At 64.3% G+C, this 115343-nt stretch carries 100 protein-coding genes and 8 pseudogenes (2 of these 108 running past the window's edge); 70 read left to right on the forward strand and 38 right to left on the reverse strand.

The features are described 5' to 3' along the window. The 12 genes and pseudogenes from KWO_RS00710 to KWO_RS00775 form a co-directional block, all read left to right on the forward strand. Positions 1 to 884 carry the 3' portion of an AEC family transporter gene (locus tag KWO_RS00710; protein WP_010370693.1) on the forward strand. The gene continues 34 nt to the left of window position 1, outside the view, so the window shows 884 of its 918 coding nt (coding positions 35-918); the start codon falls outside the window, past its left edge; its stop codon occupies positions 882 to 884. A 368-nt stretch (positions 885 to 1252) separates the two neighbouring features. Beyond that, positions 1253 to 1885: a ParA family protein gene (locus KWO_RS00715; protein ID WP_010379822.1), complete on the forward strand. Its 633-nt coding sequence runs from the start codon at positions 1253 to 1255 to the stop codon at positions 1883 to 1885. A 15-nt stretch (positions 1886 to 1900) separates the two neighbouring features. After that, positions 1901 to 2377: a SixA phosphatase family protein gene (locus tag KWO_RS00720; protein ID WP_003488452.1), complete on the forward strand. Its 477-nt coding sequence runs from the start codon at positions 1901 to 1903 to the stop codon at positions 2375 to 2377. 3 nt (positions 2378 to 2380) lie between these two features. Then, complete coding sequence (locus KWO_RS00725) at positions 2381 to 2953, forward strand: YceI family protein (protein ID WP_008571534.1); 573 nt, start codon at positions 2381 to 2383, stop codon at positions 2951 to 2953. Continuing rightward, entirely contained in the window at positions 2950 to 4971 is a 2022-nt protein-coding gene (locus KWO_RS00730) for a phospholipase D family protein (RefSeq protein WP_010379823.1), read from the forward strand. The genes KWO_RS00725 and KWO_RS00730 overlap by 4 nt, the downstream gene beginning before the upstream one ends. Before the next feature lie 326 nt (positions 4972 to 5297). Further along, positions 5298 to 5726 carry a hotdog fold thioesterase gene (locus KWO_RS00740; protein WP_010379824.1) on the forward strand — a complete coding sequence of 143 codons (429 nt, stop codon included), beginning with the start codon at positions 5298 to 5300 and terminating at the stop codon, positions 5724 to 5726. 21 nt (positions 5727 to 5747) lie between these two features. Further along, positions 5748 to 6647 carry a lysophospholipid acyltransferase family protein gene (locus tag KWO_RS00745; RefSeq protein WP_010370672.1) on the forward strand — a complete coding sequence of 300 codons (900 nt, stop codon included), beginning with the start codon at positions 5748 to 5750 and terminating at the stop codon, positions 6645 to 6647. A gap of 59 nt (positions 6648 to 6706) precedes the next feature. Continuing rightward, positions 6707 to 7696, forward strand: a complete 990-nt coding sequence (locus KWO_RS00750) for a YheT family hydrolase (RefSeq protein WP_010379826.1) — start codon at positions 6707 to 6709, stop codon at positions 7694 to 7696. A gap of 20 nt (positions 7697 to 7716) precedes the next feature. After that, positions 7717 to 7980, forward strand: a complete 264-nt coding sequence (locus KWO_RS00755) for a hypothetical protein (RefSeq protein ID WP_017113209.1) — start codon at positions 7717 to 7719, stop codon at positions 7978 to 7980. A 127-nt stretch (positions 7981 to 8107) separates the two neighbouring features. Further along, positions 8108 to 10180, forward strand: a complete 2073-nt coding sequence (locus KWO_RS00760) for a tetratricopeptide repeat protein (protein ID WP_010370663.1) — start codon at positions 8108 to 8110, stop codon at positions 10178 to 10180. Positions 10181 to 10373: 193 nt separating this feature from the next. After that, the gene (locus tag KWO_RS00765; protein ID WP_010379831.1) at positions 10374 to 10985 is read left to right on the forward strand and encodes a YbhB/YbcL family Raf kinase inhibitor-like protein; all 612 of its coding nucleotides are present in this window, start codon (positions 10374 to 10376) and stop codon (positions 10983 to 10985) included. 80 nt (positions 10986 to 11065) lie between these two features. Beyond that, positions 11066 to 12075, forward strand: a pseudogene (locus tag KWO_RS00775) (zinc-dependent alcohol dehydrogenase family protein). A 64-nt stretch (positions 12076 to 12139) separates the two neighbouring features. Here the strand turns inward: KWO_RS00775 and KWO_RS00780 are convergent. After that, a complete protein-coding gene (locus KWO_RS00780) occupies positions 12140 to 12949 on the reverse strand; it encodes an META domain-containing protein (RefSeq protein ID WP_010370653.1) in 810 nt (269 codons plus the stop codon). Positions 12950 to 13085: 136 nt separating this feature from the next. After that, complete coding sequence (locus KWO_RS00785; protein ID WP_010370651.1) at positions 13086 to 13883, reverse strand: undecaprenyl-diphosphate phosphatase; 798 nt, start codon at positions 13881 to 13883, stop codon at positions 13086 to 13088. A gap of 220 nt (positions 13884 to 14103) precedes the next feature. Between KWO_RS00785 and glnA the strand changes: the two genes are divergently transcribed. From glnA to KWO_RS00820, 7 genes and pseudogenes are all read left to right on the forward strand, one after another. After that, on the forward strand, positions 14104 to 15513 hold the full coding sequence (glnA, locus tag KWO_RS00790) for a type I glutamate--ammonia ligase (RefSeq protein ID WP_010379835.1): 1410 nt from the start codon (positions 14104 to 14106) through the stop codon (positions 15511 to 15513). A gap of 276 nt (positions 15514 to 15789) precedes the next feature. Further along, complete coding sequence (locus tag KWO_RS00795) at positions 15790 to 16128, forward strand: P-II family nitrogen regulator (RefSeq protein ID WP_002808480.1); 339 nt, start codon at positions 15790 to 15792, stop codon at positions 16126 to 16128. Positions 16129 to 16150: 22 nt separating this feature from the next. Continuing rightward, a complete protein-coding gene (locus KWO_RS00800) occupies positions 16151 to 17593 on the forward strand; it encodes an ammonium transporter (RefSeq protein WP_017112152.1) in 1443 nt (480 codons plus the stop codon). Between the two features lie 265 nt (positions 17594 to 17858). After that, positions 17859 to 18914, forward strand: a complete 1056-nt coding sequence (locus tag KWO_RS00805; protein WP_017115809.1) for a two-component system sensor histidine kinase NtrB — start codon at positions 17859 to 17861, stop codon at positions 18912 to 18914. Next, the gene (gene ntrC / locus KWO_RS00810) at positions 18907 to 20334 is read left to right on the forward strand and encodes a nitrogen regulation protein NR(I) (protein WP_010370638.1); all 1428 of its coding nucleotides are present in this window, start codon (positions 18907 to 18909) and stop codon (positions 20332 to 20334) included. The genes KWO_RS00805 and ntrC overlap by 8 nt, the downstream gene beginning before the upstream one ends. Positions 20335 to 20922: 588 nt before the next feature. After that, the gene (locus KWO_RS00815) at positions 20923 to 21525 is read left to right on the forward strand and encodes a superoxide dismutase family protein (RefSeq protein WP_010379837.1); all 603 of its coding nucleotides are present in this window, start codon (positions 20923 to 20925) and stop codon (positions 21523 to 21525) included. A 48-nt stretch (positions 21526 to 21573) separates the two neighbouring features. Continuing rightward, positions 21574 to 22219: pseudogene (locus tag KWO_RS00820) on the forward strand (superoxide dismutase family protein). A 270-nt stretch (positions 22220 to 22489) separates the two neighbouring features. On the opposite strand, the gene KWO_RS00830 reads toward KWO_RS00820, so the two are convergent. Both KWO_RS00830 and KWO_RS00835 read right to left on the reverse strand, forming a co-directional pair. Beyond that, entirely contained in the window at positions 22490 to 22927 is a 438-nt protein-coding gene (locus tag KWO_RS00830; RefSeq protein WP_010370627.1) for a VOC family protein, read from the reverse strand. Continuing rightward, the gene (locus KWO_RS00835) at positions 22924 to 23808 is read right to left on the reverse strand and encodes a hypothetical protein (RefSeq protein WP_017112150.1); all 885 of its coding nucleotides are present in this window, start codon (positions 23806 to 23808) and stop codon (positions 22924 to 22926) included. The genes KWO_RS00830 and KWO_RS00835 overlap by 4 nt, the downstream gene beginning before the upstream one ends. 89 nt (positions 23809 to 23897) lie before the next feature. Here KWO_RS00835 and KWO_RS00840 point away from each other — a divergent pair, with 89 nt between their 5' ends. Continuing rightward, on the forward strand, positions 23898 to 25193 hold the full coding sequence (locus KWO_RS00840; RefSeq protein ID WP_010370621.1) for an acetyl-CoA C-acetyltransferase: 1296 nt from the start codon (positions 23898 to 23900) through the stop codon (positions 25191 to 25193). A 119-nt stretch (positions 25194 to 25312) separates the two neighbouring features. Next, a complete protein-coding gene (locus KWO_RS00845) occupies positions 25313 to 25837 on the forward strand; it encodes a hypothetical protein (protein ID WP_010370618.1) in 525 nt (174 codons plus the stop codon). 286 nt (positions 25838 to 26123) lie between these two features. Here the strand turns inward: KWO_RS00845 and KWO_RS00850 are convergent, their stop codons facing one another. From KWO_RS00850 to KWO_RS00860, 3 genes are all read right to left on the reverse strand, one after another. Beyond that, entirely contained in the window at positions 26124 to 27389 is a 1266-nt protein-coding gene (locus tag KWO_RS00850; RefSeq protein WP_017112149.1) for a heme biosynthesis protein HemY, read from the reverse strand. Then, positions 27386 to 28363, reverse strand: a complete 978-nt coding sequence (locus KWO_RS00855; RefSeq protein ID WP_017112148.1) for a uroporphyrinogen-III C-methyltransferase — start codon at positions 28361 to 28363, stop codon at positions 27386 to 27388. Before KWO_RS00855 ends, KWO_RS00850 begins: the two co-directional genes overlap by 4 nt. Before the next feature lie 103 nt (positions 28364 to 28466). Next, positions 28467 to 29243 (reverse strand): uroporphyrinogen-III synthase, encoded by a 777-nt coding sequence (locus tag KWO_RS00860; protein WP_010370608.1) that lies wholly within the window; start codon positions 29241 to 29243, stop codon positions 28467 to 28469. A gap of 202 nt (positions 29244 to 29445) precedes the next feature. Between KWO_RS00860 and KWO_RS00865 the strand changes: the two genes are divergently transcribed. The 6 genes from KWO_RS00865 to KWO_RS00890 all read left to right on the forward strand — a co-directional run bounded on the left by KWO_RS00865 (position 29446) and on the right by KWO_RS00890 (position 33618). Beyond that, positions 29446 to 30255 carry a glycosyltransferase family 25 protein gene (locus KWO_RS00865; RefSeq protein WP_010379840.1) on the forward strand — a complete coding sequence of 270 codons (810 nt, stop codon included), beginning with the start codon at positions 29446 to 29448 and terminating at the stop codon, positions 30253 to 30255. Positions 30256 to 30524: 269 nt separating this feature from the next. Beyond that, positions 30525 to 30995, forward strand: coding sequence for a YiiD C-terminal domain-containing protein (locus KWO_RS00870; RefSeq protein WP_017112147.1), 471 nt, complete (start codon positions 30525 to 30527; stop codon positions 30993 to 30995). 28 nt (positions 30996 to 31023) lie between these two features. Continuing rightward, positions 31024 to 31446: a hypothetical protein gene (locus tag KWO_RS00875; protein WP_010379842.1), complete on the forward strand. Its 423-nt coding sequence runs from the start codon at positions 31024 to 31026 to the stop codon at positions 31444 to 31446. 75 nt (positions 31447 to 31521) lie between these two features. Beyond that, a complete protein-coding gene (locus KWO_RS00880; RefSeq protein ID WP_010370595.1) occupies positions 31522 to 31956 on the forward strand; it encodes a rhodanese-like domain-containing protein in 435 nt (144 codons plus the stop codon). 109 nt (positions 31957 to 32065) lie between these two features. Beyond that, positions 32066 to 32578, forward strand: coding sequence for a protein-export chaperone SecB (gene secB / locus KWO_RS00885; protein WP_010370592.1), 513 nt, complete (start codon positions 32066 to 32068; stop codon positions 32576 to 32578). Between the two features lie 14 nt (positions 32579 to 32592). After that, on the forward strand, positions 32593 to 33618 hold the full coding sequence (locus tag KWO_RS00890) for an NAD(P)H-dependent glycerol-3-phosphate dehydrogenase (protein WP_010379844.1): 1026 nt from the start codon (positions 32593 to 32595) through the stop codon (positions 33616 to 33618). Positions 33619 to 33942: 324 nt separating this feature from the next. Here KWO_RS00890 and KWO_RS00895 read toward each other — a convergent pair whose 3' ends face one another. Continuing rightward, positions 33943 to 34539, reverse strand: a complete 597-nt coding sequence (locus KWO_RS00895; RefSeq protein ID WP_010370585.1) for an OmpO family porin — start codon at positions 34537 to 34539, stop codon at positions 33943 to 33945. 376 nt (positions 34540 to 34915) lie between these two features. On the opposite strand from KWO_RS00895, the gene poxB reads away from it, so the two are divergent. The 6 genes from poxB (at position 34916) to KWO_RS00925 (ending at position 42435) form a co-directional block, all read left to right on the forward strand. After that, positions 34916 to 36625 carry a ubiquinone-dependent pyruvate dehydrogenase gene (gene poxB, locus KWO_RS00900; RefSeq protein ID WP_026113229.1) on the forward strand — a complete coding sequence of 570 codons (1710 nt, stop codon included), beginning with the start codon at positions 34916 to 34918 and terminating at the stop codon, positions 36623 to 36625. A 49-nt stretch (positions 36626 to 36674) separates the two neighbouring features. After that, on the forward strand, positions 36675 to 38117 hold the full coding sequence (locus KWO_RS00905) for a sensor histidine kinase (RefSeq protein WP_010370581.1): 1443 nt from the start codon (positions 36675 to 36677) through the stop codon (positions 38115 to 38117). After that, a complete protein-coding gene (locus KWO_RS00910; RefSeq protein WP_010379847.1) occupies positions 38102 to 39448 on the forward strand; it encodes a sigma-54-dependent transcriptional regulator in 1347 nt (448 codons plus the stop codon). Before KWO_RS00905 ends, KWO_RS00910 begins: the two co-directional genes overlap by 16 nt. A 190-nt stretch (positions 39449 to 39638) precedes the next feature. Beyond that, complete coding sequence (locus KWO_RS00915; RefSeq protein ID WP_010370576.1) at positions 39639 to 40388, forward strand: hypothetical protein; 750 nt, start codon at positions 39639 to 39641, stop codon at positions 40386 to 40388. A gap of 101 nt (positions 40389 to 40489) precedes the next feature. After that, complete coding sequence (locus tag KWO_RS00920) at positions 40490 to 41107, forward strand: hypothetical protein (protein WP_010379848.1); 618 nt, start codon at positions 40490 to 40492, stop codon at positions 41105 to 41107. Between the two features lie 104 nt (positions 41108 to 41211). Then, positions 41212 to 42435 carry an MFS transporter gene (locus tag KWO_RS00925; RefSeq protein ID WP_010379849.1) on the forward strand — a complete coding sequence of 408 codons (1224 nt, stop codon included), beginning with the start codon at positions 41212 to 41214 and terminating at the stop codon, positions 42433 to 42435. 336 nt (positions 42436 to 42771) lie between these two features. On the opposite strand, the gene KWO_RS00930 is transcribed toward KWO_RS00925, so the two are convergent. Next, positions 42772 to 43248: a tRNA (cytidine(34)-2'-O)-methyltransferase gene (locus KWO_RS00930; protein WP_010370568.1), complete on the reverse strand. Its 477-nt coding sequence runs from the start codon at positions 43246 to 43248 to the stop codon at positions 42772 to 42774. 26 nt (positions 43249 to 43274) lie between these two features. Beyond that, entirely contained in the window at positions 43275 to 43736 is a 462-nt protein-coding gene (locus KWO_RS00935; RefSeq protein WP_010379850.1) for an XAC0231 family protein, read from the reverse strand. Positions 43737 to 44122: 386 nt separating this feature from the next. On the opposite strand from KWO_RS00935, the gene KWO_RS00940 reads away from it, so the two are divergent. The 6 genes from KWO_RS00940 (at position 44123) to KWO_RS00965 (ending at position 51825) form a co-directional block, all read left to right on the forward strand. Then, positions 44123 to 44443 (forward strand): DUF4156 domain-containing protein, encoded by a 321-nt coding sequence (locus KWO_RS00940; protein WP_010379851.1) that lies wholly within the window; start codon positions 44123 to 44125, stop codon positions 44441 to 44443. Between the two features lie 101 nt (positions 44444 to 44544). After that, complete coding sequence (locus KWO_RS00945; RefSeq protein ID WP_010379852.1) at positions 44545 to 45561, forward strand: 3-oxoacyl-ACP synthase III; 1017 nt, start codon at positions 44545 to 44547, stop codon at positions 45559 to 45561. Between the two features lie 70 nt (positions 45562 to 45631). Next, positions 45632 to 46795: a protein adenylyltransferase Fic gene (fic, locus tag KWO_RS00950; RefSeq protein WP_017112724.1), complete on the forward strand. Its 1164-nt coding sequence runs from the start codon at positions 45632 to 45634 to the stop codon at positions 46793 to 46795. Beyond that, a complete protein-coding gene (locus KWO_RS00955) occupies positions 46792 to 48423 on the forward strand; it encodes a site-specific DNA-methyltransferase (RefSeq protein WP_010379854.1) in 1632 nt (543 codons plus the stop codon). Before fic ends, KWO_RS00955 begins: the two co-directional genes overlap by 4 nt. Before the next feature lie 7 nt (positions 48424 to 48430). Continuing rightward, the gene (locus KWO_RS00960; RefSeq protein WP_010379855.1) at positions 48431 to 50926 is read left to right on the forward strand and encodes a DEAD/DEAH box helicase; all 2496 of its coding nucleotides are present in this window, start codon (positions 48431 to 48433) and stop codon (positions 50924 to 50926) included. After that, positions 50923 to 51825: an alpha/beta fold hydrolase gene (locus tag KWO_RS00965; protein ID WP_010370558.1), complete on the forward strand. Its 903-nt coding sequence runs from the start codon at positions 50923 to 50925 to the stop codon at positions 51823 to 51825. Before KWO_RS00960 ends, KWO_RS00965 begins: the two co-directional genes overlap by 4 nt. 222 nt (positions 51826 to 52047) lie before the next feature. Here KWO_RS00965 and KWO_RS00970 read toward each other — a convergent pair whose 3' ends face one another. Next, positions 52048 to 52431, reverse strand: a complete 384-nt coding sequence (locus tag KWO_RS00970) for a YkgJ family cysteine cluster protein (RefSeq protein ID WP_010370556.1) — start codon at positions 52429 to 52431, stop codon at positions 52048 to 52050. Between the two features lie 326 nt (positions 52432 to 52757). Here KWO_RS00970 and oleC point away from each other — a divergent pair, with 326 nt between their 5' ends. From oleC to KWO_RS00985, 3 genes are all read left to right on the forward strand, one after another. Then, the gene (oleC, locus tag KWO_RS00975; RefSeq protein ID WP_010379856.1) at positions 52758 to 54410 is read left to right on the forward strand and encodes an olefin beta-lactone synthetase; all 1653 of its coding nucleotides are present in this window, start codon (positions 52758 to 52760) and stop codon (positions 54408 to 54410) included. A gap of 148 nt (positions 54411 to 54558) precedes the next feature. Continuing rightward, positions 54559 to 55569 carry a 2-alkyl-3-oxoalkanoate reductase gene (gene oleD, locus KWO_RS00980; protein WP_010379857.1) on the forward strand — a complete coding sequence of 337 codons (1011 nt, stop codon included), beginning with the start codon at positions 54559 to 54561 and terminating at the stop codon, positions 55567 to 55569. Between the two features lie 64 nt (positions 55570 to 55633). Further along, the gene (locus KWO_RS00985; RefSeq protein WP_003468167.1) at positions 55634 to 55792 is read left to right on the forward strand and encodes a DUF1328 domain-containing protein; all 159 of its coding nucleotides are present in this window, start codon (positions 55634 to 55636) and stop codon (positions 55790 to 55792) included. 121 nt (positions 55793 to 55913) lie between these two features. Here KWO_RS00985 and KWO_RS00990 read toward each other — a convergent pair whose 3' ends face one another. Further along, positions 55914 to 56150 carry an acetyltransferase gene (locus KWO_RS00990; RefSeq protein ID WP_010379858.1) on the reverse strand — a complete coding sequence of 79 codons (237 nt, stop codon included), beginning with the start codon at positions 56148 to 56150 and terminating at the stop codon, positions 55914 to 55916. A gap of 237 nt (positions 56151 to 56387) precedes the next feature. After that, the gene (gene ddlA, locus KWO_RS01000; RefSeq protein WP_010379859.1) at positions 56388 to 57491 is read right to left on the reverse strand and encodes a D-alanine--D-alanine ligase; all 1104 of its coding nucleotides are present in this window, start codon (positions 57489 to 57491) and stop codon (positions 56388 to 56390) included. A gap of 226 nt (positions 57492 to 57717) precedes the next feature. Between ddlA and KWO_RS01005 the strand changes: the two genes are divergently transcribed. The 4 genes from KWO_RS01005 (at position 57718) to KWO_RS01020 (ending at position 61571) form a co-directional block, all read left to right on the forward strand. Next, on the forward strand, positions 57718 to 58362 hold the full coding sequence (locus tag KWO_RS01005) for a ubiquinone biosynthesis accessory factor UbiJ (protein WP_010370537.1): 645 nt from the start codon (positions 57718 to 57720) through the stop codon (positions 58360 to 58362). Beyond that, on the forward strand, positions 58359 to 60032 hold the full coding sequence (ubiB, locus tag KWO_RS01010) for a ubiquinone biosynthesis regulatory protein kinase UbiB (RefSeq protein WP_010379861.1): 1674 nt from the start codon (positions 58359 to 58361) through the stop codon (positions 60030 to 60032). Before KWO_RS01005 ends, ubiB begins: the two co-directional genes overlap by 4 nt. A gap of 90 nt (positions 60033 to 60122) precedes the next feature. After that, positions 60123 to 60710, forward strand: a complete 588-nt coding sequence (locus KWO_RS01015; protein ID WP_010379862.1) for an O-methyltransferase — start codon at positions 60123 to 60125, stop codon at positions 60708 to 60710. A 42-nt stretch (positions 60711 to 60752) separates the two neighbouring features. After that, entirely contained in the window at positions 60753 to 61571 is an 819-nt protein-coding gene (locus KWO_RS01020; RefSeq protein WP_010379863.1) for a pseudouridine synthase, read from the forward strand. A gap of 102 nt (positions 61572 to 61673) precedes the next feature. Here KWO_RS01020 and KWO_RS01025 read toward each other — a convergent pair whose 3' ends face one another. Then, positions 61674 to 62252 carry a DUF2059 domain-containing protein gene (locus KWO_RS01025; RefSeq protein ID WP_017113924.1) on the reverse strand — a complete coding sequence of 193 codons (579 nt, stop codon included), beginning with the start codon at positions 62250 to 62252 and terminating at the stop codon, positions 61674 to 61676. Between the two features lie 56 nt (positions 62253 to 62308). Here KWO_RS01025 and arfB point away from each other — a divergent pair, with 56 nt between their 5' ends. The 4 genes from arfB to dcp all read left to right on the forward strand — a co-directional run bounded on the left by arfB (position 62309) and on the right by dcp (position 66756). Then, complete coding sequence (arfB, locus tag KWO_RS01030; RefSeq protein ID WP_010370520.1) at positions 62309 to 62740, forward strand: alternative ribosome rescue aminoacyl-tRNA hydrolase ArfB; 432 nt, start codon at positions 62309 to 62311, stop codon at positions 62738 to 62740. A 2-nt stretch (positions 62741 to 62742) separates the two neighbouring features. Then, positions 62743 to 63372, forward strand: a complete 630-nt coding sequence (locus KWO_RS01035) for a lysophosphatidylcholine acyltransferase (protein ID WP_010370518.1) — start codon at positions 62743 to 62745, stop codon at positions 63370 to 63372. 89 nt (positions 63373 to 63461) lie between these two features. Further along, complete coding sequence (locus KWO_RS01040) at positions 63462 to 64478, forward strand: isoaspartyl peptidase/L-asparaginase family protein (protein WP_010379864.1); 1017 nt, start codon at positions 63462 to 63464, stop codon at positions 64476 to 64478. A gap of 109 nt (positions 64479 to 64587) precedes the next feature. After that, a complete protein-coding gene (dcp, locus tag KWO_RS01045; RefSeq protein ID WP_010379866.1) occupies positions 64588 to 66756 on the forward strand; it encodes a peptidyl-dipeptidase Dcp in 2169 nt (722 codons plus the stop codon). Positions 66757 to 66912: 156 nt separating this feature from the next. Here the strand turns inward: dcp and xopN are convergent, their stop codons facing one another. Beyond that, positions 66913 to 69072 (reverse strand): type III secretion system effector XopN, encoded by a 2160-nt coding sequence (xopN, locus tag KWO_RS01050; RefSeq protein WP_010379867.1) that lies wholly within the window; start codon positions 69070 to 69072, stop codon positions 66913 to 66915. Between the two features lie 398 nt (positions 69073 to 69470). Beyond that, positions 69471 to 70523, reverse strand: a complete 1053-nt coding sequence (locus KWO_RS01055; RefSeq protein WP_017112725.1) for an MBL fold metallo-hydrolase — start codon at positions 70521 to 70523, stop codon at positions 69471 to 69473. Here KWO_RS01055 and KWO_RS23485 point away from each other — a divergent pair. Both KWO_RS23485 and KWO_RS01060 read left to right on the forward strand, forming a co-directional pair. Further along, positions 70497 to 70748 (forward strand): annotated as a pseudogene (locus KWO_RS23485) (hypothetical protein). The gene KWO_RS01055 and the pseudogene KWO_RS23485 sit on opposite strands and share 27 nt — an antisense overlap. A gap of 9 nt (positions 70749 to 70757) precedes the next feature. Continuing rightward, on the forward strand, positions 70758 to 71390 hold the full coding sequence (locus KWO_RS01060; RefSeq protein ID WP_010370504.1) for a TetR/AcrR family transcriptional regulator: 633 nt from the start codon (positions 70758 to 70760) through the stop codon (positions 71388 to 71390). Between the two features lie 104 nt (positions 71391 to 71494). Here the strand turns inward: KWO_RS01060 and KWO_RS01065 are convergent, their stop codons facing one another. The 4 genes and pseudogenes from KWO_RS01065 to KWO_RS01080 form a co-directional block, all read right to left on the reverse strand. Then, complete coding sequence (locus KWO_RS01065) at positions 71495 to 71842, reverse strand: glyoxalase/bleomycin resistance/extradiol dioxygenase family protein (RefSeq protein ID WP_010370501.1); 348 nt, start codon at positions 71840 to 71842, stop codon at positions 71495 to 71497. 71 nt (positions 71843 to 71913) lie between these two features. Beyond that, positions 71914 to 72637: pseudogene (locus tag KWO_RS22805) on the reverse strand (helix-turn-helix domain-containing protein); the annotation flags it as partial. A 154-nt stretch (positions 72638 to 72791) separates the two neighbouring features. Further along, positions 72792 to 74051: a cation:proton antiporter gene (locus KWO_RS01075; protein WP_010379870.1), complete on the reverse strand. Its 1260-nt coding sequence runs from the start codon at positions 74049 to 74051 to the stop codon at positions 72792 to 72794. Between the two features lie 346 nt (positions 74052 to 74397). Further along, positions 74398 to 75354, reverse strand: a pseudogene (locus tag KWO_RS01080) (LysR family transcriptional regulator). 118 nt (positions 75355 to 75472) lie between these two features. Between KWO_RS01080 and aceB the strand changes: the two are divergent. From aceB to KWO_RS01100, 4 genes are all read left to right on the forward strand, one after another. Then, positions 75473 to 77089 carry a malate synthase A gene (gene aceB, locus KWO_RS01085; protein WP_017112729.1) on the forward strand — a complete coding sequence of 539 codons (1617 nt, stop codon included), beginning with the start codon at positions 75473 to 75475 and terminating at the stop codon, positions 77087 to 77089. 171 nt (positions 77090 to 77260) lie between these two features. After that, a complete protein-coding gene (aceA, locus tag KWO_RS01090; protein WP_010379874.1) occupies positions 77261 to 78556 on the forward strand; it encodes an isocitrate lyase in 1296 nt (431 codons plus the stop codon). 294 nt (positions 78557 to 78850) lie between these two features. Continuing rightward, positions 78851 to 79921, forward strand: coding sequence for a GGDEF domain-containing protein (locus KWO_RS01095; RefSeq protein WP_010379875.1), 1071 nt, complete (start codon positions 78851 to 78853; stop codon positions 79919 to 79921). Next, a complete protein-coding gene (locus KWO_RS01100; RefSeq protein WP_010379876.1) occupies positions 79918 to 82578 on the forward strand; it encodes a putative peptide modification system cyclase in 2661 nt (886 codons plus the stop codon). The genes KWO_RS01095 and KWO_RS01100 overlap by 4 nt, the downstream gene beginning before the upstream one ends. Here KWO_RS01100 and KWO_RS23330 read toward each other — a convergent pair. The 5 genes and pseudogenes from KWO_RS23330 to KWO_RS01130 form a co-directional block, all read right to left on the reverse strand. After that, entirely contained in the window at positions 82568 to 82852 is a 285-nt protein-coding gene (locus KWO_RS23330) for an NHLP-related RiPP peptide (protein WP_309546592.1), read from the reverse strand. The genes KWO_RS01100 and KWO_RS23330 overlap by 11 nt on opposite strands. A gap of 274 nt (positions 82853 to 83126) precedes the next feature. Next, a pseudogene (locus KWO_RS01115) lies at positions 83127 to 84169 on the reverse strand (alpha/beta hydrolase family protein); the annotation flags it as partial. A gap of 98 nt (positions 84170 to 84267) precedes the next feature. Further along, on the reverse strand, positions 84268 to 86295 hold the full coding sequence (locus KWO_RS01120) for an acetyl/propionyl/methylcrotonyl-CoA carboxylase subunit alpha (protein ID WP_010379879.1): 2028 nt from the start codon (positions 86293 to 86295) through the stop codon (positions 84268 to 84270). Positions 86296 to 86538: 243 nt separating this feature from the next. Beyond that, entirely contained in the window at positions 86539 to 88149 is a 1611-nt protein-coding gene (locus KWO_RS01125) for a carboxyl transferase domain-containing protein (protein WP_010379881.1), read from the reverse strand. Between the two features lie 10 nt (positions 88150 to 88159). Then, on the reverse strand, positions 88160 to 89323 hold the full coding sequence (locus tag KWO_RS01130; protein WP_010379882.1) for an isovaleryl-CoA dehydrogenase: 1164 nt from the start codon (positions 89321 to 89323) through the stop codon (positions 88160 to 88162). Between the two features lie 128 nt (positions 89324 to 89451). Between KWO_RS01130 and KWO_RS01135 the strand changes: the two genes are divergently transcribed. The 3 genes from KWO_RS01135 to KWO_RS01145 all read left to right on the forward strand — a co-directional run bounded on the left by KWO_RS01135 (position 89452) and on the right by KWO_RS01145 (position 91069). After that, a complete protein-coding gene (locus KWO_RS01135; RefSeq protein WP_010379883.1) occupies positions 89452 to 90072 on the forward strand; it encodes a TetR/AcrR family transcriptional regulator in 621 nt (206 codons plus the stop codon). A gap of 86 nt (positions 90073 to 90158) precedes the next feature. Then, on the forward strand, positions 90159 to 90533 hold the full coding sequence (locus KWO_RS01140; RefSeq protein ID WP_010370465.1) for a hypothetical protein: 375 nt from the start codon (positions 90159 to 90161) through the stop codon (positions 90531 to 90533). Continuing rightward, positions 90530 to 91069, forward strand: a complete 540-nt coding sequence (locus KWO_RS01145) for an RES family NAD+ phosphorylase (protein WP_010379884.1) — start codon at positions 90530 to 90532, stop codon at positions 91067 to 91069. Before KWO_RS01140 ends, KWO_RS01145 begins: the two co-directional genes overlap by 4 nt. Positions 91070 to 91386: 317 nt before the next feature. Here the strand turns inward: KWO_RS01145 and KWO_RS01150 are convergent, their stop codons facing one another. The 4 genes from KWO_RS01150 to KWO_RS01165 form a co-directional block, all read right to left on the reverse strand. After that, positions 91387 to 91722 carry a DUF3325 domain-containing protein gene (locus tag KWO_RS01150; protein WP_017112731.1) on the reverse strand — a complete coding sequence of 112 codons (336 nt, stop codon included), beginning with the start codon at positions 91720 to 91722 and terminating at the stop codon, positions 91387 to 91389. Next, positions 91719 to 93335, reverse strand: coding sequence for a PepSY-associated TM helix domain-containing protein (locus KWO_RS01155; protein ID WP_017112732.1), 1617 nt, complete (start codon positions 93333 to 93335; stop codon positions 91719 to 91721). The genes KWO_RS01150 and KWO_RS01155 overlap by 4 nt, the downstream gene beginning before the upstream one ends. After that, positions 93332 to 93643, reverse strand: a complete 312-nt coding sequence (locus KWO_RS01160; RefSeq protein ID WP_017112733.1) for a DUF3649 domain-containing protein — start codon at positions 93641 to 93643, stop codon at positions 93332 to 93334. Before KWO_RS01160 ends, KWO_RS01155 begins: the two co-directional genes overlap by 4 nt. Positions 93644 to 93836: 193 nt before the next feature. Then, positions 93837 to 94481, reverse strand: coding sequence for a DUF4198 domain-containing protein (locus KWO_RS01165; RefSeq protein WP_010379888.1), 645 nt, complete (start codon positions 94479 to 94481; stop codon positions 93837 to 93839). A gap of 278 nt (positions 94482 to 94759) precedes the next feature. On the opposite strand from KWO_RS01165, the gene KWO_RS01170 reads away from it, so the two are divergent. Both KWO_RS01170 and KWO_RS01175 read left to right on the forward strand, forming a co-directional pair. Continuing rightward, complete coding sequence (locus KWO_RS01170) at positions 94760 to 95278, forward strand: c-type cytochrome (RefSeq protein ID WP_010379889.1); 519 nt, start codon at positions 94760 to 94762, stop codon at positions 95276 to 95278. 284 nt (positions 95279 to 95562) lie between these two features. Continuing rightward, positions 95563 to 97281: an ExeM/NucH family extracellular endonuclease gene (locus tag KWO_RS01175; protein WP_017112734.1), complete on the forward strand. Its 1719-nt coding sequence runs from the start codon at positions 95563 to 95565 to the stop codon at positions 97279 to 97281. Between the two features lie 93 nt (positions 97282 to 97374). On the opposite strand, the gene KWO_RS01180 is transcribed toward KWO_RS01175, so the two are convergent. Continuing rightward, on the reverse strand, positions 97375 to 97761 hold the full coding sequence (locus tag KWO_RS01180) for a MerC family mercury resistance protein (protein ID WP_010379892.1): 387 nt from the start codon (positions 97759 to 97761) through the stop codon (positions 97375 to 97377). A 61-nt stretch (positions 97762 to 97822) separates the two neighbouring features. Here KWO_RS01180 and KWO_RS01185 point away from each other — a divergent pair, with 61 nt between their 5' ends. Next, complete coding sequence (locus KWO_RS01185; RefSeq protein WP_017112735.1) at positions 97823 to 99148, forward strand: GTP-binding protein; 1326 nt, start codon at positions 97823 to 97825, stop codon at positions 99146 to 99148. A gap of 157 nt (positions 99149 to 99305) precedes the next feature. On the opposite strand, the gene xopR is transcribed toward KWO_RS01185, so the two are convergent. Both xopR and KWO_RS01195 read right to left on the reverse strand, forming a co-directional pair. Then, positions 99306 to 100526 (reverse strand): type III secretion system effector protein XopR, encoded by a 1221-nt coding sequence (gene xopR, locus KWO_RS01190; RefSeq protein WP_010379894.1) that lies wholly within the window; start codon positions 100524 to 100526, stop codon positions 99306 to 99308. Positions 100527 to 100625: 99 nt separating this feature from the next. Further along, positions 100626 to 101501, reverse strand: a complete 876-nt coding sequence (locus KWO_RS01195) for an EamA family transporter (protein WP_010379895.1) — start codon at positions 101499 to 101501, stop codon at positions 100626 to 100628. A gap of 66 nt (positions 101502 to 101567) precedes the next feature. Here KWO_RS01195 and KWO_RS01200 point away from each other — a divergent pair, with 66 nt between their 5' ends. From KWO_RS01200 to KWO_RS01220, 5 genes are all read left to right on the forward strand, one after another. Continuing rightward, a complete protein-coding gene (locus tag KWO_RS01200) occupies positions 101568 to 102230 on the forward strand; it encodes an alpha/beta hydrolase (protein WP_010379896.1) in 663 nt (220 codons plus the stop codon). A gap of 77 nt (positions 102231 to 102307) precedes the next feature. Further along, positions 102308 to 103402 (forward strand): cell division protein ZapE, encoded by a 1095-nt coding sequence (gene zapE, locus KWO_RS01205; protein ID WP_010379897.1) that lies wholly within the window; start codon positions 102308 to 102310, stop codon positions 103400 to 103402. Positions 103403 to 103594: 192 nt separating this feature from the next. Beyond that, positions 103595 to 104140 (forward strand): hypothetical protein, encoded by a 546-nt coding sequence (locus tag KWO_RS01210; protein ID WP_010379898.1) that lies wholly within the window; start codon positions 103595 to 103597, stop codon positions 104138 to 104140. A gap of 41 nt (positions 104141 to 104181) precedes the next feature. After that, on the forward strand, positions 104182 to 104643 hold the full coding sequence (locus KWO_RS01215; protein WP_010370417.1) for a MarR family winged helix-turn-helix transcriptional regulator: 462 nt from the start codon (positions 104182 to 104184) through the stop codon (positions 104641 to 104643). A gap of 101 nt (positions 104644 to 104744) precedes the next feature. Continuing rightward, the gene (locus KWO_RS01220; protein WP_010370414.1) at positions 104745 to 105173 is read left to right on the forward strand and encodes an organic hydroperoxide resistance protein; all 429 of its coding nucleotides are present in this window, start codon (positions 104745 to 104747) and stop codon (positions 105171 to 105173) included. A gap of 293 nt (positions 105174 to 105466) precedes the next feature. Here KWO_RS01220 and KWO_RS01225 read toward each other — a convergent pair whose 3' ends face one another. After that, a complete protein-coding gene (locus KWO_RS01225) occupies positions 105467 to 106336 on the reverse strand; it encodes a DUF2884 family protein (protein WP_010379899.1) in 870 nt (289 codons plus the stop codon). Positions 106337 to 106497: 161 nt separating this feature from the next. On the opposite strand from KWO_RS01225, the gene KWO_RS01230 reads away from it, so the two are divergent. Continuing rightward, positions 106498 to 106914: a hypothetical protein gene (locus KWO_RS01230; RefSeq protein WP_026113226.1), complete on the forward strand. Its 417-nt coding sequence runs from the start codon at positions 106498 to 106500 to the stop codon at positions 106912 to 106914. A gap of 744 nt (positions 106915 to 107658) precedes the next feature. Here the strand turns inward: KWO_RS01230 and dkgB are convergent. The 3 genes and pseudogenes from dkgB to KWO_RS01250 form a co-directional block, all read right to left on the reverse strand. After that, positions 107659 to 108461, reverse strand: a pseudogene (gene dkgB, locus KWO_RS01240) (2,5-didehydrogluconate reductase DkgB). A 73-nt stretch (positions 108462 to 108534) separates the two neighbouring features. Then, positions 108535 to 109476: pseudogene (locus KWO_RS01245) on the reverse strand (NADP-dependent oxidoreductase); the annotation flags it as partial. A gap of 171 nt (positions 109477 to 109647) precedes the next feature. After that, on the reverse strand, positions 109648 to 110619 hold the full coding sequence (locus KWO_RS01250) for an aldo/keto reductase (RefSeq protein ID WP_010379903.1): 972 nt from the start codon (positions 110617 to 110619) through the stop codon (positions 109648 to 109650). Positions 110620 to 110852: 233 nt separating this feature from the next. On the opposite strand from KWO_RS01250, the gene KWO_RS01255 reads away from it, so the two are divergent. Together KWO_RS01255 and KWO_RS01260 are read left to right on the forward strand one after the other, a co-directional pair. Beyond that, positions 110853 to 111707: a class I SAM-dependent methyltransferase gene (locus KWO_RS01255; RefSeq protein WP_010379905.1), complete on the forward strand. Its 855-nt coding sequence runs from the start codon at positions 110853 to 110855 to the stop codon at positions 111705 to 111707. Positions 111708 to 111800: 93 nt separating this feature from the next. Then, entirely contained in the window at positions 111801 to 112373 is a 573-nt protein-coding gene (locus tag KWO_RS01260; RefSeq protein ID WP_010379907.1) for a pseudouridine synthase, read from the forward strand. A gap of 319 nt (positions 112374 to 112692) precedes the next feature. Here KWO_RS01260 and KWO_RS01265 read toward each other — a convergent pair whose 3' ends face one another. Continuing rightward, the gene (locus KWO_RS01265; protein ID WP_010379909.1) at positions 112693 to 113124 is read right to left on the reverse strand and encodes a hypothetical protein; all 432 of its coding nucleotides are present in this window, start codon (positions 113122 to 113124) and stop codon (positions 112693 to 112695) included. A 354-nt stretch (positions 113125 to 113478) separates the two neighbouring features. Beyond that, positions 113479 to 115343 carry the 3' portion of an ATP-dependent helicase HrpB gene (gene hrpB / locus KWO_RS01270; RefSeq protein WP_026113225.1) on the reverse strand. It continues 637 nt past the right edge of the window, so only the last 1865 of its 2502 coding nucleotides appear in the window; its start codon lies beyond the right edge, outside the window; it ends in the stop codon at positions 113479 to 113481.

Consider the following 115343-nt stretch of genomic DNA (forward strand, 5'->3'; position numbering starts at 1 on the left):
TGTTGGGGCTGGGTCTGTTGTTCGCCCGCCTGCGGGTATTGCCGGACAACAGCGCCGATGTGCTCAACCGCATCGTGCTGTACATCTGCCTGCCGGCGTCGGTGCTGACCTATGTCCCGCGCCTGCATCTGGACGCCTCGCTGGGCGGGGTGATTGCCACGCCGTGGTTGCTCACCGCCATCATCGTGCCGTTGCTGTGGGGCTGCAGCCGCCTGCTGCGCGTCGGCCGCGCCGAATACGCCGCGCTGCTGATGTGCGTGGTGTTCACCAACTCCAGCTTTATCGGTTTTCCGATGGTGCGCGCGCTGCTCGGCGATCACGCGTTGCCGTATGCAGTGGTCTACGACCAGTTCGGCACCTTCGTGCTGCTGTCCACGTTCGGGCTGTACGTGCTGGCCCGCTACAGCGGCGATACCCCGCCAACCGCGCGGCTGATCCTGATGCGGGTGCTGCAGTTCCCGCCCTTGTGGGCGCTGCTGTTCGCCTTGACGCTGATGCCCGAGCAACCGCCGAACTGGATTGGCTCCGGCCTCAAGAACCTTTCCGATGCGATGTTGCCGCTGGTGATGCTGTCGGTGGGTTTTTCGCTGCAGCTGCGCCTGCCTGCGGACGAACTCAAGCCGCTGGCCGTGGGCCTGGTGTTCAAGCTGTTGCTGATGCCGGTCCTGGCCTTGCCGCTGTCCTGGGCGCTCGGCCTGCACGGGCAGATGCTGCAGACCACTGTGCTCGAATCGGCGATGCCCACCATGATCACCGCCGCCGCGCTGGCCATTTCGCACCGGCTGGCGCCACGTCTGGCTGCAGCGATGGTTGGCTACAGCATTCTGTTGTCGTTGCTGACGCTGCCGGCGTGGGCCTGGCTGCTGGCGTGGTTGGTGGCGTAAGGCTGCGGCACTGATATCCGTTAGAGGCAGCAGGACAGCAGCAGTGCTGCCCGCATGCGCTTGCGCCCGTCCCTTGGGTAACTTGGGTAAAGGGCGAGGCCCGATACCACTGCCATGCTGCATTGCGACGACGCCATCGCCCATGCAATGCACCCCTGCATTTGGGCAACACGTGTAGATGATCTTGCGCTGGGTGAGAGGTGTGTAGCCATTGCCTTGCGCACGTGCGGCACAAGGCGTTTGCGGCCATCTGCTGGAGGTCGGCGCTGTCTTTGCCTATACAACATCAACGCGTTTAACAGGTTTCGACTACTTCCTCACCTTGCCGCGGTGTACGCTGCCGGCTTGCTCCCGGAAGCGAGGCGTGCATGAAGACAGTTCTGGTGGCCGCCTCCAAAGGCGGCGTCGGCAAGACCACGATCGCCACCAATCTGGCCGCGCATGCGGCGTTGCAAGGCCAGCGCACCGTGCTGGCAGATGCCGATCCGCAAGGCTCGTCCACCCGCTGGGCACAGCGCCGCGCCAGCCTGGAGAGTGCGGTACTGCCGATTGACGCCACCAAGCGCCGCAGCTGGCAGGCAGCCGTGCCGGACGGCACCGATACCCTCATCATCGATGCGCCGGCCGGAGCGATGGCCGACGATCTGGGCGGATTCCTCGACCATGTCGATGCCATCGTGGTGCCGGTGTTGTCCTCGGCGCTGGATATCGAAGCGGTGGTCGGCTTTCTCAACACGCTGGCCAAGGTGCCGCGTGTGCACCAGCGCAAGCTGCCGGTGGGCCTGGTGCTCAATCGCGCCCGCCCCTGGACCCAAACCTCGCAACAGGCCGCCGACATGATCGGCAACTGGCCGTACCCGCTGGTGACCCAACTGCGCGACACCCAGGCCTATGTAGTGATGGCCGGGCTGGGACGCAGCTTGTTCGATTACCGCTCGGCGCAGGTGCGCGACCATCAACAGGACTGGGAGCCGCTGTTCAAGTGGCTCAAGAAGTCCTAGAACCGGAAAGTTCCTATGCGCGAATTGATCTTGTTGCGACACGCCCACGCCGAACCGGCCGATACCGGCCAGGCCGATTTTGATCGCCCGCTGTCGCCGCACGGCATCGCTGAGGCTGAAGCGGCCGGGCGTTGGCTGCGCGAGCAGCGGCTGGTGCCCGACCGGGTGCTGTGCTCGCCGGCCCGGCGCGCCCGAGAAACCCTGGAAGCGGTGCTCGAGCTCACCGGCTATATCGAACAACGGCTGGACGAACGCATCTATGAGGCCACACCCGGCACCCTGGCCAGCCTGGTGGACGAACATCGCGAGGCCGAGCGACTGCTGCTGGTCGGCCACAACCCTGGCCTGGAACGGCTGGCGGCGCTGATGCACAGCGGGCAGACCGGCGATTACCGCGGCATGCCCACCGCCTCGATCGCGTTGCTGGCCTTGCCGCTGGACGCCACCATCGAGCCGGGCATCGCCCGCCTGACCGCCTTCTGGTGGCCTTGATCCGTGTCATCGTCGCTGCGCTGGTACGCCTGGCTCGCGCTCTGGGTCGTGTTCCCCTGCATGGCGCAGCAGAAGGTGCAGTCCATCGACCCGGCCCAATCGCGCTTCGGGTTCGAGATCAAGACGCGCTTCGGAATGAAGATCGAGGGGTTTTTCCCGCGTTTTCGCGGTGACGTGGTGACCTTGGCCGACGGGCGTCAGCAGGTGCGCTTCCGGCTGGACGCCACTCAGGTGGAGATCCCCGGCAAGGACCGCTACACCAGCTGGATGCGCGGGGAAGATTTTTTCGACGTTGCGCAGTACCCGGTCGTCGAATTCGAGTCGCTGCCGTATGTCGACGAAGTGGTGAAGCAGGGTGGCGACATCGTCGGCAACCTGACCATCCGCGGAATCACCCATCTGGAAACGCTGCATGTGGTGCCGGCCGAATGCACGCGGCCGGGCTATGATTGCGACGTGATCAGTCGAGGAACGGTCCTGCGTGGACGTTACGGAATGAATGCGTGGCAGATGGCCCTGGGCGACAGGGTGACGTTCATTCTGCGTGGGCGCCTGCAGGAGGCGCGGCGCCCGTGAAGTACCTGTTGAGGGTGTGCGTGCTGGCAACGTTGTTGCTCGGCACCGGATGCGCCAGCCTGTCGCAAACCGAACGCAACCGTGCCGCCGGCGTCGCCGCTGCGGCACGCAGCACCGTGGTGGATTGCACCCAGGCCAATCGCTGCGCGCAGCCGTCGCCGCTGCGCGCGCTGGGCGGCGAGGCGATCACTGCCTCCACACCAGCGGCGCCGCGGCATTACGCCACCATCGTCGACCACGGCGAAGAATCGCTGGTGGCCCGGCTCAACCTGATCCGCAGCGCCACCCGCAGCGTTGACCTGCAGACCTACATCTTCGACAAGGACGACAGTGCGCGCATGATCATGGACGCGCTGATGGATGCCGCACAACGCGGCGTCAAGGTGCGCATCCTGATCGATCAGCTGTCGGCGATCACCGATCTGCAGATTCTCGGTGCGCTGGCCAGCAGTCACGAAAACCTGCAGCTGCGCATCTACAACCCCACCTTCGGCAAGGTCAAACTCAACTACTTCGACTATGCCGGCAGCGTGCTGTGCTGCTTCCGCCGCTTCAACCAGCGCATGCACAACAAGCTGCTGGTGGTGGACGACGTGCTCGGCGTGGTTGGCGGGCGCAATTACCAGGACGACTATTACGACTGGGACAGCGAGTACAACTTCCGCGACCGCGACGTGATTCTGGCCGGGCCGGAAGTGCGCGCCATGGCCGCCAATTTCGATGCGTTCTGGCGCGCCCGGCGCAGCGTCCCGGCCGAGCGTCTGAACGATGTCGGGCGCCTGCTGCTGGAGCAGGGCGTGCCGACGATGCCGCCGGCCGAGTTCCGCCGGCCCGACCGGGTGGCGCGGGTGGATCACGAAGCGCGCGATGCGCAATTCGTACGCGAGGCTTTCGTGACCCCGGCCATACCGGTGCAGCACGTGCTGTATGTGGCCGATCTGCCACAAAAACACCGCAAGGAACATGCGGCCAAGGCGGTTTCCACAGCGCCGGAACTGGATGGCCTGATTGCCGGCGCGCAGCAGGAAGTGCTGCTGCAGACGCCGTACTTGGTGTTGTCCGACCAGGCGCAGGCGATCTTCCGCACGTTGCGCAAACACCCGCAGCCGCCGCGCATCGTGGTGTCGACCAATAGCCTGGCGGCCACCGACAATCCCATCGTGTATGCGCTGTCTTACAAGTTCAAACGCCGCAACATGCGCGAGCTGGGCTTCAATGTGTACGAGTTCAAGCCATTCCCGCTGGATGCGCCGGTGGATTACGCTAATCTGGTGCCGGATCCGCTCAACCCTGCTTCCGAAATCAATCAAGACAGCCGCAACAATCGCCTGATCGGCGGCAGCGCAGCGGGCAATGCGATGCGCGGCAGCAGCGGTGCAGATGGGAACACAAGCGCAAGTGCTGGCAGCGTGTTACGCGGCAGCAGTGGCAGTGGTCGTACACCGGGCGGCAGCGAGGTCGATCGGCGCGTGCTGCGTACCGAAACGCGGCCCTCGTTCCTGGGCACGCGCGCAGTCAACAAGCCGCTGCCGGTGACCCGCGCCGGTGCGCGCATGGGCTTGCATGCCAAGTCGCTGGTGGTGGATCGCCGGATCGGCGTGATCGGCACGCACAACTTCGACCCGCGCAGCGAGAACTACAACACCGAAGCGGCCGTGGTGATCGACGACCCGCGCTTTGCGCAGGCGCTGGCCGCCAGCATCGAACGCGATATGTCTCCGGAAAATGCCTGGACGGTGGCCCCGCGCGAAAAACCGCCGGTGCTGAGCGGGTTGAACTACAGCGTGGGAAAGGTCTCCGAAGCCTTGCCGGTGCTGGACTTCTGGCCGTGGCGCTACGCTACCAATTACCAGTTCCAGCCCGGCCCGGATTGCCCGTTCCCGCTCAAGCGCCAGGACCCGCAGTTCCGCAAGTGCTATGTAGCGGTGGGCGACTTCCCGGAGGTCAATGTCGGCCCGAAATGGCTGCTGGTTCGCATGCTCACCGCCTTCGGCGCCGGACTGGTGCCGATTCTTTGATCGGCTGATGCGTTGCACTGGTGAAGACAGTTTGATGCAAGATGTTGCGCTCTATTGCCGGTAGATCCTCGTAGATGTGCGCAGGTTGCTAAGAGTCGGTACGTAATAAGAGCAGCGCTGAGAAGTTGCACCCGTCGCAGACGGATTTGTTCAACGCATCGCATCATCGCTGCTGGCTGTTGGCATCCAGCCGCATTGCAACGTTGCATCGCACGCCAGACACCTGGATGCTCTTGCGATTCCCGATTCCCGATTCCCGATTCCCGATTCCCGATTCCCGATTCCCGATTCCCGATTCCCGATTCCCGATTCCCGATTCCCAGCCCATGACCTTCCGCGAACCCGTCGATCTAGTTGCCCTCAACGCCGCCAGCCGTGACACCTTGATCGCACATCTCGGCATCGAGTTTACTGAAGCCGGTGACGATTGGCTGCGCGCCACCATGCCGGTGGATACGCGCACCAGGCAGCCCTATGGCCTGTTGCACGGTGGCGCCTCGGTGGTGCTGGCCGAAACGCTGGGCAGCAGCGCCGGCAACCTGTGCGTGGATATGTCGACCCAGATCTGCGTGGGGCTGGAGATCAATGCCAATCACCTGCGCGCCGCCACCCAGGGGCTGGTGACCGGCACCGCGCGCGCGGTGCACGTGGGGCGCAGGACGCATGTTTGGGACATCACCATCGAAAACCCGGCCGGCAAACGCGTCTGTGTGTCGCGGTTGACCCTGGCGGTGGTTGCGCGCGGCAATGGCTGAGCTCGCCCGGCGGTGGCATGCATGGAACAGCGTCGCCCGCTGCCGGCACTGCGCGGCAGCCACGCTGCTGTCACAATGCTTGCGCTTCCTTCCCCCGTTACCGGTTCCGTTCGTCGAATGAGCGAGTCATCCCTGTACGCCACGCGCGATGCTGGCGGCGCGTTGCGTTTGCTTCGTTACCTGTATCGGGTGCCGTTGCTGTTGCTGCATGTGTGTCTGTGCCTGCCGGTCACTGTGCTGTGCGTGATGGCGCCGCCGCTGGCACGGATTCGCGTCGGGCACGACGACACCCTCGACGAGCTGATGATCCGCTGGTGGCAGGGCAACCTGATGCGCGTGTTTGGCTTCCGGCTGCGCCACTTCGGTACGCCGTTGCCGGGCGCGACCCTTTTCGTGGCCAACCACGTCAGCTGGGTGGACATCTCCATGCTGCACAGCCAACGCGTGATGGGATTTGTGGCCAAGCGCGAAATCGCCGGCTGGCCGCTGGTGGGCTGGCTGGCGACCAAGGGCCAGACCATCTTCCATCAGCGCGGCAATACCGAATCCATGGGCGGAGTGCTGCAGGAAATGCTGCTGCGTCTGCAAAGCGGCAAGCCGGTCGGTGTGTTCCCGGAAGGGCGCACCCGCAGCGGCACCGAGGTTGGCCTGTTCCATGCGCGCATCTTCCAAGCGGCGGTAGAAGCCGGTGTGCCGGTACAGCCGGTGGCGCTGCGTTACGGCGTGCGCGGCAGTGCGCAGGCGGTGGTCGCGTTCGGTGAGCGCGAGAGTTTCTTCGCCAATATCGTGCGTCTGCTGGGCGAGCCGTCGCGGCTGGCCGAAGTGCACTTTCTTGAGCCGATTCGCGCGCTGGATATCGAAGGCCGTCGCCGACTGGCCGACATCTCGCGCCAACGCATCATCGCGGCGATGGAGTCCTAGCCAACGATGCGCACGCACCTCTTCCCTGCGGTCAGCCGCGACACCGGTGCGATGCGCGCATGAACGCCTCCGATTATCTGCCGCCGCGCTGGCTGCGCAATCCGCATGTGCAATCGGTGCTTGGCGGCAGCGCCTTGCGGCGCATCCGTAGCCGCCAGTTGCTCGCCGCCAGCGGCGCGGTCACCAGCGAACACATTCTCGATGGCGGCGATGGTGTGCGCCTGCAGGGCTGGATGAGCATCCCGCCCGGCGATGCGCCGCTGCGCGGCACCGTGCTGTTGCTGCACGGCTGGGAGGGCAGTGCCGATTCCAATTACATGCGCCTGACCGCCGCGCGCCTGCTTGGCCTGGGCTACCAAGTGTTCCGGCTGAACTTCCGCGACCACGGCGGCACCCACCATCTCAATGTGGATCTGTTCCACTCCGATCGCATCGAAGAAGTGGTCAATGCCGCAGGCGATTTGTGGCGGCGCTTTCCCGCGCCGCAGTTGCTGGCTGCAGGGTATTCGCTGGGCGGCAATTTCGCGCTGCGGCTGGCATTACGTGCGCCCGCCGCCGGCCTGCCGCTGGCACGCGTGGCGGCGGTGTGCCCGTTGCTGGACCCGGCCGCCGCCATGACGCAATTGGAAAAAGGCCCGCAGTTCTACGACTGGTATTTCCGTCGTAAATGGCGCGAATCGCTGCTGCGCAAGCGCGCGTTGTTCCCCGACCAGCACGGTTACGACGACGCCACCCTGGCGCTGGACATCCGCGGGCTGATGGCCTGGCTGGCGGTCAAACACACCGGGCACGGCTCGCTGGAAGCGTATTTCGACAGCTATTCGATTGCCGGCGAACGCCTGGCCAACCTGCAGGTGCCGGTCGACATCCTGATGGCCGAAGACGACCCGGTGATTCCGTTCGAGGATTTTGCCGCCTGGCAGTTGCCGGCGCATGCGCAGCTGGAAATCGCGCGCTGGGGTGGCCACTGCGGCTTTCTGGAAAACGCCCGCGGCGATGGCTTTGCCGAACGTTGGGTGGCCGAGCGGCTGACGTCAGCTCGCGAATGATGCTGGGACGACATCCGTACATGGATGCCGTCGTCGCCGTTTTAGCAGTGGTTGTCGGTTGCGTGATGGTCTACTTCAGCGCGATCAGCCTCTACACCTATCTGCAGACCGGAGAGAGGGTGTTCCGCTCACGCGCAAGAGCGGTTTCCGTCGGCGCGCACGCTGCGCTCTGGCACATGGGCCAGTTGGTGTTTGGAGCGCTCGGTGTGGCCTATGGCGCACGCGTGCTGCGTCGAACGTTGGCAAGCGTTCAACCGCCTGACCGGCGCGATCGGTTGATGTGAGTTCAAGGGCAATGACGCACGCCTTGCACAAGACGCCGGCGTCGCGATAACGCCAGCGCTCCTGGCACAGCGAGTCGCCGCACTGCGCATCGTTACAATAGTGGTTTGTCCGGGACCCACCGCCGCTATGCAAGACGCCATTCTTCAAGCCCTGCGCCGCAATGCGGCCGACGATGCAGTGGCGCTGGCCCGTGAGTGGGCAACCACCGCGCCCGACGACGTTGCCGCGCACCGCTGGCTGGCGGTGGCGCTGCAGCAACAAGGACAGCCGGCGCTGGCGCTGGACAGCATCGACACCGCGCTGATGCTGACGCCCGAAGATGCCGACCTGCATCTGCTGCGCGCCGGCGCGTTGCTGGCGACACGTGATCTGTCTGCCGCCGATGCCGCGCTGTCGCGCACTACCGCGCTGGATCCCAACCAATTCAACGCCTACGTGATGCAGGCGCATCTGGCAGTGGCACGTGGCGATCTGGACGAGGCCGAGCGGCTCAGCCGCACCGCCGCGCGCCTGGCGCCGGAGCATCCGCAATTGCTGGCGCTCGATGGCGTGGTGGAGATGCGCCGGGGCCAAAGCGACCGCGCGCTGTCGCTGCTCACCCGCGCCGCCGAGCAACTGCCCGACGATGCACGCGTGTTGTTTTCGCTGGGCTTTGCGTATCTGCAGAAGGAGCATTTTGCGTTCGCCGAGCGCGCCTTCGAGCGCGTGATCGAGCTCAATCCGCCCGGCATCGCGCTACGCGCCTTCATTGCGCAGCTGGCGCAGCGCCAGGGCCGTCTGGACGATGCGCTGGCGGCGATGCAGGGCGTGCTCGAGCAGCCCGGCGGCGATCTGCCGGCCATGCGCCGGCTTGCCGGCGAGATGGAACTGCAGGCCGGTCGCCCAGACCAAGCCGCCGCGCATCTGCGCCTGGCGCTGGCGCACTGGCCGGCGGACCGCCGCACGCTGCATGCGCTGCTTACCGCCTGGGAGCGACTGGGCGCGGTGGACGATGCGCGCGACACCCTGGATGCGGCGCTGGCCACCTCGGCCACTGCGCACGACCTGTGGCTGGCCCGCCTGGCGGTGGAGCCGGTCGGCGGGCCGCAGGCACAGGCAGTGATCGAGCGCTGGCTGCTGGCCATGCCCGAGCACCTGCCGGCGCTGGAAGCGCTGATGCGCGTGCACGACATGCAGGGCCATGCCGACGCAGCGGAGATGGTGGCGCGCCAGATCGTGGCGGTGGAGCCGGGCCGCATCAGCGGCGAGCAGCGCATTGTCGAAGCCTTGCTGGAGCGCGACCCGCCGGCGGCGATCGCCTGTGTCGAATCGTTGATCGAATCGCTGCCTGCGCCGCAGCAGACCGTGCTGCGGCCGTGGTTGGGCAATGTGCAGGACCGCGCCGGGCAGCCCGATGCCGCCGTGGGCACTTGGATGCAGTTCCACCGCGAACAGGCCCAACACCGGTTGCCGTTGCCGCCGCAGGCAACCAAACAGCCGACGCAGTGGCCGGCGCTGGGGACCATCCCCGACACCGTCACCGCGCGCCCGCTGTTTGTGTGGGGCATGCCCGGCTCGCATGTCGAACGCCTGATCGCGGTGATGGACACGGCCACCCCGCTGGTGCGCGGCGACCGTTACGGCACCACGCCGCCGTCGGATGCGCTGCAGAGCTACCGCACGCTCGAACAGCTGGCTTCCGGCGAACTGGCACCGACGGCGCTGGTGGAAGGCTGGAAGGCACAACTACCGCGCCGCGGCATCGGCGATGGCAATGTCATCGACTGGCTGCTGTGGTGGGACAACACCTTGCTGACCGCGCTGCGCCCGCACCTGCCCGAGGGTCGGCTGGCGATTGCGCTACGCGACCCGCGCGACATGCTGCTGGACTGGCTCTCGGCCGGCGCGTCTGCGCCGCTGGCACTGCAGTCGCCAAAGCAGGCCACCGAGTGGTTGCTGATCGCACTGGAACAACTGGCTGTGCTGCACGAACGCGATCTGTACCCGCACCGGATCATCCGGCTGGACGGCATCGAGAACAATCCGCAGGGCATTTCGACTGCGCTTGAACAGGCCTTCGGTCTGAGCTTCCCGTTGGTCGAGCCACGCGGCCCGGCGCGGTTGGCCTCCGGGCGCTGGCGCAATTACCGCGGCGTACTCGGCGCGCAATTCGATCTGCTCACCCTGATCGCCGCGCGCTTCGGCTACCCGCAGGACTGAGGCGCGAACAACGCGGTTGCGCTCACCGCCGGGTGGGGGTGAGCGCAACCGCGCGTTGTCGCATTGCTTGCCGGCGCACTGCGCGGGCAACGATAAACCCGACCGAGCGCATCAGAAGGTTCCATGGCGAGGTCTTCCGCTGCGGCACGGACCCAGGCACCCTGGTCCGTATCGCTTCCCTCGGAGACCCTCCATGCGTTTGACCAGCACCAGCATCGACAACGGCAAGCCCATCGCAGTGGAATTTGCCGCCGGTACGCCGGACGGTTTTGCGCCCAACCGCAACCCACATCTGGCCTGGAGCGAGGTGCCGGTCGGCACGCAGTCATTCGCGCTGCTGTGCCTGGACCCGGACGTACCGACCGTGCCCGACACCGTCGGCCGCGACGATCTGCAGATTCCGGTGGAGCAGCCACGCACCGATTTCGTGCATTGGGCGATGGCCGATCTCCCCGCCGATGTGCATGAGATTGCCGCCGGCAGCTGCAGCGACGGCTTTGTGGTCAAGGGCAAGCAGCAACCGCCCGGCCCGGCCGGTGCCCGGCAGGGCCTGAATTCCTACACCCAGTGGTTCGCCGGCAATGCCGACATGGCCGGTGACTACCGCGGCTACGACGGCCCATACCCCCCGTTCAACGACCTGCGCCTGCACCGCTATTTCTTCCGGGTGTTCGCGCTGGACGTGGCCACGCTCAGCCTGCCCGACAGCTTCACCGCCGCCGACGTGCTGTCGGCAATCCAGGGCCATGTGCTGGCGGAAGCCGCATTGCACGGCACCTACACGTTGAACCCATCGTTGCGCTGAGTGATCGCGACGGCGGCGGCGATCGTTCCATCCCCATGACGCCAGCCACCTTCGGACGGCGTCTGAGTACAGGTAATCCCTTGAAAGCATTCCAGATTGGCACTCAAACCGGCCTCGAGAGCCTGGTCGCGGCCGAGATCCCCGAGCCGGTTGCCGGACGGGTCAGGTCGTCGTCGCTCCACGACTGGTTGGCGTGATCAACCGTGACCTGCAGATCCCGTAAGGCACCCACGCCGGCAAGCTCGCGGAAACGCGCGTTCCCGTTGCCGAAGGTGTGGGCATCGTCACATCCGTCGGTGCAGGCGTCAGCGACGTCGCGCCGGGCGACCGTGTCGTCAGCGGGCACTTCCCCACCTGGCTGGAGGGCAGGTTCGCACCGAGATGTTCGCCCATGATCTGGGCGTCACCCACGATGGCTGGCTGGCGGAAAAGGTAGTGCTGCCTGCCTCCACGCTGATCAAGGTGCCCGCATCGTTGGACGATCAGGATGTCGCTGCGCTGGCATCGGCAGCAGTCACCGCTTTGGCACTCCTTGGTGGAAGTTGCCAGGATCAAGGCCGGGGATCTGGTGCTCTGTCTGGGAACCGGTGGCGTCTCGATGGCCGCGCTGGAACTCGCCAAGCTCCACGGTGCCCGCGTCGCCATCACCTCATCCAGCGACGAGAAGCTCGCCCTCGCGCACCGCCTGGGCGCCGAGATCACCGTCAACTATCGCACCCATCCCCACTGGGCCGGGGCGGTGATGCAGCTTTCCGGCGGTGGCGCCGACGTCATCATCGAGACCGGCGGGCAGGACACCTTGGGACACTCGATCAAGGCGGCAGCTGACAACGCGACCATCGTGGTGATCGGCGTCACTCCCGGCACCTCTTCGCCGATTCCCGACTATGTGTCGTTGATCCGCAAGAATCTGACCATACGCGGTATCGCCAACGGAAGCCGGGCGATGTTCGCGGACCTGCTGCGCGCGATCGAGCAGCACCGCATCAAAACCCTGCACAGCAAAATGTTCCGGTTCGATGAGGCGCCCCAGGCCTTCGCTTACTTCGCCAAGTCGCAGCACATGGGTAAGGTCCTGATCCAGTTCTGACGCGCCGCAATGGCGTCGCAGCGCGCGGCGCCGTTGACAGGCCCCATGCTGCGCCGGCGCTGGGTTAGCTGCTGGCTTCGATCATCTGGTCGAGCACGTACACCTGTTTGGCGTTCGGGTCCGTGCCGGCCGGGTCGCGGGTCACGCGCAGCAGATTGCGGATGCCGTCTTCGTGCTCGAAGCCTTCGATCGTGCCCTCGAACGGCTGCCAGTCGTGTGTGGCCGGTTGGCCGGCCTGCGTCTGCTCGCGTATTTGCAGGCAGCGCCGCGTCGGGTCGGACACGCAGGGCACCGTGTCTGCGGCCACTTCGATCAACAGCGTCTGCCCTGGACCGCCGTAGCGGGTGGTTGCAGTGGGGGTGCCGCCGAAAATCAGCCGGGTGCCATCGCTGCGGGTCAGGGTCAGTCGGGGCGCGGCCGCGGCGGTGTCCATGACCACGGCGAAGCGGCCGGACAGCAGGTCGCTGGCAGCGCGCTCCTGCGCCATCCGGCGTGCGTCGGCGCACATCCGCCTGCTCGAGACCACCCGGCCGATTTGCACCTGCGCCTGGGCCACGCTGTAGTTGGCGCCCAAGGCGTTGCAGGTCTGGCTGACCTGGATGCGCTGATCGTTGAAGTCCAGTTGCACCGGTGGTGGCAGGCCGTCGACGAACAGGCTGCGCAAGGCGGTGCCGTGCGCATCGCTGGCCTGCTGCAAGTGCCAGTGCTGCGCGCGCAAAGCGTTGCGCAACGGGGCGTTATCCGCATCAGGGGTGGCCATGACAGGCGCCTGGGCAGTGGCGTGGTGGGAGCCGGGCAGGTCCGGCGAGGTGCCCGATCCGCAGGCCGTCACGCCCGCCGCCAGCAAAGCAGGGACGAAGAACACGGCACGCATGCGCAGCTCCCGGGGATCAATGCGTCAGTGATACCGCCAGCGTGCGCCGGGGGCAATGACCGGCGTCACGACGTGGACGCCGGGCCTGCACGTCGCGGTGATCGCGATGTGCAGGCCCGACAGTTGTCGTTGCGTCTCAGCCCGTCGCAGCCGGCAGCCACAGCAACAAGGCCGCGCCGAGCACGATGCGGTAGACCGCAAACACGGTGAAACGGTGCTTTTTGATGTAGCCCAGCAGCCACTTCACCACCACAAAACCGGTGATGGTCGCCGCCACGAAGGCCACGGCCACATCGGCCCAGTTCTCGGTGCCGAAACCGCCTTCCTTGTACATCTCCAGCAACGCGTAACCGCTGGCCGCAAACATGGTCGGAATGCCCACCATGAACACAAAGTCCGCCGCTGCCGAGCGCCGGCTCAGGCCCAGCAACATGGCGATGAAGATCGTCGAGGCAGAGCGCGAGGTACCGGGAAAAACGCCGGCCACGACCTGCGCCAGGCCCACCGCGATGGCTACCTTCCAGGTCACCACGTCACGCTCGGGCAGCTTGCCGGCGAAGTGTTCGGCCACCAGCATCCATACACCGCCGATCAGCAGCGCCCAGGCGACGGGCTGCAGGGTTTCGGGCAATTGCCAGCCGGCCTTGCGCACGATCAGCCCGACCACCGCAGTGACCAGGAAGGCCACGCTGACCTTGAGCACATAATCGCGGTTGTCGCGCTCGCCCAGGCCGGTGGCCAGGGTCCACAACCGCTGCCGCAGCGCCAGGCAGATGGCCAGGATCGCGCCGGCCTGGATGACGATATTGAAGAAGTCAGTACGGCGTCCGAGCCATTGTTCGGCGATCAGCAGGTGGCCGGTGCTGGAGATCGGCAGGAATTCGGTAAGGCCTTCGAGAATGCCCAACAGCAGGGCGGAAATCAGATCGGACATCGGACTGGAGAGGGTTGGGGGAGGGTCAGGATAGTGCATTGCGGCACGCACCATATTGGTGCTTTATGGCTGGTGATTTGCACGGTTGCGGTGCTAAGTGTATCTAGCGGTCGCGAGCGATGTAAGCAAAATCAAGGGCTTGTGAAGTTCAAAGGCTTGGCACGGTCCCTGCTGTAGTACCGCCCACGAACCACTTAACTCCTGCCTGAGGTTTCTTCCGATGTCCGTGGAAAATGTTGAAAAGCTGATCAAGGACAACAAGGTCGAGTTTGTCGACCTGCGCTTCGTCGATATGCGTGGTGTACAGCAGCACATCACCTTTCCGGCCAATATCATCGAGCCGGCGCTGTTTGAAGAAGGCAAGATGTTCGACGGCAGTTCGATCGCGGGCTGGAAGGGCATCAACGAGTCGGACATGGTGCTGCTGCCGGACGCTGGCACTGCGTATCTGGATCCGTTCTTCGCCGATCCAACCATCGTGCTGACCTGCGACATCCTCGACCCGGCCACCATGCAGAGCTATGAGCGCGACCCGCGCGGCATTGCCAAGCGTGCGGAGGCCTATCTGAAGTCATCCGGCACCGCCGACCAGGCCTTCTTCGGTCCGGAGCCGGAATTCTTCATCTTCGATTCGGTGCGCTTTGCCAACGACATGGGCCACACCTTCTTCCAGGTGGGTTCGGAAGAAGCGGCCTGGAACACCGGTGAAAAGTACGACGGCGGCAATAGCGGCTACCGTCCGGGCGTGAAGGGCGGCTACTTCCCGGTTCCGCCGACCGACACCTTGCACGACCTGCGCGCGGAAATGATCAAGACGCTGGAACAGGTCGGTATCGAAACCGAAGTGCATCACCACGAAGTGGCCACCGCCGGCCAGTGCGAGATCGGCACCAAGTTCAGCTCGCTGGTGCAGAAGGCCGACGAACTGCTGACGATGAAGTACATCATCAAGAACGTCGCCTACCGCAACGGCAAGACCGCTACCTTCATGCCCAAGCCCATCGTGGGCGACAACGGCTCGGGCATGCACGTGCACCAGTCGCTGGCCAAGGGCGGCGTCAACCTGTTCACCGGCGACGGCTACGGCGGCCTGTCGCAGATGGCGCTGTGGTACATCGGCGGCATCTTCAAGCACGCCCGTGCGATCAACGCCTTCGCCAACTCCGGCACCAACAGCTACAAGCGTCTGGTCCCGGGCTTTGAAGCGCCGGTGATGCTGGCCTATTCGGCGCGTAACCGCTCGGCCTCGTGCCGCATTCCGTGGGTCACCAACCCGAAGGCGCGTCGCATCGAAATGCGCTTCCCCGATCCGTTGCAGTCCGGCTACCTGACCTTTACCGCGCTGATGATGGCCGGCCTGGATGGCATCAAGAACCAGATCGACCCGGGCGCACCAAGCGACAAGGACCTGTACGACCTGCCGCCGGAAGAAGAGAAGCTGATCCCGCAGGTCTGCTCCAGCCTGGATCAGGCACTGGAAGCGCTGGACAAGGACCGCGAGTTCCTCAAGGCCGGCGGCGTGATGAGCGACGACTTCATCGACGGCTATATCGCGCTGAAGATGCAGGAAGTCACCAAGTTCCGTGCTGCGACCCACCCGTTGGAGTACCAGCTGTACTACGGCAACTGAGTTCCACCGCGGCGATGGTGGAGGCCCCCCTCCCACCTCTGCCATCGCCGCACACTTGTTTGAGCGATCCATGGCACCGGCCGTGGATTGCAGGGGTAATGAGAGAGCACATCGTTCGCGGCGCGCGGGCCTGACCTCTCCCACGAGGCGGATGCATGACATCCGCTGGGGTCCGCGCAATCGCGAACGATCGGATGCCGGGGTTGGCATCCAGGTGACTGACACTGCCGGGCGGCGCAATGCCGGCCGGTTCTTTCCACCATTCGGGGTATGCGCATGAAATTGATCACCGCCATCATCCGGCCGTTCAAGCTCGACGAGGTCCGCGAGGCCCTGTCCGCAGCGGGCGTGTCGGGCATCACCGTGACCGAGGTCAAGGGCTTCGGGCGCCAGAAAGGCCACACCGAGCTGTACCGCGGTGCTGAGTACGTCGTCGACTTCCTGCCTAAGATCAAGATCGAAACGGTGGTCACCGATGACCGCCTGGACGCCGTGGTCGAGGCGATCCAGAACGCCGCCGGCACCGGCAAGATTGGCGATGGCAAGATCTTCGTCACCGCGATCGAGCAGGTGGTGCGTATTCGCACCGGCGAGATCGGCGCCGATGCGCTCTGACCCCACCAGCCCCGGAGTTCGTATGAAGACAGCTCTTTTTGCCGGGTGGAAAGCCCGGTTCTACAGCGTGTGCATGCTGATGTTGTTCAGTGCACTGGTGGTCGTTGGCATGGGCAGTGCAAATGCGCAGTCCGCACCGCAGGTCACCCCACTGCCGACCGAGCCGGTCACCACCGAACCGCTGCCGTCGGCGCAGCCGGCCGCCTCGCCAGCCGCCGCTGCCGAAGCCGCCCCGGTGGTGGAGAAGGGCGATGTCGCCTGGATGCTCACTTCCACTTTGCTGGTGCTGCTGATGGTGGTGCCGGGCCTGGCGCTGTTCTACGGCGGCATGGTGCGTGCCAAGAACGTGTTGTCGGTGTTGATCCAGGTGGCCACGGTGTTCTCGCTGCTGACCATCCTGTGGGTGCTGTACGGCTATAGCCTGGCATTCTCCGGCGAAGGCGCGTGGATCGGCAATCTGGACAAGGCGCTGCTCAAGGGCGTCACCATCGAAACCTTGTCGGCCACCTTCACCAAGGGCGTGAGCCTGCCGGAATACGTGTTCGTCGGATTCCAGGCGACCTTCGCCGGCATCACTGGCGCACTGATCGTCGGCGCCTTTGCCGAACGCGCCAAGTTTGCCGCGGTGCTGCTGTTCTCGGTGATCTGGTTCACCTTCGGCTACTTGCCGCTGGCGCATATGGTCTGGGCTACAGGCGGCTATCTGTTCGGCTTGGGCGCGCTGGATTTCGCCGGCGGTACCGTGGTGCACATCAATGCCGGTGTTGCCGGCCTGGTCGGCGCCTACTTCGTCGGCAAGCGTGCCGGGCTCGGGCGTGAGGCGATCAAGCCGCACAACGTGACCCTGACCTTCGTCGGTGCCTCGCTGCTGTGGGTGGGCTGGTTCGGCTTCAACGCCGGCTCCAACCTGGAAGCCAATGCCGGTGCGGCGCTGGCCTTCCTCAACACCTTGCTGGCGACCGCCGCCGCCATCCTGGGCTGGTCGCTGACCGAGAAGATCATCAAGGGCAAGTCGTCCGCCCTGGGTGTGGCCTCGGGCATGGTGGCCGGCCTGGTCGGCATCACCCCGGCCTGCGGCACCGTGGGCCCGTTCGGCGCGATCGTCATTGGTCTGGCTGCGGGCGTGCTGTGCGTGTGGGGCGTCACCGGCCTGAAGCGCCTGCTCGGTGCCGACGATAGCCTGGATGTGTTCGGCGTGCATGGCCTGGGCGGCATCATCGGCGCGATCCTGACCGGTGTGTTCTCGGCGGCCTCGCTGGGCGGCCAGAAGGGCGGCGATTACGACATCGTCCATCAGGTGGGCATCCAGGCGCTGGGCGTCGCGATCACCCTTGGCTGGATCGGCGTGGTCTCGGTGGTGGGGTTTGTGGTCGCCAAGCTGGTCTTCGGCCTGCGCGTGAGCGAAGAAGCCGAGCGCGAGGGTCTGGATATCACCTCGCATGGTGAAGCCGCGTACGAGTCCTGAGCATGCACACCCGCGGCCACACTGCCGCGGGTGGCGCAATGACCCGGATGGGACTGCCCAGCCGGGTCCGTTTTCCCCCCGTCGCCCCGTTGGCGCGGAACAACCGCCGAGGTGCCTGCATGACCAGCCCCACGCCCGTGACTGCCGGCGCGGATGCACGCTGGATCGGTGCGCCCCGTCGCCGTCCAGCCAGCATTGTTTCAACACACGCTTCGTTTTGCGCGCCATCGGCGCATTCCCATTCTGTTTGCACTAAATTGGTGCAATCGTGACCTCCTCTTCCATGCCATCGCTGGACAGCCTGGGTACGCCCGTTGCCTGGGCCGACCGCGAGGGACGCGTGCTCGGTGTCAATCCGGCATTCGCGCGCTGGCTCGGGGTCAGTACACGGCGATTGGTCGACCAGCCCTTAGCCGCGCTGGAAGTGCAGGGCGATGCGCTGGCGCGCTTCCTGCTCAACGACGAGCGTGATGTGTTGCGTCTCCACCGGCTGGCGCTGGGCCTGCCCAACGACGCGCCGCGCTTTGCCGAAGGCTGGCTGTCGCGGCTGGACGATGGCGGCTGGCTGCTGGAAACCCACCCGGTCGACGAATTCCCTGCGCTGGATCCCACCCACGCCTTGCCCAATGCCTTGAGCGCCGCGCTCAAGGGGCTGGCGCACGAACTGCGTAACCCGTTGGCCGGGCTCAAGGGCGCCGCGCAGCTACTCGCACGCCGCTCGGCTGGACGCGATGAAGACGAGCGTGAGCTGCTCGAGCTGATCGGCACCGAGATCGAGCGCCTCAACACCCTGCTCGAACGGCTGCTCTCGCCCACCCCGGCGCGCCCGCACGACCGCCTCAACATCCACGTGGTACTCGAACGGGTGTTGCGCCTGGCCGAAGCCGAGGGCGGCTGGTCGGTGCAGGTGCAGCGCGATTACGACCCCAGCATTCCGGACATTCTGGGCGATGGCGACCGCCTGACCCAGGCGGTGTGGAATCTGGTGCGCAACGCCTTCCAGGCCGGCGCCACCCGTGTGACCTTGCGCACCCGCGTCGAACACGGCCAGCGCATCCGCGACCGCGTGCATGCGATGTCGCTGCGGCTGGAAATCATCGACGACGGCGGCGGCGTGCCGGAAGAACTGGCCGAGCACCTGTTCCTGCCATTGGTCAGCGGCCGCGCCGAAGGCAGCGGGCTGGGCCTGGCGCTGGCCCAGCAGGTCTCGCGCGAACACCACGGCACGCTGACCTATCGCTCGCGTCCGGGCCATACCGTTTTCACCCTGCTGCTGCCCGAGCTGGCCGGCGATCACGACAAGGAGCATCTGCATGGCTGAGGCCGCCGCCGTATCCCACATCTGGGTAGTCGACGACGACCGCTCGGTCCGCTTCGTGCTGTCCACCGCCTTGCGCGATGCCGGCTACGCGGTGGACGGCTTCGACAGCGCTGCCGCCGCACTGCAGGCGCTTGCCATGCGGCCCACGCCGGACCTGCTGTTTACCGACGTGCGCATGCCCGGCGAAGACGGCCTGACCTTGCTCGACAAACTCAAATCCAAACACCCGCAACTGCCGGTGATCGTGATGTCGGCCTACACCGACGTTGCCAGCACTGCCGGCGCCTTCCGGGGCGGCGCGCACGAGTTCCTGTCCAAGCCCTTCGACCTGGACGATGCGGTGGCCCTGGCCGCGCGCGCGCTGCCGGATGCCGATGCGGGCGCCGAAGAAATCGTCGCCACGCGCCTGGCCGAGGGCTCGGCCTCGTTGATCGGCGACACGCCCGCAATGCAGGCCTTGTTCCGCGCGATCGGGCGTCTGGCGCAGGCGCCGCTGTCGGTCTTGATCAACGGCGAAACCGGTACCGGCAAGGAGCTGGTCGCGCGCGCGCTGCATAACGAATCGCCGCGCGCGCGCAAACCCTTCGTCGCACTCAACACCGCCGCCATTCCCGCCGAATTGCTGGAAAGCGAGTTATTCGGCCACGAAACCGGCGCCTTCACCGGTGCGACCAAACGGCATATCGGCCGCTTCGAACAAGCCGATGGCGGCACGCTGTTTCTGGATGAAATCGGCGACATGCCGTTGCCGCTGCAGACCCGCCTGCTGCGCGTGCTGGCAGAGAACGAATTCTTCCGCGTCGGTGGGCGCGAACTGATCCGTGTCGATGTGCGCGTGATCGCCGCCACCCACCAGGATCTGGAAGCGCTGGTCGAACAAGGCCGCTTCCGCGCAGATCTGCTGCACCGCCTGGATGTGGTGCGGCTGCAACTGCCGCCGCTGCGCGAACGCCGTGGCGACATCGCACAACTGGCCGAAAACTTCCTGGCCATGGCCGGGCGCAAGCTCGACATGCTGCCCAAACGCCTTTCGTCGGCCGCGTTGGAAGACCTGCGTCAATACGATTGGCCAGGCAACGTGCGCGAACTGGAAAACGTGTGCTGGCGCCTGGCCGCACTGGCCACTGCTGACATCATCGACGTGGTCGATGTGGACGCCGCACTGGCACGTGGTGGACGTCGTCATCGCAGCGGTCGCAGCGATGGGCAGTGGGACGACATGCTCTCCAGCTGGGCCGCGCAACGCCTGAGCGAAGGTGCTCAGGGCCTGCACGCCGAAGCGCGCGAGCGCCTGGACCGAACCTTGCTCGAAGCCGCCCTGCAACTCACCCAGGGCCGCCGCGCCGAAGCCGCCGCCCGCCTGGGCCTGGGCCGCAACACCGTCACCCGTAAACTTGGCCCGGGGCGCAAACGCCGCTGAGGTTGCCCAAGGCCTCTCCCGTTGGAAGGTCTCGCGCTTGAAGATGGATCGACGCCTAAGCGATACACGCTTATCGCAATCGCGCAGCAGACCACGCGCGGAGTTGAGCCCTCTCCCACTGGGGCGACAAGGCGCGGCTTGCACACCGGAGGTGCACGTGTTGTGGAGCGCCCGCGCTGCTGGCGTGGGCCGGGGGCGCGAAGGGGGGAGAGGGTACGGGGCGCAGCCTTCGCGCACTTAACCTCCACTGGCCTTCGCTGGTACTTCATCCGGCTGCGCGCCATCTTCATCACCCACGAAGGAGGACGACGGCCCGGCGGGAAAGGGAGCAGCGACACCGTACCCTCATCCGCCCTTCGGGCACCTTCTCGCGGCGGGAGAAGGGGACATAGCGCGCGGCATGGCGCGGCGCGCGAGATCCATGTTTATCGCACTCCCACAAGCAGCTAGCGCGCTCCCATCAACCCAGGCCTCAAACGCCCGACCACCCATCGCAACCCGTAAACTCCTGAGCCGCCGCCACGTGCATTTCATGACACGTGAACATGCGTCCGCATAGGTTTCCAGCCTGATCAGGAGAACTGCTTGATGCGTTACCGGTCGCCGACGATCGTTGTCCTCACCGCGCTGGCGCTGGCCGCCTGCAGCAGCACGCCACCGCCGCCGAAGGCGCCGCCACCGCCGGGCGCTCGCGTGGTGCCCACTCGCCCAGTGCAACAGGCCGAAGCAGTGCTGACATCGGCCTCGGGCAGTTTGGTCAGCGGCCGGGTGGTGCTGGTGCCGGCATTGCAGGGCATTCGCCTCACCGGCACCGTCGGTGGCTTGCGCGCGGGTGGCGTGTCCGGCTTCCATGTGCACGAGCGTGGCGATTGCAGCGCGGCCGATGCCAGCAGCGCTGGCGCGCATTTCAACCTGGGCGGTGCGCCGCACGGGCGTGCCGGCGGCGGCGCGCATCATCTGGGCGACATGGACAATCTGCGTGCAGACGCCGAAGGCGTGGTGCATCTGGACATGATTCTGTCCGGCATCAGTCTGGGCGACGGCGCTCCGACGGATGTGGTCGGCAAGTCGCTGATCGTGCATGCCAACCCCGACGACTATCGCAGCCAGCCCAGCGGCAATGCCGGCGCGCGCCTTGCCTGCGGCGTCATTCGCGTCACCCAATGGGGCACGCCCCCTTCGCAGCCCTGAGTTAGGGCAACAACGGCTGCAGTTGCGGCCTTTCTTCAGGAGTACTCCATGCGTATTGTTCCGACCACCTTGTTTCTGGCCACCGCCCTGGTGTTGAGCGTGCAAGCGCGACGAGCCCGCGCCGGCCGAGCCGGCACCCGCGCCGCAGGCCAGCACGCCGTCCGAAGCGGCGCACGGTGGCGAACACGCCGCCTCCATGGTCACCGAAGCGGCCGCCACCACCACTGCAACCGCCGAGCTCAAGCCGACCAAGGGCAATGACGTCAAAGGCACGGTGACCTTCAAGACCGTCGACGGCGCACTGCGTGCCACCGGTCAGCTGAGTGGCCTCAAGCCCAATACCGAGCACGGCTTCCACATCCACGAAAAGGGCGATTGCAGCGCGCCAGACGGCAGCAGCGCGGGCGGCCACTTCAACCCCTCCCAGTCCGCTCACGGCAATGTCAGCGCCGAACCGCACCACGGTGGCGACATGCCCAACATCAAGTCCGATGCGCAGGGTAACGCCAGCATCGACGGCCCGGTGTCGAGCAACGTCAATCTCGGCAAGGCCGATCAGTTTGATATCGCCGGCCACGCAGTGATCGTGCACGCAGATGCCGACGACTACAAAACCCAGCCCACCGGCAACGCCGGCGGCCGTCTGGCCTGCGGCGTGATCACCACCGATAACGCGCAGGCGGCGACCAAGTAAATGGGCCAATGCCGCTGCTAATGCATCGCAGCGGCTGATTCACCATAAAGAACGCCGCAGCGGTCATCGTTGCGGCGTTTTTTTTTAGGTACAGCTGTATTCGTCGAAGCGCGGCTGTACGCTCAATGCAGAGAACACATCGAAACGTTCGCGTGGATGCAGTACAAGCGGACGCAGAAGCTCAGGTCATGCATCCAGAGCGTCGATTGCGTCGATAGCTTCACTGTCCATCGATAGGTGCAACGTAGTTCAAGCAGCAGTAACGACCACTCAATAATTCGCCCACAACCCCGGTGTCGCCAGCTCCAGCAGATGTGCATCGGGATCGCGGAAGTAAATGCTTTGCCCGCCGCCTGGCCATTGCGTGCGGCCTTCGATGACGACACCGCAGGCATGCAAATGGTTTTCCCAGCCGGGCAGGGCATCGGTTGCGATGGCCAGTGCAAAATGCTGGCGCCCATTGCCGTCATGCGGCGGAATCGTGCCGCCCGGTAGCGTGACCGTCGCTGAGGTGCTGCCTTGCAGAAACAGCAACAAGACCTGCCCGGGCGCAATCCCATAGGCAGCCATGCGCGCATCACGATGCATCGGTTGCAGGCCCAGTACACGTGCGTAGAACGCGCATGCGCGTTCCAGATCCGCCACATACACTCCGGTTTCCAGCACGCCCTGTAATGCAGGGGGCATGGATACCGGCGTCTGGCTCATGCCGCCAGTGCCTGCCGCGGATCCTGGCCCGGTTCGACATGCACGTAGAGCACCGGCAAGCCATGCGCTTCTAGCACGGCGGCCATCTGTCGCTGGCGCGCCAGATAGTGCTCGTACACACCGCGCAGGCGTTCGCAGTTTTCGCGGTCGTGTGCGTAGTAGTCGCACCAGCCGGCCGGGTCGAACAGGGCGATGCGTACTTCGCCATCGGTGTAGCGCAACACCGGCTCGGGTGGTTGTTCCAGCCATTCTTCGGTTTGGGGTGCCAACAGCGCGGCTTCGATCAGCGGCCACAGCGGCGCTAAGCCCTGGTTGTCGTACTGCATCGACATCATCGCCGCCAGATCGTTGGCGGTGAGATAGCGCGCATGCTCGATGCGGGCGCCAAAACTCTCCTGCGCCAGCAACGCGGTGTCGGCCTGCGCCATGCCCTGAGCGAGCAAGACTTCTTCCATTGCATCGGCCACGGTGGCGACCGTTTGCGGATCGCCGGACAGAAGGAACGGCAGCACGCGCAGCCCACCGCCTACCAGCTGCGCATCGGCCCGGAACGGCAGCGGAATCTCGCCCTGCGCATCGGCACCGAAGGCCAACACGCGCGGGCCCTGGTCACGACCAGGTGCGCGCGCTTGCAGCTCTTCCAGACGCCGATGCAGTGGCCAGCCGGGCCGCAACACTTCGGCCGGATCGAAATGCGCCAGCGCCACGCTCAGTTCCAGATCGCGGATTTCGGGGATCCATTGCGCCAGATCGCGGCCAATGCGTTCGGCCAGCATGCCGGCCTGTTCGGGCGCCAATGCGCCACGCTCGGGCGCGCTTCCGCCGGTCAATTCCAGCGCCAGCACACCCATGGCAGTTACGCCGTGTTCGGTCTTACTCATGATTCGCGGTTGGCCCATCACGGGGTCGAAGCTACACTGCGGGCCATTATCCCTGCCGGCCCTGTGCAGGCCATGTCCCCGAGTCCTCCATGCCAGGTCAGCCGATGCCCGCAGCCCGTCCCGTCGCCATTCTGGGCGGCGTTCGTATCCCGTTCTGTCGTCAGAACACCGCATACGCGGATGTGGGCAACCTGGGCATGTCGGTGCGCACGCTGGGCGCGCTGGTCGAGCGCTTCGGGCTGCATGGGCAGCAATTGGGCGAAGTGGCGATGGGCGCGGTGATCAAGCACTCCTCGGACTGGAACCTGGCGCGCGAGGCGACGCTCTCGTCCGGTCTGTCGCCGCTGACGCCGGGCATCACCCTGCAGCGCGCCTGCGGCACCAGCCTGGATTCGGTGATCACCATCGCCAACAAGATTGCGCTGGGGCAGATTGATTCGGGCATTGGCGGCGGCTCGGACACCACCTCCGAAGTGCCGATCGTCTACGGCAAGAAGTTGCGCGCGCGGCTGTTGGCCGCCAATCGCGCCAAGGCCACCGGCGACAAGCTCAAGACGCTGCTGCGCGGCTTCAAGCTGGCCGAGCTCAAGCCGGAATTTCCTGGCGTGGCCGAACCGCGCACCGGCAAGAGCATGGGCGACCACTGCGAAGACATGGCCAAGGAATGGAACATCTCACGCGATTCGCAGGACGAATGGGCGGTGGCTTCGCACCACAAGCTGGCCGCTGCGTATGAGCGCGGTTTTTTCGATTCGCTGATCGCCCCGTTCCGCGGCGTCTCGCGCGACAACATCCTGCGCGCCGACACCTCGCTGGAAAAGCTCGCCACGCTGCGCCCGGCCTTCGACAAGACCTCCGGCCGTGGCACGCTTACCGCGGCCAATTCGACCCCGCTGACCGATGGCGCCGCCGCGGTGCTGCTGTCCAGCGAAGCCTGGGCGCTGGCGCACGGCCACACGCCAATGGCCTATCTGCGCGACGCGCAGGTGTCGGCGGTGGATTTCGTGCACGGCGAAGGCCTGTTGATGGCACCGACAATTGCGGTGCCGCAGATGCTGGCGCGCCAGGGCCTGACCTTGCAGGACTTCGACATCTACGAAATCCACGAAGCTTTCGCCGCGCAGGTGCTGTGCACGCTGCGCGCATGGGAAAGCGAGGATTACTGCCGCAACCGGCTGGGCCTGGATGCGCCACTGGGCCGCATCGACCCCGACAAGATCAACCCGCTGGGTTCGTCGCTGGCCACCGGCCACCCGTTCGCCGCCACCGGTGCGCGCGTGGTGGCGACTGCCGCCAAGCAGCTGGAAGAACGCGGCGGCGGCCGTGCATTGATTTCGATCTGCACCGCCGGCGGCATGGGCGTGGTGGCGATCGTCGAGCGCTGATGCCGCTGCGCGACACGGGATTGGGCATTCGGGATTCGGGAATTCGCAAAAGTAGAAGTGAATCCGTTCTTACGAATCCCAATCCCGAATCCCAAATCTAAACTTGCAAGGACACATGGATGTCGAATACTGATGGACGTGAGCCACCCACGCTGTATCTGACCCCCGCACACGGCGATGTGTGGCGCGAGGACGATGTACTGGTGTGCACGCCGGGCGCGAATCTGCCGCCGCGTTGCATCAAGTGCAATGCGCCGACCGACATGCCATCGCGTCGCTACATCTTTCATTGGCATCACCCGGTGATCTACCTGGCGTTGCTGATGGGGGTGCTGCCGTATGTGATTCTGGCCATCGCGTTGCGCAAGCGTAGCGCGCATGTGTTGACGCTGTGCGCGCACCACGAGCAACGCCGCGTGCGCTATGTGGCCATCACGATGGCATCGGTGCTTGCCTTGCTGGTGTGCGGTCTGTCGTTGCCGAGTGAGCTGCGCTGGGTGATCGGCGCCGGCGTGATGGCGGTGATGCTCGTGGTCGGCAGGCTCGGTGCGCGGGTGCTGTCGGTACAGTCGATCGATCACCAGCAGGCACGCTATCTCGGGGCTTGCGACGACTTCTTGCGGGCGTTGCCGGCCGCGCCATAGTTGCTGCGGATTCGATCCAGATCGCGCATCACCAGAACCATGTAAAAGGGCCGCATGGGCCGAGTGTTCACCGCTCAGTGCACAACGAATACGGAAGTGCCCAAGCTGTCACGATACGCAGTGGATGAGTTGCGGCGTCTTCTCGAGGCGACGCCCAAGGCTGTGAGCGGCGATAGGCCAAGCGCAATTTCGTCGATGAACTGCATACCTGCATGACGCGCATTGGCAAGCGTTGTCAGCCAAAAAGGTGCGGCGGTACGCGAACCGCATACCGCCGCTGTTTCGATTACAGAATGCGATCGTCCGATGCATGCGGATCGGCGGGCTGAGTGTCATCCGTCGCCATGATCGGCGCGCGCACGGACTGCTGCGGCATGCCGTCGTGCACCGGTTCGCCGCGCGCAGCGCGCAAGGCATTGGCGTAGCAATGCTGGGCCGACAGCAGATCGCCTGATGCGGCAAAACCGTGTCCCAGCTCTTCCCAGGCTTCGCTACCGGCGCCGTTGGCGATCGCGCGATGCAGGAATTCTTCGGCCTGCGACCACTGCTGTTGATGACGTGCGAGCCGCGCCAGGGTTAGCAGCAGGCCCGGACTATCCGGGTATTGAGTCAACCAGCGCTGCGCACTAGCGCGGCGCGAATCGTATTTTTCCAGCGGCAGCACGCCGTACAGCCGCACCAGCGATTCGTCCCATTGCGCGTCCAGCGCCTGCTCCAGGCTATGCACGGCCGCATCGTCCCAATGCAGTACGGCCGCGCGCTGCGCGTAGGCGCCGACCACCGCTGGCGTGGTGCGCAATGCTTTAGCCAATGCTTCCCAGCGCTCGGCCAGCGCATTGGCGTCGCTGGCCTGCAACAGGGTCTGCTCGGCCAGCGTCGCTTCCAGCGTGCTGTAGGCATCGGGCGCCAACACCGCCTGCTGACGCAGGGCGCCAAGCTGGCCGTAGGCTTCGTCGGCGCGGCCGATCTGGGTCAGTGCATGCGTGCGCAGCAGTAGTCCGCGTGCCGGTAGCGGCTGCGCGTTGGCGCTATCGAGCGCATTGATCGCTTCCACCGGGCGCTGGCGTGCCAGATGCCGCTCGCCCTGCAGCAGTGCATAGGCGGTGGGATCGCGCTCGGCCAGTTGCTGTGCAAGTGCAGTCGCGGCCGCGTCATCGCCGCGCGCATCGGCCACCCGCACCGCCGCGGCCAGGGCAATGCCGCTCACTTCATCGTCTTCGCTGGCACTGACCAGCAGCCGCTCGGCACGCTGCCATTGGCCATGATCGGCAGCGCGCAGGCCTTCGATCAAACGCGCACGGCCCTTCTTGCGGCGGTATTTGCCCCACACGCGAAATGGCAGGCTGATCAACGTCCATAGCAGCCATAGCACCAGCAAGGCGATCAGCAGCATCAACAGCGCTTGCGGCATGGCGGCGTGGTAGTCGTTGCCACCTACGCTGACCACCACGTTGCCCAGGTCGTAGCTGTTTTGGTGCGATAGCCACTGCGCACCAAGCACGCCCAGCGCCACGGCAACCAGCAGAATCAAGACGGTACGCAAGACTTTCATTGGGTGGATCTCCCTTCACGCATGGCCTGCAGTTGCAGCAGGGTGGTGCCCAGTTCCGGCAGGCGCGGACGCAGTGGCGCTTGTTGCAGGCCGCGCAGGCGTGTACGCAGCTGACGACGTTGCGGCGAGTCCGGCCACAGCCGGGTGGTCCAGGTATCCACGCGGCGCAGCGATTGTGCGAACCCGACGGCATCGCCGCGTTCTGCGGCTGCACGGGCCAGGCTGATTTCGATTTGCAAAGCATCGCGCGCGGCATGTCGATCACTGCCGTTGAGCAAGGCATCGCCGCGGCTGGGACGAATCTCCACCAACGGTGACAGCACCTTTTGCCACCATGGTTGCGCCGCGCCGCTGTCCTGTGCGGTCTGCTCCGGCAGGCGCTGCAGTTCGGCCGCCACGCTGGCCAGGGTCTGGCCGACTTCCGCCTGCGGGCCTGCGCCGAGACGATCTAGCGCATCGCGTTCCTGCACCAATGCCTGACGCAGATTGAGGTAACCGGGGTCGTCGATGCCGTTGAGCGCGCCGTTGGCCAGCGCATACGCACGCCGCGCGCCGTCAGCATCGCCGGCGATGCTCAGCCGTTGCTGGCCAAGCCGCAGCAGCAGCTCCACTTCATCCAGACGCAGCGCCTGCGCGCCGTGACGATTGGGGTCGGCCAGCTTCTGCACGGTGTCTTCGAGCAACGCGCTGCGTTGACTCATGCCCAGCATTTCATCGCGCAGCACACGGTTGGTGGCGGCCGCATCCTGCAGGCGCTCGTTAGCCAGGCGCTGATCGCGGCGCAGTGTTTCCAGCATTTGCTGGGTGCCATCCCAGCGCTGCTGCTGCGCCTGCTCAGCCTGCAATTGTGCGGCTTGATAGCTCTGCCATGCGCGCCAGCCCAGGAACAGCGCAACGCCAGCGGCCGCCACGGCCACTGCAAGCAGCAGCCATGCCAAGGGAAAGCGTCGCATGGGAGCGGGCATTTCGGTCATTCGGACATCCTCGGGCGGTCATAACCGGCGCAGGCGCCGCAGTCATCTGCCACAGCATGGCGTGCAGCGGCGGACACTCGCAAGCTGTGCATGACTTCCCAGTTCAGCAAGGTCGCGGTGGTGTCACGATCGCTGCCGCAGCAGCGGCAAGCTGCATTGGCAGTGGACCTTCTGCGCGTATGACATGGATGAAGCCAGCGGCGTGCGCGGCATCCAGCATCCGATCGCTGGACGCGACTACCGGCCGCTGTTGCCATCTCTCAATCAGTGCAGCAGGCAGCTGTTGCAGGACCAGCGTCAGTGCTTCGGCACTGCTCAATGCCAGCACGCTGCGCGGCAATGCGTGCGCGAAGGACTGGATGGCCGACGCGCGCAAGCGCAGCGGGATGCGTTGATAAACATCGACACGCACAATGCGCGCACCGCGCTGTTCCAGCGTTGGCGCCAGCACGCCACGTCCGCCGGGTGCGGTGATCAGCCCGACGGCCTGCAGCGGCGCCTGCAGCAGCGGCAGCGCGAGCAGGCCTTCGCTATCCATGCGCGTCGGGCGCACCACAGTGTCGATGCCGCAAGTCTGCAATGCGCGTGCAGTGCCATCGCCTACGCTCATCCAGTGCGCCTGCGCCGGGCGCTGCAGCGGCGCCAGCCGATGCGCCGCGTGCACGGCCGCCGGGCTGGTGAACACTGCAATCGGTGCTGCCAGCGCCTGCTGCAGCGCGTCCCGCACCTGTGCGGTGTCGTTGGTCTGCAAACGCCACGGCGACAGCGCGAGCACGCGCCCGCCATGCCGGGCAACTGCCCGCCGTAGCGGCGCGTGTTCGCCGCCGGGGCGCAGCGAAATAAGGGTCCAGGCAGCATCGGGATGGGCAAGGCCGGTCATGGCGTGATTATGCGAGAGCGCTGACACCTGCGGCGCACTGTCGCCGCATCCAGGTGTGCCAGTGCGGATCGATGGCGAAGTGTCGGCAGCGGGAGCGATGTTTTGGCTCCCTGACTGGCGCCATTCGTCTCAGTCCAGAACCTATTGCAACCGCTGGGAATCCCGTCACGATCCTGGCCTGCAACCGTGCTGGAGTGGCGTCGTGATCAAGTCCTACCTTATCAATATGCAGCGCAGCAGCGACCGGCTACAGGCCATGTCGGCGCGCTTCGATATGCTGGGCCTGCCGTTCGAGCGCATTGCAGCGGTGGATGGCGCCACGTTGACGGCCGAGCAGATCGCCGACTTCATACGCGAGCGCCCATTGGAAGGATCGGGCGATGCCTTCAGCACGGGCCCGCGCACGTGGACCGCATCCAACATCGGCTGCTTTCTCAGTCACCAGGCCGCGTGGCGCATTGCGGCCGACTCCGCTGACGCCTATACCGCAATTTTCGAAGACGACATGCATCTGTCCGATGCGCTGCCGACGCTGTTGCGCAGTACCGATTGGCTACCGGGTGGCAATAGCATCGTGCGCCTGGAGCCGTCCTATAACCGCATCAAGCTCGATGCCAAGGTTGCCGACGTCGCCGGGCGCCAACTGCGCCTGGTGCGCCCATCGACGTATCAACATTGCTGGCCGGTATGCGCGGGTGCGTTGATCATCAGCAGGGATGCCGCGCGATTGTTGCTGGCTGCGCAGGCCCGCTGGCACACCATGACCGATATATTTTTGTTCGGATGGAACGAGTCGCCAGTCGCGCACCAGCTGTCCACGTATCAACTCTCGCCGGCGGCTTGTATCCAGGACAAGTTCTTCCATACGGCGGCCGAAGACATCGTGTTCACCAGCACGATCGATGCGCCGCTGACACACGCGCAGAAGCAGCGCAGCACGCATTGGAAAGCAAAGGCCACCGCGTTGCTGCGGGTGGCGCAGGGCTATCGCAAGGTTGTGTTTGCGCCTTAGCGCGGGGACCGATGGTTGCGATGTCGCCCGGCGGGCATGTGGTCGGCATGGCTTGTTGATTGAGCTTGCAGTACAACGTTGCGCGCCATTCGGCCGGGCATGAAGTTTCGGTCGATCTGTTGCACGGAACTTCCAAGCGAAGCCAGCCCGTGCGTCGCGTGCGGCGATGACTGGATTCACCATGCGGTACCGCATGTCACGCAGTGCACAACACGCCCGCAGAACATTGCGGCATGATGCCGCCCTTCGCCGTCTTTCAGTCTTTGCCGATGACTCCTTCGTGCACGCTCGCATCCGCCCTGCAGTCACTGCAGTCGCAGTTCATCGCCATGCCACCGGTGCTGTCGATGGGCATCGCCGTCGATGGGTTGCACGAGGGTGCGCTGCGCTTGCGCGCGCCGCTGCAGGCCAACGTCAACGACAAGGCCAATGCGTTCGGCGGCAGCCTGGCCTCGCTGATGACGCTGGCCAGCTGGGGCTGGCTGACCCTGCAACTGCAATTGGTCGGGCACAGTGCCGATGTCTACGTCGCCGACAGCCAACTGCGCTATGTCGCGCCGGTCTACGAAGACCTGGTGGCCAATGCCGAGCCATCCGAGTTGGGCAGTTGGGAGACGTTTCTGGCGACCTTCCGGCAGCGCGGCAAGGCGCGCATCGGCATGCGCGCGCAGATCGCGCTGGGCTCGGGCGCCGCTGCGGCCACGTTGAGCGGGCGTTTCGTGGCGTTTCCAAAGCGGTAGGATGCGCGCTGGATCAGGGGGAATACGCATGCGTGCAGTCTTCACAATGGTCGTCCTGCTCGGGCTGGCAATGCTGAGCGGGGTGGTCAATGCCGGCAGCCGCGCGCAGGCGCGCGCGCTGGAAACCACCCAGGCCGCCTACACGGCCGCCGTGCGCTGGAACGACTTCGACGCCGCGCAGGGCTTCGTTGAGCCGGCGTATGCCCAGGCGCATCCGCTCAGCGACCTGGAACGGTCGCGCTACGAGCAGATCCAGATCTCCGGCTACCGCGAGGTGCGCGTGGGCCAAGACTCCAACGGCGACCTGCGCCGCGAGGTCGAATTGCGGGTGATCAACCGCAATACCCAGGCCGAACGGCTGGTGCGCAGCATCGAGATCTGGCGCTGGAATCCCGAGCAGAAGCGCTGGTGGCTAGCCAGCGGCCTGCCCGATTTGTGGAAAGGCCAGTAGTCCGGCCCCTGCGCGCTGGGCCTCGCGTGCGCCAGCTGTGCGACAATTCCCGCCCGCTCGACTGACCCTGACCCCGTGAATTTCGAAGAGCTGCAGGCCTTTGTCGGCCGCAACCCCATGTTGTCGCTGGCCCTGGTGGGCCTGACCATCGCGCTGATCGTCACCGAGGTCGCGCGTCTGTTCCGCGGCTATCGCGCGCTCACGCCGGCCCAGCTGACCCGTCTGATCAACAGCGACAACGCGCTGGTGATCGATCTGTCGCCGACCGCCGATTTCGAAAAAGGCCACATCGCCGGCAGCCGGAATGTGGCATTGGCCAAGTTCGACCCGGCCAGCAAGCTGCTGGCCAACGCCAAGGCCTCGCCTGTGGTGGTGGTCTGCCGTAGTGGCACCACCTCCGCTGGTGCAGCCAAGACGCTGAAGAAAGCCGGCTTCGAGCAGGTGTACTGGCTCGAAGGCGGCGTCGCCGCCTGGCAGATGGCCGAGCTGCCACTGATCAAGGGCCGCTGATCCGCCTTGTGCGGCGCCCGCCAAGCCCCCATTGCTGGCGTGAGAGACTCACACTTTCACGTCTGCATCACTCAACGCTGCATCCACCGAACCGTTTCTGGAGTTAGGAATGTCCGACGAAATCCTCAACGGCGCCGCTGCGCCGGCCGACGCCGCTGCTGGCCCCGCCTTCACTATCGAAAAGATTTACGTCAAGGACGTGTCCTTCGAATCGCCAAACGCACCGGCCGTCTTCAATGACGCCAACCAGCCCGAGCTGCAGCTGAACCTCAATCAGAAGGTCCAGCGCCTCAACGACAACGCCTTTGAAGTGGTGCTGGCCGTGACCCTGACCTGCACCGCCGGTGGCAAGACCGCCTACGTGGCTGAAGTGCAGCAGGCCGGCGTGTTTGGCCTGGTTGGCCTGGAGCCGCAGGCGATCGACGTGCTGCTCGGCACCCAGTGCCCGAACATCCTGTTCCCGTACGTGCGTACGCTGGTCAGCGACCTGATTCAGGCCGGCGGCTTCCCGCCGTTCTACCTGCAGCCGATCAACTTTGAAGCCCTGTATGCAGAAACCCTGCGCCAGCGCCAGAACGAAGGCACCTCGCTGGCCGATTCCGAGCCGGCTGGCAACGCCTAAGCCTTATTGCGCCGATGAGCGATTCGACCCACAAGATCGCCGTTCTCGGCGCCGGTTCCTGGGGCACGGCCCTGGCCGCGCTGCTCGCCAGACACGGTCACCCGACCGTGCTCTGGGGCCGCGATGCGGCGATGGTGGACACCATCGACCGCACCCATGAGAACGCGCGTTATCTGCCGGGCATTCCACTGCCCGACAGCCTGCGTGCCACCACCGACCTGCAGGCAGCCGTCGCTGACGCCACCTGGATTCTGGTGGTGGTGCCCTCGCATGCGTTTACCGAGACCATTCGGCTGATCGCACCGCTGCGCCCAGCGGGTGCCGGCGTTGCCTGGGCAACCAAAGGTTTCGAACCCGGTTCCGGGCGGTTTCTGCATGAAGTGGCGCGCGACATCCTCGGCCCCAAAGTTCCGCTGGCCGTGGTGACCGGGCCCTCTTTCGCCAAGGAAGTCACGCTCGGCCTGCCGACCGCCATCACCGTGCACGGCGACGATGCGATGTTTGCACAAGTGGTCGCCGACGCGATGCATGGTCCCACTTTCCGCGCCTACACCGGCGACGACATGGTGGGCGCCGAGCTGGGCGGTGCGATGAAAAACGTACTGGCTGTGGCCACCGGCGTGGCCGATGGCATGCAGCTTGGTCTCAATGCACGCGCCGGTTTGATCACGCGTGGCTTGAACGAGATGCTGCGTCTGGCAGCAGCGATCGGCGCACGTCCGGAAACCCTGATGGGTCTGGCCGGTTTGGGCGATCTGGTGCTTACCTGCACCGGCGATTTGTCGCGCAACCGTCGCCTGGGCCTGGCGTTGGGGCGTGGGCAGAGCTTGAACGATGCGATCCGCGAGATTGGCCAGGTGGTCGAATCAGTGCAGACGGCCGATGAGGTCATGCGCCAGGCCGAACACCACGGCATCGAGCTACCGATCTCCAACGCCGTGCGTGCGGTATTGCATGGCGAAATCACCCCGGAAGCAGGCTTGAAGGAATTGCTGGCACGCGAGCGCAAGCCCGAGTATCCGCAGACCTTGTTTACCTGACGACTGGGCGGCACTTGGGTGCCCATCGCGAAGATGCATAACAAAACGCCCGGCAATGCCGGGCGTTTTGTTGATGGGCTGCTGTGCGGCGCATGGGGAGCCTGGGCGGATCAAGTGTCAGGCACTGGTACGCACCCAACGCGAACGCGGCCACGTCCTCGTGGTGGTGCATCGTTGGCGAGGATTCCCCGTGCAAAACGCCGCGGTGCGTGGCGTGTGCTTACAAACCGCCAACCGATCGCCCAAAAGAAAAAAGCCCGGTCGGGGGACCGGGCTTCCAATGCAACGCGGGAGAGAGAGTCGCGCTGCAGTTAGACGTGCGGCTTACCAGCTGAAGCGCGGGCCGACCGACCATTCCTTGTTGCCGTCGCCATCCATACGGATGTCGCCGTTGATGCCCCAGTTCTGGTTCAACTTCACCTGGGCGCCAAGGCGGCCGTAGAAGTTGTCACCGATGTCGATGCCACGCTTCTTGGAGAAGTCTTCGTAACCAGCCAGTGCATAGACTTCGAAGTGCTCGCCGAAGGCATTGCGCAGGCCGGCTTCAACGCTGTAGCCGTCGAAGCTGACGTTCGGGGTGTCCAGGTCCAGCTTGCGGTATGCAACGCGGGCAACGAAGTCCGTGCTGGTGGCGATTTCGTGGTTATAGCCCACGCCAACGCCCCACTGCTGGAAGTCGGAGTTGGTGTTTTCGAACAGGTTGTCGTTGTCGTCAGCGTTCTGCTTGCTGTAATCGCCGAACACGTGGAAGTTCGGAGCAACGGCATAGGATGCCTTCACGCCCCAGCCGTCCGCATCGCGGCCGTCGGTCGGAGTGCGCACGTAGTCGCCTTCGACGAAGTTGTAGGAGAGGTTTTCAGCAGCCGAAGCCGCAAACGGCAGAGCTGCGAGAAGGCCGAGGGCCAGCAAAGAAGTCTTCATGATCGGGATACCTCTACTTTTTTGATTGGACCGGCGCTGAGGCGAATGCCGTTCGCTGCCGAGATGTAAATTCTCCGTTATTCGTTGGAACGCGACATGAATTTTGAACTGACCAGGTGATGAATCATCGCACCAGATTCAGCTGCGCTTTCTTGTGTTGCCTGATCGTGTGCATACAGCACGTGCAAAAGGTGACGCTCTAGCGCTTACACAGCGCCGATGTGAGACGTGTGTGCCCAACTGCATGGACCGCCTGATTTTCCAGCGTTTTTACGCGAACTCGTTACACGAGCACATTGCACTGACATCACCGTTGGGAGCATTGCACGCTTGTTGAACACACGCGTGGAGCTGCATCGTGGCGAAGAACAGAACGTTGGCGCGCTTTTTGGCCGAGACGCTGCAGAGTGCTGGGGTTGAGCGGATCTGGGGCGTGACCGGCGACAGCCTCAATGGCTTGACCGACGCCTTGCGCGAGATGCAGACCATCGAGTGGATGCATGTGCGGCACGAAGAAGTCGCCGCGTTTGCGGCGGGTGCCGAGGCGGCGGTGACCGGTCAGCTGGCGGTGTGCGCCGGCAGCTGCGGGCCGGGCAATCTGCATCTGATCAACGGGCTGTTCGATTGCCATCGCAGCCGCCAACCGGTGTTGGCGATTGCCGCGCATATTCCTTCGTCCGAAATCGGGTTGAGCTATTTTCAGGAGACCCACCCGCAAGAGCTGTTCCGCGAATGCAGTCATTTCGTGGAGCTGGTGACCAACCCGGCGCAGCTGCCGGAAATGCTGCATCGCGCGATGCGCTCGGCGATCCTGCAGCAAGGCGTGGCTGTGGTGGTGATTCCGGGCGATATCGCGCTGCTGGAGGTCGACAAGCATGTCTCCAGCGCGTGGCCGGCACTGCGTCAGCCGCGTGTGTTGCCTGCCGCCGAGGATGTTCAGCAACTGGCCGCGCTGTTGCAGCAAAGCAAAGCGGTGACCTTGTTGTGCGGCAGTGGCTGCGCTGGCGCGCATGATGCGGTGGTGGCCTTGGCCGATACCTTGGGTGCACCGGTGGTGCATGCGCTGCGCGGCAAGGAATACGTGGAGTGGGAAAATCCGTTCGATGTCGGCATGACCGGCCTGATCGGTTTCAGTTCCGGCTACCACGCGATGCTCAACTGCGACACCTTGATCATGCTGGGCACCGATTTTCCGTATCGGCAGTTCTATCCGAAGGACGCGACCATCGTGCAGGTGGATCGCGACCCGAGCGCGCTCGGTCGGCGCACCCCATTGCAGCTGGGCATCGCCGCCGATGTCGGCGAAACCATCGCGGCATTGCTGCCGCAGCTGCAGCGCCGTGAAGAGCGCGGCTTCCTGGAAAAATCGCTTGCGCACTATCGCAAGGCGCGCGAAGGGCTGGACGATCTTGCGGTGCCGGCAGATCCGGGCGAGCCATTGCATCCGCAATTCGTGACGCGGCTGATCAGCCAGATTGCCGATCAGGATGCGGTGTTTACCTGCGATGTCGGCACGCCCACGGTGTGGGCAGCACGCTACTTGCGCATGAACGGCAAGCGCCGCTTGCTGGGGTCGTTCAATCACGGCTCGATGGCCAATGCGATGCCGCAGGCGCTGGGCGCGCAAGCAGCATTTCCTGGCCGGCAAGTCATTTCGCTGTCGGGCGATGGCGGCTTTGCGATGCTGATGGGAGACTTCATTTCGCTGGCACAGTTGAATCTGCCGGTGAAGGTGGTGGTGTTCAACAACGCATCGCTGGGTTTCGTGGCGATGGAAATGAAGGCTGCCGGTTACCTGGATACCGGCACCGAGTTGCGCAATCCGGACTTTGCCGCGATGAGCAATGCGATGGGCATTCTCGGCATTCGCGTGGATGAGTCGTCGCAGTTGGAACGTGCATTGCGGCAGGCCTTCGCGCATTCGGGTCCGGCGTTGGTGGATGTGCGCATTGCCACGCAAGAGCTGGCGGTGCCGCCGGCGATCAAACTCGAACAGGCCAAGGGCATGGGCCTGTATCTGCTCAAGGCGGTGATGAGCGGGCGGGGCGATGAGGTGATCGAGCTGGTCAGGACCAACCTGCGTTAATTCAGTTGCACTCACGCACACTGGCTGACCTCTTCAGGCCGCTTCGCCCATGCCCCGTTCGCTGCTCCGGCAACTGTTGCTGATCTGGATGGTGATCGTGGCCGCCTGCTTGGGCGTGGCCACGATGTTGTACGGCTTGTACCGGCAGACCGAGGGCGTGCGGCTGGAGGAGGCACGCCAGCAATTGAGCGGCCAATGCACGCGCATCGTGCAGCGCTATGCCGGGGCCAGCGAGGCGGCGCGGAGTGGTGACGATGGCGTGGGCCTGGCAGCGGTGGTGGTGCACCTGGTGCTGGCCGATGCCCCAGGTGTCGAAGGTGGTGTCTGGGACCTGCATAAAGGCTTTGTTGCCTACGCGTACCCAACCTACGACGGCAGCGATCACAAGACCGATATTCCCGCCGCGGAATGGGCCAATATCGTCAGTACGGCGCAGCAGAGCGTGCGACAGAATAAAGCGACGCAGTACCGCCGCGACGGCCGCCGCGAGGTGCTGCTGATCAGCGCCTGCCCGCTGGCATCGAACAGCGCGGCATGGACGATGACGCGGGTGCCGGCCAGCAAGGCCGATGCCTGGCGGCCGTTGGTCGTCGGCATGCTGTTGATCTTCGCGATGGTGGCGATGTCGGCGATTGCGCTGGGCGTGTTAGTGCGGCGTTGGAGCCAGCGTCTGCAGCGCATCCAGCAGGCGCTGGCCGCCGACACCGAGACGCCACACATTCCGCCGACCGGCACGCCGGAGCTGGACCGGCTGGGTGCAGCGGTCAATGACTATGCGCAACGCAACGCGCAGGCATTAGCGCAGACACGCCGCCTGGCCGACGAGCTGTCGCGACACGAGCGACTTGCCGCACTCGGGCGCATGACGGCCACGGTGGCGCATGAAATCCGAAACCCGATCGCCACGATGCGGTTGGCGCTGGAAAACGAGATCGCGCGCCGCGATGCGACGCCGGACGATGCCGCGCATGGCGAGTTGATGCTGGGGCAGATCCGTCGCCTGGATGGCGTGGTCGAGAGCCTGCTCGGCATGGTGCAGCCGATTCGCCTACACCTGGAGACGGTGGTGGTGCAGGACTGGCTGGCGACGCTGCTGGAGCAGAGTCCGTTGCCGCCGGGCACGCCAGCGCCCCGCTTGCTGCTGCCGGCTGCGCCGCTACGCTGGACCCTGGATCCGCAGCAACTCGGCCGCGCGGTGCACAACCTGTTGCGCAATGCCGTGCAGCACGCCGACCCAGGCAGCGAGGTCATGCTGCAAGCGGCAGACGTGGAAGGCATGCTGCAACTGCAGGTGTCCAACCGTGGCGCGGCCATCGCCGAACCGATCGCTGCGCACTTGTTCGAACCTTTTGTCAGTGGCCGTACTGACGGCAATGGCTTGGGCTTGGCGCTGGTGCGCGAGATCGCGCGCGCGCATGGCGGGCAGGCGCGCTACGCACATGCCGACGGGCTGACGCATTTCATCCTGGAGTTGCCATGGCGCGCATCTTGATCATCGACGACGATGCGGCGTTTCGCACGACCTTGCAGGCCACCTTGCGCTCGCTCGGGCACACGGTGGTCGCGGCCGACAACGGGCCGGACGGGCTGGCGCGGCTGAGCGAAGGCGGGATCGATATGGCGTTCGTGGATTTCCGCATGCCGGGCATGGATGGCATCGCGGTGCTGCGTGCACGTCTGGACGATGCGCAGGCGCGGCAGGTGCCGCTGGTGATGCTCACCGCCTATGTGTCCAGCGGCAACACCATCGAAGCGATGACGCTGGGCGCCTTCGATCATCTGGTCAAGCCGGTGGGCCGGGCCGACATCGTCGAGGTGGTGGAGCGCGCGCTGCTCAGCCGTGCCGATGCCCAGGCAGCAGCGACGGAAACGCCACAAGCACCGCCCGAAGACGACGATGCCTTGGTCGGCCACAGCCCGGCGATGCGCACGGTGCACAAGCGCATCGGGCTGGCGGCAGCGTCTGATCTGCCGGTGCTGATCACCGGTGAAACCGGTACCGGCAAGGAGCTGGCCGCACGCGCCTTGCATCGGGCCAGTCCGCGTGCCAGCGCCCCGTTCATTGCGGTCAACTGCGCGGCTATTCCGCTGGAGTTGATGGAGAGCGAGCTGTTCGGCCATCGCAAAGGCGCGTTTTCCGGCGCCAGCAGCGACCGTCCTGGTCTGATTCGCGAAGCCGATGGCGGCACCTTGTTTCTCGACGAGATCGGCGACATGCCGCTGCCGATGCAGGCCAAGCTGCTGCGCTTCCTGCAGGAAGGCGAGGTGACGCCGTTGGGCGGCAGCGGCCCGCAGAAGGTCGATGTGCGCGTGCTGGCCGCTACCCATCGCGACCTGGCAGCCTGCGTGGCCGACGGGCGCTTTCGCAGCGATTTGCGTTACCGCCTCAATGTGGTGCCGATCGAATTGCCGCCATTACGTGAGCGCGGCCAGGACATTCTGCTATTGGCTCAGCACTTTCTGAGTGCCAATGCAGCGCGCGCGCAGAGCCTGTCGCCGGCTGCGCAGGAGCGCCTGCTTGCGCACCGCTGGCCGGGCAATGTGCGCGAGCTGCGCAACGTCATGCAGCGCAGCCAGGTCATGGTGCGTGGCGCCAGCATCGATGCGGCGGATCTGGACGAAGCGCTGGCCGAGGCCGGCGAGGCGCCGTCAACTGTCGCGTCGGCGCTGACCGGAACGCTGCCCGAAGCGGTGGCGCGGCTGGAAAAACAGATGATCCAGTCGGCCCTGGAACAGAGCCAGGGCAACCGCGCCGAGGCCGCGCGCCGGCTGGGCATCCACCGGCAACTGCTCTATCGCAAGCTGGAAGAATACGGCTTGTGACCATCGCACGCGCATCGACCTTAGACCAGGCTGCAGGTGTCTCCGAAGCGGACAGTGTGGATGAAATGCAGACGCCTTCATCCCGACACTGGACGATGAAATCCTTATTAAAACAATCACTTAGTAATTGGCACGATTACTGCTTTGTCTCTGGTACGCGGCCCCTTCCCGCCGCGCTGGAGACATCCCCATGATGCGTCAGACCGTTCTTGCAATTGCCTTGGCCTGCACCATCGGCGCCGCCGCCGCACAAGTTGCCGCCCCGTCGCCGTCGCCGGCTCCCAATGGCCCGATCGGCGGCCCGCCGGCCCCGCCGACCCCCGTCGCCGCCACACCGGTGAGCGTGAGCGGTACTGTCGAGCGCTTCATGCTCACTCCCAATGGCGACGTCGACGGCCTGTGGCTGCGCGACGGCACCCAGGTCGGGTTCCCGCCGCATCTGTCCACCGAAGTGAAGGCGGCCGTGCGTGCCGGCGACAACGTGGTCGTGCAGGGCTTCCGCCTGGGCAATCTGCCGGTGCTGCAGGTCAGTTCGATCCGCTCCGGCCGTAGTGGCCGCGAGGTAGTCGATCGCCCGCCCACCTTCGGTGCGCCGCCACCGCCGCCGCCGACCCCGGGTCAGCTGACCCCGCTGCAGGCCGATGGCAAGATCCAGCGCCTGGTGTATGGGCCCGCCGGCGAGGTCAATGGTGCGCTGGTCAGCGATGGCACGGTGGTGCGTATGCCGCCGCATCTGGCGCTGCAGTTCGCCGATCTGTTGCGCGTCGGCGCACCACTGAGCGCTAGCGGCTTTGGCGTGGCCACCCCGGACGGCCGTGCGATCGAAGCCACCCAGCTGGGCCGTGACCGCTCCTCGCTGCGTACGTTGTTTACCGCGCCGCGTCCGGACGGCCCGCTGCCGCCCCCGTCGGGTGCTCCCGTCCCGCCGGCTGGTCGTTAAGTCGCGCCAGACGTTTCGTGTTCGTTGGTTTCCTCCGCTGGCCACGCCCCACGTGGCCAGCGGCTTGATCGGCACTGCCGGTCTTTTTTCGGAGTAACACCATGCATTGGGTCGACCCTGATTTCCTCCCCGCCACCCGCGGCACCCTGGCGCGTTTCCTGCTCAATCCCAAGGCCGATATCGATGGCCTGCTGCTCACCGATGGCACCGAAGTGCACACGCCGCCGCATCTGTCGGCTGCACTGCTGAAGGCGCTCAAGCCTGGCAGCGCGCTCACGGTGCGTGGGCTCAAGCCGCGTGACGTGGACATGCTGGTGGCGTTGGCGATCGATCCGGAAGGCGGCAAGCGCATCCTGGATGAAGGCCCGCATGGGCCGCACGCCAAGCCCAAACCCAAGCCACCCGGCAAACCGCCCAAGCCGGAAGTCGCCCAGCACAGCGGCACCGTCACCAGGCTGCTGCACGGTCCGCACGGGCAGGTGCATGGCGTTCTGCTCGACGACGCGGTTACGGTGCGGTTTCCGCCGCATGCCGGTGGCGACTTCGCCAAACAACTAGTGGTCGGCAAGCCGCTGGTGGCAGAAGGCGATACCAAGGCCACGCCGCACGGTGTGCTGATCCATGCCCACGCCTTGGGCGCCAAGGCGGCGACGCTGAAGCAGATCGAGCACCCGCCGCACGGCCCCGGGCACAAGCCCAAACCCAAACCCAAACACTAGGAGCCGGATATGCGGCCAACGCGCGCGGTTGAGATGCTTCCCCTCTGGTCTGCCACGCGCGCCGGCGTGTGCGCTGGCGTTGCAACCGGCACTGGAGCATTGCCATGCCGATGACCAAGGCCAGACCACGCGGGACGCGCGCGCTGGAAGCATTGCACTTCAGCGTGGCCGATGTGCAGGACGGGCTGGGTCCATTCCTTAGCGTGTTCCTGCAATCCAAGGGCTGGTCGGTGGCAGCGATCGGCACGGTGATGAGCGTGGGCGGCATTGCCGGCATGCTTGCCACCACGCCGGCCGGCGCGCTGGTCGATGCCACCCGGCGCAAACGCGCCGTGGTGGTGGTCGGCTGCCTGGCGATCTTGCTTGCCACTGCGTTGATCTGGCTGCAACCCACCTCGTCCGGCGTGGTTGCCGCGCAGATCGCCTCGGCATTGGCGGCGGCCGGCATCGGCCCCGCATTGACCGGAATCACCTTGGGTTTGGTGCACGCGCACGGCTTCGACCATCAACTGGCGCGCAACCAGGTGGCCAACCATGCCGGCAACGTGCTGGCCGCGGTGCTGGCCGGCTGGTTGGGATGGCGCTATGGGTTCGCTGCGGTGTTTCTGCTCACCGCGTTCTTCGGTGCCTTGGCGCTGGTGGCCGTGCTGGCGATTCCGGCCGCGGCCATCGACCACCGCGCAGCGCGCGGTCTGGCAAGCAACAGCGACGGCGATGCGCTCAGTGGCTGGCGCGTGTTGCTGACATGCCGCCCGTTGGCGCTGTTGGCGGTCACGTTGGGGCTGTTCCATCTGGGTAATGCGGCGATGCTGCCGCTGTACGGCATGGCGATCGTGGCTGCGCATGCCGGCGACCCCAGTGCGTTGACCGCCACCACCATCGTGGTGGCACAGGCCACGATGGTGGTCGTCGCATTGCTGGCGATGCGCTGGATTCGTGTGCACGGGCATTGGTGGGTGTTGCTGGTGGCGTTCATGGCCTTGCCATTGCGCGCGCTGGTGGCGGCATCGGTGATCCATGGTTGGGGCGTGTTTCCGGTGCAGATCCTTGATGGGCTCGGCGCCGGCTTGCAGAGCGTGGTGGTGCCGGCGCTGGTCGCGCGGTTGTTGCAAGGCACCGGGCGTGTAAATGTCGGCCAGGGTGCAGTGATGACGGTGCAGGGCATCGGCGCGGCGCTGAGCCCGGCGTTCGGTGGCTGGCTGGCGCATGCCTTCGGTTACCGCACTGCATTTCTGGCGTTGGGCACGATTGCGTTGCTGGCGGTGGCCTTGTGGGCCAGCTGTCGCGGCATGTTGCAGACGGCGACCGCTGCGCAGACGGCGGCGTAAGCACAGCGCGGTGGGCGCAAGTGCGTGCGACTCGATTGAGGTCTGTTGCGGCTTGCGCGCGATCTACTCAATGCACTGGCAGGATGCCCAAGTGCGATGTGGGCAAGGTCGAGCGATGGCAGGCAAGGCGCGTAGCGAGCGTGCAAAGAAGGCGGCACGCGGGATCGCTTCAACGTCGGCTGGCCGTACGGTGTCTCTCGTCGATCAGGAGTGGACACAAAAGATCGCGTGTGATCGACGAAGGTCTACGTGCCTCACTCACGATCTCAACGGAAGCGTGGCAGTGCCGGCCCGGTGAGCGAGTGCGCTGCCTTGTCTCATTGCGTGCAGGCGTGGCTATTGGCCGCCAGCAAAATTCCATTGCCGCCAGGCTTCGAACACCATCACTGCAACGGTGTTGGACAGATTGAGGCTGCGGTTGTCCGGGCGCATCGGCAGACGGAGCCGGTGCTGCGGTGGAATCGACTCCAGCACCTCGGTCGGCAGGCCGCGGGTTTCCGGGCCGAACAAAAACGCATCGCCATCGGAGAACTGCGGTGTGTCGTAGCGCACCGTGCTGCGGGTGCTCAATGCAAACACGCGCTTGGGCGCGATGGCGGCCAGGGCACTGGGCAAATCGGCATGCACCTTGAGCGGTGCGTATTCGTGATAGTCCAGGCCGGCGCGCTTGAGCTGCTTGTCGCTGAGGTCGAAGCCGAGCGGCTCGATCAGGTGCAGGCGCGCGCCGGTATTGGCGCACAGACGAATCACATTGCCCGTGTTGGGCGGAATTTCGGGCTGAAACAGAATGACATCGAGGACAGGTGCTGACATGCGCGCAAGTGTAGCTGCGCGCGTGCTTAAAGGCTGATGGCGGCGTTGACCAGCGCTTGCAGCTCGGCCGGCGAGGGCTGCAGCTTGGGCGCTGGCAGGTCGACGATGACCTGGCCCATCAGCGCACCGATGGCGCCAGTTGCCTGGCCGGTGGCGGTCTGCGCGCTGGCGGCGGCGCTGCGCACCACCAGCGCGGCGCGCTGTTCGGCCGAAGGACGCACCTGCACCGCAGCCAGGGTGACGATGCGCGGGCCGGCCTGTTCGGCAGCCAGCGCCGCCAGCTGTTCAGCCGACGGACGCACCTGCACGGCGGCCAGGGTGCGGATGTCGCTGTTGCGTTCCAGCGTCTGCTGGGCGATCTGGTCGGCGGCCGGGCGAACCTGCACGGTCTCCAGCGTGGTCAGGCTGGCGGCCTGGGCAAAACCGGCAAGGGTGGCGCCGGCGAACAGGGCGGAGGAGAGGGCGATGCGCAGGGTCTGGGTCTTCATGGCGAGGTCTCTTGGTGTTGTTAGTCAGTGGTGTGGTAGTAATGTAGTACACCGTTTATGTATGCACAAGAACTTTTGCCTTGCTCTTTATTCTGTTCAGCTGAAAGTCAGTTTAAGGTGCAGCCGGTGCTTGCCAGATACATCAGAGCAAACGGGGTGCCAACCGGAGGCCATTGTTTTTAAAATTTTTTTTGATGCGTAGAACTGTCCGCGTCCGGACGCCCGGACGCGCTGCAGGACGGCGGACAGCACGGCCAAACGGGTGTTCTCGTGCAAGACAAGGCAGTTTGGTGCGCTGAATGGGTGGATTGCGGGTACCACCGCGCGCCAGATCGTCGGCAGGCAACTGCGGCACAATCCGGTTTTCCCCACAGGTGTGATGACTTATGCGCGTGCTGATGCTGTCTGTTCTGATTGCCACCACCACTGCGGCCTGCACCTGGGTGCCGATCGAACAAAGCGGTAAAAGCGTGCAGGTACTGCCCGCAGGCCCTGTGCCAGCGGGATGTCAGCAGCAGGGCGAAGTGGTGGTGACGGTCAAGAGCAAGGTCGGTTTCTACAACCGCAATCCGCTGCGCGTGCAGGAAGAGCTGGAAACCCTGGCGCGCAATGAGGCGCCGGGCGCCAACGCCAATGCGGTGCAGGCGCAAGGCCAGCCGGCCGATGGCAGCCAGCGTTTCAACGCCTTCCGCTGCCCGCCGCGCTGAACCGTTGGGCTGGGGCGCAGGCTATTCAAATGTAAAGATGCGGTAAAACCAGCCAACGGCTAGACTAGCGCCCCCTCGCCTGACGCCATGGCGCTACTTCGATGCTCTTCCAGAATGTCTCCATCGCGGGACTGGCGCATGTTGATGCGCCGCACACGCTGACTTCCAAGGAAATCAACGAACGCCTGCAACCGACCTACGACCGCCTCGGGATCAAGACCGATGTGTTGGGCGACGTTGCGGGTATCCATGCACGGCGCTTGTGGGACCAGGATGTCCAGGCATCGGACGCCGCCACCCAGGCCGCGCGCAAGGCGCTGATCGATGCCGGGATCGGCATCGAGAAGATCGGCCTGCTGGTCAACACCTCGGTGAGCCGTGATTACCTGGAGCCGTCTACGGCGTCCATTGTGTCCGGCAACCTGGGCGTGGGCGACCACTGCGTCACCTTCGACGTGGCCAACGCCTGCCTTGCCTTCATCAACGGCATGGACATCGCCGCGCGCATGCTCGAGCGCGGCGAGATCGACTATGCGTTGGTCGTGGACGGCGAGACCGCCAACCTGGTCTATGAAAAGACCCTTGAGCGCATGAACTCGCCAGACGTCACTGAGGAGGAGTTCCGCAACGAACTTGCCGCGCTGACGCTGGGTTGCGGTGCAGCAGCCATGGTGATGGCGCGTACCGAACTGGTGCCCGACGCGCCGCGCTACAAGGGCGGCGTGACCCGCTCGGCCACCGAGTGGAACAAGCTGTGCCGGGGCAACCTGGACCGCATGGTCACTGACACCCGGCTGCTGCTGATCGAAGGCATCAAGCTGGCGCAGAAGACCTTCCTGGCCGCGCGCCAGGTGCTGGGTTGGGCGGTGGACGAACTGGACCAGTTCGTCATCCACCAGGTCAGCCGCCCGCACACCGCCGCCTTCGTGAAGTCGTTCGGCATCGACCCGGCCAAGGTCATGACCATCTTCGGCGAGCACGGCAACATCGGCCCGGCCTCGGTGCCGATCGTGCTGAGCAAGCTCAAGGAACTGGGCCGCCTGAAGAAGGGCGACCGGATCGCGCTGCTGGGGATCGGCTCGGGTCTGAATTGCTCGATGGCGGAAGTGGTCTGGTGATGAAGTGCGGGACGTGTTAAAAAAAATGGATTTTTAGTACACGTTCCAGCATCATGTTCGCTTGAAGAACATGAGTGAGGCAGGCATGGAAAGCGTGTCGACGTTTAACCCTGAGCTCCCTTACAACGATCTCCCGCTGCTTCCACCAGCGGGAGATATCGAAACACGGAGCCTTCTCAAGGCTTGCATCGGTGCACGAACTGCATTGGCCGAGCTGAAGCAGGCAACGGCGTTGCTGCCGAATCCTACGGTGCTGATCAATACCATTCCGATCCTAGAGGCGCAGGCCAGTTCTGAGATCGAGAACATCGTGACGACTACGGACGAACTGTTCCGATACGCCGAAGATCAGGACAAGGCACAAAAGCCTGCTACCAAGGAAGCGTTGCGTTACCGCAGTGCGCTCTATGAGGGATTTCAGTCGCTAAAGCAGCGGCCCTTGTGTACCGACACCTCCGTCGTTGTCTGCAGCCGTATCAAGGCGGTGCAAATGCAGATCCGCCGCGTGCCCGGGACTGCACTAGCTAACGACCAAACCCAGCAGATCATCTACACGCCGCCGGTTGGCGAAACGCTATTGCGCGACAAACTGGCCAACTGGGAACGCTTCATCCATGAGAACACCGACGTTGATCCATTAATTCGTATGGCTGTTGCGCACTATCAATTCGAAGCGATCCATCCGTTCACCGATGGCAATGGCCGCACCGGGCGGGTACTGAACTTGCTGATGCTCATCGAGCAAGGCCTGCTTGATCTGCCAGTGCTCTATCTTTCTCGTTACATCATTCGCCACCGCAGCGACTACTATCGCCTGCTACTGGATGTGACGCGGCATGGGAACTGGGCGGAATGGATTCATTACATGCTGGCTGCGGTTGCCGAAACAGCTGCATGGACGACGGCGAAGATCCAGGCGATTCGTGGACTAGAGGCGCAAGCCCGCGACTACATTCGTGACCAGGCTCCCAAGTCATATAGCCGAGAGTTGGTGGATGTGATTTTCAACCAGCCCTATTGCCGTATCCAGAATGTTGTCGACATGGTGGGGGTCACGCGCCAGACCGCCGCACGCCATCTCAAGGAGCTTGCGGATATTGGCGTACTGCACGACCAGCGCCAGGGTAAGGAGAAGTTATTCCTACACCCGGCGTTCCTTCGTTTGCTATCCAGTGACGACAACCAGTTACCCGCCTACCGCATGTCTGCGCGGGACGTGGAGGCCAATGCATGACGAATAAGTACGACCATCTTGATCGCCAAACCTTGATCGGTCTGTTGCAGCGGCGCGATGCCGAGCGTCAGCTGGGGTTGGTATGGGAGCGCGACGAGATCGAGGCCGACAAAGTGCTCAATGACGATTTTGTCGCGTTGTCATTGGACACCGGTTTGAGTCATGGCGAGGCGCCGTGGGACAATCTGATCATCGAAGGCGACAACTACGATGCATTGCGTGCGCTGCGCATGACGCATAAAGGTGCGATCCGCTGCATTTATATCGATCCGCCCTACAACACGGGTAATAAGGACTTCGTCTACAACGACCGTTTCGTCGACAAGACTCACCGCTTCCGCCACTCGCTGTGGCTGGAGTTCATGTATCGGCGCCTTCAGCTGGCGAAGGAGTTGCTGGCCGATGATGGGGTTATATTTGTTAGCATCGATGATAATGAGGTGTTTCGACTTGGGATGCTGATGGATCGGGTTTTCGGCGAGGATAATTTTATTGCCAATGTCATATGGCAAAAGGTTTATTCGCCTAAAAACACCGCGCAACACTTTTCTGACGACCATGAATATATTGTGGTTTACACCAAGAACCGCAACATTTGGCGACCAATGCCGTTGCCGCGTAGCGCTGAACAAGATCGCGCTTACAAAAATCGAGACAATGATCCTCGCGGCCCATGGAAGCCTAGTGATCTCTCGGCGCGAAATTTTTATGGCGCAGGAACCTATTCCATTACGTGTCCAACCGGTAGATATATTGAAGCGCCCCCGCCAGGAATGTATTGGCGAGTATCAGAAAAGAAGTTCAAGGAGCTTGATGGCGACAATCGAATTTGGTGGGGAAAGGATGGCAACAACATTCCTGCCGTAAAAAGATTTATTTCAGAGGTAAAGCAGGGCGTCGTACCCCAAACGCTTTGGACGTACGCAGAGGTGGGACATACGCAGGATGCAAAAAAGGAGCTTCTTGAAGTGCTGCAATTCGCTTCTTCAGGAGATGTGTTTTCCACACCGAAACCAGTGCAGCTGATGGAACGGATACTGCGCATCGCTAGCAAGCCGGGTGACACTGTCCTTGATTTCTTTGCTGGCTCAGGAACGTTTGCTCAAGCAGTTGCAAAACTAAATGCTGAAGATGGCGGCAACCGGAAGTTCATCCTAGTCAGTAGCACTGAAGCCACTGAGGATGCGCCTGACAAGAACCTCTGCCGCGATGTTTGCGCCGAGCGCGTGCGCCGTGTGCTGGGTGGCTACACCAATACCAAAGGTCAACCAGTTGAGGGTTTGGGGGGCGGTTTCGCTTACTTGCGTACCCGTCGTATCCCAAAGCATCGGTTGGCGCTGAAGCTGGAACACGCGGAGGTTTGGCATGCGCTGCAGCTATTGCACAGGCTACCGTTGTCGCGTTGGCCTGACTGCGGTTTTGCCAGCGATGGCGAACTGGCTTATTTGGCGGATTTCCGAGCTACACACGTAGAGCAGTTACGTGAATGGCTGCGGACCCGCACAGCTGCACTCGCTGTTGTCTATACCTGGTCGACGGAACGGTTGAGCGGATTGCTGGGAGAGCAGGCGGCCGACCTGTCTTTGCTGCCTTTGCCACACCACTTGCGCGCACGTTTCGGACGTTGATATGCCCATGCCATTGAAAGAGTTCCAAAACATCATTTGTGACGGCATCGTTGCCCAGTTTGGTGAGGTGCGTGAGCTGTATCGACAGATTGCCGCTGCCGCACCGGAACGCATTGACGAGGCGCGTCGCAAGGACGCTGCAATCGTATTGCAGGCACCGACTGGTGCGGGCAAGACGCGGATGGCGATCGAGGTGATGCGCCGTGTGTCAGTCGAGGAGCGGGTATTGTGGTTCTGGTTCGCGCCTTTCGCTGGGTTAGTCGAGCAATCGCGCCGAGTCTTGAGCAATGAGGCGCCAGAGCTGGCGCTACTGGACCTGGATGCGGATCGGCAATTAGATGCCGTGGATGGCGGCGGCGCGTTCGTGGTGACTTGGGCGTCGCTGGCGGCACGCAAGGCCGAGAGTCGGCGCGCGCGACAGCGCGGCGATGCCGGTATGTCGATCGATGACGTGATCGCAATGGCACGCGAGCAAGGCTTGCGCATTGGCTGCGTGGTGGATGAGGCGCATCACGGATTTCAGCGTGAGACGTTGGCGCGGGCGTTCTTCTGTGACGTGCTCAAGCCCGATTACGCACTGCTGATGACCGCCACGCCACGCGACACTGATATGAAGGCCTTCGAACGCGCGACTGGCTATTTCGTCGGAGAGCCGGCAGACTGGGCCTCCGTCAGCCGTGCCGACGCAGTCGATGCTGGCCTGCTCAAGCGTGGCGTACGGATGGTACGTTTTATCGCCCGCGATGGAGATACCGCACAACTGGTGGATTTCGAACATCTCGCGTTGCGTGAGTGCACGCAGATGCATCGGACCATTCGCAAGAACTTGGCAGATGCCAATATTGCACTGACGCCATTGATGCTGGTGCAGGTGCCTGATGGCAAGGTTGCGCAGGAGGCGGCACGGACGTATCTGGTGGAGCAGCTGGGATTCGATGCAACCGCAGTACGAGTTCATACCGCCGCCGAACCTGATCCGGATCTACTGTCGTTGGCGCAGGATCCCACAGTGGAAGTGCTGATCTTCAAGATGGCCGTGGCGCTAGGGTTCGATGCGCCACGTGCGTTTACTTTGGCAGCCTTGCGCGGTGCACGCGACGCGGGCTTCGGGGTGCAAGTGATCGGCCGCATCATGCGCCGCCATGCGGTGCTACAGGCGCAGACGGATGTGCTGCCCGTTCTGGACCACGGATATGTCTTTTTGGCTAATTGCGAGTCGCAAGAAGGTTTGCTGCTGGCCGGCGCCCAGATCAACACACTCACAACGCAGGCGCCTGAGCTCGGGACGCAGACGGTTGTCACCATGATCGGCGATGGCGCCTCGCTGCAGGTCGTGCGCAGCGGAGAGCCTCTGAGCTTGCTGGTATCGCGCGTAGGGGCGCAGGTGTTGGATGCCGAAGCCGCGAGAGATGCGGTTTCCTCGGCGGACACTACGAGTGAAGTGGCCGATGCGCTGGTAGGGACCCCTTTCGCTGGAATGGCGAATGCCACCCAAGCCGCGCTGGAAATTTTTGGAGGCGAGGGTGCCTGGCCTGCTCGGGCCACCAGTGTCGCGGGTGCATTTGTGTTGGCTCAGGAGAGCATGTATCGGTATCCGCGTCGTTCCGACGCTCCGGATCGCCTGCGTGGAGAACAGCTGCCGCCCGTGTCAGCAGACTTCGAGGCAGGTCTGGCGGCGCACGTCGATTTCTCACCGGAAGTGCTTGCCGATCGCCTGCGTGGAAAAGTGCAGGTCCAGCGCTTGGACACAGACCTGTTTGCTGGTCATCGGGTTGCAGAAGATGGAAGCGATCTTTGGGCCAATCTCTCGCCGCAAGCTGTCGCCGAAAAAGCCGAACAGATCCGCTTGCGGCTTGTAGAAGCCAACGACCGCGAGCTATACCACAGACTATTGGAGCGTTTCGTTCGTGCGATCGAAGCGTCAGGCGCGGAAGTGCCCGACGACGAAGAGGTGCAAATGCGCCAGTTGGACCTCTTGCTGGTTAGACGCCCTCGCCTGCTGCGAGATGCATTCAAAACTCTGCGACAGGGCCAAGTACTCGATGTCGATGTAATACTGCCTGCCGAGTTACTCAGCGATCAATCACTGCGCTCCGCCAATCGCGGGCTTTATGGCGTTTTTCCGCCTGGTTTGAACCAGGATGAGCTAGCCATTGCAGAACGCCTGGATGCCAGTACCCAAGTGCTATGGTGGCATCGCAATCAACCCAAATCAGGCGTCGGTCTCTATCGCTGGGATGAGGGCGATGGCTTCTATCCCGATTTCGTTGTGTCTGTCGCAGAGCGTTCCGCCCCAGGTATTGCGCTGCTGGAGGTGAAAGGCGAGCACTTGTGGGGAAAATCGAGTGAGGTGGACAAGAGTGCAGCGTTCCATCGCGAGTATGGTTCCGTCTTCATGGTCGGTCGTAAGCGCGGCGAGCATGATTTCTTTTATGTGCGCGAGTTGGGGGGACGACTGCAACGTGCGGGTTCCTTTGATCTGGATCGGATGCGATTTGCATGAACTACCCCGGCTATCCCTTTACCCCCAAGCGCCTTGAGGTGCGACCCGGTGTTGCGATGTCGTATCTGGACGAAGGTCCGCGCGATGGCGAGGTGGTTGTGATGCTGCACGGCAATCCGTCGTGGAGCTATTTGTGGCGGCATCTGGTGAGCGGCCTGGCCGATCGCTACCGCTGCATCGTGCCCGACCATATCGGCATGGGCCTGTCCGACAAGCCGGACGATGCGCCCGACGCACAGCCGCGTTACGACTACACGCTGCAATCGCGGGTGGACGATCTGGATACCTTGCTGCGGCATCTGGGCATCACTGGCCCGGTCACGCTGGCAGTGCACGATTGGGGCGGCATGATCGGGTTCGGTTGGGCGCTGTCGCATCACGCGCAGGTCAAGCGGCTGGTGATCACCAACACCGCTGCGTTCCCGTTGCCGGCGGAAAAGCCGATGCCGTGGCAGATTGCGATGGGCCGGCACTGGCGGCCGGGCGAGTGGTTTATCCGCATGTTCAATGCGTTTTCGTCCGGTGCTTCGTGGTTTGGCGTGTCGCGGCGCATGCCGGCTGAGGTGCGTCGCGCGTATGTGGCGCCCTACAACAACTGGCGCAACCGCATTTCCACCATCCGCTTCATGCAGGACATTCCGTTGTCGCCCGCCGACAAAGGGTGGTCGTTACTGGAGCGCTCGGCGCAGGCGTTGCCGACGTTCGCCGATCGCCCGGCCTTCATCGCCTGGGGTCTGCGCGATATCTGTTTCGATAAACACTTTCTGGCCGGCTTTCGCAAAGCACTGCCGCAGGCCGAAGTGACTGCATTCAACGATGCCAATCACTACGTGCTGGAAGACAAGCACGAGGTGCTGGTGCCGGCGATTCGCGCATTTTTGGAGCGTAATCCACTCTAGCGCGGCGTTTCTGCTTACGGCTACGTTGGTCTAACAGGCGAGGCTCCATGCGGATGGCATTGCGCAAATGCTCGCGGCGCCGACATGGCGCGTATGTTTGTTAGCGAAAGCATATGCGCAGGCAATGCAATGCCTGCATTGTGAGGTGGCCGCAGCGCGGTCATGCCGATGTCGCTTTGTTGGACCTTGTTGCAAGGCGCGCGTACGAACTACGCCAAACCGTCACACCGCCGGCAGCGGATTGCGTTGTGCATCGTCCACGCCCACCCAATCGGCATCGGTCAGTGCATGAAGGCCATGCGCCAAACGCGATTTATCGCATTGCGCACTGCGCTGCCCGAATTCCAGCGAGGCCGGCACGGCTGCGCAGGACGAGGGGCGGCGGTCGTGGATGCTGCAGCGGCTGTAGCGGCCAATGTCGGCGTCCAGCGCGATGCAGCGTGGCTGCGACTGCGAGGTGCCACGCATCACGCGCTCGTGCGTGCGCAGTGCGTCGGTCAGCTCGATCGGCACCCTGCCACCCAATGCGGGGTCGGCTTCGCTCCAGTGAAAACTGACGCGGAAATAGGCGCAGCAGGCGCCGCAGGTAAGGCAGGGGTGTGCCATGGAGTGCCGGGCCTGGCGCGGCGAAATCGCGGGGAGAGCGCGGCATTCTGACCGAACCACGCCGCGATACAAGTGGCGCGTGGCGGCGAGCAGTTAGCGATTCAGATGCGCTCTGCAACGCATGGATGCGCCACGGTCAGCGAGTGAGGTTTCGGCCGTGGAATGCAGGGCGGCTGCGCTGCAGTAGGGGGTGCGGCGACTGCCGCGCATTGCTGCGCCATGGCGCTGGGCGCCGATGGTCAGCGCTCTCGCTGTAACGTTCTCGGGTTTCCTCTAAGCCGCCTGCAGGCGGCCGGTGCCATTGGCGCTTAGGTGATAATGCGCAGATGACGACCCTCTGCAATATCGCCGCCATCCTCCCGCAACTGGCGCGCGAACGCCCCGACCAGATCGCCATCCGTTGCCCGGGTGGTCGCGGCGCCAACGGGTTCACTGCCTACGATGTGACCCTGAGCTATGCCGAGCTGGACGCGCGCAGCGATGCGATCGCCGCAGGTCTGGCGCTGCACGGCATCGGACGCGGCGCGCGCGCGGTGGTGATGGTGCGGCCATCGCCGGAATTCTTCCTGCTGATGTTCGCCTTGTTCAAAGCTGGCGCGGTGCCGGTGCTGGTAGATCCTGGCATCGACAAGCGTGCGCTCAAGCAATGCCTGGATGAAGCGCAGCCGCAGGCATTTATCGGCATTCCGCTGGCGCAGCTTGCCCGGCGCCTCTTGCGCTGGGCGCGCTCTGCCAGACAGATTGTCACCGTCGGCGGAGGTTACGGTTGGGGTGGGGTGACGCTGGCGCGCGTGGAGCGCGATGGTGCCGGCGCCAGCAGCCAGCTGGCTAACACCGCGCCAGACGATGTGGCGGCGATCCTGTTCACCAGCGGCTCGACCGGCGTGCCCAAGGGCGTGGTGTACCGCCACCGACATTTCGTCGGCCAGATCGAGTTGCTGCGCAACGCGTTCGATATGCAGCCCGGCGGTGTGGATCTGCCAACGTTCCCACCGTTCGCCCTGTTCGATCCCGCGCTGGGGCTGACCTCGGTGATTCCGGACATGGATCCGACGCGCCCGGGCAGCGCCGACCCGCGCAAGTTGCACGATGCAATCGCGCGCTTCGGTGTCACTCAGTTGTTCGGCTCGCCTGCCTTGATGCGTGTACTGGCCGACTATGGGCAACCGTTGCTCAATGTTCGCCTGGCTACCTCGGCCGGTGCGCCGGTGCCACCAGATGTGGTGGCGAAGATCCGCGCGCTGCTGCCGGCCGATGCGCAATTTTGGACGCCGTACGGCGCCACCGAGTGCTTGCCGGTGGCCGCGATCGAAGGCCGCACCCTGGACGCCACACGCGCCGCCACTGAGGCCGGTGCCGGCACCTGTGTGGGCCGGGTAGTTGCGCTGAACGAGGTGCGCATTATTGCAATTGACGATGCCGCCATTGCCGATTGGAGCGGCGTGCGCGTATTGCCGGCGGGGCAGGTCGGTGAGATCACCGTCGTCGGCCCCACCACCACCGATACCTATTTCAACCGCGATGCGGCCACGCGCATCGCCAAGATTCGCGAGCGTTGCAGCGATGGCAGCGAGCGCATCGTGCACCGCATGGGCGATGTCGGTTACTTCGACGCCGAAGGGCGCTTGTGGTTCTGCGGGCGCAAGACGCACCGCGTGGAAACCGCGAGCGGCCCGCTCTACACCGAGCAGGTAGAGCCGGTGTTCAACGTGCATCCGCAAGTACGACGCACCGCGCTGGTCGGCGTCGGTGCGCCCGGACAACAGCAGCCGGTGCTGTGCGTGGAGTTGCAGCCGGGCGTGTCTGCGTCGGCATTTGCACAGGTGGAAAGCGACTTGCGCACGCTGGGCACTGCCCATCCGCATACCGCAGGCATCGCGCGTTTCCTGCGCCATTCCGGCTTTCCGGTCGATATCCGCCACAACGCCAAGATCGGCCGCGAAACGCTGGCGGTCTGGGCGGCGCAACAGCGTGGATGAGAGCGGCCAACAAAACGACTGCTCGCTACAGATTGTTAGCGACTCTACATTGTAGACGACAGGCTGCATGGCCGCGCGTCGACGGGCAGATCGCCAAGTCGGGTGCGGCCGGCTATGGTGTCGTCCCTCAGATGCGAGGTGCGGTGCGATGAAGGTATTGGTAACCGGTGGTGGCGGCTTTCTTGGCCAGGCGTTGTGCCGCGGCTTGCGCGCAAGCGGGCACGATGTGGTGAGCTTTCAGCGCGGCGATTACCCGGTGCTGCAGAGCCTGGGTGTGGGCCAGATCCGTGGCGATCTGGCCGACCCGCAAGCGGTGCGGCATGCCTTCGCCGGGATCGATGCGGTGTTTCACAACGCCGCCAAGGCAGGTGCGTGGGGCAGTTACGAGAGCTATCACCAGGCCAACGTGGTGGGCACGCAGCACGTGATCGACGCGTGTCGCGCCAATGGCGTGCCACGGTTGATCTACACCTCCACGCCCAGCGTCACTCATCGCGCCACCAACCCGGTGGAAGGGCTCGGCGCCGACGAAGTGCCGTATGGCGAAAATCTGCATGCGGCCTATGCAGCGACCAAGGCGATTGCCGAGCGTGCGGTGTTGGCGGCCGACGATGCCCAGTTGGCGACCGTGGCATTGCGCCCGCGTCTGATCTGGGGGCCGGGCGATAACCATTTGTTGCCGCGCTTGGCAGCGCGTGCGCGCGCCGGGCGCCTGCGCATGGTCGGCGATGGCAGCAATCTGGTTGACAGCACGTACATCGACAACGCCGCGCAGGCGCATTTCGATGCGTTCGAGCACCTTGCCGTGGGCGCTGCCTGTGCAGGCAAGGCCTACTTCATTTCCAATGGCGAACCGTTGCCGATGCGCGAGCTGCTCAATCGGTTGCTGGCCGCTGTGGATGCGCCGGCAGTGACGCGATCGCTCTCGTTCAAGACCGCGTATCGCATCGGTGCGTTGTGCGAAACGCTGTGGCCACTGTTGCGTCTGCCAGGCGAAGTACCGTTGACGCGATTTCTGGTGGAACAGCTGTGTACGCCGCACTGGTACAGCATGGAACCGGCACGTCGCGACTTCGGCTATGTGCCGCGCATCAGCATCGAAGAAGGCCTGCAACGGCTGCAATCCTCATCTTCCAACGACATCGCCATCACTCGATAAAGACCGGCACATCCACAAGATACGTCTGCGCCGATTCGGCACGACAACTTTTGGATACCTTGCCATGCTGCATTACGCCATCATCTTTTTCGTTATCGCCATCATCGCTGCTGTGCTGGGCTTCAGTGGTATCGCTGGTGCGGCTACCAACATCGCCTGGATCCTGTTCGTGGTGTTCCTGATCCTGGCAGTGATCTCGATGTTCCGTCGCGGCAAGGTATAACGCTTAGTTGCGATACGTCACGGCAGCGGCGCTGCCGGTTGTCGCTCACAAGGCCCGCTTCTGCAAGGAAGCGGGCCTTGTGCGTTATGGCGGAAAACAAGCATTTTTTCGCTAACGACAGTCATTTTTCCAGATACCGCACCTGCTTGCCATTAGCCAACACGGCATCGCTGATCGAAACAAAACCCAGCCGCCAATGCAGCGCCAGCGATGCGGGATTGGCAGGCACTACATCGACCTCGCATACCAGTTGCGGCTGTCCTGCCGCACGCGCCTTATGGATAAGTTCGTTATCCGAGTGCGTGGCACTACTGCGCCGACGTGCGTGCGCGGCAATGACGATGCGACCGACGTCCACGAACCATGCAAAGCGATCGCCATCCAGGCGAAGTTCGTAGTGGTATACGGCGCGTCTTATCCAGTGTCAGCATGAGGTTGACCGACGATGCGCCAGTGCATGCGAACCGAGCGATCTGCAGCAAGGCAGTCAAGCCATCGGCATTGAGCAACGACAATTCAGTGGCATGCGTCGTGTTGAGTGCAAGCACTCCGGCGTAGTCGTGCGGTTGTACGGCGCGCAGCTGCAGCAGCATGATCAGTGCGGGTCGACCGCGCTGCGCAGCAATTGGTCGTCGGCATGCCGTTCTAATGCGAGCTCGATCAACCGTGTGATCAGGCTGCGATAGTCCAGTCCGCTTGCCTGCCACAATTTTGGATACATGCTGATGCGGGTAAAGCCTGGCAGCGTGTTGACCTCGTTGATCACGATGCGTCCATCGGCACACAGAAACACGTCCACGCGCGCCATGCCCGCGCACTCCAGTGCCTGATACGCCTGCACCGCGATGTGCTGGATGCGCTGCTCGGCCTGCGCATCAATGTCAGCCGGAATCACGATCTCGGCGCCGTATTCGCTGATGTATTTGGTCTCGTACGAATAGAACGCATCGTGCACCACCACTTCGCCGCAGACGCTCGCCTGCGGCGTGGCATTGCCCAGCACGGCGCATTCGATTTCGCGCCCGGCAATGGCCGCTTCCACCAGCACCTTGTGGTCGTAGTCCAACGCCAATGCGAGCGCGGCGGCGAACTGGTCTGCCGTGCGCACCTGGCTGACGCCGACCGACGAGCCCTGGTTGGCCGGTTTGACGAACAGCGGCAAGCCCAGCTGCGCGATCAACCCATCCACATCGGCGTGTGCGGCGGTGTGGCGGTTGAAGCAGACGAACGGTGCCACCGCCAGCCCGGCATCGCGCAACACGCGCTTGGCCATGTCCTTGTCCATCGCCACCGCCGAGCCGAGCACGCCGGAGCCCACGAACGGCAGGTTGGCCATGCGCAGCAGCCCCTGCAACGAGCCGTCTTCGCCCAGGGTGCCGTGCACGATGGGAAACACCACGTCGATCTGCGCCAGCGCCTGCTCCGGCTGGATGGGCTGCAACTGCTGCTGTTGCGCGCCCGGCAGCAACGCCACGCCGCGACCACTGCGATGCAGCGCAATGCGCGCCGGGTCGTCGGCATGCAGCAGAAAGCTGTCAGGGTCGTTGACGTGCCACTGGCCTTGCTTGTCGATACCGATCAGCACCGCCTCGAAGCGCTGCGGGTCCAGCGCATCCAGGATGTTGCGCGCCGATTGCAACGAGACCTCGTGCTCGGCCGATTTGCCGCCGAAGATGAGGCCGACCCGAATCTTGCGCATTGCCCGCTCCTGCCATCGCCAATGGACGTGGCCAGGATGCCTGCGGCGTACGCATTGAAGGAAGTCCTGCGCCGTCCTCAGATGACGATGCGCGAGCGATGCGCCTGATGCCGCGCCGCGTTGTCCGCTACGCAATCCTTGCCCATGACCGCCACATCCGCAGCGGCCTGCCACCGCCACACCGCCGTCAAACAGCTGCGACATGCAGGGACGGTAGAATGCGGGCATGCCCGGATCATTCTTCAATTCACTCAAGCCGCTCGCCGGCCAGGCCCTGCAGGCAGCGCTCAACCGTGCGCTGGCGCTGGACCCGGATACCCGCGACGCCCTGCTGCCACTGGAAGGTCAGCGCATCGCGCTGACCCTGGACGCGCCCGCGCTGGCCCTGCAGATCCACGTGCACGAGCGCCGCTTGCTGGTTGGCCCGGTCGATCAGGCGCAGGAACCTGACCTGGCGGTGCGCAGCAGCCTGGCCGGCTTGCTCGGGCAACTGCCGTTTCTGGCCAACGCACGCCGCACCGGCGCGCCGGCCGGCCGGCTCAAGGTCTCCGGCGATGCCGAGCTGGCACGCCAGCTGCAGCAGCTGGCCGGCCGCTTCGACCCGGATTGGCAGCTGCCGTTCGTGGCGGTGTTCGGCGAAATTTTGGGTGTGCAGATCGCCAGCGCGGTGCGCGCCGCGCTGCAGCAGGCACGTCGCAGCGCAGTGGATCTGGCGCACAGTGCGGCCGAATTCGTTACCGAAGAATCGCGCGATGTGGTGCCACGTGCCGAGCTTGAAGCCTTCCACGATGATGTGGACGAACTGCGCGACGACGTGGAACGGCTAGCCGTACGCGTGAGCCGCCTGCGTGCGAGCGGGGGCGCGGCATGAAGGCGATCCTGCGGGCTAGCCGTATCGGCAGGGTGATTCTGCGGTACCGCCTGGATGCCTTGCTGGAAGGTACCCCCGCCGAGCGCTGGTTGCGCCTGGCCAAGCCCTTCGTGCCGCGCGCCAGCGCCGAAATCGCCGCGCAATCGCGCGGTGCGCGGCTGCGTCTGGCGCTGCAGGAACTGGGGCCGATCTTCGTCAAGTTCGGGCAGATTCTTTCCACCCGGCGCGATCTGATTCCGGCCGACGTGGCCGAAGAGCTCACCTTGTTGCAGGACCGGGTCAAGCCATTTGATGGCGAGGCCGCGCGCCTGATCGTGGAACGCGCACTCGGGCTGCCGGTGAGCGTGGCGTTTGCCAGTTTCGACACGGTGCCGCTTGCGTCGGCATCGATCGCGCAGGTGCATGCGGCCACGTTGCCGCCGGATGCCAACGGCGTGCGCCGCGAAGTGGTGGTCAAGGTGTTGCGCCCGGAGATCGAGCGTCAGATCGATGCCGATATCGCGTTACTGCACTCGCTGGCCACCTTGGTCGAACGCACCCACCCGCGCGCTGACAAGATCCGGCCGCGCGAAGTGGTGGCCGAGATCGAAGGCACCCTGGCCGCCGAACTCGACCTGCAGCGCGAAGGCGCCAACGCCAGCGTGTTGCGCCGGTTCTGGGAAGGCTCGGACGATCTGTACGTGCCGGAAGTGATCTGGTCGCATACCGCCGAGCGCGCGCTCACGCTGGAGCGCGTGTATGGCATTCCGTCCGACGATATCGCCAAGCTCGACGCGGCCGGCATCGATCGCAAGGCGCTGGCAGCCAAGGGCGTGCGCGTGTTCTACACGCAGGTGTTCCGCGACAACTTCTTCCACGCCGATGCGCATGCCGGCAATATCTGGGTCGATTCGGACCCGGAGCGCCGGCTCAATCCGCGCTTCATCGCGCTGGATTTCGGCATCATGGGCCAGCTCTCGCAGGAAGATCAGTACTACCTGGCCGAGAACTTCATGGCGATCTTCCACAAGGATTACCGCCGCATGGCCGAATTGCATGTGGAGGCAGGCTGGATGCCGTCGAACGTGCGCATCGACGAACTGGAAGCGGCCGCGCGCTCGGTCTGCGAGCCGTATTTCACCCGGCCGCTGTCGGAAATTTCGCTGGCGCAGGTGCTGATCAAATTGTTCCGCGTGGCGCAGCGTTATGAATTGACGTTGCAGCCGCAGCTGATCCTGTTGCAGAAAACGCTGCTCAATATCGAAGGCGTGGGCCGGCAGCTCGACCCCAAGCTGGATATCTGGGCCGTGGCACGGCCGGTGCTCGAGCGCATCCTGCGCGAGCGTTACAGCCCACGCCGTGTGTTGCGCGAACTCAGCAAGCGGCTGCCGGAAATCATGACCCATGCGCCGGACATGCCGCGGCTGGTGCACAGCTGGTTGAAGCAGCAGGTGGAAGGCCGCCACCAGGTCGACATCCGTTCCACCGAACTGCTCGCGCTGGACCTGAGCCTACGCAAGCTGCAAACGCGTGTGGTCACCGCCATCACCGGCAGCGGGTTGTTGGTGGTTGCGGCGGTGCTCTACGGCCTGCATCCGGATGGCTGGTATCTGGGCACGGTGCCGGTGTGGAGCTGGATCAGCGGCGGTGCCGGTTCGGCAGCGCTGCTGGTCGCATGGCTGCGGCGTTGAAGCTCTGCAAGCGATGGCCTGTTGCATCCGGTGGCGTAGCGGCATTGTCGGCAGCGGCGCGATGACGGCGCCGTATCCGTTGAGGTGGTCATGATCGATCTGCAGGCGTTGAAAGACGAATTGGCACGGTTTGACAGCGACAACGATGCGCATCAGCGCGTGCGCGACCGGCGCATGCTCAACATCACGCCCGACACCGGGCAATTGCTGGCCGTGCTGGTACATGCCACGGCTGCGCGGCGCATCCTGGAAATCGGCACCTCCAACGGGTATTCGACGCTATGGCTGGCCGAAGCCACTGCCGCGATCGGAGGCCATGTCACCACGGTGGAGCTTGCGGCCGACAAGGTGGCCCTGGCGCAGGCCACGCTTGCGCGCAGTGGCCTGGCGGCATCGGTGGAGGTGGTGCACGGTGATGGCGGCGCGTGGCTGACCCAGGCGACCAGTGCCAGTATCGATCTGGTCTTCCTGGATTCGGCGCGCGGCGAGTACGTGCGCTGGTGGCCGGCACTGCGCCGCGTGCTGCGCAGCGGTGGTCTGCTGGTGGTCGACAATGCGCTCTCGCATGCCGACGAGCTGGCGCCATTCACTGCGCTGCTGGATGCCGATCCGGCGATCACCTGCAGCGTGGTGCCAGTGGGCAAGGGCGAGTTGCTGGCGGTGTGCGGCCAGGCCTGAGCGTGCGCCGCTGACCTGCGACGACCTCACGCCCCAGGCCGCGTGACCGGCAAGCGCCCATGCGCTGCCAGCGCCGTGGTGCACGCCGTCGCCTGCCGATGCGGTGCACTGGCAGGCACTGGCCACGGCGCGGATAATCCGCCGGTGAGCATATCCTCCAAGCATCTGCAGATTCTCTACCAGGACGATGTCCTGGCCGTCGTCGACAAACCCGCGGGCCTGATGGCCCACGACAGCAAACTGGCACGCGGCGAGGACGACTTTCTGGCCGACCGCCTGCGCGAGCAGCTGGGCAAGCCGATCTTCCTGGTGCACCGGCTCGACCGCGCCACCAGCGGCTGCCTGCTACTGGCGTTCGACCGTGCCAGTGCCAGTGTGCTGGGCAAGGCGCTGATGGCGGGCGAGGTGGAAAAAAATTATCTGACCGTGTGCCGCGGCTGGCCGGCCGAGGAGCAGTTCATCGTCGACCATGATCTGGATGGCGGCCCGGGCAAGCCGGTCAAGAAGCCGGCGGTGACGCATTTCCAGCGTCTGGCCACCGGCGAGCTGGAGATTCCGTCCACCGGTTTCACGACGTCGCGTTACGCACTGCTGCGTTGCCAACCGCAGACCGGGCGCTTCCGGCAGATTCGCCGGCACATGAAGCACCTGTCGCACCACATGATCGGCGACGCCAGCCACGGCGACGGCCGCCACAACCGCAGCTTCCGCATGCTCGGCATCCACCGCATGCTGCTGCATGCCGAACGTCTGGAATTTCCGCATCCGGCCGATGGCCGGCGCATCAGCGTCACCGCGCCACTGGATGCGGAATTCACCAAGGCATGTACGTTTTTTGGTTGGGATGTGGCGCAGTTGTAGGAGGCGTGATCAACGTTGTTGCCACTCACCGCGACGCATCTCAAAGCACCAGCAAAGCACGCTCTTACGATTCCCCAATCCCGATTCCCAATTCCCTGCCTCTCAGGGCTTCTTGGCCGGAGCAGGCTCGTTGACGATCTTCTCCAGATCCTTCCGCAGATCCGCAAACAGCGGCAGCATCTTCTGCTGGATCGCGCCCATCAGGTTCTGGGTCAGGGCCGGGGTCTTGTCGAGCAGGCTTTGGCCGGCAGAGCTCTCGTAGAACTCGGCCATGGCCAGCACGTCCTCGCGCGAGAACGAGCGCTTGTAGATGTCCACATACATCGGCCGCAGTTCCGACCACGACAGCGCCTTGCGCACGGTCTGGCGGGTGCGTTCCTGGATGCGCTGCAACTGCGCCTGTTGCTCGGCGTCGAGCTGGCGTTGCGCGGTGAGCTGGGCGAATTGCTGCTGCTGCATCGCTTCGATCTGCGGCAGCATCGTGTCCAGCATGGTCTGCGCGCGCGAGGCGGCCAGCAGACGGTTGATGTCGGCATCGCTGGGCGCCTGCGCCAATGCGACCGGGGCGGCCACGGCCAGCAGTGCCGCCAACAGCAATCGGCGAGCAAGGCCGCGCGGAGTAGCGAGCGAAGAAGTAGGTGTCATCGGAGCATCCTGCAAACGGGGGACCGGCCGCAGCATACGGGAAGCTGGCGTTCGCGCGCGCGTCCACGCCACTGCCGATACAATCGGCGCACATGGCCAGCGAACCGATCCAGATCACCCCCAGCCTGACGATTCCGCCCAGCGAACTCGTCGAACGCTTCGTGCGTGCCAGCGGCGCCGGTGGGCAGAACGTCAACAAGGTCTCCACCGCGGTGGAGCTGCGTTTCGACGTGGCCGGCTCGCCATCGTTGCCGGAGCCATTGCGGGCGCGGCTGCTGTCGCGACGCGACCGCCGCATGACCGCCGACGGCGTGCTGGTGATCGACGCGCAGCGCTTCCGCACCCAGGACCGCAACCGCGACGATGCGCGCGAACGGCTGGTCGAAATCATCAGTGCGTGCCTGTCGGTGCCCAAGCGCCGGGTCGCCACCAAACCAAGTCATGGAGCCAAGCTGCGGCGGCTGGATGCCAAGCGTGAGCGTAGCCATATCAAGCGTGGACGCTCTGCGTCCCACTGGGAGTAAGCGTGAGTCAACCCGACCCGTCGTTGCCACCGGTAACACAGGCCAACATCCTGCTGCAGCCATCCCCGCCCCGTATGCCGCGTGCACATGGGCGCTTCATCCGCTGGTTCGGCCGCACCGCCTTGCGTCTAACCGGTTGGCGCCTGCTCGGGCGGTTGCCCGACGAACCCAAGCTGGTGATGATCGTGGCCCCGCATTCGTCCAATTGGGACGGGTTTGTGGGATTTGCGGCCAAGTTCGCGCTGGGCTTCGACGTGCGCGTGCTCGGCAAATCGCAGTTGTTCTGGTGGCCGCTGGGCCCGCTGCTGCGCAAGCTCGGCGCCATCCCGCTGGACCGCAGCTCGCCGCAAGGCACCATCGGCCAGGCGGTGCGATTGATCCGCAACTCCGAGCAGATGTGGTACGTGATCACGCCCGAAGGCACGCGCAAGCGCGTGGAGAACTGGAAAGCCGGTTTCTGGAAGATCGCCTCCGATTCCAAGGTGCCGATCCTGCCGGTGTATTTCGACTACCCCAGCAAGACCGTGGGCATCGGCGAGCCGTTCTGGACCGGTAGCGACATGGCCGCCGACATCGCCGCCATCCGCACCTGGTACCGGCCATGGCGTGGCAAGCATCGCGATACGTTGTGAGGGGCGTAGCGCGCGGGTGAAGGATCGCCAGCGTTGGTTGGTGAATCCGGTGCGCCTGTCGTCGAACATTCCCTCCATCGAGAAGCTCAATGATTGCCAAGTCCACCCGCGCGCTGTGTCTGTCGCTCTCGCTGCTGCTCACTGCCGGTCCAGCGCTCGCAGCCACGCCGATGCTGGTCATCCACGGTGGCGCGGGTGTGGAGAAATCCAGCCTTTCCAAGGACGAACAGGTGCAGGCGCGCGAGGCAATGCAGCGCGCGCTGCGTGCCGGGCATGCGGTGCTGCAACGTGGCGGCAGTGCGGTGGATGCAGTGGCCGCCACCATCACCGTCCTGGAGGACGCGCCGCAGTTCAACGCCGGTCGCGGTGCGGTGTTTACCCATGACGGCAAGAACGAACTGGACGCGGCCATCATGGACGGCGCCAGCGGCAAGGCCGGTGCGATTGCCGGCGTGCACACGGTCAAGAACCCGATCCTGCTGGCACGCAGCGTGATGGACCGCTCCAGGCACGTGATGCTGGTCGGCGACGGCGCTGAAGCGTTCGCGCGCGAGCAGGGCATCACCCTGGTGGACCCGGGCTATTTCCGCACCGACAAGCGCTGGCAGCAACTGCAGAAAGCGCTCAAGGCCGACGCCGGCGACCGCCAGGCGCAGGCCGAGCTGGATCTGGAAACCGCCAAGCATTTCGGCACTGTCGGCGCGCTGGCGCTGGACCGCGACGGCCATCTGGCTGCCGGCACCTCCACCGGCGGCATGACCAACAAGCGCTATGGCCGCGTCGGCGATGCGCCGATCATCGGCGCCGGCACCTATGCCAACCGCCAATGTGCGGTGTCTGGCACCGGCTGGGGCGAGTTCTACATCCGCGCCGTGGCGGCCTACGACATCTGTGCGCGCATGAAATATGCCGGGCAATCGCTGCAACAGGCGGCCGAGACCGTGATCGACCAGGAAATCCCCACCGCTGGCGGCGACGGCGGCGCCATTGCGCTGGATGCGCAGAGCAATGCGGCGTTTCCGTTCAATACCGAAGGCATGTACCGCGGCTGGATCGGTGCCGACGGCACCCCGCATGTGGCGATTTTCAAGGACGAGACGCTGTAACGCCGCCATCCTCAACCGCGTTCCTCCGCCCCAATCCAACGGCACATGCCAGCGGTCGCAAAACCCGCTAGCGTGGCCGGCTGCACTACCCACTCAGGAATCACACGCCATGTCGCGTACCGTCGTTCTGGCCGCTGCCATCACCCTGGCACTGGCTGCTTGTTCTGGAAAAGAGTCGTCCGGCCAGGAGTCCACCACCGTGCCCGAGAAAACCGCCCCGGCCCCGGCCGCAGATGCTGCATCCAACCCCTTGCTGACCGCCAGCACGCTGCCGTTCCAGGCGCCGCCGTTCGACAAGATCAAGGATGCCGATTACCTGCCGGCATTCGAAGAAGGCATGCGCCAGCATCTGGCCGACATCCACAAGATTGCCGATAACCCCGAAGCGCCCACCTTCGACAACACCATCGAAGCGATGGAGCGCGGTGGCGAAACGCTCACGCGCGTGTCGCGCATCTTCTTCGGGCTGGTGCAGGCCGATACCAGCGACGCACGCCAGAAGATCCAGGAAGAGATCGCGCCCAAGCTGGCCGCGCATCAGGACCAGATCAATCTCGATCCCAAACTCTTCGCACGCGTCAAAACCATCTACGACCAGCGCGACACGCTGAATCTGGACCCGGAGCAGAAGCGTCTGGTCGAGCGCGACTACGAAGAGCTGGTACGTGCCTGCGCGCAGTTGTCCGATGCCGACAAGGACAGCCTGCGCAAGCTCAACGTGGAAGAAACCACGCTCTCCACGCAGTTCCATACCCGTCTGGTCGCCGCCTCGGCCGCTGGTGCGGTGGTGGTGGACGACAAGGCCAAGCTCGATGGCTTGAGCGAAGGCGACATCGCCGCCGCGGCCGATGCAGCCAAGGCGCGCAAGCTCGATGGCAAATATCTGCTCAGCTTGCAGAACACCACCCAGCAGCCGGTGCTGGCGTCGCTGAAGAATCGCGAACTGCGCGCCGAGGTGTTGAAGGCCTCTGAAACGCGCGCGGAAAAGGGCGATGCCAACGACACCCGCCAGACCATCCAGCGTCTGGCGCAGCTGCGCGCGCAAAAAGCCAAGCTGCTTGGCTTCGACAACTACGCCGCTTACAGCTTGGGCAACCAGATGGCCAAGACGCCGGACGCCGCGCTCAAGCTGCTGACCGACACCGTGCCCGCTGCCACTGCCAAGGCACGCCGCGAAGCGGCCGAGATTCAGAAGGTGATCGACGCGCAGAACGGCGGCTTCAAACTCGCCGCCTCCGATTGGGACATCTACGCCGAGCAGGTGCGCAAGGCCAAGTACGATCTGGACGAAGCGCAGATCAAGCCGTACTTCGAACTGGACAATGTGCTCAAGAACGGCGTGTTCTACGCCGCCACGCAGCTGTACGGCATCACGTTCAAGGAACGCACCGACATCCCGACCTATCACGCTGATATGAAGGTGTATGAGGTGTTCGATGCCGACGGCACCTCGATGGCGTTGTTCTACACCGACTACTTCAAGCGCGACAGCAAGTCCGGTGGCGCCTGGATGGACGTATTCGTCGAGCAGGACGGCCTCACCGGTGCCAAGCCGGTGGTCTACAACGTCTGCAACTTCACCAAGCCGGCAGCCGGCCAGCCGGCGTTGCTGAGCTTCGACGACGTCACCACCTTGTTCCATGAGTTCGGCCATGCGCTGCACGGCATGTTCTCCAAGGTGAAGTACCCGTCGATCTCCGGCACCAGCACCTCGCGCGACTTCGTCGAATTCCCCTCGCAGTTCAACGAGCACTGGGCGTCGGACCCCAAGGTTTTCGCCAACTACGCAAAGCACTACCAGACCGGCGCAGCGATGCCGGCCGAGTTGGTGGAAAAGATCAAGAAGGCCAAGACATTCAACAGCGGCTACGCCACCACCGAATACCTGTCGGCGGCGCTGCTGGATCTGGCCTGGCACACCCAGCCGGCCGATGCGCCGCTGCAGGACGTGAGCAAGTTCGAAGCCGACGCCTTGAAGCGCTTCAAGGTGGATCTGGCCGAAGTGCCGCCGCGTTACCGCAGCAGCTATTTCGACCACATCTGGGGCGGCGGTTATTCGGCCGGGTACTACGCGTACTTCTGGTCGGAAGTGCTCGACGATGACGCGTTTGAGTGGTTCAAGGAAAACGGTGGCCTGACCCGCAAGAACGGCGACACCTTCCGCGCCAAGATCCTCTCGCGCGGCAACACCGTCGACTTGGCCACGCTGTACCGCGACTTCCGCGGCAAGGATCCCAGCGTCAAGGCGCTGCTGGAAAACCGTGGGTTGACCGAGTAAGCGATGTGCGCGCGTAGGTGGTGGTTGCATGCGAAGGCATGCATGCATGCCTCGCCAGTGCGGTGAGCAATCGAGACGGGATGGCCACGTGCCATCCCGTTTGCTCGCGTCGTTTTGATGCATCGCAGTAGATGCATCGCAGCAGCGGGTACCGCATTACGCCGGCGGCGGTGCCCGATCCTCCCCGATCTGCACGATGACCTCGTGCGACTGCGATGCGGACGCCACGCCTGGACGCAGCTGTTGCACCGCTTCTGACAGGGTCAGCGCGGGTGAGGCATGCGTCGCAGATGACGTGGCACCGGATCGCTGGGTGAGCGCTTTGGCTTGACTCAACAGCTCTTCAATATCACTGCGTTGCACCAGCGCATTGATCGCTCGACTCGCCTTGGTTGCCCGCCATTGGGACAGCGCTTCGTTGGCGCCCCCCATGACGCCGCGTAATACTTGCTGCTTCAATCCGATGTCTGTCTCGCCCTCGCGGCGGTTGTTCTTGACGGTGATGGCGGTGTGCTGATTCAGCGCGCCGACCGCAGCCATGCCTCCTGACAGGGCGGAAATTGCCAATGCCTGCGTGATCGGCACCTTGCGCGTTCCGCCTTGCGCCGCGGAGCTGGCCTTGCCGATCACCGAGGACGCCGCGCTGCCCAGTACGCCTAGATGAAACATCTGGCCAACGCGTTGGGCGGTCTGTGCCGAGAACTCGCGCGAAGTGTACTTCTTGACGATATCGCCGATCAGTTGGCCCGAGACCACAGACTTCTCGGCGCCGAGCAGCAGCGTTGCTGCGACGCCGCCCGGATCGAGTTCGTCCAGCCTGCCCTCGCGCAAGGCTTGCAGATCCTGGCTCAGCAATTTCAGCGCCTTCGCCGGGCCGGCGCCGTGGCCCGCTTCCAGATCCAGGTCATCGGCGCCTGTCGTCGCCTGCGGGGAGCGCGGCGCGGCGAGTTCCGCCTTGAGTGCCTTCTCCATCGCGACCAGTCCGCTGGTGACGCGTTTCACCAGCGCCTGCGTAGGCGATTGAATCAGTTTGCGCAATTTGCCCTGATCGATCTCCTCTGCCGCCACTGGCTCACCACGTGCAAGTTTCGCCTTGCCCGTGTCGGTCAACACATCGGCGTACAGCAGATTGAGCTTGTTGTTGTAATCCTGTTTTGCCTGTTCGTCGAAGCCGGCAGCCACGTGCTGCGCTGCAGTCATCAGCAGGGCGCCGACGGTCTGCGCGGTCGGCGACAACGCCCGCATTGCGCCGGTCTTGCTGAGCAGGCCCAGCGTGCCGGCCAATGGCGAACGCAGAATGCGCGGGACCGCTTGCCAGCGATTGCCCAACCATTGCCGTTCGTGCGCGCCCTGGGTCATGACAAAGTCGTGCTGGGCCTGATGCAGGCGCGTTTCGGCTTGCAGCAAGTAATGAGCCGCGGCAATGAGGTCGGCTGTTGGCTGCGCCGTGGGGTTCTGGTCTGCGGCGTCCTTGAGTGCGCGGAACCTGTCGCAGCACCCGCTGAATTCTGTGATATGGCTTTCCAGCGCCTTCGCAAGCTCCGGTAGCCAATGCTTGTCGTTGATCTGCTTCTTGTCCGGCACGATGACGTGCCCGCCGTGCTCGCGGATGGATTCGCACAAGCTGACCACCGCCGACTGCTGTGCCGCATTCATGGGCGCGGCGATCGCTGCTGTCGCAATGCCGAATCCCGCACCTGCCCAGGGCTGACGGGTTGCGTAGTTAATCCAGGGCGAGACGATGTACTGCATTGCATTGTTGAGGAAGCTGCCGGTGGGGTTGGGCATGCCCGACAGCAATGCGGTACGCCGCAAGTTGGAAACCTCGTTTTCGCTCAATCCCTGCGCCCTGTACCAAGCCATCGCATCCGTCTCGCGGATGCGGCCCAACAGATCCGCATGTGTTGCTGCGCGTTCCTGCGGGCCGGTGGCGTCCGGCAATTTCATCGGCCTGGTCTTGTTGATGAGTTCGGCGGCCAGCTGCGGCTCGACCGGGCGCACGTTGTCGGCAGCCAGTTGCTCTTTGAGTCGCACCAACGACGCTTTGCCGGGATTCGGCGAGACTGCAGGCTGCGAAACCTGCAGTTCAACCGATTGCAAGTGGCTGGCCGACTGCGAGGCGGACGCAGTGACGTTTGCGGTCTCCTTTCCGCGCTTGCTCGGGGGGCGCGAGAGCATGGTCAATGCGCCCTCGGGCTGTGTAGGCGAATGGCTGGGCGATGCCTGCGGGGGGGCTTCTTCTTCGATCTCATAGATGCCCGCCGGCGATGCCGGCGCGGTGCGATTGAGCGGAGTGGCGGATGCAGCAGGTCTCATTAGATTTCTCCTGGTGCTTGATGCAGTGGCGGCATCGGTCAATGGCCGCTGCCGGTAATGCGATCGCCAACCAGCCTGGAACTGGGCGTATTGTCCGTGGGGGGGCGTGGTAAGCCATGGTGCGACGGAAGCACCGAGTTCAACCACGCCACGCAACCGTTGCAGAGATGAAGCTCCAAAACGGCGGACCGCATTGCGCGAGGATTGAATCAAACTGCCGGGGGCCATCTTTGTCCGACAGCAGAACTGACGTCGCTGCATCCGAATCCCCCTATTGGTGCGAGCCCCAATCAGGTGCGCCGCAGGGTTGGCGAAGCGGTCATGCGTAACGGGCGCCCATCTGCGTGCGTGGTGCGCCATCAAAATGTGATGGCAATGCATTGGCACGCCTCAGCCAGTTACCGGGTCGTCAACCCATCCAGTGCCTGCGCCGCTGCATCCTGTCGCCACCAGCGCAGGCGATTGCCCGGCGCATTCAGGTCCACCCGTTCGCCCATGCGCGGGGTGATCAGTGCGACGCCGGCGGTGTCGGCCAGCGCCACGATGCGGTCCAACGGTTCCTGCCATGCATGCATGGCCAGGTCGAAGGTGCCGTTGTGGATCGGTAGTAGCGTCTGTCCGCCAATATCCATGTATGCCTGCAGGCTCTGCTCCGGCTGCATGTGCACGTGCGGCCACATCTGGTCGTAGGCGCCGTTTTCGATCAATGCCACATCGAATGGCCCGAGCTGCTCGCCAATGGTTGTGAAGTGCGGGCCGTAGCCGCCGTCGCCGCTGAAAAATAGGCGCAGGTCATCCGCCTGGATCGCCCAGGAACACCACAGCGCACGCCCGTTGTCGAACAGTCCGCGGCCGGAAAAATGTTGCGACGGGGTGGCGGTGAGTTGCAGGCCGGCAACGTTGATCGACTGCCACCAATCCAGCTGCCGCACCTTGGCCGGGTCCACGCCCCAGCGCACCAGCAGGTCGCCCACACCCAGCGGGGCGACAAACACGCCGACACGGTCGGCCAGCGCGCGGATGGTGGCGCGATCGAGATGGTCGTAGTGGTTATGCGACAGGATCACCCCGGCCAGCGGCGGCAGCGCGTCCAGTGCAATCGGCGGGGCATGGAAGCGCTTGGGCCCGACGAACGGCACCGGCGATGCGCGTTTGGAAAACACCGGGTCGGTCAGCCACAGGCCCCCCGCCAGCTTCATCAGCAGCGTGGAATGGCCCAGCCGATACAGGCTGCGATCCGGCGCGGCCAGCAGTTGCGCGTGTGTTAGCGGCTGCACCGGCAACGGGGCGGAGGGCACGGTGGTGCGGGGCTTGCCGAACACCATGGCCCACATCAGGCCGAGTTGCTCGCGCAGGGTCATGACGGTGGTCGGCAGCGGCAGCGCATTACGGAAGCGGCCAGCACGAAACTGCGGCGAATCGGCATACGGGGAAGGGCGTGGGGAAGCCATGGGAAGTCCGACCAAACGTGGGAGAGCGTAGGAAGTACGGGCGATCATGCGACGGCGATGCAGCAAGCACTCTCACTACAGCTGGCGGCAGGATCGGCATGAATGGGCCGTACCGGGAGGTTCCTACGCGCTGGCTGCGCCGGGATGACAATCGCTCGTCACCCGAGCAGTGATTACACTAAACAGTGTAGTTTTATTTTAGTGAAAGTAAACTGCCCGGTGTAAAATCGCCAGATGTCGACCACATCTCCTTCGCCGGCCGCGCCCCAGCGCATGACCGACCGCAAGCGCAAGGCCATTGTCGAGGCGGCCATTGCCGAGTTTCGGCAGCACGGCTTCGAGGCGACCAGCATGGACCGCGTGGCCGCCACCGCTGGCGTGTCCAAACGCACTGTCTACAACCATTTCCCGAGCAAGGACGCGCTGTTCGGCCACATCCTGCGTGGGCTGTGGCAGCGCAGCGCCGATGCGGTGAACCTGGTGTATCGGCCCGATCAACCGCTGCACACCCAGCTGATCGAACTGTTGCAACAGAAGTTGCGGCTGCTGGACGATGCGGCCTTTATCGATCTGTCGCGCGTGGCCATCGCCGAAGGCATCCATTCGCCGGCGCGCGCGCGCGAACTGTTGTCGCAGTTGGGCAGCAAAGAAGAGGGCACCACCACCTGGCTGCGCGCCGCACTGACCGACGGCCGCTTGGCAGGGGTGGAGCCGGAATTCGCCGCGCAGCAGTTGCAGGCGCTGGTGAAGGGCTTTGCGTTTTGGCCGCAGATCACCATGGGCCAGCCGCCGCTGTCGCCGCAGCAGCAGACGCAGGTGGCCGAATCGGCAGTGGCGATGTTTTTGGGGTTGTACGCGCGCGGCTGAGCGCGGGCGGCGCGCTCAGAGCCGCTGTGTCCGAGTGGTACATGCCGCACCGGGCACCCACCGCACCGGCATGGTGGTGAGCGCAGTCGTTTTGGTCGCTGCGCTTAGTCCTTCGACCACACCGCCAAGATATAGCCGTGCGGATCGGTGAAATGAAGACGTCGCCCGCCTGGAAACGCGAACACTGCTTGGGTGATCCGACCATCTGGCGCTTCGATCCGCGCCTGGCTGCGTGCCAGATCATCGGAGGCGAGCACCACCAGCGCACCGCCCGGTTGCACTGTGCCGTGGAAGAAGCCGCCGCTCAGACGGCCGTCGCGGAACTCGCAGTAGTCCGGTCCGTCATCCTGAAATGTCCAGTCGACGGCCTGCCCATAAAAGGCTTTGGCAACCGCAATCGAGGCGACGGCACATTCCAGGTAGTCGATGCAGTGTTGGGTGGCGTCGGTCATGGCGTGCTCCTGAGTAGGTACACAGCATGCAGATGGCGCACGAGCCTGGCTTGGCGAAAACGGCCAACGCAGCGTGCGTGCTGCTGCACCAATGCACGCGGGCTCAGGCCGGTGAGTTGGCGCGCATCGCGCACCAGATGCGGCGCATCGCTGTAGCCGGCGTGCAGCGCGGCGTCGGTCAGGTTGCGATGCCGGCGCACGATCCGCAGGAAGCGCTGCAGACCAAGAACGCGCTCGAGCGTCTTGCTGCCGTAGCCGAATGCATCCTGGCAGCGACGCCGTAACGAGCGCTCGCTGATGCCCATCGCATCGGTCAACGCGCTCAGGCGTGTCGCCTTGCCGGTAGCCAGTTGCTCGAACAGCCAGGACATCTGTGTGTCGTGCGGTGTGGCGCGCTGTGGCAGAGCGCCTGCAAGGTGTGCAGTGGGTCGGCGCCGTCTTCCAGAGGATGCTGCCACGTGCGGCCTTGTGCGCCCCACAGCGATTCCAGCGCCACGCGTTGGTTGGCAATGGCATGCACCGGCTGCTGCAACAGCCCGGCCGCCGCGCCCGTCGCCAAGCGCACGCCGGTAACGTCGTGCCTGCTGCAAGCGATGCGGGATTAGCAATGCGATCAGGTCCAGCGACAAATAATTCAGTGCCATTCCAGATCAGATCGACACTGCCATCGGGCAATACCAGCACCGGCTGCGTCGCCGCCGTGCCTTGGCGAAAGTGCCAACTGCACTGCAGCTGCGTGCGTAACGCAGGCGGCGCCGGGCTTTGGGCATAACACGACTCAGCTGGGTCAGGCATGCGTTCGCCATGTATTGAGGTGGGTGCGGTGCGGCGGGGTGCAGCGCCGCAGCGTTGGGCGTGCCGCGATTCAATGCCGATGACTCCACGGCCGCTGTGCTGCGTGTGCGGCATCCGGCAGTAAGCGACGCCTCGCAACACCATTGCGCGCTCGTCATTGAGGTGAGTTACCTGCGCCCAGCGCATCGGCCGCCGCATGCCGTTTGCCCTGGAACCAAGCCACCATTGGCGAGGCCATCACCGTGGTCACCAGCGTCATGCCGAACAACAGCGTGAACAGGTCCGGCCCGATCACGCCGCTATCCAGGCCGATCTTGATCACCACCAACTCCATCAACCCGCGTGCATTCATCAGCGAGCCCACGCTGAGGCTGTTGCGCCAATCGTGGCCGCTCAGGCGCGCGCCCAGTGTGCAGCCAAGCAACTTGCCGCTCACCGCCACGCCGATCACCAACACGAATCCACTCACGCCGGCGCCGCCGAATACGCCAGCGCTGGTGGCCTGGCCGGCAACTGCAAATAGCACCGGCATCAGCAAGGTGATCGCTAACGGCTCGATGCGCCCGGCCAGATGCTCCAACAGGCGATCCTCGCGCGGCAGGCAGATGCCGAACAGGAATGCACCAAAGATCGCATGCAGCCCGATCCACTCCGCCAGCGCGGCACACGCCAGCAGGCCGATCAGCACCCACACCAACGCGGTTGGCGCATACCGGCCATCGTGCGCGCGTGGCCGCAGCAGGCGCGCATACGCAGGCTTGAGCAAACCGAATACGCCGGCGATCAAGAGCAACGCACCGATGGCAGTGAACGCCACACCGCCATGCGCGTTGTTGCCGGTCAAGGTGAGCACGATCGCCAGGAAGATCCATACCGTCGCATCGTCGATCATCGCAGCGCCGAGTGCCAGGCGTCCGGCCGGCGTCCGTGTCATGTTGCGGTCCTTGAGGATGCGCGCCAGCACCGGAAACGCGGTGACCGACATCGCCGCGGCGATGAACAAGGCGAACGGCCAGAAGCCAACTGCCTGCGGTGCGAAGCGCGCGAACAACCAGGGCGCTGCTGCCAACCCGAGCAGCAGCGGCAACACGATGCCGGACAGACCCACCAGCAATGACGCGCGCACCTGCGCCTTGGTACCTTCCGGTGCACGCAATTCCACGCCCACCACGAACATGAAAAGCACCACGCCCATCGTGGCCAGGCCGTATAGTGGCGGCAGGCTTTTGGCGGCGAATAAGGCCGTGTGCAACTCCGGTAGCCATGCACCGAATGCAATCGGACCAAGCAACAGCCCGGCCGCCATTTCGCCGATGACCGGCGGCTGCCCAATCCGTTGCAACACTGCGCCGCACAAACGCGCCGCGCCCAGGATCACTGCCAACTGCACCAGCAACAACGTGGTCGGATTCATTGCTCAGCATTCCATTGGTTGAGTCGGCTCGGCCTCGCGCGTCATGCAGGTGACCGGCCAGTTCTCCTGGGCCGACGGCACGGTGGCGCAACACAGGCAGCGGCGTAGTTTAAGCGTGCCGATGTATTGCACGGATGTTGGCGCTCAACGCGCGACCTGAAGTCACGCTCATCTGGCCCGATGCAGGCAATAGCACCTTGTCGCGTTCGCTCGCATTGCTGCATGGCACACACGCTTAGCGCAGTTTGCTGGCGTGTCACTTCGGCGCATGCGCATGACGAATGCCATCAGCTTTTGTCGCCTTACCGCGATTCCAGCGGATAGCAACCTCGCTGTATCGCACGAGTCAACGCTCCGAATCGCCGCTCTCGTCATAGCTGCGCGGGGTAAACAGATCCGGCTGTATCAGCTCGATAAACGCGCGCGCCTGCGGCGACAGATACTTGCCCTTGCGCACCACCACGCCATAACTGCGGGTGGGGAAAAAATCCTTCAGCGAGCGAGTGGCGAGCTTGTCGCGATCGGCCTCGGTGACGCAGATCGCAGTGACGATGGAAATGCCCATGCCCATCGCCACGTATTGCTTGATCACCTCCCAGCCGCCCACTTCCAGCGCCACCGTGTACGGCACACGCGCCTGCTGAAAGATCAAATCGACCAGACGGTAAGTCACCTGCCGGCGCGGCGGCAGGATCAGCGGATACGGCGACAGATCCTGCAGCGATACTTCCGCCTTGCTGGCCAACGGATGGTCAGGTGGGGTGATCAGCAATTGCTCGAAACGGTAGACCGGCGCGTAGCTGAGGTCGGCCGGCACATCGAGCATCGAGCCGATCGCCAGATCCACGGCATCTTCGCGCAACAGGTCGGTGCCGTCGGCGCTGATGGCGTTGTGCAGGGTCAGCCGCACATCCGGATGCCGCGCGCGGAAGATGGCGACGATGCGCGGCAGCAAATACAAGATGGTGGAGCTGTTGGCGGCGATGTTGAGCTCGCCGGCATCCAGCCCACGCACCTTTTCGCGAAAGCTCGCCTCCAGGCCATCCAGGCTTTCCACCAGCGGCAGCGCCATCTCATACAGCAACTGGCCTTCGCGGCTGGGCGCCATGCGTCGCCCGGAGCGTTCGAACAGGGCAACGCCCAGGTCGCGTTCCAGCGCCTACAGTTGCAGGGTCACCGCCGGCTGACTGACGTATAGCGCCTCAGCGGCTCGTGAGACAGAACCCAGCCGCACCGTTTGACAGAACGCGCGTAGGGGCTTAAGCCGGTCAGATTTGTATGAAAAGCGGGGGGTTGGCGCCATCAGTCTATGCCGGCAAGAATAAATATAAGTACAGATTATTTACAGCATTGGTAAAACTGCTTTGTCAAATAGTTGCGGAGAGCCCACGGTGCAAGTCCGGATGCACAAGGACCCCCACATGACTGCCACCGCGTTTGCTCCCCGTCCCATCGACCACGCCACCCCCGGCATTTCACTGACCACCCAGGTTGCCGGCCAGGCAGAGCTTCTGCCTGCCGCCGCGTTGGCCTTGCTGGTCTCGCTGCATCGGGCAATCGAGCCCGGCCGCCAGCAGCGGTTGGCCCAGCGGCGCGAGCGTCAGGCCGCACTCGATGCCGGCCAGCTGCCCGACTTCCGCGCCGATACCCAGGCCATTCGCGCCGGCGATTGGCGCGTGGCCGCGCTACCGGCGGCGCTGCAGGACCGCCGCGTCGAAATCACCGGCCCCACCGACCCGAAGATGGTTATCAACGCGCTGAACTCCGGCGCCAAGGTGTTCATGGCCGACTTTGAAGATTCCACCGCGCCAACCTGGCGCAACCTGCTGGCCGGCCAGCGCACGCTGGCTGCCGCGGTGCGCGGCGATCTCAGCTTCGATGCGCCCAATGGCAAGCGCTACACCCTGCGCCCGGAAGCCGAACGTGCGGTGTTGATCGTGCGCCCGCGTGGCTGGCACCTGGACGAAAAGCACGTGCTGATCGACGGCCAGCCGCTGGCCGGCGGCCTGTTCGATGCGGCGTTATTCGCCTTCCACAATGGCCGCGCGCTGCTGGCCAAAGATCACGGCCCGTATCTGTATCTATCCAAGCTGCAGAGCATGGAAGAAACCGCCCTGTGGGACACTGCGCTGGCGCATATCGAAGCGATGCTGGGCCTGCCGCATGGGCAGATCAAGGTCACCGTGCTGATCGAAACGCTGCCTGCAGTATTCGAAATGGACGAGATTCTGCATGCGCTGCGCGAGCGCATCGTCGGGCTGAATTGCGGGCGCTGGGATTATATTTTTTCTTACCTGAAAACCTTCCGCGCGCATCGCGACCGCGTGCTGCCCGAACGCGGCCAGGTCACCATGACCCAGCCATTCCTGAAGGCGTATTCGGAGCTGTTGATCAAGACCTGCCATCGCCGTGGCGCGCATGCGATGGGCGGCATGGCCGCGCAGATTCCGATCAATCATGACGAAGCCGCCAATGAGCAGGCGATGGCCCGCGTGCGCGCCGACAAACTGCGCGAAGTGACCGCTGGCCACGATGGCACCTGGGTGGCGCACCCGGCGCTGATCCCGGTGGCGATGAAGCTGTTCGACGAACACATGCCCACCGCGCATCAGCATCATGTGCTGCGCAACGACGTGCAGGTGACGCGCGACATGTTGATCGCCCCGTCGCCGGGCAACGTCACCCGCGCCGGATTCGAAGGCAACGTCGAAGTGTGCGTGGGCTATCTGGCGGCCTGGCTGGACGGCAATGGCTGCGTGCCGATCCACAACCTGATGGAAGACGCTGCCACTGCCGAAATCAGCCGCGCGCAGCTGTGGCAGTGGTTGCATCACGGCCAGCATCTGGACGATGGCACCGCCATCGATCAGCACCTGTTGCAGGCCACGTTGCACGCGCTGCCGGCGCGATTGGGAACCGCCACCGCACTGCCCGGCGCTGCGCGCATCAATGAAGCGATCGCCTTGTTGGAAGAATTGAGCCGCGCTGACGAACTGGCGGACTTTCTCACCGTACCGGCCTACCGCTTGATCGACTGATCGCACCGCTGCGGCGATGCCTCGCCGCCGGCGTCCCGCAGTTTCCAGTTCAACGCATTACACCGCCCGCTGCGCACATACGCGCAGCGGCGGCCTCGCCATGCCGCATGCCCTGGCATCACCGCCATTCCTTCCTCGTTCCATCCGTCGCACCTCTCAGGAGAACGCAAGATGAGCACTACACTGCAAAGCGCCGAACAACTGCAGCAGGACTGGGCCAACAACCCCCGCTGGAGCGGCATTACCCGCAATTACAGCGCCGCCGATGTGGTGCGCCTGCGCGGCACCGTGCATGTCGAGCATTCGCTGGCACGCTTGGGTGCAGAAAAGCTGTGGAACTCGCTGCATGCCACGCCGTTCGTCAATGCGTTGGGCGCGCTGACCGGCAACCAGGCGATGCAGCAGGTCAAGGCCGGTTTGAAGGCGATTTACCTGAGCGGTTGGCAGGTCGCCGCTGACGCCAATCTGGCCGGGCAGATGTATCCGGACCAATCGTTGTACCCGGCCGATTCGGTGCCGGCGGTGGTCAAGCGCATCAACAACACCTTGCTGCGCGCCGACCAGTTGCATCACGCCGAAGGCAACGATGACATCGACTTCCTGCAGCCCATCGTGGCCGATGCCGAAGCTGGTTTCGGCGGTGTACTCAATGCCTTCGAACTGATGAAGGCGATGATCGAAGCCGGTGCGGCCGGTGTGCACTTCGAAGATCAGCTGGCGTCGGTCAAGAAGTGCGGCCACATGGGCGGCAAGGTGCTGGTGCCCACGCGTGAGGCGATCGAGAAATTGAATGCCGCGCGCCTGGCCGCCGATGTGTTGGGCGTGCCAACGCTGCTGATCGCACGCACCGACGCCGAAGCCGCCGACCTGATCACCAGCGATGTGGATGCCAACGATCAACCCTTCACTACGGGCAAGCGCACCGTCGAAGGCTTCTTCAAGACCCGCAATGGCCTGGACCAGGCGATCAGCCGCGGCTTGGCGTACGCGCCGTATGCCGATCTGATCTGGTGCGAAACCGGCAAGCCGGATGTGGAATTTGCGCGGGCGTTTGCGCAGGCCATCCATGCCAAGTTCCCCGGCAAATTGCTGGCCTACAACTGCTCGCCCAGCTTCAACTGGAAGAAGAATCTGGACGACGCCACCATCGCCAAATTCCAGACCGAACTGGCGAGTTACGGCTACAAGTTCCAGTTCATCACTCTGGCCGGTTTCCATGCGTTGAATCACAGCATGTTCCAGCTGGCGCACGGCTATGCGCGTCGCCAGATGAGCGCATTCGTCGAATTGCAGCAGGCCGAATTCGAAGCGGCGCACATGGGATTCACCGCCGTCAAGCACCAGCGCGAAGTGGGCACAGGTTATTTCGATGCAGTGACGCAGGCGATCCAGCAAGGGCAATCGTCCACCACCGCCTTGCGTGGTTCCACCGAAGAAGAGCAATTCCATAACGACAAGGCGGCCTGACCGCTGGTACACAGCAACGTCGGCAGAGTGCGCATTGGCCGCGGTGTCGCGGCACCTGAACGCCCGCGTGACACTGTTGTCTCTAGAAGCCCACACCACGCGGCAGGCAACAGGCGCGACCTAGCGCCACCCTGGGAAGGGGAGGGCTCGGTAAACCGAGCCCTCATTTTTGGGCACGATACCCGTCAATTTGTCTCTTTCTCCGTGAGAAAGAGTGTGAATTGGTGCTGAACAAACACGTCCTGTAGGATTTATCCATGGGCTAATGTTGCAAGACAGCCTCAGGAAAAACCGATGACTTGCCAGAACACCGCACGCGCAGTCGAGCCAACGGGGAACGTTGCCAAAACGCTCTCCGACGGGCTGCATGCGTCGATGACTGCCGAGGAGCTGGCGTTTTTCGCCCGGTTCGGCCGTGCGCGCGAGGTGGCCGCGGGCCAGTCGCTGTTCGAGCGCGGTGAAGTGGGCACGCAGATGTACATCGTTGTCAGCGGCCAGATTGATCTGGATTTCGGTGAGGATCTGATGCTCAAGCACCTGGGCCCCGGGGAATTCTTCGGCGAGCTAGGCCTGCTGATCGGCGACCACGCGCGCAGTGCCGGCGCCAGTGCCTCCACCGATAGCCGCCTGATCGAGCTGGCACACGACGATTTCCAGCGCCTGGTGGACCGCGACCCCTCGATGGTGGCGCACTTCCTGCGCCGCTCCATCGTGCGGGTGGTCAACAACGAACAGCTGTTGATCCGCCAGCTGCGTCGCCGTAATCACGATCTGGAAGCGGCGCTGGACAATCTCTACGTCACCTCGCACCAGCTCAACCACACGGAAGAACTGAGCCGTACCGACGAGCTCACCGGCTTGCACAATCGACGTGGGCTGGCGTTGCACCTGCAGGAATGTCGGCGCGCCGGCCAGGTGCCGGGCGTTGGCCTGATCCTGATCGATTGCGACCGCTTCAAGCGCATCAATGACGAGTTTGGCCATCTGGCAGGTGACCGCGTGCTGCAGAACGTGGCGCATGCCTTGCGTTCGGTGATCGCCGAAGGCGATCTCGCCTGCCGTCTCGGCGGCGACGAGTTCTGCGTGATCGTCGCGCAGGGCACCAGCGAAATGGTGCACCACATCGGCGAATGCATCGTGCGTGCGGTGGAAGCGCGTTTGGGTAATGGCCAGAGTGAGCAGGGCTGCTCGGTCAGCGTAGGTCTGTGCATGATGGATGCCGGCGCGGCCTGGAATGACTGGTACACGCTCGCCGATCGCGCCTTGTACGAGGCCAAGCGGCAGGGCGGCAATGTGCTGTGCATGCAGGAGACGCTGGCTCTGGATCAGCGGCCTGCCTCGCCTCCGGTCATCGCTGAGCGATGAGCACCCGCACCCACGCACGCAAGGACGCGTCGTCGGAAGCGATCCAGGCGCCGCGTCTGCGCACCCTGCTGTTGACCGATCTCTGCGATTCGACCGCATTGGTCGAACGGATTGGCGACAATGCCGCTGCCGCACTGTTCCGTGAGCACGACCGTCTCGTGGTCAAGCTGCAGCAACACTGGCGCGGCCGTCTGATTGATCGTTCCGACGGGCTGTTGTTGTTGTTCGATCGCCCCATCGACGGCCTGGGCTTCGCGCTGGATTACGCGCGCGGGCTCAAGACGATGGGCGATGCCCACACGCTCACGTTATGCGCCCGCCAGGGCCTGCATGTCGGCGAAGTGCTGACCTGGCGCAACAGCGAGGAGGCGGTCAGCATCGGCGCCAAACCGCTGGAAGTCGAAGGGCTGGCCAAGCCCACCGCTGCACGCCTGATGTCGATGGCACGGCCCGGGCAGATCCTGGTCTCGGCGGTGGCCGAATCGTTGACTCACCGTGCCGCACGCGAACTCGCCGACCGCGCCGACCGCTTGTTATGGAAATCGCACGGGCGCTGGCGCCTCAAGGGCATTCCCACCGCGATGGAGATCTACGAAGTCGGCGAAGTCGGGCTGGCCCCACTGCGTATGCCGAAAAACTCGGCAAAAGCCTGGCGCGACGTGCCGCTGTGGCGCCGGCCGGCAGCGTTGGTGGCTGAGGTGGGGGTGATACTGGCGGTAGGAGGTGCCGTGTGGTTTTTCATTCGACCGCAGCCTGCGATTGCATTTGCCAATCGTGATTGGGTGGTCGTCGGCGATGTACGAAATCTCACTGGGAATACAGTGCTGGACGGCGCGCTGGAACAGGCGCTACGCATCAGCCTTGAGCAATCGCGGTACGTCAATGTCCTGAGCGACATGAAGGTGCGCGACACCGTCGCGCGAATGAAGCGTGATCCCAACACGATCGTTCTCGATCGCAGCGTGGCCTCGGAGGTGGCGCTGCGCGATGGCGCCCGCGCAGTTCTTCTGCCGACGGTGGCTGAAGTTGGCGGGAAGCTACGTTTCAGCGTGGAGCTAGTGGATCCGCGTACGCAAACAACCGTGTATTCGGAGTTTGTACAAGGCGACGGCCTGCCGTCTGCGCTGTCTTCGGTCGATCAAGTCACCCGTAAGCTCCGGCAGGGCTTGGGCGAGATGGTTGCGTCGGTCGACAAGAGTTCGGTGCCATTACCGGCGGTCACAACATCGAGCCTGGACGCGTTGCGTGCGTATGCTCTCGGCATGGAAGCCACTGCAAAAGGGCGTTGGCGCGAGGGTTTGGAGTTGTTCGATCGCGCGGTTGGGATCGACCCGACGTTTGCGTTGGCTTACCTGGGCGCTGCGCGCATCAAGGTTGCGGTATCCGACCGCAACGGCGCGCTTCCGTACCTGGACAACGCGGTGCGGTTCCGGCAGCGCTTGCCGGCGCGTGATCAGCTCTATCTAGATGCCTGGATCGCCGAATTGCGGGCGGTGAGCGCCGCATTGCCACTGTGGAGAAGCTTGGCGTCGCTGTACCCGGACAATTTCGCCGGCGCCGCCAACACATCTTGGCATTTGTTTGTCGCCAACCGCTTTGCGGACGCTCTGCCATATGCGCAGGCCGCCGACGTTGTACAGGATCCGCTGCGTTCCATTGCGTCCGATCGGGTCGGGCGCATCCTGCTGGCACAGGGGAAGGTCGATGCCGCGTTGCAGCGCTTCGAAAACTCGGGCGACGGCGATCGGGCAGGTCCGCTGCGCCGCAAAGCAGATGCCTTGGCAGTGTTGGGTCGCTATGTCGATGCACAGCGAGCCCTCGACCAGATCGTAGAGAACGGCTACGCCAATGATGATGTGGTGCCGCTGATCGACCGCACCAGTATCGCTCTGGATCAAGCCAATTGGGCGGATGCGAATGCTGCGATGGCACAGGCTCTGGAACGCAGCAAGCACACCGATAATTTCAGTTATCGACAGTTCCTGGTGATTGGGGCAACCACTGCCGCCATCAGCGGTGAAACGGCACCTGTGGGCCCGATGATGAGTTCGGCGTTTGATGAGCTGGTGGCCGCAATAAAGACCGATGGCACTGCCGAGCCAAACCTGCAGGATGACGCTGCGATGGTGCTGGCTCTGGTCAGCCAGGCTCAGCGCAATGGCGACGATCAGTTCACTGCACGTGCGCTTTCGGCGATCAAGCCTGCGCTCGCATACGAAACACCTGTGCTTGCAGAATTACGCGCGATCGTCGAAGCCCAGCATCTGGCGCTGTCAGGGGACCGCGCAGCAGCGATTGTCCGTCTGCCTACCAGTCCTGACGATCTGTTGCAGACGCGCGTGACCTTGTACACGTTGTTGCATGACAGCGGACGGCATGCGGAGGCACTGCAACAAGCACGCTGGCTTTCTCTTCAGCGCGGGCGTGCCTACATCGAGGCGAATGCCTCGCAGACGCTGCAGCCGCTCAATGTGGCGCATACGCGGTTAGCCCAGCTATGGACCGCCGAGTCGCTGTATGCGCTGGGCAATACCCGGGAGGCCCGCGAGCAGGCGCAGGCCTTCGTGCGCGCCTGGCCTGCATCGCGTCTGCCTGCTTACTTGCGCAGCAGGGTGGAGCGGATACTTTCGGAATCGAAAGCGAAGATCACGGTGTGATTGGTTTTTCGGTCAGATAGCTCTGTAACTCGGCACGCGCCAGCGCAATGTCCTGCTTGGACGCGAGCTGATTGGTGGTCATGCAGTAATAGTGCTCTCCTGCACTTGGCACGCTTTTGTCGGCACTCGTACCGGCAACCCGATCTGCGCAAGCGCCTGCGCTGGGTTGGATTGTGCGCTGGGTTGGATTGGAAGCAATCGCGAAAATCATCGTTGTTGGACAGCAGCTCCAACAGCCTGTCGGCGGTGGATGCATCGAACGGACGGTGTGCATTGTGGGCCGAGTCAGTCATCGTCTTGTGCGCAGAGTGAGGGCAGATGCATGGTGTGTTGGGATAACTGAGACAATATCGATCATGCGCATGTGTCCGTGAGATGTCTATGCAGATTCGTCGCTGTGCCACGCTGTTCTTCGAGCTTCGCGACGATGCGACGTTTGATCTTGCGCACTTGCTTGCCGGTGGTGATGGTCTGCGTCGCCGTACCCGTTGGCTTGCGCTCGCGCCCCACCTTGATGCGGAGTGGAAGTCGCAGCGCACGAGCGTGATAAAGGGCATGCCGACCAGCGTGGCGTAACCGCCGTAGCTGCCCATGATGGCGACGTCGTCGGGTTTGGTAACACCTCGTTTGACCGCCCATTGCACTGCGTCGAGCAGGTCGTCGTGCATCTTGCCGGCCCACTCGCCGTTGCCGGCGTTGGTAAAGGCCTTGCCGGAGCCGGTGGAGCCACGAAAGTTCACCGACAACACCGCATAGCCGCGGTTGGCCAACCATTGCTCGTACGGGCCACAGCCGTAGCTGTCGCGTGCCCACGGGCCGCTATGCACGTACAACACCAGCGGCACCGGCTTTTCCGCCTTGCCATCGTGCTTGGCGTCGGTTTCGGCGGGCAGGGTGAGGTAGCTGACCAGCTTGAGTCCATCGCGTGCGGTCAGTTCCTGCGGCCACATCGACACCAGCGGTTTGCCTCCAGTGCGGGCCGTGCGGAGAACAGCTTGGTCAGCTTGCCGCCATCGGCGCGATCGTAGCGGTAGTAGGTGAGCGGCGTTTCGGCCGCGGAATAACCAACGCGTGCCGGAAGCCAGGTCCACGCGATACAAATCATGCCACTTGGCATCACGGTCGTTCATGCCGACCATGATCGATTCGAGGTGCTGTGCGCTGACCCGATATACCTCGGCATTGGTCTTGTTGAACGGAGTGAGATCCTTGCTGCTGCCATCAGCCAGATTGATTGAAAACAGGCGGAATCTTCATCGCCACCGTTGTCGCGCAGAGACAGCAAGGTATTGGCTTGATAGGTCCACAAGTAATTGCGAATGCCGCGCGCAGTGTCCTTGTTGATCGCACGCGCCTGATCGGGCGCATCCACCGGCGCGACCCAGCTGAGGTACCTGCCGTCCGGGCTGATGCTGACATTGGCACGCTCGGGGTTGCCGAACAGTGCATCACGGGTGATCAGTTCGGGAGGCGCCGCAGGTGCTGCCGTCGCTGGGGTAGGCGTTGCAACTTTTTCGGATGCGGGCGCGGTTTTGTCGCTGCAGGCAGACAGCGCGAGCACCATGCCGGAAACAAGAAGCAGGCGTTGCATGAGGCCTCCGGTGGCACTGCGGCCAAGCCGGCCGATGTGCCACGCTAGCGGCAGCACGCGTACAGGCGAACGTGCCGTTGTCACGCAGCCATGCGTCGTTACGCAGATGCAGACACGAATTCCACCAGCGCTGCACCGTCGGCCACCAGATCGCCTTCGGCCACCAGGTATGCTTTGACGGTGCCGTCGCTGGGCGCGTGCAGGGTGTGCTCCATCTTCATGGCTTCCAGCACCACCAGCGCCTGCCCGCGGGTGACCGGCTGGCCCACCGCTGCGGCCAGCGAGACGATGCGGCCGGGCATCGGTGCGGTCAGCCCGCCAGCGTCCTGCGCCGGTTGATCTGCTTCCATCAGCGCATCGTGGTACTGGAAGGTTGCCCGCTGCGCGGCGCCGATCAGGGTCAGCAGGCTGCCATCGCGCAATGCCTGCGCACGCCATTGCCGGCCGTCCATCTCCACCCGCAAGCCAGTGTCGTGCGAGTGGTAGCGCAAGATGTGCGTTTCCCCCGCGCAGGTGACTTGCCAGCCGTCGGCATCTCGGCACACATCGAGTTGGCGGTGTTCGCCATTTGTTTCAAGAATCACGCGCTGCGCTGCATGCGCACCGATGCGCCAACCATCGCTGCGCTGCCACGGCGAGTGCGGGTCGGCCGGATCAACAGCAGCAGCCGGCAACGCATCGGCGATCAACACCGCCGCCAGGCACCACCATGCGCTGTCTGGGCTGCGCGCCTCTGGAAATAGCACGGCGTGCTCGCGCTCGATCAGCGCGGTGTCCAGATTCGCCGATGCGAAAGATTCGGTCGCAATCAGGCGCGACAGAAATGCACTGTTGGTAGTGACGCCCACCGCATGGAACTGCGCCAACGCCGCGCGCATGCGTGCCAGCGCAGCGGGGCGATCGGCATCCCAGACGATCAGCTTTGCGATCATCGGGTCGTAGTAGGGGCTGATGGTGTCGCTTTGCTCCACGCCGGCATCGATGCGCACATGCGCGCTGGCGGCGGGCAACTGCAGCTGGCGCAGCGTTCCGGTGGACGGCAGAAAACCGCGCTCGGCATCTTCGGCGTACAGGCGTGCCTCCAGCGCATGCCCGTTGATGCGTAACTCGTGCTGCCGACGCGGCAGCCGCGCGCCAGCGGCAACGCGCAATTGCCACTCGACCAGATCGGTACCGGTGATCAACTCGGTCACCGGGTGCTCCACCTGCAGCCGGGTGTTCATTTCCATGAAATAAAAGTCGCCGTCCGGGCCGGCGATGAATTCCACCGTGCCCGCACCGACATAACCCACCGCTTGCGCAGCGTCTACGGCCGCTTTGCCCATCGCCGCGCGTCGCGCCTCGCTCATGCCGGGCGCAGGTGCTTCTTCCAGTACTTTCTGGTGGCGGCGCTGCACCGAGCAGTCGCGCTCGAACAGGTACACCACCTCGCCATGCGTATCGCCGAACACCTGGATTTCGATATGCCGCGGCCGCTCGACATATTTTTCCACCAGCACGTGCGCATTGCCGAATGCCGACTGCGCTTCGCGCTGACAGCTGGCCAACGCCTCTTCGAACGCTGCGCTGGCATCCACCCGGCGCATGCCCTTGCCGCCGCCACCGGCGCTGGCCTTGATCAATACCGGGTAGCCGATTGCGTCGGCTTGCGCACGCAAGAATGCCGGCGCCTGCTCATCGCCATGGTAACCCGGCGTCAGCGGCACACCAGCGCGCTGCATCAGCGCCTTGGCGGCGCTCTTGTCGCCCATCGCGCGAATCGCCGCTGCCGGCGGGCCGATGAAGACGATGCCAGCATGCGCACAGGCTTCGGCAAATGCTGCGTTTTCCGACAAGAACCCATAACCGGGATGGATCGCCTGCGCACCGGTTGCGCGCGCCGCTTCCAGAATCGCTTCGCCACGCAGATAACTTTGCTGCGCCGGCGAGGCACCGATATGGACCGCTTCATCGGCCAGACGCACATGCCGTGCATTGCGGTCCGCATCCGAATACACGGCCACCGTCGCAATGCCGAGGCTGCGGCAGGTGGCAATCACCCGGCAGGCGATCTCACCGCGATTGGCAATCAGGATCTTGTCGAAGGGCGCTTGCGTTGCTGCGGCGATAGGGTCGCGCTGGGTCATCGGATCAGTCTCTGCACGTCGCCGTAGCGGCGGGTCGTCTTACGAAGAAAAACGGCTTGTCTGTTTCACACGTCCATCGAGCGCAAGCAGGGTTTTTTGCCACGCGGCGCTGTGTTGCTTGCACGCCAGCTGCGCAGACGTCCACGATTGCCGGTGCGTATACGACAGAACCTCACTAGCAGCCCGCATACCAGGACCTGTCACCGTAGCGCGCAGTACTGAAGCTGCAACGCATGAACCAACTCACATGCGAAACACGCCGAACCGCGTCGCCTCGATCGGCGCATTCAACGCCGCCGACAAGCCCAGGCCCAGCACGCGGCGCGTATCGGCTGGATCGATGATGCCGTCGTCCCATAGCCGTGCGCTGGCGTAATACGGATGGCCTTGCTGCTCGAACTGGGCGCGGATCGGCGCCTCGAACGCATCTTCGTCTTCGCCCGACCACGCACCGCCCTTGGCTTCGATGCCATCGCGACGCACCGTGGCCAACACGCTGGCCGCCTGTTCGCCACCCATTACGCCGATGCGCGCATTCGGCCACATCCACAGGAAATTCGGCGAATAGGCGCGGCCGCACATGCCGTAATTGCCCGCACCAAACGAGCCGCCGATCACCACGGTGAACTTGGGCACCTTGGCGCAGGCCACCGCCATCACCAGCTTGGCGCCGTCCTTGGCGATGCCGCCATGTTCGTATTTGCGCCCGACCATGAAACCGGTGATGTTCTGCAGGAAGACCAGCGGAATACCGCGCTGCGTGCAGAGCTCGATGAAGTGCGCGCCCTTGAGCGCGGACTCGGAAAACAGAATGCCATTGTTGGCAATGATGCCGACTGGGTAGCCGTGCAGATGCGCAAACCCGGTGACCAACGTGCTGCCGTAGCGCGGCTTGAACTCGTCCAAGCGCGAGTCATCGACGGTGCGCGCGATCACTTCGCGCACATCGAAGGGCTTGCGGGTATCGGCTGGAATGACGCCATACAGTTCGTCGGCGGCATAGCGCGGCGGCCGCGGTTCTTGCAGCGCCAACGATGCGGCAGGCTTGCGCCAGTTGAGCTGGGCGATGATGGCGCGCACGCGCGCCAGCGCCTGCAGATCGTTGTCTGCAACGTGATCGGCCACGCCGGAAATGCGCGTATGCACATCGGCACCGCCCAGTTCTTCGGCGCTGACCTCTTCACCGGTGGCGGCTTTGACCAGCGGCGGACCGCCGAGAAAAATGGTGCCCTGCTCGCGCACGATCACCGTTTCATCGCTCATCGCCGGCACATACGCACCGCCAGCGGTGCACGACCCCATCACACAGGCGATTTGCGGGATGCCATTGGCCGACAGGTTGGCCTGGTTATAGAAGATGCGCCCGAAGTGGTCGCGGTCCGGAAACACCTCGTCCTGCAACGGCAGGAACGCGCCACCGGAATCGACCAGATAGATGCACGGCAGCCGGTTTTGCTGCGCAATTTCCTGCGCCCGCAAATGCTTCTTCACCGTCATCGGGTAATAGGTGCCGCCCTTGACGGTGGCATCGTTGGCAACGATCACACATTCCACGCCGGACACGCGGCCAATGCCGGCCACTACACCCGCGCACGGTACCTGATCGTCGTACATGCCATGCGCGGCCAACGGTGCGATTTCCAGTAGCGCGCTGCCCGCGTCCAGCAAGGCGTCGATGCGCTCGCGCACCAGCAACTTGCCGCGCGCGGTGTGCTTGGCGCGTGCCGCCTCGCTACCACCACGTGCCGTCTGCGCAAGTGTGTGGCGCAGGTCGTCGATCACCGCACGCATCGCGGTGGCGTTGTGTTGAAAACTTTCGCTGCTGACCTGCAGCTGGCTATCGATCACACTCATGGTGACTCCGTCAGGCGGTGCGTTCGAACAACTCGCGGCCGATCAGCATGCGGCGGATTTCCGAGGTGCCCGCGCCAATCTCGTACAACTTGGCATCGCGCCACAAGCGGCCGGTGGGGTAATCATTGATGTAGCCGTTGCCGCCCAGCACCTGGATCGCCTGGCCGGTGAGCCAGGTCGCTTTTTCGGCGGCATATAGGATGGCGCCGGCAGCGTCCTGGCGGGTGGTGCGCCCGGCATCGCAGGCACGCGCCACCGCATACACATACGCGCGGCAGGCATTGAGCCCCACGTACATGTCGGCCAGCTTGGCCTGCATCAACTGGAAGCTACCGATCGGCTCACCGAACTGCTTACGCTCGTGCACGTACGGCAGCACCACATCCATTGCCGCGGCCATCAGCCCGAGCGGGCCGCCCGCCAGCACCACACGTTCGAAATCCAGCCCGGACATCAGCACGCGCACGCCGCCGTTGAGCGTGCCCAGCACGTTCTCTGCAGGCACTTCGCAATCGGTAAAAACCAGCTCGCAGGTGTTGGAGCCGCGCATGCCCAGCTTGTCCAGCTTCTGCGCGGTGGAAAAGCCCGGCATGCCCTTTTCGACGATGAAGGCAGTGATGCCGCGCGCGCCCGCGTCGGGGTCGGTCTTGGCGTACACCACCAGTACGTCGGCATCCGGGCCGTTGGTGATCCACATCTTGCTGCCGTTGAGCACGTAGCGGTCGCCGCGCGCATCGGCGCGCAGCTTCATCGACACCACGTCCGAGCCGGAGCCGGCCTCGCTCATCGCCAGCGCGCCGACGTGCTCGCCGCTGCATAGCTTGGGCAGGTAGCGCTGCTTCTGTTCGGGGCTGGCGTTCTTGCGCAGCTGATTGAGGCACAGGTTGGAATGCGCGCCGTACGACAGCCCGATCGCACCGCCGGCGCGCGAAATTTCTTCCATCGCCACCACATGCGCCAGGTAGCCCATGCCGCTGCCGCCGTATTCTTCTTCGACCGTCAGGCCGAGTAGGCCTTGCTCGCCAAACAGACGCCATAGCTGTGCGGGGAACACGTTATCGTGATCGGCTGCCGCGGCCAGCGGGGCGATATGGTGGCCGGCAAAGGCGGCCACGCTTTCGCGCAGCAGATCGATCTCTTCGCCAAGCTCGAAATTCAAGGACGGCACATGCATGCGACAACTCCATAGGGATCGGAATGTGCCGGGTGGGAGCGGGCGGGCCGCGCGGCGGATATAACCAGACTAGCGGTCCGCAACAAAAAAGTGAACTAAAATTCAACTATTGAACCCAGAATCACACCATGGCTTATCGACGCTCCGCCCTGATGGAAGAACGCCTCGCCGGCAACCGCGAACGCATCCTGCACGCGGCTCGCGTCCTGATCGCCGAAGGCGGCTACCGCAATGCGCCGATAACTGCGGTGGCAGCCGCGGCAGGTGTTTCAACCGGGCAGATTTATCGGCATTTCCCGTCAAAAGCCGAGCTTTTCGTGGAAGTTCTCAACGAGGCCGTGCAGCGTGAGATGACCATCCTGCGTGCGATCACTGCCACTCCGACGAGTGCAGCCGAGCGCTTGCGCAGCGCCATCGCCACCTTTGTACGGCGTGCCTTAGCGGGGCCGGCGCTGGCGTACGCCTTTATCGCCGAGCCGGTGGAGAGCGAGGTGGACGCCGAGCGCATCCGTGGCCGGCGGCTGTTCGGCGAGGTGTTTCGCCAACTGCTTGCGGAGGGCGTCGCGGCTGGGGAGTTCCCGCAGCAGTCGCTGGATGCCGCCGCGGCCTGCATCGTCGGCGCGTTTACCGAAGCCTTGGTCGGGCCGATCGCCCCCAGCCGTGGCGATCCGCAGGAAGGCGAGCATTTGGTCGAAGCGATCTGCGGCTTCTGCCTGCGTGCGGTAGGTGCGGCGCAAGCGACCAGCTGACAATGCACTATCCGCGCGCGGCGCTGTGCCACTCAGCTGCGCCTAACTGTGCATATACTGTGCACTCATATTGCCGGAGTCGCACGATGGTCGCCGTCCTCAATCCCCTGGCCCTGACCGAACGCCTGCGCGTGCCGGACCGGACCATTCTGTCGCCGTCGGCCATGGCCGGCCTGCTGGATCTGTCGCAACAGGAATTGGCCGAGCTGGCGGGCGTGCACCGCAACAGCTTGCGTGTGCACCCGGAAAGCCCGCGGGTGCAAGACCTGCTGCGCAATCTGTCGCGCCTGCTGGTCGCCATGACGCAGGTGCAACCAGACGAGCGTCAGGTGGTGTTCCATCTCAAGAACACGCCCATCCCCGCATTCGAATTCGCCACCTTGCTGGAAGTGGTCAAGCAGGGGCGCACCGACGATGCGCTGACCTATCTGCGCACGGTCGCCGCGGGTGCCGCCGGTTGAAGCTGAGCGCCCCGGCGCACTGCACGCTCTATCGCGCCTTCACTCCGCGCTGGGCCGCCGAACCGCTGAGCGGTGCCGGTGCGGCGCGCTCGGGCGGCCGCTTCAATCGCTTCGGCCAACCGGCGTTGTATCTATCGCTGCAACTGGAAACCGCCGCGGCCGAATATGCGCAGGCCGCCCCGTTTCTATCTCCATTAACGCTGGTCAGTTATGCGGCCGATCTGCCGGCGCTGGCCGATCTGCGTCTGCTCGACGCCAGCTGGGATGCGTTATGGGCCGACTGGGCAGACGACTGGCGCAAGGCGCTGGTCAACAAGATCGAACCAGTGAGTTGGGTACTCGGCGACCTGCTGCGCGAAGCGGACATTCCCGGCGTGATCTTCCCGAGCATGGCGCAGCCCGAAGGCGTCAACGTGGTGCTATTTCTGGACATGCTGCAGCCTGAGCGCGTGCTGCAGGTACTCGACGATGGCCGTCTGCCGCGCGATGGCCGTAGTTGGGGCGATCCGCCGGCTGGCTACGCCGGCATCCGCTGATCACGTCGGTGGCCGTGTGACGCACCAGCTGCAGCGCGTGACGCGACGTCGGTATCGCGAACGTCACGACGTGCTTGCGGCGAAAACTCACTGCGCAGCGAAAAGGATCTCAATGGTAGTAAGGCACGAGGCGCGGGTCGCCATCCAGAAGCACGACTGAGGGGACACGGCGCATGCGTAGATTGATGATCATGTTCATCGCATCTCGGGCTAGCTCGGTGTTCCCGTGAGCCAGTCGCTTATGTTCTTGATCCTGGTCGCCGCCGCCGGATAAGCATGCCAACGCACCCATTACATCGCCAACTCGCCACCACCACTCAACCCACCAGCACCTGCACCACACCCGCCAGCACCGGCGCGGCCACCGCAGCCGGCACAATCGCGCCACGCCGATACGGCAACAGCCACAGCGACAACACCGCTGCAGCCGCAGTCAACGTGCCCAGCCACAGCACCGGGCCGATGCCCCAGCCCTGCGCATGCACTGCCAGGCCAAAGGTGAGCAACAACAACACCCACCCCAGCACGCGCAGTTGCCGTGACCGTGCAGCGCCCAACAGGCGGCCACGCAACTCTTGCTGATGCTTGTCCATCGCCAGGCACAGCGCAGCAAAGCCGGACAAATTCAGCGCCAGCAATAGCAGCATACTCATGCGCTTTCCTTGATCGGCGCAGTGTGCTGCACAGGCGTTGCGGCAGCAGCACGCGCGCGCCGCGCCGACGCGGGCTGCGGTGCTTTCCAACGTTGCAGGCGAAAGCCGGCAATGCCCAGACAGAGACCAAGAAACAGGCAAACTAGATCGACGCCCGCCAGCGCCCATTGCCCGGCCGGCAGCGTCACGCCTAGATGCACATCGGTGGTGACCGCATTGAGCACCGGTACCAGTGCGAACAACGCCGCGCCCAGATACAACTGCCAGCTCCACATCGCACGCCGCGGCCACACGAACGCCGCCAGCAGTGCCGCCGCCCACACAGCGAAAAACAGATTGGCCTCCATCGCTGCACGCGCTTCCACGTGCACCGGCAACACGCGGTTGGCCCAGAAGAAACTGGCGAACGCGATCGGCAAGCCGGCCACCGTGCCGATATTGAGTGCATCCACCAGGCGCAGGCCGAAGCCGATGCGTCCGGCTTTCAAATGTTTGGGGCGTTCTTTCACTGCCCACATCACCACACCGCTGGCCACCATCAGGCAGCCCAGCAAGCCAGAGCCAAAGAACAATGCGCGCAGCCATGCACCGGCGAAGTGGGCCAGATGCAGGCCCACCATCACACCGCGCGTCTGGCTGGCACCGCCCGGCGGCCCGCTGCGTTGCAAGCGCTTGCCATTTACGGCGTCGAACAGGATCGACGGCGCATCGGTGGAGAGATGTTCGGCCAGCTGCGTTACACCCACGGCAGCATGCGCATCATTGGGAAACGACACCGCCACGCTGCCCACATCGCCACAACGCCAATCGCTGCGCGCACGTACCCCGAACTGCTCCAGCGGCAGCATGTGCGCCGGTACGCCGGCTGCTTTACGCGTATCGGCCACCCGATTGGCCGCCTCGTCGTAGAAGCGCATTTCATCGCCAGCATAGCGCGCCTTGATGCCCCACGGCAGGTACATAAACATCAAGGTCACGATGCCGGTGTAAGTAATCATCGCGTGGTACGGCAACGCGGTGACCGCGCTGACGTTGTGGAAATCCAGCCAAGACCGCAGCCCCTTGTCTGGGCGGAAGGTAAAGAAGTCCTTGAAGATCTTCTTGTGCGTGATCACCCCGCTGATGATCGCCACCAGCATGAACATCGCGCAGAAACCCACGATGTAGCGCGCCCATACCACCGGCACATAATGCAGATCGAAATGCAGCCGGTAGAAAAATTCGCCGCCCAGTGTGTCGCGTGCGGCGATGTCCTTGCCGGTGGCCGGGTCGATGATGGCGTTGCCGTACATCTGCCGGCGCTCGGCCGGTTTGCCGTCGGCAGGCGCGGGATTCTGCCAGTACATGCTTACCACCGGAGTGCGCGTATCCGGCAAGGTAATATTCCAACTCACTGCATCGGCCGCGTGTATTTGCAGATACTGCTCGGCGCTGCGCAGCGCCGTGGTGGTGCTCACCGTGGTGGTGGGCAGTTCCGGGCGCATCCAGCGGCTGATTTCGTCGCGGTAATAACTGGCAGTGCCGCCCATGAAGATCAGCAGCAAGATCCAGCCGACCAGTAGCCCGGTCCAGGTGTGCAGCCACGCCATCGATTGGCGAAACCCGTGTTTCATGTTGCGCTCCGCTGCAGCCATGCGGCCAGCGCAAACATCAGCGCCGCCGGCACCGCAATACCGGCCCACGCACGCCACACGCTGGCCGTGGCAAACGCCCATAGCGGCGCACATGCGCACACCACGATGCCGACCAGCATGCTGGTCAACACCGCTTCACTGCGCGGCATTGGCAATACCAGCGCCAATAACAGATTGACGGCGCTCGCAAGCGCATAACCGCCGAAGATCGCTGCCAGCGTGCGCGCAAGCACACCTAGCCAAGGGTGCTTGAACCAGGGCAGCGGCAGGGACGATGCGCTGGACATCAGGCTACCTGCGCGCGCGGGCGAGTTGGAGCAGGCGACATGCTGCAGCGCGCAGTAGCCAAGCCGGCATCGTTCGTAAACGCAATCGGCCCGCAGGTATGGCGGCGGAAGCGCAACTGACATGGCGCTCCTGCCGCGATTGGGCAACGGCCATGCCCGGTCGACGATTGCGCGGGAGCAGTGTCGACCACGCTTACTCGGCCAGGAACGTCAGCGTGCTGATGTGATGCACCATCGACACCTGCTTTCCGGCGATCTCGCGCTTCACCGGTTCCTTGTTGGTCGCGACCAGGATGTGGCGGCCGGCGCGCAGCTCGGGCAGGGTCACCTGACCCTTGGCATCGGAGGTCAGCGTCTTCTGCCACTTCTGCGGGTCGATCACCGTCACTTCCACCTTGGGCAGCGGCTTGTTGCGATAAAGCACGGTTAGCGTGTTGCTATTCGCAGCGGTGGGGACCAGTTCGAAATCGAGCTTTGCTGCCGGCGTGGCGCGACCGGCACGGGCGTAGTAGCTCACCGTCTCGAAGCCGCCGGCTTCGCCCTTCCATGGTTCGAACACCTTGTCGTCGCTCAACCACGCATCGCCGCTGCCGGCCAACGGCGCGGTTAGGAACTCGGTGCCACGCTGCAGTGGACCGGCCTTGCCGGCAGTGCCGAACACGTTTGGCTTGACCACCCGCTTGATCTCGTCCTCGCCGTGGTCCAGCGCTTCCTGCGCCGGCTCGCCGAAGAAGATGCGCACCGGGCCGCTCCCGTCGCGCTCGATCCAGATTTCGTGGGCCTGGGCAGACAGGCTGATGCTGGCCAAGGCCAGGCAGGACAGCAGGAAGGATTTCATCGCGGCGACTCCTCAAGGGCGGACCGGCAAGGCGAGTACCGCCACCGTGGTTGTTGGGAATGATACGCAATTCCCACAACGGAGACCATGGGCCGCATGCGGCGCTGCGGCAATTCTCCAATAGGCGCAATCACGGGTGCGGACCGAAGCATCAGCGCACCGGGGGCGCAGCGCACATCGCTGCGAAAACTGTCATGCAGGCTGGTCAGACTGGCCTGAACTGTGCTCTATACTCCGGCGCTAGCAGAGGTCTTCGACCAACAGCCAGGGGTGAGCGCGTGCGGAATTACGACCTCGAGTTCCTGAAAAAATTCTCGATGGTGATCGGTTTACTAGTGGTGATCACCCTGGGCTTGATCGCCCTGGCAGCTTATTTGCAACGCGCTATTCCCGACGAAGTCTCGCCCACTGCCGCCAAACGCGTGCTGCAACGCATCGCGCCTGCCGGTGCGGTCTATGCGGGCGCCACTGGCGCGTCTGCCCAGGCCGCTGCCCAGGCCGCAGCGTTGGCCAAGGCCGCTTCGCAGTCCGCTTACGGCGGCACGACCGATGGCAAGACCGTCTTCCACAACCTGTGCACCGCCTGCCACACCACCGGTGTGGGCAAGGCGCCGACGCTGGACCATTTGCATTGGGACGCGCGTATCGCACAGGGCAAGGACACCTTGTACAAGCACGCCATCGAGGGCTACACCGGCCCGGATGGCGGCATCATGCCCCCCAAGGGCGGCAACCCGGGGCTGACCGAAGAGCAGGTGCGTGCCACCGTCGATTGGATGCTGGAGAATCTGAAGTAAGGCCCTGCCTGGCGAGCCGTCGGCTGCAGCTGAGGCTGCGTTGTTCCGACTGACGCGGCCCATCGCCTGCCTTGTCCGTTGTCATCGAATGCGGCGCGTGCTGATCGTGGCGCGAGCACGAATAGCGCGGCACCAACGCGATGCAGTAGCCGCATCCGGTTTTTGTAGCAGGTGCGCCTAACCGCAATTCACCGTGGTTTGTTAGCCTGCCTCCGCGCTTTCGGTTATCACGCGCCGCCTTCCGGGCGGCGTTTGCGTTTGATCCACCTCACTGGAGTTGTTCGATGTTGCGTCGCCCGCTGGTTGTGCTCGGTTTGGTTGGTCTGTTGGCTCCGTTGCTCTGCAGCGCTGCCGATGGTGCCGCGCAACGGCTCTCGATTGCCGACGTGCAGGGGGAGGACAGCCGCAGTCCGTACGACGGCCGCGTGGTGGAGGTGGAAGGCATCATCACCGCCGACACGCGTGTGGGTTTGGCCGGCCTATTCGTGCAGCAACCCGGGTTCGAGCCGCGGCGCTCGCATGGTCTGTTCGTCACCGGTGCCGGCAATGCCGAGCTGGCGGTGGGTGACCGCGTGCGCATCGTTGGCACCGTGCGTGAGGTCTCGGCAGGGGGTGAGGCAAGCCTGACCACGGTGGACGCCAGCAGCATCGAGCGGCTCGCCAGTGGCCAGCCGGTGCCGGTACGCATGCTCAGCGGCCCGCCGGCCAATTGGGAAGCGCTGGAAGGCGAACACGTGCGCATTGCCGCGCTCACGCTCAATGGCAGCGACCGCCTGGACACCTACGGCGAATTGGTCGCCGCCTTCGGCGGGCGCCTGTGGCAGCCGAGCGAAGTGGCCGCAGCCGGCACCCCGGCATTCGCGCAAGTGGAGGCCGATAACGCACGCCGTCGCGTGCTGCTGGATGATGCGCGCAACGGCCGCAGCCCCAAGGCGGTGTCGTATCTGCCGGCCGAGCCGGTGCTACGCAGCGGCAGCCTGCTCAAATCGGTGGATGGCATCGTCGATCAACGCTACGACGGCAACTACCGAATCCAGGTGCTGAGCCCGCTGAGCTTGCCGGCGATGCCGACCGTCGTTGCACCGCAGGTGGGTGGCGATCTGCGCATCGCCTCGTTCAACCTGGAGAATTTCTTCAACGGCAATGGCCGCGGCGGTGGCTTCCCGACCAAGCGCGGCGCACGCACGCACGAACAGTTCCAGGCGCAGCTAGCCAAGCTGGTCGCCACCATCGTGCCGCTGGGCGCCGATGTGGCCGCACTGATGGAACTGGAAAACGACGGCAATGGCGCCGATGCGGCGGTTGCGCAATTGGTGGCCGCGCTCAACGCTGCCGGCAAGGACAAGGATTGGCAGTTCATCGATACCGGCAGCGGCCCGGGCGAGGATGCGATCCGGGTCGGCATCGTGTACCGCAGTTCGCAGGCCACCCCGGTCGGCAAGCCTGCCACGCTGACCGGCGGGCCGTTCGACAATCACAGCCGTGTGCCGCTGGCGCAGGCGTTCCGCAGCGCCAGCGGGGCCACTTTCGTGGTGGTCGCCAATCACTTCAAGTCCAAGGGCTGCGGTAACGCCAGCGGAGCCGATGCCGATCAGCAGGACGGCCAGGCCTGCTGGAACGCCACCCGTACCGAATCGGCCAAGCGCTTGCACCAGTGGCTGCAGACCGACCCCACCGGCGCGCAGACCAAGCTCGCCGTGCTGCTGGGCGACTTCAATGCCTATGCGTTGGAAACGCCGATGCGCAGTCTGCGCGCCAGTGGCTGGCAGGACGCGTTTGCGGTGGCCGGGGTGAAGCAGCCCTACAGCTTCGTTTACGACGGCATGAGCGGGCGGCTGGATCACGCGCTGCTCAGCCCGGCAATGGCCAAGCAACTGCGTGGCGCGGTCGAATGGCATATCAATGCCGATGTCATGGACGCCGCCGGCTATGCCAAGCGCAACCTGCCCGGGCCGTGGCGCAGCTCCGATCACGATCCGGTGTTGCTGGGGTTTTCGCTGTAGTACCCATTCGATCATCGACCTGCGTGCGCTGGTCACAACCTCCCGTGCCAGCGGCTCCGGCACACGTCGCTGCAGCGGTCATTGACCCTGCCGTTAGCGCGCGCACCCTCCGTGTCGGCGACGCAGGCGCAGATTGAGCAGATGCGTGCTGGCCAGCAACAGGCTGCCGGTGACCGTGATCGGTGTTTCCAGCGCCTCGCCCGCCAGACCGCTCGCACCGAGCACCAAACCGCTTAGCCCGCAAAGCGCCAGCACCCAGACCGGCGCAGGCAGCGCGTGCCGGCGGTGCGTGCTCCACAGCGCGTAGCCGCTTAGCGGCACTGCTGCCATCGCGAACACCACATGCACCCATTCGGCCCGGCTCCAGGCGCCCAGCAGCGGCAGCGTGGCCGCCAGCAGCGGAAGGGCAAGGCAATGCAACAGGCATAACCCGGACAAGGCGATGGCCGAGCTATCCAGCAAGGAGGCGTTGGCGCGCATGTGAGATGTCCCGTCGAGTAAATGTTATATAGTAACACTCCACTTTAGCCAGGCTCCCAGGATGTCCCTGTCCCCCAAGCGCGATTCACGCCTTCCCGTCACTGTGTTGTCCGGCTTTCTGGGCGCGGGCAAGACCACCTTGCTCAACCGCATCCTGCATAACCGCGACGGCCTGCGCGTGGCGGTGATCGTCAACGACATGAGCGAGGTCAACATCGACGCGCAGCTGGTGCGCGAGGGCGGCGCGGCGTTGCGGCGCACCGAAGAGACGCTGGTGGAATTCAGTAACGGCTGCATCTGCTGCACGCTGCGCGACGATCTGCTGCAGGAAGTGCGCCGGCTGGCCGAGCAGAATCGCTACGACTATCTGCTGATCGAATCGACCGGTATCGCCGAGCCGATGCCGGTGGCCGCCACCTTCGCGGTGCGCGATGCCGATGGTTTCAGCCTGTCGGACATCGCCCGGCTCGACACCATGGTGACGGTGGTGGACGGCAGCTGTTTTCTGCAGGACTTCGGTTCGGCCGCCACACTGGCCGAACTCGGCCAGCAAGCCGGCCCGGACGATACGCGCGGGCTGGTGCAGTTGCTGGGCGAACAGGTGGAATTCGCCGATGTGCTGGTGATCAGCAAATGCGACCGCATCGATGCGCAGCAGTTGCAACGCCTGCGCGCAGTGCTGCGTGCGCTCAACCGCGAGGCGGCGATTGTGGATGCTGCGCATGGCGAGGTGCCGCTGCAGCAGCTGCTCGACACCGGGCGTTTCGATTTCACCCGTGCGCAGCTGGCACCGGGCTGGATGCAGGAACTGCGCGGCCAGCACACGCCGGAAACCGAGGAATACGGCATCAGCAGCTTCGTGTACCGCGCACGTCGGCCGTTTCACCCGCAGCGCTTCGCGCGCATGGTGCATAGCGGCCTGCCTCAGGTGATTCGCAGCAAGGGGTTCTTCTGGCTGGCCAGTCGCATGGATTGGGTGGGTGAACTGTCCAGCGTGGGCGGCGCCACCCAGACCAATGCAGCGGGATTCTGGTTCGCTGCGCGCCACCGCGTGGATGCGCAATCGATCGGCCAACCACCGCAAACCAGCATCACACCGCTGCCCTACACCGACATCGGCTGGCAGCGGCAGCAGACGCACTGCTGGACCGCGCCGCTGCCGCAACCCCACGAGGTAGGCGACGCCAGCGAATACGCCGCGATGCAGCGGCTGTGGCATCCGCTCTGGGGCGACCGTCGCCAGGAGCTTGCGGTGATTGGCGTGGAGATGGACGCACCACGCACGCGCGCTGCGCTGGATGCCTGCCTGCTCAGCGACCAGGAACTGCGCCAGGGGCCGGCGCAATGGCAGCTGCTGGACGACCCGTTCCCGCATTGGGAGCGCTGAAGGCGTATTGCGCTTGCTGATCGCCTGCCAGGTTTGTATGCGGGCGCAATCGCCTCGGAGCGGAACCGCAACCTGACATCCAGCGCGCGCTGGCCGTCGGCGCGTAAGCGATTCCGCTTCCGCCACGGACACACAGCGCACGCTGTGTTGCCCGTAACTAGCGGATGTAGTCATCCGCCGCGCGTTGGTCGTCCAGTTCTTGCTCATACGCCAACCGACGTTCTGCGGCTGTGGTGGGCCTGCTGTCCATCAGCCGCGGTCCGCCCATCCGTTCCAACTGATCGTCGGTGCGCTTGACGATATCCTGCAACGCCAGCAAGTTCTCGTAACCCCGCATCATGCGTTCCAGACGCGCGGTCTCTTTGTAAGGCGTCCCGCTGTCCTTCAGAGACTGCAGGCGCCGCTGCGCCCGTGCGTAATGGCCCGCTATCAAGTCCATGTCGAGGTTCTGGTTCTGCACGGCGAGCAAGGTGCGTCGATTGCCTTGCACCACGTCCCGCTGGACGCTGCCCATCGAACTGGTCGTTGTGCGCGGTGCATTGATCGTCTCCATGGGGGCAAGCCCTTCCAGCATCGTCCTGAGCTGAATGTCGCGAACCTCATTGCGCTTGGCGATCAGCTCCGCACGCTCGGCGAGCAACTGTTGTTCCTCCGCAGTGGGCGCGTTACCCTCAGCGAATCGCCGCTGGTCGATCTGGTATTTCTGCTTGTCGAGCAGCGCCAACTTTTTATTCAGGTTGCGCAGCGCCGGCAGCGGTGTGTGTTGCGTCGTCGGGGGAGGAAGCGGCGACACGCTGGACGCCACCGGCATGGCGCGCGACTGCTTGGAGGAGGGTTGCGGCTGTCTCATCCGATCGACGTTGACCGGGCTGGGTGCCGGCCGTTGCCGTGCTTGGCCGGCGCTGCTTTCGCGTACCGACACGCGGTCCGTAGCACAGGTGGGTGCCGATTGCCGCGGCGCCTGCGCTTGGGTCGGATCACGCCGCGGCGAAACCCGATCGGACGGTGCGGGCGCGGCCGCTTGCCATTGCGCATCGACGCGCGTGGGCGGGACTCGCAGCTGCGGCGCCGGATCGCGCCTTGCGGTGTGGGGAGCGGCCGAGGTGCGCGGGAGGGGATTCTGGTTCGCCTTGGTGGTCGGTGAACCCAGACACATCGAAGGCAGCTGCTTGCGCAGTGTCGCCAGTGACTTTCGCGCCGATGAGAGCATGCTCTGCCGCGACTTGGACGCACCACTCGCTGCATCGGTCTTCGGCGCTTGAGCGAGCGGATGCTTCGAACACGCCCCCGACGCGGCCGCCGGCTTATCGATGGATGCGGGGCTTAGCGGTTCTGCAGCTACCTGATGATAGCTGCGCGGAAACAGGTTCAGGCGCATCACACACTCCTGTCGGAACTGTGGGTCCATCGTAGCGATCCCCTTGCGGTGCCGAAGGCGGGGGGCGAACCGACGTCGCGCAGGCCGAACGCGCGAGAGTCAAGCCAGACGCATCCCCCATGCGATCGCAGCAATCGCCGGGGCCGCCAGCGCCAGCCCCAACCAGCCGCGTAGGCCCAGGGGTTCGGCAAATCCCAGCTTGCCGACCAGGGCACCCAATACGACCACGCCCAGATTCATGCTGGCAAACACGATCGCCGGGCTATGCGGCAGCAGCTGGTGTGCGCGCACGTAACAGAGGATGTTGCCGAAATTGAGCGCACCCAACAGCACGCCGGCAAGGAGGCTGCGGATGTTCAACCGTGCGCCACGTGTCGCGCGCATGCTCTGCACGCCAAGCATCAGCAAGAAGGCCAGCGCGAAACACAACGTCAACGATGTCAGCGATGGTGTCCCGGCCTGCGCAATGTGCTTGAGCAGCAAGTCAATGAGCGCAAAGCCGATCCAGACGCCAACCAGCCAGGGCAGGCCGATTGTCCTCGGTGCCGGATCAGCAGCGTCTTGATGACGCGGGCGTCGCACGATACATACGATTGCCAACAGGCCCAGTGCGAGCCCCGTCAGCTTCCAGCCGTTGACCGGTTCGCCGAAGACGGTGAAGGCGGCGGCGAGCGAGAGCACCAACGACAAGCGCTGCGCAATATCGGTACGCACGATGCCGGCGACCGCGACCGACCGCGCCATCACCAGGAAGATGGAGGGCAATGCGACGGCCAACAGCAGCAATGCCAACCAGGGCGTGGTCGTGGCACGTAGCGTGTCCAACGCAGGATGCAGCGTCAGCCACGCCAGCAGTGCGGCGGTGGCGTAGTTCCAGGTAATGGCCTGAAACACATCGATCTGGCGGCGTGGCGCAAGCTTCAACAGCACCGACACCAGGACACTGCAGATAACGGCAAACAGCAGGAAATGCATAGGCAACGCAACGAAGTGTGCAGGCAGGGCGATGAACGCGGCCGGCGGGGCGGCTATTATGCAGGCATGTCCAATCCCTCATTCCCCACCGAATCGGCTGCGTTGACGCTTCAGGGGCCGGTCGGCCCGCTGGATGTCGCCGTCGATCTGCCCGAGCCGGATGTTGCCGCCCACGCGGTCACCGCCATCTTCTGCCATCCGCTCTCCACCGAGGGCGGCAGCATGCACAACAAGGTCGTCACCATGGCCGCGCGCGCGCTGCGCGAGCTGGGCATCACCGTGGTGCGCTTCAATTTCCGCAGCGTCGGTAATTCGGCGGGCGCATTCGATCATGGCGATGGCGAGCAGGACGATCTGCGCGCAGTCGCCGATTGGGTGCGCACGCAGCGCCCAGGCGACACATTGTGGTTGGGCGGCTTCAGCTTCGGCGCGTATGTGTCGTTGCGTGCTGCCGGAGCGCTCGCACCGCAGGTGCTGATCTCGATCGCGCCGCCGGCCGGGCGCTGGGATTTCAGCGATATCCAGCCGCCTGCACAGTGGTTGGTGATCCAGGGCGATGCCGACGAGATCGTCGACCCCCAAGCGGTCTACGACTGGCTGGAAACCCTGGAGCAGCAACCCGAGCTGGTGCGCATGCCCGACACCAGCCATTTCTTCCACCGCAAATTGATCGACCTGCGCGGTGCGATCCAGCATGGTGTCCGGCGCTGGTTGCCGGCCGCAGTCTGACCGCGCACGGCCTACGCGTATCGCCCCGCGATGCGCCGTTGAGCGGGCCAGGCGGCAGCCGGCTCGCGGAGAATGCAATGAGTGAGATGACCCCCTCGCAGCGCTACGCCGCCGGCGTACAACGCGGCGATTGGCGCGCCGACCCCGCGCAGCAGGCGGCCCTGGCGGAGCTGGACCGTATCCATGAAGCGTTGGTGGACAGCGCGCAGGATGGCTGGCTGGATCGGCTGTCCGCGTTCTGGAAAAAACCCGAACCGGTGCGTGGCCTGTATTTTTGGGGTGGGGTAGGGCGCGGCAAGACCTTTCTGGTCGATCTGTTCTACGACGGCCTGCCAATCAAGCAGAAATACCGCACGCATTTCCACCGCTTCATGCGCGGCGTGCACGAACAGTTGCGCGAGCACGCCGGGCAAAGCGATCCGCTGGCCAGAATCGCCCAGCAGTGGCGCGAGAATCTGCGCGTGCTGGTGCTGGACGAATTCTTCGTCACCGACATCGGCGATGCGATGCTGCTGGCGCGCCTGCTCGAACGCCTGTTCGCCGAAGGCGTAACCCTGGTGACCACGTCCAACACTGCGCCGGAAAACCTCTACGCCAACGGATTGCAGCGCGACAGCTTCATGCCGGCGATCGGGTTGCTGCAGAAGTTCTGCGTGGAACTCTACGCAGAAGGCACCGAGGATTACCGCATGCGCGCGCTGACGCGCTCGCCGGTGTACCGCGCGCCACTGGATGCGCAGGCTGATGACTGGCTTGCGCAGCGCTGGGGTGAGTTGAGTGGCAACGCCGAGGCGCGCGCGGGCACTATCGAAATCGAAGCGCGCAAGATTCCGGTGCGGTCACGTGGCAAGAGCATCGCCTGGTTCGATTTTGCTGCGCTGTGCGAAGGCCCGCGCGGACCCAGCGACTACATCGAGATCGCACGCGAATTCACCACCGTGTTGCTGGGCGGCATTCCGCACTTCAACCGCATGAATGAAGATGCCGCGCGCCGTTTCGTCAACCTGATCGACGAGCTGTACGACCGCCACGTCAATCTGGTCTGCACCGCGCAAGATGCGCCGCCGGCCTTATACAGCGGCCAGCGCCTGGCCGGCGCCTTCGAGCGCACTGCGTCACGTTTGATCGAAATGCAGAGCGCCGACTATCTGGCCGCTGCGCATCGGGCCTGACATGCAGACGCGGCCTGACCCCGGATTCCACAAGATCGTTGTCAGCGATTCGGACGGTGCCTGGGCCAGTTGGCGGCGGTGCGTGGCTGGACGACGCAGCGTGATGGCCGACGGACCCGTCGACTGGTCAGCCAATGCTCCCATCGTCATGCTCACCGCGTTGTTTTTGCCGACCTTTATCTGCCCGACGACATGGCGCTGACGGTCTTTGCATCGATTGAGCGGTCCGACGATGGCGACAACCATGCATCGCTGCGCAGGCTGGCAGTCAATCAGCAAAGCGACTTCGACAAGAGTGCGCTGGGGCATAGCAAGGTGCTGTTGCATCGACGCGCCAAGCAGGAGGTGTGCGTCGGCGACAGTGCGTTGTTGCTCGGGCGTCACTTCATTGGTCTGCAGCCATTCGATGACGACGATAGACAAGAAGAGCTGGAAGATGGCGACAACGGCGCCGGGATGAGTAAACAACTCGGCCGACCGTGCTGGTTGCAGGACCCCATCCATGCGAGCCAACGCTATTACTTTCTTGCCCAGTTCGTTGAATCGGGGCTGCGTCGCAAAGATCCTGACATTGACGGCATTTTCGGTGGCGACGCCGGTTACCTGTTTGCAGACCAGCGCGCGAAGAAACTGGGCAAAGGCGATGCGGCGGGCATTTCCTGCTGCAGTTCACCTGAGGCGTTGCGCAGCGCGGCTGCAGGCGTGCGCCACCCAAGGCAAGTTGGCTCTGTTCGTTAAAATCGCTTGCTATTAAATCGTGCGCTATGTAAATTGCATTCATGGACACCGCCACGGCCACCAACGCCCGCACCGATGCGCTGCTGCAGCTCGACAACCAGCTGTGCTTTGCGCTGTATTCGGCCAACCTGGCGATGCACAAGCTCTACCGCGGGTTGTTGAAGGCGCTGGATCTGACCTACCCGCAGTACCTGGTGATGCTGGTGTTGTGGGAGACCGACGAACGCAGCGTGTCGGAGATTGGCGAGCGCCTGTATCTGGATTCGGCCACGCTGACGCCGCTGCTCAAGCGCTTGCAGGCGGCCGGCTTGGTGACTCGCACCCGTGCGGCCAACGACGAGCGGCAGGTGATCATCGCGCTGACCGAAACCGGCCGCGCATTGCGCCACAGGGCAGGCGCGGTGCCGGAACAAGTGTTTTGTGCGTCGGCCTGTTCGTTGGACGAACTGCGTCAACTCAAACAGCAATTGGAGAAGTTACGCTCCAGCCTTGGCGCCGGGTGAGCTGCCCGGTGCACCCCCATGCTTTGCAACACGTCGTACACAATTCGGTCGTCAACTAGTCACCCCTCATGCGCTCATAGCGCTCACCCTGGAGAACCACCATGGCCTCACCTGAAAAAGTCCTCTACACCGCCCACGCCACTGCTACCGGCGGCCGCGAAGGCCGCGCCGTGTCCTCGGACAAGGCGCTGGACGCCAAGCTGTCCACCCCGCGCGAACTGGGCGGCGCCGGAGGCGATGGCACCAACCCGGAACAGCTGTTCGCAGCCGGCTACGCTGCCTGCTTCATCGGCGCAATGAAGGCCGTGGCCGCACAGGACAAGATCAAGCTGCCGGGCGAAGTGAGCATCGACAGCAGCGTTGGTATCGGCCAGATTCCGGGCGGCTTCGGCATCGTCGTGGAACTGCGCATCTCCGTGCCGGGCATGGACAAGGCCGAACTGCAGACGCTGGTCGACAAGGCTCATCAGGTCTGCCCGTACTCCAATGCGACTCGCGGCAATATCGACGTCACCCTGACCTTGGCGTAATGCAGGTCAGGCCGTGATGCGCATGCGCGTCACGCTATCAACAACGGCCCGGCGCATACGTCGGGCCGTTGTACGTTGTGGCTTGAGAAGATTCCCGATTCCCGCGTGCGCACTGCAGCGAAGACATGGCAGCAGGTAAATCGGCATCGACCTGCTACTCCATGCTCTGCCCGCAGCGCATGCGCTGTGTTACATGGTGCACCAGCCGTGGCGGTTGCCGAAGCGTCCTTCCAGCACAACCGGGTGAGAACATCGATCCGACGCGTGCGCCCAGCGATACGTGCTGTTTAGGTTTAGCGCGTCACTGTCGCCACGACGCTACTGGACCCCGGCGCATCCTCTGATGGCGTCTGCGGATGCAGGTTGAGTTCCAGCATCTGCAGGCGTTCACCGTGGAAGCGGTACTCCAGCGCCTGCTGCACCGCGTAGAGCGCCTGCGCTTGCACACACAGGGTGCGGGCCTGGGTTTCCAGCGCCTCGCTGCGGCCCTGCATCTGCTGCTGCATCCGCGCATCCAACTCCTCACCGCGGCGCTCCAGCTGCGCGGCGCGCCCGGTCATGACTGTCCACAGCACGCTGCGGGTGAGGCTGCCAGCCAGCTCTTCGGCTGCCTGTTCGACGTTGGCCTCGAAGCGTTCGTCGAACGCCTCCTGCTCCCAACGCCCACGCCCGAGGCTGCCATCGACCTGCGCACGTGCGGCTGTGCGTAGCTGCTCCACCTTGCGCTGCTGGCGTGTCCTGCCGGACAGCAGGTGCACCACCCCGGTCAGTGCATCGAACGTGATATCGACCACCGACTGGGCGATGGAGGTCACTGCCGGCAACAGCGCACGGGTGCTCTGTTCGAGCTCACGGAGGCGTTGTGCATCGGCGGCGTTGACCGGCTGCGGCTGGCGGTCCACGTTGAGCTCGCCAGCGTGGAAGAAGATTTCGCGCGGCACGCCCTGCTTGCGGCGCAGCCAGATGCCGCCGCTGTCTGCCAGCACGTCGTAGGAGGTACTGACATCGCATTGCTGCGAGGACAACTGCGGAGTTGCGGTCTTAGCATGCGCAGCGCAGGCTGCCAGCAGCAACAGCGGCGCGAGAAAAAAGAGGGTGCCGCGCATGCGAGTGGCCTTGCAATCCGGGCCTGCAGCATCGCGCAGCGCGGTGACAGCCGCCATGGGAAGAAAGTCACGGTGCCGCAGGTGCTTGCTAGGAGGGATGTTGCGAAGCGTGAACCGGGTCTAGCATCGGCACACTGACGGCTTTCAAACGACTAGCTCACTTGATTCTCACGGCGTATGGTGTGAATTATGTTGCACAGCAGCATCGGAGCTTCGAAATGCTCGACCCACGCATCGAAAAGGTAGACCTGGCGCTTACCGAGATTGCCCAGGACCCATCGGAAAAGGTGGCGTTGTGGCAATGGGCGTGCCGCGAGATGCTGCATGAGACGCTGATCGGCATGCATCAGCTCTCGCACCTGGCCGGCATCGCCCGGCAGGTGGCAAACGACTGGCGCGAGCCGGTGGACGTCATCGCACCGGCAAAGCCCTATCTAGCCGCCTCGGCGCTTGCAGACCGGCGCCTGCCGCAGGTTCTCGACGGCCTGGGCAGTACGCATGACGACAACGACCGCGCCACGCTGTGGCGGCTGCGTTATGCCAGCCTGATCGCCTCGACCTTGCAAGGCATGCAGGGGTTGGCCGAAAAGCACCGCATCGATCGCCAGGCAATGGTGATCGGGCAGTTGAACTAGCAGGTATTTGTTGCCCGCAGTTCGCAATGCCGATTGCTCTTTCTGGCGCGGTTACCTGGCCGAGGCGTTCTCATCTAACTGGGCGGGCAACCTAAGCTGTGAGCGCGATATAGGCAGCAATCCTGCGTCGCTACTTGATACGCTTTGCCATGGTATGGCTGCTTTGTTGACGCCAAGTGGCAGGCATCATCGCCGCAGGCGCTTTCAGCGCAATCGAACCAGTGAACGCTGCCCGGTAAGGCATTTTCTAAGCGATGGCAACGCTAGTGCGTCGCGAAACTCTTCGTGAGACGCTTTAATGCCGAACAGCCGCATCTTCCAGATGCCGCCACGCATGCCGCACGATCCAGCGCGCCTGATCCCAGGGCACCGTCAGCATTGGCAGATAGTGGTAGTAGCTGTCCTGCAGCACGCGGTAGAGCTGTGCTTCGGTTGCGCGCGGGTAGGCCAGGTAGATGTCGTAGCCAAGGGAGAGCAGCCGGGCGTAGTCGGCGAACGCGTAACCACCCAGATGCCCTTCGGCATGGACGTCGCGCCATTAGGCAATCTCCGCGTCGAGATTGACGCCGCGGCGGGTTAAGACGGATGCGCTGTGCATGGGTAGGACTCCGCAATCGAGACTACTCCCCTGTGCGTGCACCGTAGCAGCGGCTGGCGTAGGCAACCAGCGCGCGACGACGAGCGGTCGTCGCGGCGGTAGCTGCCATGCACCGAGCGATGCCGGCGCATGGCAAAAACAAGACCTCAATCCCAATCGGGTGCGATTGCCTTCGGGTTGGCCAGGCGGTGCCCACGGTCGAGTGCGGCGATCTCGCCCATGTCCTGCTCGGTCAGCCGCAGCGTCTGCGCCTTGAGGTTGCTTTCCAGATTTTCACGCTTGGTCGAGGAAGGGATCACCGAGTAGCCCTGCTGCAGCGCCCAAGCCAACGTGACCTGTGCCGGGGTGGCAGCGTGACGCGTGGCGATCGCCTGGACCACCGGATCCTTGAGCACTTCGCCCACTGCCAACGTCATGTATGAAGTGACATGGATGCCTTGCTCGCGCAGGAAGTCGGTCAAGGCACGATTCTGCAAGTACGGATGCACTTCGATCTGGTTGGTGGCGATGGCGTCGGCGCCCAGGATCTCGATCGCCTGCTTGGTCAGTGCGATGGTGAAGTTGGACACGCCGATCGCGCGGGTCAGACCCTGCTGTTTGGCCTGCGCCAGCGCTTCCAGATACTCGCGCATTGGCACCTGGTCCTTCGGCGAAGGCCAATGGATCAAAGTGAGATCACATACTCGGTGCCGAGCTTGCGCAGGCTTTCCTGCAGGCTCGGCAGCAAGGCGCCGTCGCCGAACTTGTCGACCCAGATCTTGGTGGTCAGATACAGCTGATCGCGCGCAATGCCGGAAGCTGTGATCGCTTCGCCAACCTGCGCTTCGTTGTCATAAATCTGCGCGGTGTCGACGGCGCGATAGCCCAGTTCCAGTGCGTTGCGCACCGAGTCGATGACAATCTGGTCTTTGAGGCGAAAGGTGCCGAGGCCGAATGCGGGGACAGTCATTGTGTTCCTTTGGGAATAGAGAATAGGGAATGAGGAATCGCAAGAGCGAAAGCTGCGAACCGCACCATGGATTTCATTCGTCGAGGGCGACGACGGATTTTCCGAAGTTCTTGCCGCGCAATACGTCGATCAGGCCCTGCGGGGCGCTGTCCAGGCCGTGCAGCACGTGCTCGCGGTACTGAATCTTGTCTTCGCGCAGCCATTGGCCCATTTCGCGCAGGAACGCGGGCATCAGGCGGATGAAATCGTGCTGGATGAAGCCGCGCACCGTGAGGCGCTTGCGCAATACCTGGCCCATGAACCCTGGCAGGCGATCTGGACCGGGCAGCACTTGTCCACGGCTGTTGTAGGTAGCGACCACGCCGCAGACCGGGATGCGTGCGAAGTCGTTGAGTTGCGGCAACACCGCATCAAACACCTTGCCGCCGACGTTTTCGAAATAGATGTCGATGCCGTCCGGCGTTGCAGCGCGCAGCTGCTCTGCAAAGTCGTCGGCGCGGTGGTCCAGCGCCACATCTACGCGCAGCGTATCGCGCAGGTAAGCCACTTTTTTTTCGCCACCGGCAATGGCCACCACGCGCAAGCCCTGCAAGCGGGCCAGCTGTGCCACCGTGGCGCCAACCGGGCCGCTGGCGGCGGCCACCACCAGCGTTTCGCCGGGCTGCGGCTTGCCGATTTCATGCAGGCCGGCATACGCGGTAAAGCCGGGCATGCCATACACACCCAGCGCGGTGCTCAGCGGCAGGCTGTCGTCGTTGGGCAGCTTGCGCAATGGCGTTGTCGGGGTCAGCAGGGTATGCGTCTGCCAGCCGCCGGGGAGCACCAGCAGGTCACCGGGGTGATAGTCGGCGTGATTGGACGCGATGACTTCGCCAACCGTGCCGCCTTCCATGACCGCGTCGATGGCTACTGGCGCGACGTAGGAGGGGCCCTCGTCCATGCGTCCACGCATGTACGGGTCTAGCGACAGGAAGCGATTGCGTACCAGGATCTGATCGTGGCCAGTCGGCGCGACGCCAGCACCACGCGGCGGTTGGTAAGGGACGTCATGGGGAATTCCTCGCAAAGAGGCCGCGCAAGTGCGGTCGTGTTCGCACAGCCGCCAGAGCGACTGCGCGAGGGAGTGTTGTAAGAGGCGTACCAGGACGCATGCCCGGCAGATAACGCGACATGCCGAGCTATTGCATCACGCTGCTGCCGATGGCTCCGGCGCGCTGGCACTGTCGAGCTGTGCAATCTGATCGGCACTCAACGACACGTGTGCGGCTGCCAGCAGATCGTGCAGCTGGGCCACGCTGGTTGCGCTGACGATTGGTGCGGTGACACTGGGGCGTGCGATCAACCAAGCCAGGGCGATTTGCGCAGGTGTGGCGTTGTGCGTCACAGCTAGATCGTCCAGCGCCTGCAGGATGCGCAGGCCACGCGGGTTGAGGTATTGCTTGACCACCGACGCACCACGCGCGCTGCTCTTGCCGGCGTCATCGGCGCTGCGATATTTGCCGGTGAGAAAGCCGCTGGCCAGCGAGTAGTAACTGATGACGCCAAGCTCGCGCTCGCGCACCAGCGGTTCGAGTTCTGCTTCGTAACCGGCGCGATCGTACAGGTTGTATTCCGGCTGCAGGCTTTCGTAGCGCGGCAGCTTGTACTGCTCGGAAATATCCAGCGCATCGCGCAGTCGTGCAGCGCTGTAGTTGGAAGCGCCAATCGCACGCACTTTGCCTTGTTCGATCAACCGGCCGAATGCGGCCAACGTGGCTTCCAGTGGAATTGACTCATCGTCTTCGTGCGCCTGGTACAGATCGATCACATCGGTCTGCAGACGCGTCAACGAATCTTCCACCGCCGCGGCGATGTTGTCTGGCGACAGACCGGGATGCTCGCTCCACTTGGCCACCTTGGTGGCGATCAGCACTTTGTCGCGCTTGCCGCTGCGTGCAAGCCAGCGCCCAATGATGGTTTCCGATTCGCCGCCACGGTTGCCGGGCACCCAACCAGAATACGCATCGGCCGTATCGATCAGATTGAAGCCGGCATCCACAAACGCGTCGAGCAACGCGAACGAGGTCGCCTCATCGGCGCTCCAGCCGAACACATTGCCGCCGAAGACGATCGGTTGAACCTGCAGGCCGGAGCGGCCGAGTGCGCGGGGTTGGGACATCGTAGATGCTCCTGTTTCGAACTGCGCACAGGATAGTCACGCGTACCGATGTTGCGTGTGACATCTGTGTGGATTCAGCGTTCCGCCAATCGTCCTCAGCAGCTCACAGGATCTGAACATGTCGGCGACAGCGCACGCCACAACGTGCCCTGTGCTGCCCAACCGCGGGCACATGGCAGGCCCCGGAGCGCATGCTAGGCTCGCGCTACTTTTTCCCGGAGGAGGGCGTTGCGATGATCCGCAACAAGCTGGCCTGTGCATGTGTGATGAGTGTGGTGATGGCGATGAGCATCCCTGTGGCAATGGCTGTAAAGCCTGCTGATAGCGCAACGTTGCCGGCGCCCGATACCGCGTTGCAGGCGACCATCAACGGCAACTGGCGCGACCGTGTGTACGTGCAGCGCGACCAGTACCGCCACCCCGGCCAGACGCTGGCGTTCTTCGGCATCAAGCCCACCCAGACCGTCATCGAGATCACGCCGGGCGGCGGCTGGTATTCGGAAATTCTGGCGCCGTATCTGCGCGAGAAGGGCAAGTACGTTGCGGCAGTGGTCGACCCCGCGTCGGCGCCCGAGGGCCGTAGCCGCGATTACGCACAGCGCGCGCGCGATGACCTGGAGAAGAAGTTCCAGGCCAAGCCGGAGGTCTATGGCAAGCCTTCGTTCGTCTCGTATGTACCCAAGTCGCCGTCCTTCGGCGTGGACAACTCCGCTGACTTGGTGCTGACCTTCCGCAACGTGCACAACTGGCGCATGGCCGGCAATGCCGAGGCGATGTTTGCCGGCTTCTACAAGGTGCTCAAGCCCGGCGGCGTGCTCGGCGTGGTCGAACACCGCGCCAAGGCCGATGTGCCGGCCGACGACAAGAGCGGTTATGTCGGCCAGGCGCAGGTGATCGCGATGGCCGAGGCAGCCGGTTTCACGCTGGTCGGCAAGAGCGAGGTCAACGCCAACCCGCGCGACACCAAGGATTACCCGGGCGGTGTGTGGACGCTGCCGCCGAGCAACAGCCATGACAAGGCCGATGATGCCAAGTACAAGGCGATCGGCGAAAGCGACCGCATGACCTTGAAGTTCGTCAAGCGCTGAGGCATGGCCTGCATGCCGGCGCGTTGCGCGTGTCGGCATGCAGATGTCTGAAATACGTGAGGCTTGGGTAGCGCGTCGCGCAACAGGATTGGCATGTTGGTGTTGTTGAACAAACCCTACGGCGTGCTGTCGCAATTCAGCGACCGCTCGCAGCCGCCCAAGCGCACGCTGGCCGAATTCGGCTTGCCGCCCGATGTGTATGCGGCAGGCCGCCTGGACCACGACAGCGAAGGCTTGTTGTTGCTGACCGACGATGGCGCATTGGCGCATCGGCTCACCGACCCACGCCACAAACAGCCCAAGACCTACTGGGTGCAGGTGGAAGGCGAGCCGCAAGCCGAGCAACTGCAGGCCTTGCGCGATGGAGTGGTACTCAACGACGGCCCGACCCTTCCCGCACAGGTGCGCAGCCTCGATCCGGTACCGCAGCTGTGGCCGCGCGATCCACCGGTGCGCGTGCGCAAGACTGTGCCCGATGCCTGGCTGGAACTGCAGATCACTGAAGGCCGCAACCGTCAGGTGCGGCGCATGACGGCAGCGGTGGGCTTGCCGACCTTGCGGTTGGTGCGTGTCGCCATTGGCGATTGGCGGCTGGACACGCTTGCGCCCGGGCAGTGGCGCGTTGAAGAAACGACGAGCGCACGGCCAAGTCGCAGTCGGCGCTGAGTTGTGTCCATCGCTTGTATGGCGAACGCGGGACTGCGCTGCGGCGTTTTAGCGGCTAGCAAAAACGATCGCTGCCTTATTACCGCGAGATAGCCGGTGCTCGTGACCGTGGAGGTTCTGTACCTAAACCATGCTGCGTTTGAGCCTCATGGCTGATGGTTGCTCGGACCATTTTGATCGGCGCGTCATCGCATGATGCGGACGACACGGAGAGCGGGTATATCAGTCGCCGACATCAATGCACCAAATTGCACGCATATCAGAAACGACAACGCCACGGCGCAAGACCGTGGCGTTGGAGAATGCTTAAAGCGTTGGCTTATTCGATGCCGTCGCTCGGCGTCACTGCACCGCGACGCTGGTAAGCCGCACGACGTGCGTTGGCATTGCTGGCGTGTTCGCGATCCAGGCGATGCACATTGCCGCCGAGCACCTGCTGATCGCGCTGACGCTTGCGGTACACCGCGTAGCCGATCAGGCCCAGGCCTGCGACCGCTGCAGCAACCGTGACGGCCGGGTTGCGCTTGACCAGCTTGCTGGCCGCCTTGCCACCGTTACGCACTGCACCGAGTGCGACGCCGGTCTTAAGCCATTCGCTCGCGCTCGGGCCGAAATGACGCAGGCTGCTGCCAGCATTGCGTGCCTGATCGCCCGCATTGGACGCGGCATGACGCAACTGGTCGCCTGCAGTGCCGGCCAGTTCCAGGGCACGCTCCAGGGCGCGTTCAGTGATCACAGTCAGCTTGCTCATCGGAGGCGTTTCCTTTCTGAGTACGTGCTGTGCAGTCTGTGCGCTGATGCGTATAGGCGGCGTTAGCGGGGCTGGGTGTCGTTTGGCTTACGGTTAGGAAGGGCGCTGCGCACTGGTGCAAACGCTGCTGAAAAGGGCAGGGAAAGGCAGCGCAAGTTTGGATTCCCTCGAGCCTGCGCCCCGGACACTCGCCCCGACCCCCGCTCCGCGCCCCGGCCCGCGCCAGCGACGCGGGCGCTCCTAAAACACGCGCTCTTTCGGTGCGCATGCAGTGCCTTGTCGCCCCGTGAGAGGGGGTTCGTTCAGGAGACCAGGGCCACCGGGTCCTCTCCCGCTGCCGCCGGTCCGTGCGTCTCAGGTCCCGCGAGGTTTGGCCCGATGGGTTGCTGCAGCTGTCCAAGGATCGTCAGGCCACGGATGCCGCGGATACCGCCCCTTCATCTCTTTTTTAACGTCCGGATACGTGTTCGCCCAGAAACTCTCCAAATCCTGTGTCACCTGCAATGGGCGTCCGCCGGGGGAGAGCAGGTGCAGGGTCAATGGGATGCGGCGGTCGGCGATGCGCGGGGTTTCGGCCAGGCCGAACAGTTCCTGCAGTTTGACTGCCAGCACCGGCGGTAGCGGTTGGCCGGCATGGTCGAGGGCGTAGTTGATCTGCCGCTCCATGCCCGACGGCACGCTGATGCGGGTGGGTGCGTGGCGGTCGATGGCCTGGCGGCGCTCCCATGGCAGGGCGGCCTTGAGTGCTTCGCCCAGGCTGGCTTCGTTCAGTGCGTCCAGGCGGGTCTTGCCGGCGAAGGCCGGGCGCAGCCAGGTATCCAGCGTCGCCAGCAGCGCGGTGTCGGAGAGATCGGGCAAGGCGAGTTCGGGCATCCACGTGCGCAGCGCCTGCACGCGTGCGCGCCACTGCTGCAGATTTTCGGTCCACGGCAGGGCGTCCAGGCCGAGCTGACGCACGGCGTCGGTCAGCGCGGCGGCGGCGTGCGCCGGGTCGACGCGGCCGGCCGGGCGGCTGTCGAGCACGATGTGGTCGAAACTGGATTGGCGACGAGCGACCAAGGCCCGCTTGTCTGCGTCCCATTGCACCACGTCCTGCTGCACGAAGCGCTCGGGCAGGCTGCGGCGCAGGTAGGCTTCATCCACCGGGGCGGCGCGCAGCAGCAGGGCGTCCTTGGCTTCGTAGCGCAACTCGCTGGCGACCAGCCACGGTTCGCCACGCAGATCGCTGTGGTCGAACAGGCGCGCGCTGCGTCCATTGGCGAGCAGGTAGCGCAGCGGGTCGGCCGGGTGGCGTGCGGCAATACGGTCGGGGAAGGCATGCGACAGCAGGTCGCCGAGTGCGTGCGCTTCCACGCTGGACGGCGGGGCGCTGTCGCAGCGCAACCGGCGTCGCCATTGCTTGGCGGCGCTGTCGATCGCGGCCAGGCCGCCGCGATTGGCGTCGGCTGCGCTGCGGCCCTGACGGAAGGCCGCCAGCGCACGCCAACGCGCGGCCAGCCCGTCGCCGCCCTGACGCAACGGGTCCCGTGCTTCCAGCAGTGCGGCCAGGTCGCAGGCCAGTGCCACACGCGGCGCTTCGCCAGCCTGCGCCAACATCGCGGCCAGGCGTGGATGCGTGCCCAGCGCGAGCATGCGCCGGCCGAGCGCAGTGATGCCGCCGCCTGCAGTGAGCGCGCCCAGCCGCTGTAGCAACTCGTGCGCGGCGGCCAGCGCACCGCTCGGTGGTGCATCGACAAAGCGCAGCGCGGTGCTGCCCCAGGCGGCCAATTCCAGTGCCAGGCCGGCCAGTTCCACCTGGGTAATTTCGGCGCGGCGCTGCGGTTCCAGCCGTTGCGATTGCGGCCACAGCCGGTAGGCCCAGCCGCTGGCGACACGCCCGGCGCGACCGGCGCGTTGGTCGGCCGAGGCCTGCGCAATTGTGGTCACATCCAGCCGCGAAAAGCCGCTGTTGGGGTCGTAATGCGGCTCGCGTGCGAGCCCGCTGTCGATCACCACGCGCACGCCGGGCAAGGTGACCGACGATTCGGCCACGTTGGTGGCCAGCACCACGCGGCGGCGGCCTTGCGGGTCGGGCTGCAACACCTGGCTTTGCGCCTCCACCGACAGCTCGCCATGCAGCGGCAGTACCTGCACCGCCGGGTCCAGCACATCCTGCAGCGCGCTGTGCACACGCGCGATTTCGCGTTGGCCGGGCAGAAACACCAGCACGTCGCCGGGAT

The organism is Xanthomonas vasicola pv. musacearum NCPPB 4379 (genome assembly GCF_000277895.2).
Lineage (GTDB): Bacteria > Pseudomonadota > Gammaproteobacteria > Xanthomonadales > Xanthomonadaceae > Xanthomonas > Xanthomonas vasicola.

Coding starts and splice junctions, on each gene's coding strand:
- KWO_RS00745 (WP_010370672.1), top strand. CDS start 5,748: ATGGAACAGCGTCGCCCGCTGCCGGCACTGCGCGGCAGCCACGCTGCT.
- KWO_RS01065 (WP_010370501.1), bottom strand. CDS start 71,842: ATGACCGACGCCACCCAACACTGCATCGACTACCTGGAATGTGCCGTC.
- KWO_RS01260 (WP_010379907.1), top strand. CDS start 111,801: ATGTTGGTGTTGTTGAACAAACCCTACGGCGTGCTGTCGCAATTCAGC.
- KWO_RS00785 (WP_010370651.1), bottom strand. CDS start 13,883: ATGTCCGATCTGATTTCCGCCCTGCTGTTGGGCATTCTCGAAGGCCTT.
- KWO_RS01015 (WP_010379862.1), top strand. CDS start 60,123: ATGATCGATCTGCAGGCGTTGAAAGACGAATTGGCACGGTTTGACAGC.
- KWO_RS00895 (WP_010370585.1), bottom strand. CDS start 34,539: ATGAAGACTTCTTTGCTGGCCCTCGGCCTTCTCGCAGCTCTGCCGTTT.
- KWO_RS00720 (WP_003488452.1), top strand. CDS start 1,901: ATGCGCGAATTGATCTTGTTGCGACACGCCCACGCCGAACCGGCCGAT.
- KWO_RS00915 (WP_010370576.1), top strand. CDS start 39,639: ATGATGCGTCAGACCGTTCTTGCAATTGCCTTGGCCTGCACCATCGGC.
- KWO_RS00845 (WP_010370618.1), top strand. CDS start 25,313: ATGTCGAATACTGATGGACGTGAGCCACCCACGCTGTATCTGACCCCC.
- KWO_RS00925 (WP_010379849.1), top strand. CDS start 41,212: ATGCCGATGACCAAGGCCAGACCACGCGGGACGCGCGCGCTGGAAGCA.
- KWO_RS00755 (WP_017113209.1), top strand. CDS start 7,717: ATGGATGCCGTCGTCGCCGTTTTAGCAGTGGTTGTCGGTTGCGTGATG.
- KWO_RS00740 (WP_010379824.1), top strand. CDS start 5,298: ATGACCTTCCGCGAACCCGTCGATCTAGTTGCCCTCAACGCCGCCAGC.
- KWO_RS01210 (WP_010379898.1), top strand. CDS start 103,595: ATGGCGCTGACGGTCTTTGCATCGATTGAGCGGTCCGACGATGGCGAC.
- aceB (WP_017112729.1), top strand. CDS start 75,473: ATGACTGCCACCGCGTTTGCTCCCCGTCCCATCGACCACGCCACCCCC.
- KWO_RS00875 (WP_010379842.1), top strand. CDS start 31,024: ATGCGTGCAGTCTTCACAATGGTCGTCCTGCTCGGGCTGGCAATGCTG.
- KWO_RS01250 (WP_010379903.1), bottom strand. CDS start 110,619: ATGTCCCAACCCCGCGCACTCGGCCGCTCCGGCCTGCAGGTTCAACCG.
- KWO_RS01140 (WP_010370465.1), top strand. CDS start 90,159: ATGGTCGCCGTCCTCAATCCCCTGGCCCTGACCGAACGCCTGCGCGTG.
- xopN (WP_010379867.1), bottom strand. CDS start 69,072: ATGAGACCTGCTGCATCCGCCACTCCGCTCAATCGCACCGCGCCGGCA.
- oleC (WP_010379856.1), top strand. CDS start 52,758: ATGACGACCCTCTGCAATATCGCCGCCATCCTCCCGCAACTGGCGCGC.
- KWO_RS01255 (WP_010379905.1), top strand. CDS start 110,853: ATGATCCGCAACAAGCTGGCCTGTGCATGTGTGATGAGTGTGGTGATG.
- KWO_RS00835 (WP_017112150.1), bottom strand. CDS start 23,808: ATGAGTAAGACCGAACACGGCGTAACTGCCATGGGTGTGCTGGCGCTG.
- KWO_RS01120 (WP_010379879.1), bottom strand. CDS start 86,295: ATGACCCAGCGCGACCCTATCGCCGCAGCAACGCAAGCGCCCTTCGAC.
- KWO_RS00870 (WP_017112147.1), top strand. CDS start 30,525: ATGACTCCTTCGTGCACGCTCGCATCCGCCCTGCAGTCACTGCAGTCG.
- KWO_RS01095 (WP_010379875.1), top strand. CDS start 78,851: ATGACTTGCCAGAACACCGCACGCGCAGTCGAGCCAACGGGGAACGTT.
- KWO_RS01160 (WP_017112733.1), bottom strand. CDS start 93,643: ATGTCCAGCGCATCGTCCCTGCCGCTGCCCTGGTTCAAGCACCCTTGG.
- KWO_RS00945 (WP_010379852.1), top strand. CDS start 44,545: ATGCTCTTCCAGAATGTCTCCATCGCGGGACTGGCGCATGTTGATGCG.
- secB (WP_010370592.1), top strand. CDS start 32,066: ATGTCCGACGAAATCCTCAACGGCGCCGCTGCGCCGGCCGACGCCGCT.
- KWO_RS00910 (WP_010379847.1), top strand. CDS start 38,102: ATGGCGCGCATCTTGATCATCGACGACGATGCGGCGTTTCGCACGACC.
- KWO_RS01040 (WP_010379864.1), top strand. CDS start 63,462: ATGATTGCCAAGTCCACCCGCGCGCTGTGTCTGTCGCTCTCGCTGCTG.
- KWO_RS01200 (WP_010379896.1), top strand. CDS start 101,568: ATGTCCAATCCCTCATTCCCCACCGAATCGGCTGCGTTGACGCTTCAG.
- KWO_RS01195 (WP_010379895.1), bottom strand. CDS start 101,501: ATGCATTTCCTGCTGTTTGCCGTTATCTGCAGTGTCCTGGTGTCGGTG.
- KWO_RS01180 (WP_010379892.1), bottom strand. CDS start 97,761: ATGCGCGCCAACGCCTCCTTGCTGGATAGCTCGGCCATCGCCTTGTCC.
- KWO_RS00750 (WP_010379826.1), top strand. CDS start 6,707: ATGAACGCCTCCGATTATCTGCCGCCGCGCTGGCTGCGCAATCCGCAT.
- KWO_RS00715 (WP_010379822.1), top strand. CDS start 1,253: ATGAAGACAGTTCTGGTGGCCGCCTCCAAAGGCGGCGTCGGCAAGACC.
- KWO_RS00890 (WP_010379844.1), top strand. CDS start 32,593: ATGAGCGATTCGACCCACAAGATCGCCGTTCTCGGCGCCGGTTCCTGG.
- fic (WP_017112724.1), top strand. CDS start 45,632: ATGAGTGAGGCAGGCATGGAAAGCGTGTCGACGTTTAACCCTGAGCTC.
- aceA (WP_010379874.1), top strand. CDS start 77,261: ATGAGCACTACACTGCAAAGCGCCGAACAACTGCAGCAGGACTGGGCC.
- KWO_RS01075 (WP_010379870.1), bottom strand. CDS start 74,051: ATGAATCCGACCACGTTGTTGCTGGTGCAGTTGGCAGTGATCCTGGGC.
- KWO_RS00840 (WP_010370621.1), top strand. CDS start 23,898: ATGCCAGGTCAGCCGATGCCCGCAGCCCGTCCCGTCGCCATTCTGGGC.
- KWO_RS01265 (WP_010379909.1), bottom strand. CDS start 113,124: ATGAGCAAGCTGACTGTGATCACTGAACGCGCCCTGGAGCGTGCCCTG.
- KWO_RS01215 (WP_010370417.1), top strand. CDS start 104,182: ATGGACACCGCCACGGCCACCAACGCCCGCACCGATGCGCTGCTGCAG.
- KWO_RS00940 (WP_010379851.1), top strand. CDS start 44,123: ATGCGCGTGCTGATGCTGTCTGTTCTGATTGCCACCACCACTGCGGCC.
- glnA (WP_010379835.1), top strand. CDS start 14,104: ATGTCCGTGGAAAATGTTGAAAAGCTGATCAAGGACAACAAGGTCGAG.
- KWO_RS00780 (WP_010370653.1), bottom strand. CDS start 12,949: ATGCGTGCCGTGTTCTTCGTCCCTGCTTTGCTGGCGGCGGGCGTGACG.
- KWO_RS01225 (WP_010379899.1), bottom strand. CDS start 106,336: ATGGCGGCTGTCACCGCGCTGCGCGATGCTGCAGGCCCGGATTGCAAG.
- KWO_RS00855 (WP_017112148.1), bottom strand. CDS start 28,363: ATGACCGAAATGCCCGCTCCCATGCGACGCTTTCCCTTGGCATGGCTG.
- xopR (WP_010379894.1), bottom strand. CDS start 100,526: ATGCGCCTGAACCTGTTTCCGCGCAGCTATCATCAGGTAGCTGCAGAA.
- KWO_RS00765 (WP_010379831.1), top strand. CDS start 10,374: ATGCGTTTGACCAGCACCAGCATCGACAACGGCAAGCCCATCGCAGTG.
- KWO_RS00970 (WP_010370556.1), bottom strand. CDS start 52,431: ATGGCACACCCCTGCCTTACCTGCGGCGCCTGCTGCGCCTATTTCCGC.
- KWO_RS00935 (WP_010379850.1), bottom strand. CDS start 43,736: ATGAAGACCCAGACCCTGCGCATCGCCCTCTCCTCCGCCCTGTTCGCC.
- KWO_RS00920 (WP_010379848.1), top strand. CDS start 40,490: ATGCATTGGGTCGACCCTGATTTCCTCCCCGCCACCCGCGGCACCCTG.
- KWO_RS01155 (WP_017112732.1), bottom strand. CDS start 93,335: ATGAAACACGGGTTTCGCCAATCGATGGCGTGGCTGCACACCTGGACC.
- KWO_RS01135 (WP_010379883.1), top strand. CDS start 89,452: ATGGCTTATCGACGCTCCGCCCTGATGGAAGAACGCCTCGCCGGCAAC.
- KWO_RS23330 (WP_309546592.1), bottom strand. CDS start 82,852: ATGCACACCGTCCGTTCGATGCATCCACCGCCGACAGGCTGTTGGAGC.
- KWO_RS01100 (WP_010379876.1), top strand. CDS start 79,918: ATGAGCACCCGCACCCACGCACGCAAGGACGCGTCGTCGGAAGCGATC.
- KWO_RS01185 (WP_017112735.1), top strand. CDS start 97,823: ATGTCCCTGTCCCCCAAGCGCGATTCACGCCTTCCCGTCACTGTGTTG.
- KWO_RS01055 (WP_017112725.1), bottom strand. CDS start 70,523: ATGGCTTCCCCACGCCCTTCCCCGTATGCCGATTCGCCGCAGTTTCGT.
- KWO_RS00985 (WP_003468167.1), top strand. CDS start 55,634: ATGCTGCATTACGCCATCATCTTTTTCGTTATCGCCATCATCGCTGCT.
- KWO_RS00850 (WP_017112149.1), bottom strand. CDS start 27,389: ATGAAAGTCTTGCGTACCGTCTTGATTCTGCTGGTTGCCGTGGCGCTG.
- KWO_RS01175 (WP_017112734.1), top strand. CDS start 95,563: ATGTTGCGTCGCCCGCTGGTTGTGCTCGGTTTGGTTGGTCTGTTGGCT.
- KWO_RS00965 (WP_010370558.1), top strand. CDS start 50,923: ATGAACTACCCCGGCTATCCCTTTACCCCCAAGCGCCTTGAGGTGCGA.
- ntrC (WP_010370638.1), top strand. CDS start 18,907: ATGGCTGAGGCCGCCGCCGTATCCCACATCTGGGTAGTCGACGACGAC.
- KWO_RS01005 (WP_010370537.1), top strand. CDS start 57,718: ATGCCCGGATCATTCTTCAATTCACTCAAGCCGCTCGCCGGCCAGGCC.
- ddlA (WP_010379859.1), bottom strand. CDS start 57,491: ATGCGCAAGATTCGGGTCGGCCTCATCTTCGGCGGCAAATCGGCCGAG.
- KWO_RS01220 (WP_010370414.1), top strand. CDS start 104,745: ATGGCCTCACCTGAAAAAGTCCTCTACACCGCCCACGCCACTGCTACC.
- KWO_RS00800 (WP_017112152.1), top strand. CDS start 16,151: ATGAAGACAGCTCTTTTTGCCGGGTGGAAAGCCCGGTTCTACAGCGTG.
- KWO_RS00760 (WP_010370663.1), top strand. CDS start 8,108: ATGCAAGACGCCATTCTTCAAGCCCTGCGCCGCAATGCGGCCGACGAT.
- KWO_RS00860 (WP_010370608.1), bottom strand. CDS start 29,243: ATGACCGGCCTTGCCCATCCCGATGCTGCCTGGACCCTTATTTCGCTG.
- KWO_RS00960 (WP_010379855.1), top strand. CDS start 48,431: ATGCCATTGAAAGAGTTCCAAAACATCATTTGTGACGGCATCGTTGCC.
- oleD (WP_010379857.1), top strand. CDS start 54,559: ATGAAGGTATTGGTAACCGGTGGTGGCGGCTTTCTTGGCCAGGCGTTG.
- KWO_RS00795 (WP_002808480.1), top strand. CDS start 15,790: ATGAAATTGATCACCGCCATCATCCGGCCGTTCAAGCTCGACGAGGTC.
- KWO_RS00955 (WP_010379854.1), top strand. CDS start 46,792: ATGACGAATAAGTACGACCATCTTGATCGCCAAACCTTGATCGGTCTG.
- KWO_RS01130 (WP_010379882.1), bottom strand. CDS start 89,323: ATGCATGTGCCGTCCTTGAATTTCGAGCTTGGCGAAGAGATCGATCTG.
- arfB (WP_010370520.1), top strand. CDS start 62,309: ATGGCCAGCGAACCGATCCAGATCACCCCCAGCCTGACGATTCCGCCC.
- KWO_RS01150 (WP_017112731.1), bottom strand. CDS start 91,722: ATGAGTATGCTGCTATTGCTGGCGCTGAATTTGTCCGGCTTTGCTGCG.
- KWO_RS00905 (WP_010370581.1), top strand. CDS start 36,675: ATGCCCCGTTCGCTGCTCCGGCAACTGTTGCTGATCTGGATGGTGATC.
- zapE (WP_010379897.1), top strand. CDS start 102,308: ATGAGTGAGATGACCCCCTCGCAGCGCTACGCCGCCGGCGTACAACGC.
- dcp (WP_010379866.1), top strand. CDS start 64,588: ATGTCGCGTACCGTCGTTCTGGCCGCTGCCATCACCCTGGCACTGGCT.
- KWO_RS00930 (WP_010370568.1), bottom strand. CDS start 43,248: ATGTCAGCACCTGTCCTCGATGTCATTCTGTTTCAGCCCGAAATTCCG.
- KWO_RS01060 (WP_010370504.1), top strand. CDS start 70,758: ATGTCGACCACATCTCCTTCGCCGGCCGCGCCCCAGCGCATGACCGAC.
- KWO_RS01230 (WP_026113226.1), top strand. CDS start 106,498: ATGCTCGACCCACGCATCGAAAAGGTAGACCTGGCGCTTACCGAGATT.
- KWO_RS01165 (WP_010379888.1), bottom strand. CDS start 94,481: ATGAAATCCTTCCTGCTGTCCTGCCTGGCCTTGGCCAGCATCAGCCTG.
- KWO_RS00830 (WP_010370627.1), bottom strand. CDS start 22,927: ATGAGCCAGACGCCGGTATCCATGCCCCCTGCATTACAGGGCGTGCTG.
- KWO_RS01025 (WP_017113924.1), bottom strand. CDS start 62,252: ATGCTGCGGCCGGTCCCCCGTTTGCAGGATGCTCCGATGACACCTACT.
- KWO_RS00815 (WP_010379837.1), top strand. CDS start 20,923: ATGCGTTACCGGTCGCCGACGATCGTTGTCCTCACCGCGCTGGCGCTG.
- KWO_RS01125 (WP_010379881.1), bottom strand. CDS start 88,149: ATGAGTGTGATCGATAGCCAGCTGCAGGTCAGCAGCGAAAGTTTTCAA.
- ubiB (WP_010379861.1), top strand. CDS start 58,359: ATGAAGGCGATCCTGCGGGCTAGCCGTATCGGCAGGGTGATTCTGCGG.